General features: G+C 71.3%; 114 protein-coding genes, 2 tRNA genes and 1 pseudogene (2 of these 117 running past the window's edge). 39 read left to right on the plus strand and 78 right to left on the minus strand.

What is annotated here, in order from left to right:
• Positions 1-690, minus strand: partial view of a DEAD/DEAH box helicase gene (locus tag ACFQUZ_RS01675; RefSeq protein WP_377436966.1) — the 5' portion only. The gene continues 1,500 nt to the left of window position 1, outside the view; only the first 690 of its 2,190 coding nucleotides appear in the window; its start codon is at positions 688-690; the stop codon falls past the left edge of the window.
• A 116-nt stretch (positions 691-806) separates the two neighbouring features.
• On the minus strand, positions 807-2,543 hold the full coding sequence (locus tag ACFQUZ_RS01680) for a BTAD domain-containing putative transcriptional regulator (RefSeq protein WP_377436968.1): 1,737 nt from the start codon (positions 2,541-2,543) through the stop codon (positions 807-809).
• Positions 2,544-2,735: 192 nt separating this feature from the next.
• On the opposite strand from ACFQUZ_RS01680, the gene ACFQUZ_RS01685 reads away from it, so the two are divergent.
• On the plus strand, positions 2,736-3,542 hold the full coding sequence (locus tag ACFQUZ_RS01685) for a hypothetical protein (protein WP_377436969.1): 807 nt from the start codon (positions 2,736-2,738) through the stop codon (positions 3,540-3,542).
• A gap of 156 nt (positions 3,543-3,698) precedes the next feature.
• Here ACFQUZ_RS01685 and ACFQUZ_RS01690 read toward each other — a convergent pair whose 3' ends face one another.
• The 11 genes from ACFQUZ_RS01690 to ACFQUZ_RS01740 form a co-directional block, all read right to left on the minus strand.
• Positions 3,699-4,445 (minus strand): SDR family NAD(P)-dependent oxidoreductase, encoded by a 747-nt coding sequence (locus ACFQUZ_RS01690; RefSeq protein WP_377436971.1) that lies wholly within the window; start codon positions 4,443-4,445, stop codon positions 3,699-3,701.
• A gap of 83 nt (positions 4,446-4,528) precedes the next feature.
• Positions 4,529-5,659 carry a branched-chain amino acid ABC transporter permease gene (locus ACFQUZ_RS01695; RefSeq protein ID WP_377436973.1) on the minus strand — a complete coding sequence of 377 codons (1,131 nt, stop codon included), beginning with the start codon at positions 5,657-5,659 and terminating at the stop codon, positions 4,529-4,531.
• Complete coding sequence (locus ACFQUZ_RS01700) at positions 5,656-6,546, minus strand: branched-chain amino acid ABC transporter permease (RefSeq protein WP_377436975.1); 891 nt, start codon at positions 6,544-6,546, stop codon at positions 5,656-5,658. The genes ACFQUZ_RS01695 and ACFQUZ_RS01700 overlap by 4 nt, the downstream gene beginning before the upstream one ends.
• Positions 6,543-7,361: an ABC transporter ATP-binding protein gene (locus ACFQUZ_RS01705; RefSeq protein ID WP_377436977.1), complete on the minus strand. Its 819-nt coding sequence runs from the start codon at positions 7,359-7,361 to the stop codon at positions 6,543-6,545. The genes ACFQUZ_RS01700 and ACFQUZ_RS01705 overlap by 4 nt, the downstream gene beginning before the upstream one ends.
• Positions 7,362-7,369: 8 nt before the next feature.
• A complete protein-coding gene (locus tag ACFQUZ_RS01710) occupies positions 7,370-8,113 on the minus strand; it encodes an ABC transporter ATP-binding protein (protein ID WP_377437480.1) in 744 nt (247 codons plus the stop codon).
• Positions 8,114-8,129: 16 nt separating this feature from the next.
• Complete coding sequence (locus ACFQUZ_RS01715) at positions 8,130-9,332, minus strand: substrate-binding domain-containing protein (protein WP_377436979.1); 1,203 nt, start codon at positions 9,330-9,332, stop codon at positions 8,130-8,132.
• A 405-nt stretch (positions 9,333-9,737) separates the two neighbouring features.
• Entirely contained in the window at positions 9,738-10,730 is a 993-nt protein-coding gene (locus ACFQUZ_RS01720) for a CU044_5270 family protein (RefSeq protein WP_377436981.1), read from the minus strand.
• Entirely contained in the window at positions 10,727-11,419 is a 693-nt protein-coding gene (locus tag ACFQUZ_RS01725) for an RNA polymerase sigma factor (RefSeq protein ID WP_377436983.1), read from the minus strand. Before ACFQUZ_RS01725 ends, ACFQUZ_RS01720 begins: the two co-directional genes overlap by 4 nt.
• Positions 11,420-11,523: 104 nt before the next feature.
• On the minus strand, positions 11,524-12,381 hold the full coding sequence (locus ACFQUZ_RS01730) for a sugar ABC transporter permease (RefSeq protein ID WP_377436985.1): 858 nt from the start codon (positions 12,379-12,381) through the stop codon (positions 11,524-11,526).
• Positions 12,378-14,003 carry an ABC transporter permease subunit gene (locus tag ACFQUZ_RS01735; RefSeq protein ID WP_377436987.1) on the minus strand — a complete coding sequence of 542 codons (1,626 nt, stop codon included), beginning with the start codon at positions 14,001-14,003 and terminating at the stop codon, positions 12,378-12,380. Before ACFQUZ_RS01735 ends, ACFQUZ_RS01730 begins: the two co-directional genes overlap by 4 nt.
• On the minus strand, positions 14,004-15,251 hold the full coding sequence (locus ACFQUZ_RS01740) for an extracellular solute-binding protein (protein WP_377436989.1): 1,248 nt from the start codon (positions 15,249-15,251) through the stop codon (positions 14,004-14,006). It lies immediately after the preceding gene.
• A 230-nt stretch (positions 15,252-15,481) separates the two neighbouring features.
• Between ACFQUZ_RS01740 and ACFQUZ_RS01745 the strand changes: the two genes are divergently transcribed.
• Both ACFQUZ_RS01745 and ACFQUZ_RS01750 read left to right on the plus strand, forming a co-directional pair.
• Entirely contained in the window at positions 15,482-16,525 is a 1,044-nt protein-coding gene (locus tag ACFQUZ_RS01745) for a LacI family DNA-binding transcriptional regulator (protein ID WP_377436991.1), read from the plus strand.
• Positions 16,526-16,561: 36 nt separating this feature from the next.
• The gene (locus tag ACFQUZ_RS01750; RefSeq protein WP_377436992.1) at positions 16,562-16,933 is read left to right on the plus strand and encodes a VOC family protein; all 372 of its coding nucleotides are present in this window, start codon (positions 16,562-16,564) and stop codon (positions 16,931-16,933) included.
• 647 nt (positions 16,934-17,580) lie between these two features.
• Here ACFQUZ_RS01750 and ACFQUZ_RS01755 read toward each other — a convergent pair.
• The 5 genes and pseudogenes from ACFQUZ_RS01755 to ACFQUZ_RS01775 form a co-directional block, all read right to left on the minus strand.
• A complete protein-coding gene (locus tag ACFQUZ_RS01755; protein WP_377436993.1) occupies positions 17,581-18,039 on the minus strand; it encodes a hypothetical protein in 459 nt (152 codons plus the stop codon).
• Positions 18,040-18,362: 323 nt separating this feature from the next.
• Positions 18,363-19,226: pseudogene (locus ACFQUZ_RS01760) on the minus strand (YihY/virulence factor BrkB family protein); the annotation flags it as partial.
• 52 nt (positions 19,227-19,278) lie between these two features.
• A complete protein-coding gene (locus ACFQUZ_RS01765) occupies positions 19,279-19,851 on the minus strand; it encodes a 2'-5' RNA ligase family protein (protein ID WP_377436994.1) in 573 nt (190 codons plus the stop codon).
• Between the two features lie 78 nt (positions 19,852-19,929).
• Entirely contained in the window at positions 19,930-20,955 is a 1,026-nt protein-coding gene (trpS, locus tag ACFQUZ_RS01770; RefSeq protein ID WP_377436995.1) for a tryptophan--tRNA ligase, read from the minus strand.
• A 12-nt stretch (positions 20,956-20,967) separates the two neighbouring features.
• Positions 20,968-22,113, minus strand: coding sequence for a hemolysin family protein (locus ACFQUZ_RS01775; RefSeq protein WP_377436996.1), 1,146 nt, complete (start codon positions 22,111-22,113; stop codon positions 20,968-20,970).
• 144 nt (positions 22,114-22,257) lie between these two features.
• Here ACFQUZ_RS01775 and galE point away from each other — a divergent pair, with 144 nt between their 5' ends.
• A complete protein-coding gene (gene galE, locus ACFQUZ_RS01780) occupies positions 22,258-23,241 on the plus strand; it encodes a UDP-glucose 4-epimerase GalE (RefSeq protein ID WP_377436997.1) in 984 nt (327 codons plus the stop codon).
• Positions 23,238-24,392, plus strand: a complete 1,155-nt coding sequence (galK, locus tag ACFQUZ_RS01785) for a galactokinase (RefSeq protein ID WP_377436998.1) — start codon at positions 23,238-23,240, stop codon at positions 24,390-24,392. The genes galE and galK overlap by 4 nt, the downstream gene beginning before the upstream one ends.
• 24 nt (positions 24,393-24,416) lie before the next feature.
• Here the strand turns inward: galK and ACFQUZ_RS01790 are convergent, their stop codons facing one another.
• The 8 genes from ACFQUZ_RS01790 to ACFQUZ_RS01825 all read right to left on the minus strand — a co-directional run bounded on the left by ACFQUZ_RS01790 (position 24,417) and on the right by ACFQUZ_RS01825 (position 32,134).
• The gene (locus tag ACFQUZ_RS01790) at positions 24,417-25,721 is read right to left on the minus strand and encodes a sulfate adenylyltransferase subunit 1 (RefSeq protein WP_377437000.1); all 1,305 of its coding nucleotides are present in this window, start codon (positions 25,719-25,721) and stop codon (positions 24,417-24,419) included.
• The gene (cysD, locus tag ACFQUZ_RS01795; RefSeq protein ID WP_377437001.1) at positions 25,721-26,644 is read right to left on the minus strand and encodes a sulfate adenylyltransferase subunit CysD; all 924 of its coding nucleotides are present in this window, start codon (positions 26,642-26,644) and stop codon (positions 25,721-25,723) included. The genes ACFQUZ_RS01790 and cysD overlap by 1 nt, the downstream gene beginning before the upstream one ends.
• Before the next feature lie 40 nt (positions 26,645-26,684).
• Positions 26,685-27,509: a 3'(2'),5'-bisphosphate nucleotidase CysQ gene (locus ACFQUZ_RS01800; protein ID WP_377437002.1), complete on the minus strand. Its 825-nt coding sequence runs from the start codon at positions 27,507-27,509 to the stop codon at positions 26,685-26,687.
• A 154-nt stretch (positions 27,510-27,663) separates the two neighbouring features.
• Positions 27,664-28,254 (minus strand): aminoacyl-tRNA hydrolase, encoded by a 591-nt coding sequence (gene pth, locus ACFQUZ_RS01805; RefSeq protein WP_377437004.1) that lies wholly within the window; start codon positions 28,252-28,254, stop codon positions 27,664-27,666.
• A gap of 79 nt (positions 28,255-28,333) precedes the next feature.
• Positions 28,334-29,020 carry a 50S ribosomal protein L25/general stress protein Ctc gene (locus ACFQUZ_RS01810; RefSeq protein WP_377437006.1) on the minus strand — a complete coding sequence of 229 codons (687 nt, stop codon included), beginning with the start codon at positions 29,018-29,020 and terminating at the stop codon, positions 28,334-28,336.
• Between the two features lie 345 nt (positions 29,021-29,365).
• Positions 29,366-30,346 (minus strand): ribose-phosphate diphosphokinase, encoded by a 981-nt coding sequence (locus tag ACFQUZ_RS01815; protein WP_377437007.1) that lies wholly within the window; start codon positions 30,344-30,346, stop codon positions 29,366-29,368.
• A gap of 115 nt (positions 30,347-30,461) precedes the next feature.
• The gene (glmU, locus tag ACFQUZ_RS01820) at positions 30,462-32,030 is read right to left on the minus strand and encodes a bifunctional UDP-N-acetylglucosamine diphosphorylase/glucosamine-1-phosphate N-acetyltransferase GlmU (RefSeq protein ID WP_377437008.1); all 1,569 of its coding nucleotides are present in this window, start codon (positions 32,028-32,030) and stop codon (positions 30,462-30,464) included.
• A 33-nt stretch (positions 32,031-32,063) separates the two neighbouring features.
• Positions 32,064-32,134: transfer RNA gene (locus ACFQUZ_RS01825), tRNA-Gln, on the minus strand.
• A gap of 338 nt (positions 32,135-32,472) precedes the next feature.
• On the opposite strand from ACFQUZ_RS01825, the gene ACFQUZ_RS01830 reads away from it, so the two are divergent.
• Both ACFQUZ_RS01830 and ACFQUZ_RS01835 read left to right on the plus strand, forming a co-directional pair.
• Positions 32,473-33,435, plus strand: coding sequence for an acyl-CoA desaturase (locus tag ACFQUZ_RS01830; protein WP_377437010.1), 963 nt, complete (start codon positions 32,473-32,475; stop codon positions 33,433-33,435).
• A 53-nt stretch (positions 33,436-33,488) separates the two neighbouring features.
• Positions 33,489-34,229 carry a TetR family transcriptional regulator gene (locus ACFQUZ_RS01835; protein ID WP_377437011.1) on the plus strand — a complete coding sequence of 247 codons (741 nt, stop codon included), beginning with the start codon at positions 33,489-33,491 and terminating at the stop codon, positions 34,227-34,229.
• A gap of 20 nt (positions 34,230-34,249) precedes the next feature.
• On the opposite strand, the gene ACFQUZ_RS01840 is transcribed toward ACFQUZ_RS01835, so the two are convergent.
• The 7 genes from ACFQUZ_RS01840 to ACFQUZ_RS01870 form a co-directional block, all read right to left on the minus strand.
• Positions 34,250-34,744: a DUF4383 domain-containing protein gene (locus ACFQUZ_RS01840; RefSeq protein ID WP_377437013.1), complete on the minus strand. Its 495-nt coding sequence runs from the start codon at positions 34,742-34,744 to the stop codon at positions 34,250-34,252.
• Between the two features lie 178 nt (positions 34,745-34,922).
• Positions 34,923-35,381: a DUF4383 domain-containing protein gene (locus tag ACFQUZ_RS01845; protein ID WP_377437015.1), complete on the minus strand. Its 459-nt coding sequence runs from the start codon at positions 35,379-35,381 to the stop codon at positions 34,923-34,925.
• Between the two features lie 77 nt (positions 35,382-35,458).
• Entirely contained in the window at positions 35,459-37,315 is a 1,857-nt protein-coding gene (locus ACFQUZ_RS01850; RefSeq protein WP_377437017.1) for an ABC-F family ATP-binding cassette domain-containing protein, read from the minus strand.
• Positions 37,316-37,424: 109 nt separating this feature from the next.
• Positions 37,425-38,378 (minus strand): 4-(cytidine 5'-diphospho)-2-C-methyl-D-erythritol kinase, encoded by a 954-nt coding sequence (locus ACFQUZ_RS01855; protein WP_377437019.1) that lies wholly within the window; start codon positions 38,376-38,378, stop codon positions 37,425-37,427.
• Positions 38,375-38,698 carry a hypothetical protein gene (locus ACFQUZ_RS01860; RefSeq protein ID WP_377437021.1) on the minus strand — a complete coding sequence of 108 codons (324 nt, stop codon included), beginning with the start codon at positions 38,696-38,698 and terminating at the stop codon, positions 38,375-38,377. Before ACFQUZ_RS01860 ends, ACFQUZ_RS01855 begins: the two co-directional genes overlap by 4 nt.
• Before the next feature lie 32 nt (positions 38,699-38,730).
• Positions 38,731-39,588 (minus strand): 16S rRNA (adenine(1518)-N(6)/adenine(1519)-N(6))-dimethyltransferase RsmA, encoded by an 858-nt coding sequence (gene rsmA, locus ACFQUZ_RS01865; RefSeq protein ID WP_377437022.1) that lies wholly within the window; start codon positions 39,586-39,588, stop codon positions 38,731-38,733.
• Positions 39,589-39,592: 4 nt separating this feature from the next.
• On the minus strand, positions 39,593-40,606 hold the full coding sequence (locus ACFQUZ_RS01870; RefSeq protein ID WP_377437481.1) for a TatD family hydrolase: 1,014 nt from the start codon (positions 40,604-40,606) through the stop codon (positions 39,593-39,595).
• A gap of 224 nt (positions 40,607-40,830) precedes the next feature.
• Between ACFQUZ_RS01870 and ACFQUZ_RS01875 the strand changes: the two genes are divergently transcribed.
• Complete coding sequence (locus ACFQUZ_RS01875; RefSeq protein WP_377437023.1) at positions 40,831-41,391, plus strand: dihydrofolate reductase family protein; 561 nt, start codon at positions 40,831-40,833, stop codon at positions 41,389-41,391.
• Positions 41,392-41,402: 11 nt separating this feature from the next.
• On the opposite strand, the gene metG is transcribed toward ACFQUZ_RS01875, so the two are convergent.
• Positions 41,403-43,205, minus strand: coding sequence for a methionine--tRNA ligase (metG, locus tag ACFQUZ_RS01880; protein WP_377437024.1), 1,803 nt, complete (start codon positions 43,203-43,205; stop codon positions 41,403-41,405).
• Positions 43,206-43,638: 433 nt separating this feature from the next.
• Between metG and ACFQUZ_RS01885 the strand changes: the two genes are divergently transcribed.
• Positions 43,639-44,787, plus strand: a complete 1,149-nt coding sequence (locus tag ACFQUZ_RS01885; protein ID WP_377437025.1) for a hypothetical protein — start codon at positions 43,639-43,641, stop codon at positions 44,785-44,787.
• A 29-nt stretch (positions 44,788-44,816) separates the two neighbouring features.
• On the opposite strand, the gene rsmI is transcribed toward ACFQUZ_RS01885, so the two are convergent.
• A complete protein-coding gene (gene rsmI / locus ACFQUZ_RS01890; RefSeq protein ID WP_377437026.1) occupies positions 44,817-45,683 on the minus strand; it encodes a 16S rRNA (cytidine(1402)-2'-O)-methyltransferase in 867 nt (288 codons plus the stop codon).
• Positions 45,684-45,765: 82 nt separating this feature from the next.
• On the opposite strand from rsmI, the gene ACFQUZ_RS01895 reads away from it, so the two are divergent.
• Positions 45,766-47,604 (plus strand): dolichyl-phosphate-mannose--protein mannosyltransferase, encoded by a 1,839-nt coding sequence (locus tag ACFQUZ_RS01895; protein ID WP_377437027.1) that lies wholly within the window; start codon positions 45,766-45,768, stop codon positions 47,602-47,604.
• A 397-nt stretch (positions 47,605-48,001) separates the two neighbouring features.
• The gene (locus tag ACFQUZ_RS01900; protein WP_377437029.1) at positions 48,002-48,364 is read left to right on the plus strand and encodes an MmcQ/YjbR family DNA-binding protein; all 363 of its coding nucleotides are present in this window, start codon (positions 48,002-48,004) and stop codon (positions 48,362-48,364) included.
• A 119-nt stretch (positions 48,365-48,483) separates the two neighbouring features.
• Here the strand turns inward: ACFQUZ_RS01900 and ACFQUZ_RS01905 are convergent, their stop codons facing one another.
• Genes ACFQUZ_RS01905 through ACFQUZ_RS01930 form a run of 6 tightly spaced genes read right to left on the minus strand, consistent with a single transcriptional unit; the run spans position 48,484 to position 55,170 of the window.
• Positions 48,484-49,056 (minus strand): alpha/beta hydrolase, encoded by a 573-nt coding sequence (locus ACFQUZ_RS01905; protein ID WP_377437031.1) that lies wholly within the window; start codon positions 49,054-49,056, stop codon positions 48,484-48,486.
• The gene (locus tag ACFQUZ_RS01910) at positions 49,040-49,642 is read right to left on the minus strand and encodes a GNAT family N-acetyltransferase (protein ID WP_377437033.1); all 603 of its coding nucleotides are present in this window, start codon (positions 49,640-49,642) and stop codon (positions 49,040-49,042) included. The genes ACFQUZ_RS01905 and ACFQUZ_RS01910 overlap by 17 nt, the downstream gene beginning before the upstream one ends.
• A gap of 41 nt (positions 49,643-49,683) precedes the next feature.
• Positions 49,684-50,949 (minus strand): RNA polymerase sigma factor, encoded by a 1,266-nt coding sequence (locus tag ACFQUZ_RS01915; RefSeq protein ID WP_377437034.1) that lies wholly within the window; start codon positions 50,947-50,949, stop codon positions 49,684-49,686.
• A gap of 37 nt (positions 50,950-50,986) precedes the next feature.
• Positions 50,987-51,367, minus strand: coding sequence for a YciI family protein (locus ACFQUZ_RS01920; RefSeq protein WP_377437035.1), 381 nt, complete (start codon positions 51,365-51,367; stop codon positions 50,987-50,989).
• A 44-nt stretch (positions 51,368-51,411) separates the two neighbouring features.
• Entirely contained in the window at positions 51,412-52,098 is a 687-nt protein-coding gene (locus tag ACFQUZ_RS01925; protein ID WP_377437036.1) for a DUF998 domain-containing protein, read from the minus strand.
• A 39-nt stretch (positions 52,099-52,137) separates the two neighbouring features.
• Positions 52,138-55,170, minus strand: a complete 3,033-nt coding sequence (locus tag ACFQUZ_RS01930) for a tetratricopeptide repeat protein (RefSeq protein WP_377437038.1) — start codon at positions 55,168-55,170, stop codon at positions 52,138-52,140.
• Between the two features lie 130 nt (positions 55,171-55,300).
• On the opposite strand from ACFQUZ_RS01930, the gene ACFQUZ_RS01935 reads away from it, so the two are divergent.
• Entirely contained in the window at positions 55,301-55,744 is a 444-nt protein-coding gene (locus tag ACFQUZ_RS01935; protein ID WP_377437039.1) for a hypothetical protein, read from the plus strand.
• A gap of 47 nt (positions 55,745-55,791) precedes the next feature.
• Here ACFQUZ_RS01935 and ACFQUZ_RS01940 read toward each other — a convergent pair whose 3' ends face one another.
• Positions 55,792-56,691 carry a phosphotransferase family protein gene (locus ACFQUZ_RS01940; RefSeq protein WP_377437041.1) on the minus strand — a complete coding sequence of 300 codons (900 nt, stop codon included), beginning with the start codon at positions 56,689-56,691 and terminating at the stop codon, positions 55,792-55,794.
• 119 nt (positions 56,692-56,810) lie between these two features.
• Positions 56,811-57,443: a LysE family translocator gene (locus ACFQUZ_RS01945; RefSeq protein ID WP_377437043.1), complete on the minus strand. Its 633-nt coding sequence runs from the start codon at positions 57,441-57,443 to the stop codon at positions 56,811-56,813.
• A gap of 228 nt (positions 57,444-57,671) precedes the next feature.
• On the opposite strand from ACFQUZ_RS01945, the gene rsgA reads away from it, so the two are divergent.
• On the plus strand, positions 57,672-58,628 hold the full coding sequence (gene rsgA / locus ACFQUZ_RS01950) for a ribosome small subunit-dependent GTPase A (RefSeq protein WP_377437044.1): 957 nt from the start codon (positions 57,672-57,674) through the stop codon (positions 58,626-58,628).
• A gap of 30 nt (positions 58,629-58,658) precedes the next feature.
• Here rsgA and ACFQUZ_RS01955 read toward each other — a convergent pair whose 3' ends face one another.
• Positions 58,659-59,624 (minus strand): arylamine N-acetyltransferase, encoded by a 966-nt coding sequence (locus ACFQUZ_RS01955; protein WP_377437046.1) that lies wholly within the window; start codon positions 59,622-59,624, stop codon positions 58,659-58,661.
• 155 nt (positions 59,625-59,779) lie between these two features.
• Between ACFQUZ_RS01955 and ACFQUZ_RS01960 the strand changes: the two genes are divergently transcribed.
• Positions 59,780-60,295 carry a GNAT family N-acetyltransferase gene (locus ACFQUZ_RS01960; protein WP_377437047.1) on the plus strand — a complete coding sequence of 172 codons (516 nt, stop codon included), beginning with the start codon at positions 59,780-59,782 and terminating at the stop codon, positions 60,293-60,295.
• On the opposite strand, the gene ACFQUZ_RS01965 is transcribed toward ACFQUZ_RS01960, so the two are convergent.
• From ACFQUZ_RS01965 to ACFQUZ_RS01995, 7 genes are all read right to left on the minus strand, one after another.
• Complete coding sequence (locus ACFQUZ_RS01965) at positions 60,274-60,762, minus strand: hypothetical protein (RefSeq protein WP_377437048.1); 489 nt, start codon at positions 60,760-60,762, stop codon at positions 60,274-60,276. The two genes, ACFQUZ_RS01960 and ACFQUZ_RS01965, sit on opposite strands and share 22 nt — an antisense overlap.
• Positions 60,763-60,847: 85 nt before the next feature.
• Positions 60,848-60,924, minus strand: a tRNA-Ala gene (locus tag ACFQUZ_RS01970).
• A gap of 206 nt (positions 60,925-61,130) precedes the next feature.
• Positions 61,131-62,126: a hypothetical protein gene (locus tag ACFQUZ_RS01975; protein ID WP_377437049.1), complete on the minus strand. Its 996-nt coding sequence runs from the start codon at positions 62,124-62,126 to the stop codon at positions 61,131-61,133.
• A 175-nt stretch (positions 62,127-62,301) separates the two neighbouring features.
• Complete coding sequence (locus tag ACFQUZ_RS01980; protein WP_377437050.1) at positions 62,302-62,943, minus strand: GNAT family N-acetyltransferase; 642 nt, start codon at positions 62,941-62,943, stop codon at positions 62,302-62,304.
• Positions 62,943-64,271 (minus strand): gephyrin-like molybdotransferase Glp, encoded by a 1,329-nt coding sequence (gene glp / locus ACFQUZ_RS01985; RefSeq protein ID WP_377437051.1) that lies wholly within the window; start codon positions 64,269-64,271, stop codon positions 62,943-62,945. The genes ACFQUZ_RS01980 and glp overlap by 1 nt, the downstream gene beginning before the upstream one ends.
• Positions 64,268-65,221: a UTP--glucose-1-phosphate uridylyltransferase gene (locus ACFQUZ_RS01990; RefSeq protein ID WP_377437053.1), complete on the minus strand. Its 954-nt coding sequence runs from the start codon at positions 65,219-65,221 to the stop codon at positions 64,268-64,270. Before ACFQUZ_RS01990 ends, glp begins: the two co-directional genes overlap by 4 nt.
• 9 nt (positions 65,222-65,230) lie before the next feature.
• A complete protein-coding gene (locus ACFQUZ_RS01995) occupies positions 65,231-67,351 on the minus strand; it encodes a diguanylate cyclase (RefSeq protein WP_377437054.1) in 2,121 nt (706 codons plus the stop codon).
• 78 nt (positions 67,352-67,429) lie between these two features.
• Here ACFQUZ_RS01995 and ACFQUZ_RS02000 point away from each other — a divergent pair, with 78 nt between their 5' ends.
• Together ACFQUZ_RS02000 and ACFQUZ_RS02005 are read left to right on the plus strand one after the other, a co-directional pair.
• On the plus strand, positions 67,430-68,047 hold the full coding sequence (locus tag ACFQUZ_RS02000; RefSeq protein WP_377437055.1) for a 5-formyltetrahydrofolate cyclo-ligase: 618 nt from the start codon (positions 67,430-67,432) through the stop codon (positions 68,045-68,047).
• A 131-nt stretch (positions 68,048-68,178) separates the two neighbouring features.
• Positions 68,179-68,574 (plus strand): FmdB family zinc ribbon protein, encoded by a 396-nt coding sequence (locus tag ACFQUZ_RS02005; RefSeq protein ID WP_377437056.1) that lies wholly within the window; start codon positions 68,179-68,181, stop codon positions 68,572-68,574.
• A 269-nt stretch (positions 68,575-68,843) separates the two neighbouring features.
• Here ACFQUZ_RS02005 and ACFQUZ_RS02010 read toward each other — a convergent pair whose 3' ends face one another.
• The gene (locus ACFQUZ_RS02010; RefSeq protein ID WP_377437057.1) at positions 68,844-69,005 is read right to left on the minus strand and encodes a hypothetical protein; all 162 of its coding nucleotides are present in this window, start codon (positions 69,003-69,005) and stop codon (positions 68,844-68,846) included.
• A 96-nt stretch (positions 69,006-69,101) separates the two neighbouring features.
• Here ACFQUZ_RS02010 and ACFQUZ_RS02015 point away from each other — a divergent pair, with 96 nt between their 5' ends.
• Positions 69,102-69,605, plus strand: coding sequence for a hypothetical protein (locus tag ACFQUZ_RS02015; RefSeq protein WP_377437058.1), 504 nt, complete (start codon positions 69,102-69,104; stop codon positions 69,603-69,605).
• Between the two features lie 175 nt (positions 69,606-69,780).
• On the opposite strand, the gene ACFQUZ_RS02020 is transcribed toward ACFQUZ_RS02015, so the two are convergent.
• A complete protein-coding gene (locus ACFQUZ_RS02020; protein WP_377437059.1) occupies positions 69,781-70,263 on the minus strand; it encodes a DUF2231 domain-containing protein in 483 nt (160 codons plus the stop codon).
• A gap of 96 nt (positions 70,264-70,359) precedes the next feature.
• On the opposite strand from ACFQUZ_RS02020, the gene ACFQUZ_RS02025 reads away from it, so the two are divergent.
• Entirely contained in the window at positions 70,360-70,857 is a 498-nt protein-coding gene (locus tag ACFQUZ_RS02025) for a Fur family transcriptional regulator (RefSeq protein WP_377437060.1), read from the plus strand.
• Positions 70,858-71,017: 160 nt separating this feature from the next.
• The gene (locus tag ACFQUZ_RS02030) at positions 71,018-71,875 is read left to right on the plus strand and encodes an oxygenase MpaB family protein (protein ID WP_377437061.1); all 858 of its coding nucleotides are present in this window, start codon (positions 71,018-71,020) and stop codon (positions 71,873-71,875) included.
• Positions 71,876-71,877: 2 nt separating this feature from the next.
• Here ACFQUZ_RS02030 and ACFQUZ_RS02035 read toward each other — a convergent pair whose 3' ends face one another.
• From ACFQUZ_RS02035 to ACFQUZ_RS02085, 11 genes are all read right to left on the minus strand, one after another.
• Positions 71,878-72,789, minus strand: coding sequence for a RecB family exonuclease (locus ACFQUZ_RS02035; RefSeq protein ID WP_377437062.1), 912 nt, complete (start codon positions 72,787-72,789; stop codon positions 71,878-71,880).
• A 61-nt stretch (positions 72,790-72,850) separates the two neighbouring features.
• The gene (locus ACFQUZ_RS02040) at positions 72,851-73,465 is read right to left on the minus strand and encodes a MarC family protein (RefSeq protein WP_377437064.1); all 615 of its coding nucleotides are present in this window, start codon (positions 73,463-73,465) and stop codon (positions 72,851-72,853) included.
• 40 nt (positions 73,466-73,505) lie between these two features.
• Entirely contained in the window at positions 73,506-74,357 is an 852-nt protein-coding gene (locus tag ACFQUZ_RS02045; protein ID WP_377437065.1) for a PHP domain-containing protein, read from the minus strand.
• Complete coding sequence (locus ACFQUZ_RS02050) at positions 74,354-75,604, minus strand: hypothetical protein (protein ID WP_377437067.1); 1,251 nt, start codon at positions 75,602-75,604, stop codon at positions 74,354-74,356. The genes ACFQUZ_RS02045 and ACFQUZ_RS02050 overlap by 4 nt, the downstream gene beginning before the upstream one ends.
• A 72-nt stretch (positions 75,605-75,676) precedes the next feature.
• The gene (locus ACFQUZ_RS02055) at positions 75,677-76,366 is read right to left on the minus strand and encodes a SigE family RNA polymerase sigma factor (RefSeq protein ID WP_377437068.1); all 690 of its coding nucleotides are present in this window, start codon (positions 76,364-76,366) and stop codon (positions 75,677-75,679) included.
• 100 nt (positions 76,367-76,466) lie between these two features.
• A complete protein-coding gene (locus tag ACFQUZ_RS02060; protein ID WP_377437069.1) occupies positions 76,467-77,339 on the minus strand; it encodes a PH domain-containing protein in 873 nt (290 codons plus the stop codon).
• 6 nt (positions 77,340-77,345) lie between these two features.
• The gene (locus tag ACFQUZ_RS02065; RefSeq protein ID WP_198348085.1) at positions 77,346-77,504 is read right to left on the minus strand and encodes a hypothetical protein; all 159 of its coding nucleotides are present in this window, start codon (positions 77,502-77,504) and stop codon (positions 77,346-77,348) included.
• Between the two features lie 121 nt (positions 77,505-77,625).
• Positions 77,626-78,312 (minus strand): DUF6758 family protein, encoded by a 687-nt coding sequence (locus ACFQUZ_RS02070; RefSeq protein WP_377437070.1) that lies wholly within the window; start codon positions 78,310-78,312, stop codon positions 77,626-77,628.
• A 107-nt stretch (positions 78,313-78,419) separates the two neighbouring features.
• Positions 78,420-79,046 (minus strand): TrmH family RNA methyltransferase, encoded by a 627-nt coding sequence (locus ACFQUZ_RS02075; protein WP_377437071.1) that lies wholly within the window; start codon positions 79,044-79,046, stop codon positions 78,420-78,422.
• Between the two features lie 84 nt (positions 79,047-79,130).
• Complete coding sequence (locus ACFQUZ_RS02080; RefSeq protein WP_377437073.1) at positions 79,131-79,649, minus strand: hypothetical protein; 519 nt, start codon at positions 79,647-79,649, stop codon at positions 79,131-79,133.
• Between the two features lie 82 nt (positions 79,650-79,731).
• The gene (locus tag ACFQUZ_RS02085; protein WP_377437075.1) at positions 79,732-80,250 is read right to left on the minus strand and encodes a MaoC family dehydratase; all 519 of its coding nucleotides are present in this window, start codon (positions 80,248-80,250) and stop codon (positions 79,732-79,734) included.
• Positions 80,251-80,727: 477 nt separating this feature from the next.
• Between ACFQUZ_RS02085 and trxA the strand changes: the two genes are divergently transcribed.
• From trxA to ACFQUZ_RS02110, 5 genes are all read left to right on the plus strand, one after another.
• Positions 80,728-81,213, plus strand: a complete 486-nt coding sequence (gene trxA, locus ACFQUZ_RS02090; protein ID WP_377437076.1) for a thioredoxin — start codon at positions 80,728-80,730, stop codon at positions 81,211-81,213.
• Between the two features lie 97 nt (positions 81,214-81,310).
• Positions 81,311-82,387 (plus strand): Rv2578c family radical SAM protein, encoded by a 1,077-nt coding sequence (locus ACFQUZ_RS02095; protein ID WP_377437077.1) that lies wholly within the window; start codon positions 81,311-81,313, stop codon positions 82,385-82,387.
• A gap of 28 nt (positions 82,388-82,415) precedes the next feature.
• The gene (locus ACFQUZ_RS02100; protein ID WP_377437482.1) at positions 82,416-83,807 is read left to right on the plus strand and encodes an FAD-binding oxidoreductase; all 1,392 of its coding nucleotides are present in this window, start codon (positions 82,416-82,418) and stop codon (positions 83,805-83,807) included.
• On the plus strand, positions 83,804-85,141 hold the full coding sequence (locus tag ACFQUZ_RS02105; RefSeq protein ID WP_377437078.1) for a class I SAM-dependent methyltransferase: 1,338 nt from the start codon (positions 83,804-83,806) through the stop codon (positions 85,139-85,141). The genes ACFQUZ_RS02100 and ACFQUZ_RS02105 overlap by 4 nt, the downstream gene beginning before the upstream one ends.
• Before the next feature lie 5 nt (positions 85,142-85,146).
• On the plus strand, positions 85,147-85,560 hold the full coding sequence (locus ACFQUZ_RS02110; protein ID WP_377437080.1) for a CoA-binding protein: 414 nt from the start codon (positions 85,147-85,149) through the stop codon (positions 85,558-85,560).
• A 69-nt stretch (positions 85,561-85,629) separates the two neighbouring features.
• Here the strand turns inward: ACFQUZ_RS02110 and ACFQUZ_RS02115 are convergent, their stop codons facing one another.
• Complete coding sequence (locus tag ACFQUZ_RS02115; RefSeq protein ID WP_377437082.1) at positions 85,630-86,829, minus strand: acyl-CoA dehydrogenase family protein; 1,200 nt, start codon at positions 86,827-86,829, stop codon at positions 85,630-85,632.
• A 209-nt stretch (positions 86,830-87,038) separates the two neighbouring features.
• Between ACFQUZ_RS02115 and ACFQUZ_RS02120 the strand changes: the two genes are divergently transcribed.
• Positions 87,039-87,521 (plus strand): DUF4190 domain-containing protein, encoded by a 483-nt coding sequence (locus tag ACFQUZ_RS02120; RefSeq protein ID WP_377437084.1) that lies wholly within the window; start codon positions 87,039-87,041, stop codon positions 87,519-87,521.
• Positions 87,522-87,577: 56 nt separating this feature from the next.
• Here ACFQUZ_RS02120 and ACFQUZ_RS02125 read toward each other — a convergent pair whose 3' ends face one another.
• Positions 87,578-88,504 carry an SDR family NAD(P)-dependent oxidoreductase gene (locus ACFQUZ_RS02125; RefSeq protein ID WP_377437085.1) on the minus strand — a complete coding sequence of 309 codons (927 nt, stop codon included), beginning with the start codon at positions 88,502-88,504 and terminating at the stop codon, positions 87,578-87,580.
• 126 nt (positions 88,505-88,630) lie between these two features.
• Between ACFQUZ_RS02125 and ACFQUZ_RS02130 the strand changes: the two genes are divergently transcribed.
• The gene (locus ACFQUZ_RS02130) at positions 88,631-89,137 is read left to right on the plus strand and encodes a DUF4190 domain-containing protein (RefSeq protein WP_377437086.1); all 507 of its coding nucleotides are present in this window, start codon (positions 88,631-88,633) and stop codon (positions 89,135-89,137) included.
• Positions 89,138-89,219: 82 nt separating this feature from the next.
• Here the strand turns inward: ACFQUZ_RS02130 and ACFQUZ_RS02135 are convergent, their stop codons facing one another.
• A complete protein-coding gene (locus tag ACFQUZ_RS02135) occupies positions 89,220-90,173 on the minus strand; it encodes an HpcH/HpaI aldolase/citrate lyase family protein (protein ID WP_377437087.1) in 954 nt (317 codons plus the stop codon).
• A gap of 136 nt (positions 90,174-90,309) precedes the next feature.
• Between ACFQUZ_RS02135 and ACFQUZ_RS02140 the strand changes: the two genes are divergently transcribed.
• Complete coding sequence (locus ACFQUZ_RS02140) at positions 90,310-91,137, plus strand: SDR family NAD(P)-dependent oxidoreductase (RefSeq protein ID WP_377437483.1); 828 nt, start codon at positions 90,310-90,312, stop codon at positions 91,135-91,137.
• A gap of 206 nt (positions 91,138-91,343) precedes the next feature.
• Here the strand turns inward: ACFQUZ_RS02140 and ACFQUZ_RS02145 are convergent, their stop codons facing one another.
• Together ACFQUZ_RS02145 and ACFQUZ_RS02150 are read right to left on the minus strand one after the other, a co-directional pair.
• Positions 91,344-91,766: a VOC family protein gene (locus tag ACFQUZ_RS02145; protein WP_377437089.1), complete on the minus strand. Its 423-nt coding sequence runs from the start codon at positions 91,764-91,766 to the stop codon at positions 91,344-91,346.
• Positions 91,767-91,829: 63 nt separating this feature from the next.
• Positions 91,830-92,750 (minus strand): DMT family transporter, encoded by a 921-nt coding sequence (locus ACFQUZ_RS02150; protein ID WP_377437484.1) that lies wholly within the window; start codon positions 92,748-92,750, stop codon positions 91,830-91,832.
• A gap of 148 nt (positions 92,751-92,898) precedes the next feature.
• Between ACFQUZ_RS02150 and ACFQUZ_RS02155 the strand changes: the two genes are divergently transcribed.
• Both ACFQUZ_RS02155 and ACFQUZ_RS02160 read left to right on the plus strand, forming a co-directional pair.
• Complete coding sequence (locus tag ACFQUZ_RS02155) at positions 92,899-93,624, plus strand: HAD family hydrolase (RefSeq protein ID WP_377437091.1); 726 nt, start codon at positions 92,899-92,901, stop codon at positions 93,622-93,624.
• A gap of 49 nt (positions 93,625-93,673) precedes the next feature.
• The gene (locus ACFQUZ_RS02160; protein ID WP_377437485.1) at positions 93,674-94,138 is read left to right on the plus strand and encodes a hypothetical protein; all 465 of its coding nucleotides are present in this window, start codon (positions 93,674-93,676) and stop codon (positions 94,136-94,138) included.
• Positions 94,139-94,182: 44 nt separating this feature from the next.
• On the opposite strand, the gene ACFQUZ_RS02165 is transcribed toward ACFQUZ_RS02160, so the two are convergent.
• The gene (locus ACFQUZ_RS02165; RefSeq protein WP_377437092.1) at positions 94,183-95,055 is read right to left on the minus strand and encodes a PhzF family phenazine biosynthesis protein; all 873 of its coding nucleotides are present in this window, start codon (positions 95,053-95,055) and stop codon (positions 94,183-94,185) included.
• A gap of 33 nt (positions 95,056-95,088) precedes the next feature.
• Between ACFQUZ_RS02165 and ACFQUZ_RS02170 the strand changes: the two genes are divergently transcribed.
• The 3 genes from ACFQUZ_RS02170 (at position 95,089) to ACFQUZ_RS02180 (ending at position 98,556) form a co-directional block, all read left to right on the plus strand.
• Positions 95,089-96,339: a magnesium transporter MgtE N-terminal domain-containing protein gene (locus ACFQUZ_RS02170; protein ID WP_377437094.1), complete on the plus strand. Its 1,251-nt coding sequence runs from the start codon at positions 95,089-95,091 to the stop codon at positions 96,337-96,339.
• A complete protein-coding gene (locus ACFQUZ_RS02175; protein ID WP_377437096.1) occupies positions 96,332-96,967 on the plus strand; it encodes a DUF1003 domain-containing protein in 636 nt (211 codons plus the stop codon). Before ACFQUZ_RS02170 ends, ACFQUZ_RS02175 begins: the two co-directional genes overlap by 8 nt.
• Positions 96,968-97,410: 443 nt before the next feature.
• Entirely contained in the window at positions 97,411-98,556 is a 1,146-nt protein-coding gene (locus ACFQUZ_RS02180; protein ID WP_377437098.1) for an Mrp/NBP35 family ATP-binding protein, read from the plus strand.
• Positions 98,557-98,623: 67 nt separating this feature from the next.
• Here ACFQUZ_RS02180 and ACFQUZ_RS02185 read toward each other — a convergent pair whose 3' ends face one another.
• Both ACFQUZ_RS02185 and ACFQUZ_RS02190 read right to left on the minus strand, forming a co-directional pair.
• The gene (locus tag ACFQUZ_RS02185; protein WP_377437099.1) at positions 98,624-99,100 is read right to left on the minus strand and encodes a preprotein translocase subunit TatB; all 477 of its coding nucleotides are present in this window, start codon (positions 99,098-99,100) and stop codon (positions 98,624-98,626) included.
• 78 nt (positions 99,101-99,178) lie between these two features.
• A complete protein-coding gene (locus ACFQUZ_RS02190) occupies positions 99,179-100,486 on the minus strand; it encodes a S1C family serine protease (RefSeq protein ID WP_377437100.1) in 1,308 nt (435 codons plus the stop codon).
• Positions 100,487-100,791: 305 nt separating this feature from the next.
• On the opposite strand from ACFQUZ_RS02190, the gene ACFQUZ_RS02195 reads away from it, so the two are divergent.
• Positions 100,792-101,403, plus strand: a complete 612-nt coding sequence (locus ACFQUZ_RS02195) for an O-methyltransferase (RefSeq protein WP_377437486.1) — start codon at positions 100,792-100,794, stop codon at positions 101,401-101,403.
• Positions 101,404-101,444: 41 nt separating this feature from the next.
• Here the strand turns inward: ACFQUZ_RS02195 and ACFQUZ_RS02200 are convergent, their stop codons facing one another.
• Complete coding sequence (locus ACFQUZ_RS02200) at positions 101,445-102,989, minus strand: leucyl aminopeptidase family protein (RefSeq protein WP_377437101.1); 1,545 nt, start codon at positions 102,987-102,989, stop codon at positions 101,445-101,447.
• Between the two features lie 157 nt (positions 102,990-103,146).
• On the minus strand, positions 103,147-103,314 hold the full coding sequence (locus ACFQUZ_RS02205; protein WP_095563524.1) for a DUF3117 domain-containing protein: 168 nt from the start codon (positions 103,312-103,314) through the stop codon (positions 103,147-103,149).
• Positions 103,315-103,503: 189 nt separating this feature from the next.
• On the opposite strand from ACFQUZ_RS02205, the gene ACFQUZ_RS02210 reads away from it, so the two are divergent.
• From ACFQUZ_RS02210 to ACFQUZ_RS02225, 4 genes are all read left to right on the plus strand, one after another.
• Complete coding sequence (locus tag ACFQUZ_RS02210; protein WP_377437102.1) at positions 103,504-104,358, plus strand: PaaX family transcriptional regulator C-terminal domain-containing protein; 855 nt, start codon at positions 103,504-103,506, stop codon at positions 104,356-104,358.
• Positions 104,355-105,146, plus strand: coding sequence for an enoyl-CoA hydratase-related protein (locus ACFQUZ_RS02215; protein WP_377437103.1), 792 nt, complete (start codon positions 104,355-104,357; stop codon positions 105,144-105,146). Before ACFQUZ_RS02210 ends, ACFQUZ_RS02215 begins: the two co-directional genes overlap by 4 nt.
• A 152-nt stretch (positions 105,147-105,298) precedes the next feature.
• Positions 105,299-106,594, plus strand: coding sequence for a DUF1800 family protein (locus ACFQUZ_RS02220; protein WP_377437105.1), 1,296 nt, complete (start codon positions 105,299-105,301; stop codon positions 106,592-106,594).
• Between the two features lie 13 nt (positions 106,595-106,607).
• A complete protein-coding gene (locus ACFQUZ_RS02225; protein ID WP_377437107.1) occupies positions 106,608-107,849 on the plus strand; it encodes a DUF1501 domain-containing protein in 1,242 nt (413 codons plus the stop codon).
• 10 nt (positions 107,850-107,859) lie between these two features.
• Here the strand turns inward: ACFQUZ_RS02225 and ACFQUZ_RS02230 are convergent, their stop codons facing one another.
• Together ACFQUZ_RS02230 and ACFQUZ_RS02235 are read right to left on the minus strand one after the other, a co-directional pair.
• Complete coding sequence (locus ACFQUZ_RS02230; RefSeq protein WP_377437108.1) at positions 107,860-108,435, minus strand: hypothetical protein; 576 nt, start codon at positions 108,433-108,435, stop codon at positions 107,860-107,862.
• Positions 108,432-109,049: a DNA-3-methyladenine glycosylase I gene (locus tag ACFQUZ_RS02235; protein WP_377437487.1), complete on the minus strand. Its 618-nt coding sequence runs from the start codon at positions 109,047-109,049 to the stop codon at positions 108,432-108,434. Before ACFQUZ_RS02235 ends, ACFQUZ_RS02230 begins: the two co-directional genes overlap by 4 nt.
• Positions 109,050-109,237: 188 nt before the next feature.
• Between ACFQUZ_RS02235 and ACFQUZ_RS02240 the strand changes: the two genes are divergently transcribed.
• Positions 109,238-110,182, plus strand: a complete 945-nt coding sequence (locus ACFQUZ_RS02240) for a sterol desaturase family protein (protein ID WP_377437109.1) — start codon at positions 109,238-109,240, stop codon at positions 110,180-110,182.
• On the opposite strand, the gene ACFQUZ_RS02245 is transcribed toward ACFQUZ_RS02240, so the two are convergent.
• Together ACFQUZ_RS02245 and ACFQUZ_RS02250 are read right to left on the minus strand one after the other, a co-directional pair.
• Positions 110,127-110,624 carry an SRPBCC family protein gene (locus ACFQUZ_RS02245; RefSeq protein WP_377437110.1) on the minus strand — a complete coding sequence of 166 codons (498 nt, stop codon included), beginning with the start codon at positions 110,622-110,624 and terminating at the stop codon, positions 110,127-110,129. The two genes, ACFQUZ_RS02240 and ACFQUZ_RS02245, sit on opposite strands and share 56 nt — an antisense overlap.
• Entirely contained in the window at positions 110,621-111,244 is a 624-nt protein-coding gene (locus ACFQUZ_RS02250; RefSeq protein WP_377437111.1) for a DivIVA domain-containing protein, read from the minus strand. Before ACFQUZ_RS02250 ends, ACFQUZ_RS02245 begins: the two co-directional genes overlap by 4 nt.
• Before the next feature lie 108 nt (positions 111,245-111,352).
• On the opposite strand from ACFQUZ_RS02250, the gene folP reads away from it, so the two are divergent.
• Positions 111,353-111,752, plus strand: partial view of a dihydropteroate synthase gene (gene folP, locus ACFQUZ_RS02255; RefSeq protein WP_377437113.1) — the start only. 470 nt of this gene lie beyond the right edge of the window; only the first 400 of its 870 coding nucleotides appear in the window; its start codon is at positions 111,353-111,355; its stop codon lies off the right edge, out of view.

Below are 111,752 nucleotides of genomic sequence, written 5' to 3' on the forward strand. Positions count from 1 at the left end.
GGCGCCGAGCTGACCGCCCGCGTCGGTGCTGAGCTGCTCGGCCACGTCGGCCGTCACCCGGGCGTTGGCGGTCGCCGTGGTGGCCAGCACCGGCGTGCCGGCCGGCAGGTTCGCCAGGAACGTACGTAACCGGCGGTAGTCGGGACGGAAGTCGTGCCCCCAGTCGGAGACGCAGTGCGCCTCGTCCACCACCAGCAGGCCGGTGGTGGCGGCCAGCCGGGGCAGCACCGAGTCGCGGAAGTCCGGATTGTTCAGCCGCTCAGGGCTGATCAACAGGACGTCCACGGCGCCGGCGTGGATCTCGTCGGTGATCTCGTCCCACTCGTCCAGGTTGGCGGAGTTGATCGTGCGGGCCCGGATGCCGGCCCGCCCGGCCGCCTCGACCTGGTTGCGCATCAACGCCAGCAGCGGCGACACAATCACGGTCGGACCGGCCCGGCCCTCGCCGCGTTCCGGTTGACCGTCGGTGGCCGCCGGGAGCGCGCCCCCGGCGCGGAGCAACGCGGTGGCAACGAAGTAGACCGCGGACTTGCCCCAGCCGGTGCGCTGCACGCAGAGCACCCGCCGGCGGTCCACCACCAACGCCTCGATGGCCCGCCACTGGTCGTCACGCAGCCGGGCGTGCTCACCGGCCAGCCGGCGCAGGACCGCCTCAGCCCGCTCCCGTACCGCCTCCCGGTCCTGGCTCATCTGGCCTTTCTACCAGGAACACCCGACACACACGGTCGGCGCCTGACCGGGTCGGGGCGACACCGGTCCATTGGCCACCGGGCAGCCGCCACCCGGACCGGCGGCCCTCGGATGGTTCATTCGGGTCCCACCGGGTGGGTCCGGTCAATCGGTGGCATCGGTTGCATCGGTTGCATCGGTGGCAGGAACAGCAGGTAGTCACGAAGGTCCTCGGCCTGCTCGGGGAGCAGCAGGCAACGGGCGGCGAGTTCTTCCATCGAGGCGTACGGACCGCGCAGCCAGCGGTCCATCGAGATCTGCCGGGCCTGCTCGGGGCGCAGGCCCGGCAGCTTCTGGAGCACGTGGTCGGCGACCGAGTTCACGTCCACGAGCCCGCCGTCGTCGTACAACCGGGGCAGGTCCGGGCGGCCGATGCGAAGCTCCATCCGGCTCGTCGGATGTTGATAGAGCAGGTGCCGGACGTACGCCCGGCGGGCCCGGCCGGTCTGGTCGGGCCGGCCGCGCGTCGGGGCTGCGTGCCCGCCCGTGACGAGCCGGGAGAAGAACCTCAACACGAACCGGTTGACCAATACGATATGGAGCGGTCCCACCATCCAAGGGACCATCAGCGGCACGATGAGGACAAGCGTCTCGGTGTCGGTCGGTTCCCAGTCGACCGGGCTGGACAACGCGTATACGAAGAAGATCCCGGAGAGGACCGCGTACCCGATGGCCAAACCGACCAGCCACCGGCTCCGCCGGGCGATCCCATAGCAGAGTAGGACGATCCAGGTCAAGAGGCCCGCGCTACCGGCGGCGGCCAGGGCGCCGAGAACGGTCACGACGTTGGCCACCCAGGCGCGGTCCCGCAGGCTCCTGGACGGTGCCGGGGCGGATGCCCATGCCGGGAGCTGGGGCGGGTACGTGGCGGGTGGATATCCGGCCGGCGCGACCGGAACCGCAGGCGGCTCCGCGACCCGGACCGGCGGCTCCACGACCGCGACCGGCGGCTCCACGACCGCGACCGGCGGCTCCGCGACCGGCTCTGGGGGCGGCGGGGCGGCAGACGTTGCGGCCGTGACGACCGGGGGCGCCAGCGTCGGATCGTCACGCAGTATCCGGGCGTGCAGCTCCCGCAACTCCGCACCGGGCTCCAGCCCGTGCTCCTCGACCAGGACGCGCCGGATGTCGCGGAACGCCATCAGGGCCTCGGCCTGCCGCCCGCTTCGATGCAAGGCCAGCATCAACGCGTGCCGGAGCGGTTCGCGTACCGGAAATTCCGCGACCCACGGAACCAGCTCCGCCGCCAGATCCTGGTGACGGCCGAGGGCGAGTTCCAGCTCGGCCCGGAGTTCGACGGCGGCGGCTCTGTTCTCGACCAGGCGGGTGCGGGCGGCGTCGAAGTAGGCGCCGGCAAGCCCGCTCAACGGCTCGCCACGCCACAGTTCCAGCCCGGCCCGCAGCTCGGCTGACGCCGCCTCCAGGTCGCCACGGACGCGCAGCTCCCGAGCCGTGCGGAGGTGCTGCTCGAACTGGTACGCGTCCACGGCGGCGGGATCGACCCGGAGCAGATAACCGGCGTCGGTCAGACTGAGCAGTTGCGCCGGCGCTCGCGGTGACCGATCGGGCTCAAGTATCCGGCGCAGACCGGCAACGTACTTCTGCACCACATTGGGCCCGTTGGCCGGCAACTCCTCCTGCCAGACCGCGTCCAGGATGTGCCTGGTCGACACCGGGTGGCCCACCTGGAGCAGGAGCACGGCCAGCACCGCCCGCTGCTTACCCGGCCCGAGATCGAGTTCGCGCTCGCCGTTGTCGCCGCCGGTCCAGGCACGCTGCGGTCCGAGTAGCTGGAAGCGCACGTCGCCCGTCACACCGACCCCCGGTTGGCCGCACGCCGACGACGTGCGGTTTCGCGACGCACGGATGCGTCGCGGTCGGACGGCAGCATATCGGCAGTCGGACCGCAGTCCCACGGCGGTGATCCGGCAGCCGGTACGGGCAGGCTGTCCACCGACGTCCCGCGACCAACGCGGCCGTTCGTAGTCACACGGAGAGAGAGCACGATGAAACGACACACCGGTACGGCGCGTGGCTTCCGCCGGCACCTCTTCGCCGCCGCCCTGCTGTCCGTGACGGTGGGCATGACCGCCTGCGGCACCGTGGAGAAGGCCACGGACAAGGCCACCCAACTAACGGCCAAGGAGACCCTGCTCGACGCGGTGCCGGACGGCTCGGAGGGACCGTTCCGGTTCTCCGGCAACGACGGCACGACCGACCTGACCGGCTCGGTCGACCCGGCGGCCAAGGGCATCCACCTGGAGACCTCGATGAAGGACCAGGACCTCGGGTTCACCACCGACATGTCGTTCCTGGTCATCGGGGAACAGCCCTGGGTGAAGATCAGTTTCAAGGACACCAAGGGGGTGAGCGGCCTGCCCAAGCTGCCCGCGAAGTGGCTCCGGATAGATCCGTCGCGGGTCGCCGACAAGGCGGACCTCCCGACGTTCGACGGCGTCGACCAGGGCAACACCGGACCACTGATCCAGGCCGCGACCACCGTCGAGGACCAGGGCAACGGCAAGTACGCCGGCACGATCGACCTGACCAGTGGGGAAGCCGCCAAGGTGCTGGAGGCCGAGCAGATGACCGCCCTGGGTGAGGCCGCGAAGCAGGTTCCGTTCACCGCCACGGTGGGTCCGGACAAGCACCTCGCGTCGCTCACCATGGAGGTGCCTGCCGCCGGGACGGCCAAGGCATTCACGTACTCGGTCAACTACGCCGACTACGGGAAGGCGGAGAAGCTGGCCGCTCCCGAACCCGCCGCGGCCCAGGACGCCCCGCCCGTCGTGTACGAGATGTTGTACAGCTGATCATCGCCGAGCGTCGGGCGGCGGCCACACGGGGGGCCGCCGCCCGAGGCTCGTGGGCTCCTCGCCCGACGCTCGTGGGCTCCCCGCCGACGCGTTGGCGAGGAGCGCATGAGCGCGTCAACGGCCGATCCCGTCCGACGAGCCCTCGACGCGCCGTCAACGGCCGAGCACCGAGCCGCCGTTCACGCCGATCACCTGGCCGGTGACATAGCCGGAATGTGGGCCGGCAAGGTATCGCACCGCCGCCGCTATGTCATCCGGCGTACCCGCCCGACCCACAAGGGTCGCCCCGACCCGCTTGGCGTAGCCCTCGGGCGTCATCCGGTCACCGAAGAACTCGGTGTCCTCGACGAAGCCGGGGCTTATCACGTTGGCCGTGATGCCCTGCGGGCCGTACTCGTTCGCCAGGTCGTACAGCCAGCCGTGCAGCGCCGCCTTGGCCGCCGAGTAGGGACCGCCGCCGCCGCGCTGCGCGGCGATCGAGCTGAGCAGGATGACCCGCCCGCCGGGGCGGCGCAGTCGTGGCCCGAGTGCCTGGGTCAGCAACACCGCGGTGAGCACGTTGGCGTCGAAGTTCGCCCGCCACATCGCCGCCGTCCCGGTCAGGGTGGCCGGGTCGCCCCCCAGGTAGCCACCGGCGTTGTTGACCAGCACATCGACCGGGCGATCGTCGACGGCCGCGGCCACCCGCTCCACTCCGGCCGGCTCGGTCAGGTCAGCGTCCACCGGGACGACCGCCGCCGGCCGACCGGAGTCGGCACCGATCTGGTCGGCGGTCGTGCGCAGCACGTCCGCCCGGCGGCCGACGATCAGGACGTCGTACCCGTCGGAGACCAGCACCCGCGCCACGGCCGCGCCGATTCCGGTCCCCCCGCCGCTGACCACCGCCAGCCGCTCCCCCATGGTCCCTCCCCCATGATCTCCTCGCCGGTTGATCAAGAGCTTCGCGTCATCCTACGCCCGGAATGGTGACGCGAAGCTCTTGATCAACGCTCAGGACGCGAGGAGTGACGGCGTGGCAGCAGGCGGCGGATCGGGTCGATGCGGCGGGACAGGCCCGCCAGACCGCCGGGGAAGAAGTAGACCGCCAGGACGAATACCGTGCCCAGCACGAACAATGGCTGGGACAGCGGACCCCGGAGCACCCCAGGCAGCGACGCCACCGCGGACGACGTGCCCACCGCGGTCAGCCGATGATCGAGGTACATGTATAGCACCCCGCCGAGCACCGGGCCCCACCGCGTACCCGGACCGCCGAGCACCACCATGACCAGCAACGACAGGGTCAGCTCGGAGGATGTGATGTGTGGCGAGGCGCCGCCGACCAGCAGGCAGTAGACCACGCCGCCGGTGGCCGCGAGACCGCCGGCGAGCGTGAAGGCCAGCAGCTTGAAGCGGTACGGATCGAGGCCGAGCACCGAGATCCGCCGCTCGTCGTCGCGCAGCCCGGCGAGCACCCGCCCCGTGGGTGAACCGGAGACCCGGTGCACCACGAACACCACGACCGCCAGATAGACAAGCGCCAGCCAGTACAGGTTGGCCGTGTTGGCCACCCCGACCAGCACCTCGGGCAGTCCCGACACGTCCAGCGGCAGGCCCTCCTCACCGCCGGTCAGGCCGCCGAAGTCCCGGGCCACCAGGATCGCGCCTACCTGCGCGAAGGCCAGCGTCACCATGGCGAACGCGATGCCGGCGGTACGCAGCGCGATCGCGCCGAGCAGCCCGGCCAGCACGGTCCCGCCGGTGACGGCCAGCAGCGCCGCCGACCAGAGCGGCAGCCCGGCCCGGGTGATCAGGATGTCGGTGCCGTACACACCCGCGGCGAAGAACAACGCGTGCCCGAACGACAGCAGGCCGGTGCGACCGAACAGCAGGTCGTAGCCCGCCGCGAGACCACCGAAGACCAGGCAGATCGCCAGCAGTTGCAGCGTCCCGGGCGCGTTCAGCGGCCCGTCGAAGATCCCCGGCAGCTCCACCGTGGAGTACGGCAGGATGGCCGCCACGGCCAGTGCCACCAGCGGCAGCCAGGGCCGGATCCGGCTGGTCCGGTGCGGCGCCAACTCGGCCGGCACGGCGGCCGGCGGGGCGGGCACCTCCGGACTCTTCACCTCGGTCATGCCGTGGCCACCTTTCCGGCGATCCCCTGCGGGCGGACCAGCAGCACCAGGGCGAGCAGCGCCACCACGCAGATGTCGCCGGCGCCGGCCGTGCCGTAGTAGTTGACGAACTGTTGCAGCAGACCGACCGCCACGGCCGCGTACGCGGACCCGACCACCGAGCCCATCCCGCCGATCACCACGACGATGAACGCGAAGATCAGCAACGAGCTGCCCTGGCCGGGCGACACCGATCCGAAGTAGACACCGCCGAGCGTGCCGGCCAGCGCGGCGGCCGCCCCGCCGATCGCGAAGACAAGCGTGAACGCCTTACGCACGTCGATGCCGAGGGCGGTCACCATCTCCCGGTTCTCCACTCCGGCCCGGATCACCAGTCCGTACCGGGTGTAGCGGAGGAAGCCGAGGAGCGCGGCGAGCACCACCACCGCCGAGACGATCAACAGCAGCCCTGAGTTCGGCACGTTGGCGCCGAGGATCGGGGTGACCCGCTGGGTCCACTCCGGCCGCGGGAACCGTCGCGGGTCGGCACCCCAGGCGGCCTGCAACAACGCCACCCCGGCCAGCGACAGACCGACGGTGACCAGCACCTGCTCGATGGTCCGGGAATACAGCGGGCGGATCATCACGAGTTCCACCAGGGCGCCCACCACCGCGCCGGCCACCACCCCGAAGGCCACGGCCAGCAGGAAGCCGGGGCCGGTCGGGCCGGCGCCGGGCAGGTGGTTGGCGGCCCACCAGGTCGCGTACGCCCCGACGGACAGGAACAGCCCGTGCGCGAAGTTGAGCACGTCGGCCAGGCCGAAGACGAGCGACAGCCCGGAGGCCACCAGGAAGTACAGCGCCGACAGTCCGAGTCCGGTCAAGGTCAGCAGCACGATCGTGCTCATGATGGCTCCTCCGTCGCCGGGCCGGCGGCGCGGACCGGTTGGCCGGCCGGCCCGGTCGGCTGGGCGGGCTGACCGGCAGCGCGAACCGGCTCGGTGCCGTGCGCGCCGACACCGAGCAACGACCTGGTCAGTGCCGTTTCCAGCAGCAGTTCGTTGGCGTCGCCGGTCCAGGCGACCCGCCCGGCGGCGAGCACCACGGCGTCCCGAGCCAGCCGCCGGACCACCGCGAGGTTCTGCTCCACCAGCAGCACCGGGACGCGAGCGGCGACCCGTTCCAGCACCGCCGCGACCTCCGTCACCACCTTGGGCGCCAACCCCTTGGTCGGCTCGTCGACAAGCAGCAGCCGGTTGTCGCCGAGGAGCACCCGGCCGATCGCCAACATCTGCTGCTGACCACCGGAGAGTGACCCGGCCCGCTGCCGGCCCCGCCGCTCCAACTCCGGAAACAGCTCAAAGACCCGGTCGTACGCTGGTGGGCCGGTCCGCGGCTCGGCGAGCCGCAGGTTCTCGGCGACGGTGAGGCCAGCGAAGACGCAGCGGTCCTCCGGCACGTAGCCGAGACCGTCCCGGACCAGCCGGTGGGTGGGCTGGCCGAGTAGCGTCCGGGCCCCGGAGCGCACCATCCCTCGAACCTCGGCGGCCCGTGGCGACAGTCCGAGGATCGCGCGCAGCGTGGTGGTCTTGCCCACGCCGTTGCGGCCGAGCAGCACGGTGACCCCGGTCGGCGCGACGTCGAACGAGACACCCTGCAGGATGTGCAACCCGGCGATGCGAACCGACAGGTCCCGCACGTTCAGCACCGGTTCGCCAGTCATCTCGCCAGTCATAGAGCCTCCCCCAGGTAGGCCTCCTGGACGGTGGCGTTCGCCATCACGGTCTGCGGCGTGTCGCAGGCCAGCAGCGCCCCGTGGTGCATCACCGCGATCCGGTCGGCGAGTTGCAGGATCACGTCCATGTGGTGCTCCACCATCAGCACCGACCGGTCCCCCTCGTCGGTCAAGGATCGGATCACGGTGACCAACTCGGGCACGTCCTCGGCGCTGACGCCGGCCATCGGTTCGTCGAGGAGCATCACGTCCGGCTCACCGGCGAGCAGCAGCGCGATCTCCAGTTTGCGCTTCTCGCCGTGCGCCAGGGTGCCGGCCAAGGCTGCACCCCGGTGGGACAGACCCACCCGGTCGAGCGCCGCGTCGGCCGCCGCGACCACCTCATGTTCGGTCGCGGCCCGCCGCCACAGACGCATCGATCCACCGCGATGCGCCTGGACGGCGAGCCGGACGTTCTCCCGTACGCTGAGCGACCCGAAGACCGACGACGACTGGAAGGTGCGGCCCAGCCCGAGCCGGGCCCGCCGGTGCGGTGGCAGCTCGGCGATGTCCTCGCCGCGCAGCGTGATCCGCCCCTCGGTGGGCCGCCGGATCCCCGAGATCAGGTTGAACAGCGACGTCTTGCCGGCGCCGTTGGGGCCGATGACTCCGAGGAACTCCCCCGGAGCGAGGTCGATGTTCACCTTGTCGACGATGGCGACCTCACCGATGCGCCAGCTCAGCGCGCGGGTGGCGAGCACCGGTCGGGACATGCGCTCAGCCCTTCATGCTGGCGACCGGCGGGGCGCACTCGTCGGGCGCCAACTCCTTCTCCCGCTGGGCGCTGAACTCCGTACCCGATCCGGAGAGCTTGACCTGGAACATCGGCTGCAGCAGCGCGTGGTCCTCGGCCCGGACGGTCATCTTGCCCTTGACCCCGTCGAAGCTCCAACCCTCCAGACCCGTGATCATCTTGTCCACGTCGTCACCGCCCTCCTCGACCGCCCGGACCACCATCTGGGCGGCGGCGAAGCCGTCCGGGTGGAACAGGTCCAGCACACCGCCGGGTACGGCCTCCTTCGCTGCCTGCGCCGCCGGGTTGTCGCTCGCCCCGTCGAAGTAGTGGGACAGGAAGGAGATCTTGCTGCCGGCCGCGCCGAACGTGGGCCAGGAGGCGCGGATGTCGAGCCCGGTGACCACCGTGGTGGAGCTGAGCACGCCCTGCTGGTCGAGGGTCTGCCACATGGCCGGGGCGGAGGTGCCCGCCCAGGCGACGAAGAGCAGGTCTGGCTTGGCTGTCTTGAGCTGGCTGGCGAACGGGGTGAAGTCGGTCGCGCTGGCCGGGGCGAGGACGCTTGTCACCGTCGCGCCGGCACCACCGATCACGGTCTTCACCGCCGCCTCGTTGGCCTTGCCGAACGCGCTGTCCTGGCCGAAGACCACGACCTTCTTGCCGGCCGCGTCGCCGATGAACGACTTCGCGGTGAGCACGTCCTGGTAGGACTGCCGGCCGGAGCGGAACGTGTACTTGTTGATGCCGGTGACCCCATCCGTGGCCGCCGGCCCGGAGATGAAGAGCACCTTGTTCTGCGCGGCGATGGGGGCCACCTGGAGCGCCACGCCGGAGGCCGTGGAACCACCGATGATCTTGTAACCCTTGCCGATCAGATCCTTCGCCGCGGAGACCGCCTTGGCCGGGTCACCGGCGTCGTCCACCTCGGTGACCTCGACCGTACGCTTGCCGACCTTGTTCGTGCCCTTGGTCGCGTAGGACAGGCCGGCCTTGAACCCTTCGCTGTACTGCTTGCCGTAGCTGGCCAGCGGGCCGGACTGGGAATGGACCAGGCCGACCTTGACCGGGGCGTCGTCGTCACCGCCGGCGGCGGTCTCCTGAGGGCTGCCACAGGCGGTCGCCACCAGCGCCGTGGCCAGCAAACCGGCGGCGGTCACCAGTGTCCGCCGCGTCGTCCGGACCGTCATCATCGCTCCACATGGGACTCGGGGGATGCTCGTTGTCGGCCCACGCTAGGAGTGACGTCACCCACGAGCTATGTGGCCGTACCCCACAAGTCGGGGCTGGTTGATGGTCTCCTGTTACAACCTTGCAATGGTCACGGAACGGTCACGACCCATGGTGCGCCCTTCGTACCCCACCGCTCCGCGTCCGATTGTGTCGGCCGTCCCCATCCCTCCCCCGCCGCACCGCGGCCAACCAGAGCGTGAAGAGTTGTTGTGCCCAGGGCCAGCCCAGGGCCAGCCCAGGGCCGCAACAACTCTTCACGGTTCGGCGCTGTCGGTGCGGGCCGGCGGCCCACGCGTGAAGGGCCCGCGCGATCCAACCGATCAGGCGAGCCCTTCGTGGCGGCGGAAGCCGCTCAGACACGCCTACCTGGGCAACTGGTCCGTCCACTCGGAGGTCAGCCGGAACGAGCCGCCCTCGCCCGCCGACACCAGCGTGCCCTCGGCGGAGACATAGAAGTTGCACTCCCGCACCTGGGAGGTGGCCGGATCCACCACGAGCCGGGCGTTCCCGATCACCTCGTCGGTGATCCGCAGGCCCTGCCCGCCATCGACCGGGCCGAGGCTCGTGACGTTCGGGTACGTCGCGATCGCCCGGAAGGCGGCGCCGCGTACCTTCGGCGGTGCGGGAAGCTGGGCCACCAGGGAGATCAGGCCCTCGAAGGCAGCCCGCTTCTGCTCCTCGACGGTCAACGGGCCGGCGCTGGTCCGGACGTCGCCGTTCTTGATGATTTTGGCGATCTCCGCCCGCAACGCCTCCGGTTCGGTCGGCAGCGTCTTGATCTGGTCCACGGTCACATCGGCACCACCCAGACCGAACGCGGTGGGACCGCCAATCTTCGTCAGCTTGCCGTCGGTCTTCTCCCCCCGGAACCAATGCTGACCAGCACGGTCGGTCCAGATCTCGTACTGGTCCGCCTTTCCGTTCGCACCGACGGACACCACCTTGTTGTACCAGTAGCTGCCGGACGCCTCGGTGGACTGGTCGGCCGTGGTGGCGGCCACCAGCAAGATCTGCTGGCCGGACTGGACACCGGCCGCCGCCGTCGACTGCCGGTCACCGCCGGCTGCCGCGGGCGGCGAGTCGGTGGTCGCCGCACCGCCGGAAACGATCACCACCGCGGCGACGGCGGTCGCGGCACCGGTGGCCAAGGCCGGGACCAGGAAGGCCAGGCGTCGCCTCGGCGCCCGGCGTGCCGGCCGCTCGGCGGCGTTCCCGTCCTGCTGGATCTGACTCATCACGAACTCCTGGAGTAGCTGGCGACGGTCGCTCGGCAGGTCCCGCTCCATCGGCGCCGGCAACAGCCGGGCCAACTCCGCGCGGTCGGACTGATCGGGCTGATTCGGTGTGCCGTTCATCGGGCGTTCTCCTGAGCGAACCGGGCCGCGATGTCGCGGCCACCCAGTACCTGTCCGGCGCCGGAAAGGGGTTCCCGGATCTTTTCGGAGGATCGCAACTCCCCCTCGCGCGCCAGCTTGTCCAGCTTCTTGCGGGCCCGGAACAACCGGGAACGCACCGTGCCGACCGGCACCCCGAGAGCCTCGGCGGCCTCGGAATAGTCGAGTCCGGACCACACGCACAGCACCAACACCTCACGCTCCTGCTTCCGCAGGGCCGCCAGCGCGGTGCGTACCGCGGCCAGACGATCCGCGTCGTCGATGCGGTCGGCGAGTTCATCGGCGAAATCCGGCGAGATCTCGGCCCTGGGTAATCGAGCCAGCGCGCCGTCGTACCGCCGAGCGGCCCGCCGCACGTTCCGTACGACGTTCGTGGCGACCCCCAGCAGCCAGGGACGCAGCGACCCGCGTTCGGCACCGGCGTCGATCGTCTGCCGTAACCGCCACGCCTCGAGGAAGGTCAGGGACACCGCGTCCTCCGCGGTCGACCAGTTCCCGGTCAGCCGGAAGGCGTGGTTGTACACCGAACGGGCGTGTTCGTCGAAGAGTTCCCGGAACGCCTCGGGATCTCCGGTGCGCGCCCGGGCGCGCAGGCTCATCTCCACATACCGGCCTGTCCCGCCGGGCGATCGGGTTCCCGTGACCCGCATCACGACATCCCTCGTCCTCCTTCCCGTCGATCTAGGGCAGATGGTCGTGAATAGAGATCGACTCACGACCATCTGCCCTAGATCGACGGGGAAGTGGGGAGGGCTCAGCCCTTGACGGCGCCGGCGGTGAGGCCGGAGACGATGTAGCGCTGGAGGAACTGGAAGACGGCCACCGTCGGGATCGCGGTGAGCAGCGTCCCGGCCGCGAAAATGCCGAAGTTGTTGTTCCGTTCGTTGCCGTTGAGCAGCCCGAACATCCCGACCGCGAGGGTCTTGGCCTCCGGGTCGGTGAGAAAGACGTTGGCGATCAGGAACTCGTTGATCGTCGTGATGAAGGACAGCAGCCCGGCCACCGCGAGGATCGGCGCCACCAGCGGCAGCATGATGCGCAGGAACACCTGGCTGTGCGTGGCACCGTCCATGACGGCCGACTCGTCCAGTTCCCGCGGCAGCGTGTCGAAGAAGCCCTTCATCAACCAGGTGTTCACGCCCAGCGCCCCACCGAGGTAGAGCAGGATGAGGCTCCACGGAGTGTTGAAGCCGATCGACGGCCACAGATTCGTGATCGTGTTGAACACCAGAAAGATCGCGACAATCGCCAGGAACTGCGGGAACATCTGGATCAGCAATAGCGAGAGCAGCCCCACCCGGCGCCCGGCGAACCGCATCCGGGAGAACGCGTACGCGGCCAGCGCGGACAGCACCAGCGACACCGCCGCCGCCAACCCCGCGATCAGCAGCGAGTTGAGGAACCACCAGCCGAACTTGGTCCGGTTGAACAGATTGCCGAAGTTTTCCACCGACACGCCCTGGGTGGGCACCAGATCGGTGGAATTCAACGTGCCGATCGGGTTCAACGCCGCCGAGAAGACGAACACGATGGGAAACAGGCTGAACAGCACGGCCAGCACTCCGACCAGATGCCGCCAGCCGACCCGGGCGAACCAACGACGCCCACTCACGAGTAGACCTCCTCCTGGGCACGGGTACGCCGGAAGCTGACCGCCGAGATGATCGCCACAAGCGTGAAGATGAACACCGACACCGCGGCGGCGAAGCCGTACTGGGCACCCGCGCCGCCGAAGGCCAACCGGTAGGTGAACGTGATCAGCAGGTCGGTGGCGCCGACCGTCGAGTTGTCCGCCGGGAACGGTCCACCCTCGGTGGTCAGGTAGATCGCGTTGAAGTTGTTGAAGTTGAACGCGAACGACGAGATCAGCAGCGGGGCGAGGGCGATCAGCAGCAGCGGCAGGGTGACCCGGCGGAACGATTGCCAGGGCGTCGCCCCGTCGATGGCGCTGGCCTCGGTCATCTCCGTGGGGATGGCCTGGAGAGCGCCGGTGGAGACCAGGAACATGTATGGGTAGCCGAGCCAGAGCTGCACCATGATCACCGCGAACCGGGCGGTCCAGTCCCCGCCGAACCAGTCCACCCCCAACCCGAACAGGTTGTTGATCAGACCGAAGTCGGCGTTGAACATGTCCCGCCAGACCAGCAGCATCGCGAACGACGGCATGGCGTACGGCAGGATCAGCAGCACCCGGTAGAGATTCCGGCCCCGGACCCGGGGCGAGTGCAGCGCCAGCGCGCAGAACACCCCCAGCACGAACGTGCCGCCGGTGGAGGCGAGCGCGAAACCGAGGTTCCAGAGCAGGCTGCCGAGGAACGGCCCGGAGATCGTCCGATCGGTGATCACCCGGGTGAAGTTGTCCAGTCCCACGCCGACACGCCAGCCCTGGGCCAACCGCTCACCATCGGCGGCCACGAAGGAACCGGTCTCGTCGTCGGCCTCCCAGGTCTTGCCGGACTCGGCGTCGCGGACGCAGTCGCAACCCTCGTCGTAGGCACGGACGGCCTTTCCGGCGTACGCGCGGGTCAGGCCCTTGGAACGGATGGCGCCCTCGTCGGTGGGCACCACCAGGTCGGTGATCTCCTTGCTGCGCAGGCTGGCCTGACCGACGTTGAGCACGGTGTAGCCCTCGGCCGCGGTGACCTTGCCGCCCGCGGCGGTGGTGACGTCGCCCCTGTCGATCGGCCGGAGTCCGCCCGCGTCGCCGACCGAGACCTGGCCGGTACTCGGATCGGTGATCAGGAATACCAGCGGCCCCGTCGCCGGGTCGCCGCTGCTGGCGACCGAGAGGAGGTACTCGGTCGAGCCGGGGATCTGCACCACCGAGGCGGTCTGGATCGCGGTGATCGCGTCCTGCTTGCCGCCACGGTGGCCGTCGCCGAAGTTGCTGAACGCGGTGCCCAGCGTGAGCGCCACGGGCAGCACCTGGAACACGATGAGGAACAGCGTGCCGGGCACCAGGTACTTGGCGGGGATGTGTCGCGGCGTGAGGTAGAGGTAGAACAGTCCCGCGGTGACCGCGATCAGGACCGCGAGACCGGCCCAGGCCCGCGCCTCGACCAGCGGGAAGGCCGCCCAGATCGCGATCCCGGCGACCAGGCCGAGCAGCACGACCTTGACGGCGAGACCGGCGGCGGTCACCGGGGCCTCGTTGCGGCGGAGGGACCGGCCGGTTCCGGCCGGCCCCCGGCGCGGCGACCCGTTGGTCGCCGCGCCGGGCAGCTCGGTCGTCATCTACTTGATCTGGCCAGCGATCGTGTTACCGGCGGCGGTGATCGTCTTGGTGGGGTCGGCCCCACCGACGATCGCGGCCTCGGCCTTGCCGAACGGGTCCCAGATTGCCGCCATGGCGGGGATCGCCGGCAGGACCTGGCCGTTCTTGCCGGCCTCGGTGAACTTCGCCAGGTCCGGGTCGTTGCCCTTGACCTTGTCGAACGCGGCGGTGAGCGCCGGCGGCCGCGGCTCGGCCTCGTACAGCGCCACGGCGAGTTCCGGGGTGCTTGTGTAGTTGGTCACGAACTCCTGGGCGAGAACCTTGTTCTTGCCCTTGGCCGCCACGTAGAACGCCTGCACGCCGACGAAGGGCTGGGCCTCCTTGCCGCCGGCGAAGCCGGGGATCGGCGAGATGTCGTACGCGATGTTGGCCTTCTTGGCGTCCGCGACCGCCCACGGCCCGGAGACCAGGTAGGCGCACTTCTTGGCGGTGAAGGTGGCGATCGAGTTGGTGTCGCTGATGGACCGCTTGAGCGCGCCGGCGCCCTTCTCACCGAGTTCGCCGATCTTCTTGAACGCGGCGATCGACTCCGGCTTGCCCACGCCCAGGTCCTTGGGGTCGTAGTCGCCGTTGGCCGCGGTGCCGAACAGGTAGCCGCCGGCCGAGGTGTAGAGCGGGTAGATGTGGTACGCGTCACCGTTCTGCCCGACCTGCAGGCAGAGGATCTCGCTTGCCTTCTTCTGCGACTGGAGCTGCTTGCCGGTGGCGACCAGTTCCTCGATGGTCTTGGGCGCCTGGGGAGCCAGCTCGGTGTTGCGGATCAGCGCGAGGTTCTCCATCGCGTACGGCACGCCGTAGACCTGGCCGTTGAACGTGACCGCCTTGACGGCGGTCTCGTTGAACGCGCTCTTCTGCTCGCTGGAGAGCTGGACCGGCTCGATGGCCCCGTTCTGCACCAGGTTGCCGATCCAGTCGTGCGCGCCGACCACCACGTCGGGCCCGCTGCCCTGCTGGGAGGCCGTGACGAAGTTGGTCTGCAGTTCCTTCGAGACGGCCTGCACCTCGACGGTGACGCCGTTCTCCGCGCCGAACTTCTCGGCGAACGGCTGGAGGGCGGCGGTGCGCTTGTCGTCGGCCCAGATCACCAGCTTGCCGCCGGCGGCCTGGGATGACTCGTTGGCGGCCGGCTCGTTGCCGTCGCCACCACAGCCGGTGGCGGCGAGCGCCAGGCCGAAGACGGCGACCACACCCGCGGTACGGATGCGCATCGGTACTCCTGTCGATCGTGGTCGGGCCGTGTGGTGCGACGGTCCGACGGGGGTGGGGGAAATCGTTCCCGCCGCGCTGGGCGGACCCTGTTGCGGGTGTACGGGTAACCGGCGTCGATGAGCATCGAGCCGCGCGTGTCGCGTGGCCGGGACGTTAGCAAGAAGTTGCAAAGAATGGAAGGGCTTGCACTGTAACCCGCAAGAAACGCCGCGTGCGTTAAGGTGCCGCCATGCGCGCACGACTATCCGACATCGCCCAACAGGCTCAGGTGAGCGAGGCCACGGTGTCGCGCGTGCTGAACGACCGGCCCGGTGTCGCCCCGGAAACCCGTCAGGCGGTGCTTACCGCGCTCGACGTGCTCGGCTACGAACGCCCGGCCCGGCTCCGCAAGCGCAGCGCCGGACTGGTCGGCCTGGTCGTGCCCGAACTGGAGAACCCGATCTTTCCGGCGTTCGCCCAGATCATCGAGTCGGCGCTGGCCCAGTCGGGCTTCACCCCGGTGCTGTGCACCCAGTCCCCGGGCGGCGTCACCGAGGACGAGTACGTCGAGATGCTGCTCGACCGGCAGGTCTCCGGCATCGTCTTTGTCTCCGGGCTGCACGCCGACACCGCCGCCGACCACGACCGGTACCGGACCCTCATCGCCCGCCCGCTCCCGGTCGTCATGATCAATGGGTACGCCCCCGGCATCCCGGCGCCGTTCGTCTCCTGCGACGAACAGGGCGCCGCCGACCTGGCCGTGACCCACCTCATCGCGCTCGGCCACCGGCGGATCGGTTTGATCACCGGACCAAGCCGCTTCGTCCCGGTGCGGCGCAAGGTGGCCGGCTTCCGCTCCGCGATGAAGCGCCTGGTAGGTCTCGACGAGGCCGACGTCGATGAGTTGGCCGAGCTGTCCCTGTTCGGGGTGGAGGGTGGCGAGGCCGCCGCCGGTCGGCTCATCGACCGTGGCGTCACCGGCCTGGTCTGCGGCTCCGATCTGATGGCCCTCGGCGCGATCCGCGCGGCCCGGCAGCGCGGCCTCGTGGTGCCCCAGGACGTGTCGGTGGTCGGCTTCGACGACTCCCCGCTGATGGCGTTCACCGACCCGCCGCTGACCACCATGCGACAGCCGGTCGCGCCGATGGCGGTGGCCGCCGTGCGGGCGCTGGTCGACGAGATCAACGGGCACCCGGCCCCGCACACCGAGTACGTCTTCCGCACCGAACTCGTGGTCCGCGGCTCGACGGCCACCGCCCCGACCGGCGCCACCGCCCCCCTCGCCGCCGTGTAGCAAACGGCGCCGAGCGCCGAACTAGAGTCGGCAGACGTGATCGCCGATCTGCAATGCGTCGTGCTGGACTGCGCGGACCCGACCGCGCTCGCCGACTTCTACCAGGCTCTACTCGGTGGGACAGTCAACCAGCCGGACCGGCGGTGGGCGCTCGGCGACGGCTGGGCGACGCTGCACGCGCCGTCCGGTCTGGTGCTCGCCTTCCAGCGGATTGCTTTCTATCAGCCGCCGACATGGCCGGACCCGACCCGGCCGCAGCAGTTCCATCTGGACTTCGGCGTCGCGGACCTGGATCGCGCCCATGAGCGCGTGCTGGCCCTCGGGGCGAGGCTGCTGACCGAGGACGAGCGGGGCTGGCGGGTGTACGCCGACCCGGCCGGGCACCCGTTCTGCCTGATCCGGCACTGAACCACTTGATCCGCCACTTAACGACGCGATCGCCGGACCGGGCAGCTCTCGCTCCCGGGCGAGCCGCGTCCCGGGGCAGTCCTCGCGGGAACCGACAATTCGCCTTCTCGGTCAGTCCATTGGCCCGGCACCGCCGGACCTGTGAATGACGGCGCTGCACCGTCCCAGGCACGGTGAACGCGTCGATCGTTGCGCCCGATCCGGTCCGCCCCGTAAGCGGTGACGGGCGGCACCGCCGCCTGACGCCGAGCCTGCCGGGTTCGCATTCCGACTCATCGGGTAAGACCCGCTCAGCCCCTGGTCGTCCGGCGAGCCACAGGCCGCCGGGCGGCCAGGTCATCGCGGTGCGCCGCGTCGGAACCCAGCCCGCCGCACTGCCCCATGATCGACTCCAGCCGAACTCCCCGAGCGCCCACCTCATGCGGGCGGCCAGGTCGCCTCCGCCCCAGTCATGATCGACTCAAGATCGGCGATACAGGGCTGTTCGAGCGGGTGGACACCCCTGGTACGCCGACATCGAGTCGATCACGTCCGGGTTGGCGCACCGGGCGGACGGCTACCAGCAGGACTCGACGAGCACGGCAAGCAAAGCGAGCACGGCAGGCAGCCGGGTGCCGTCCGGTTGGACGGCCGCCGTCGAAACGCCGTCAGAATGGTCCGGGATCGGGATGCGTACCGGTGAGCATGGTGGCGATCCGGGCGAAGCCGGCTCGGATCTCGCCCTCCCCTGGAGGGACCGCTGGCGTATGCCGGGGGCGCTCCGACACCATGGGTAGTTCCTCGTCGGCCAGGGCGTCCGGATAGTCGCCGTAGATCTCGGCGTCCTCCAGCTCGGCCGTGTCGTCCTCGGCCACGCTCCGGGCCGCCTCGATCTCACCCCGGATCTCGTCCGCCGACACGGCCGCGACCAACGGCTCCACCACCGCCATCAGTTGTTCATCGGCGACCACCGCCTCGGCCAGCGCCAACGCGTGTAGCCGCTCGTAGGGTCCGCAGACCACCGGTTCCCACTCGTCGGCCTCGTCGAGCGGGCCGAAGGTGACTACCCACGGCCGGTTCAGCATCGGCGAGTCGTCCGGCAGTTCCAACGTCACAAGTGCGCCCACGCGCCTCATCATGTCGGCCGACGACCGGCTCTCGGCGGCATTTGCCAGTTTTGCCGCTCTCGCCGTTTGGCGCGTGATTAACGCCTGCTCCGTTACTCCTCGTCGCTTCGATCGTTTTTCGATTTTCGATCGATGGCGATCCGGTCATCAGAGTCCTCGGTCCCACCACCCGGTTTCCGCTTCGATGACACGGGACGAGTCGACACTCCCTCCGCCCGCTCGGACGATTCCTCGGGTTCCGGCTCCTCATGGGATGCCACCGGATCGGGCGGCGCCGATGCCGGCGGCAGCGACGGTGGGGGCGCGACCACCTCGGGCGGCCGGCCACCCGCCAGATCCACCACCCGTCCATGGTCGCTCGTCGCCGCCAACGCCGCCGCGAACAGCAGCAACTGGTTGAGCAGGTAGAGGTAGAGCAGCAGGCCGACCGCACCGGCGATCACCGTGTACGCCGGGTTGCGCTCGGTCCGGACCACCAGGATGCGCCCCAGCGTGTTCAGCAGGGTGATGCCGACCGCCAGGAACAGGATCGCCGGGCGTAGCCGCCGTCGACTGATCTTCACCCGCGGCACCGCCACCATCAGCACCGTCGCCAGCACCAGGTTCACCAGGACGCTGAGGGCACCGCTGAGGATCGACGTCCCGGCTGAGCCGGTGCTGCGCAGCAGCCAGCGCAACAACGTCTCGAGGGCGTCGATCGCCGCGACCGAGGCGCCGAGCAGCAGGAATACCCCGAGCAGCACCGCCAGGTCGATGAACCACCGGATGATGATGTTGCCCGGCTGCTGCTGGAGTCCATAGATCAACCGCTGGGAGGAGCGGATCGCTTCCACCCAGCCGACCCCCGTGAAGATCAGAATGAGCCCGCCGACCACGCTCGCCGTACCGCTGCTCTGCAGGATCCCGTTGAGATCGACGAACGGCAGGTTCTGGGCGAGAAAGTCGGCCACCGCGACCCGGACGCCGGCGCTGCGCTTGATGATCACACCGAAGACCGAGTACGCCACCAGACCGAGCGCGAAGACCGCGAAGAACCCGTAGTAGGCGATCGCCGCGGCCAGCCGCCCGCCCAGCACGTCCATGTAGCGCATGAGCGCCCGCCAGAAATGGTCGAACCACCGGGACCGGCCACGCAGCCGCGCGACCGCGCGATCAAAGCCCGCTTCGATCCGGGCGACAAGGTTCACGCCGGACATCCTCGCCGATCCCGGCCCGATCCGGCGGGTCGACCCACCCCGGTCAGCCGGCGAGCTCGAAGTCCCGCCGAGGCTGCCAGCGGGACTGGCCGCTGTGGGAGAACAGCGTGAACCGCTCCACGTCGAACAACGCGGAGAAGCCCGCGAGATCCCGATAGATCTTGTCGAGAGCCTCGGGGGCGACGTCCTGCGCCACCGTGACGTGCGGGTGGTAGGGGAACCTGGTCTCCCGGCGCAACTCGGGCGCCGCGCGGATCGCCGTGGACAGCAGCTCACACTCGCTGATCCCGGCCGCCACCGCGACGAAAACCACCTCGGTGACCGGCCGGAACGTTCCCGTCCCGCGCAGGTGCATGGTGAACGGCGGATGCTGACCGGCCACGGCGGCCAGGTGGTCCTCGACCGCAGGCAGGCCGGCGACCGGTATCTCGGTCGGCCCGAGCAGCGTCACATGTGCCGGCACGTCCGTCGCCTGAGGGTCACCCGCCTCGGCCCGGCACCGGGTCAGGAATCCACCCCAGGGCTCGGGGACGTCGATGGCGATCCCGATCTGCGTCGTCCCGCCGTCCCGCGCCCACTCCGTGCCCACCACGCTCCGTTCCACCCGGCCGCTCATCGGTTAGTGCCATCCGCCAGCGGACCCGGCCGCTCATCGGTTAGCCGGCACACCGTCCGCCGGCGGACCCGGCCGGCCCTAGTTCTCCCGTGCCGCCGGCAGGAACCCGATCCGGTCGTACACGGAACGCAGGGTGACGGAGGAGATCGCCCGCGCCTTCTCGGCACCGATCGCGAGCAGCTTGTCGAGCTGCGCGGGGTCTCCCAGGAACTCGCCGGTGCGCTCCTGGATCGGCCGCATCGCCTCGGCCACCACCTGTCCCAGGTCCTTCTTGAGATCGCCGTAACCGCGGCCGGCGTACGCGGTGACCAGATCCTCGATCGTACGGTCGGACAGTGCCGCGTAGATCGTCAGCAGGTTGCTGACGCCGGGCTTCCCTTCCGGATCGAAGATGATCTCGCGCCCGGTGTCGGTGACCGCGGAACGGATCTTCTTGGCCGATCTTGCCGGGTCGTCCAGCAGATCGATGATGCCAGCGGGCGAGGAGGCCGACTTGGACATCTTGGCCGTCGGATCCTGCAGGTCCGTGATCTTCGCGGTGTCCTTGACGATGTACGGCGCCGGCAGCGTGAATGTCGGCCCGTACAGGTTGTTGAACCGCTGCGCCAGGTCGCGGGTCAACTCCAGGTGCTGGCGCTGGTCCTCGCCGACCGGCACGGCGTCGGCCTGATACAGCAGGATGTCGGCGGCCTGCAGGATCGGGTACGTGAACAGGCCGACGCTGGCCCGCTCGGCGCCCTGCCGGAGCGACTTGTCCTTGAACTGCGTCATCCGGCTCGCCTCGCCGAACCCGGTGAGGCAGCTCAACACCCAGGCGAGCTGCGCGTGCTCCGGGACCTGGGACTGCACGAACAACGTGCACCGGTCCGGATCGAGCCCGGCGGCCAGCAACTGGGCGGCGGCCACCCGGGTGCGCTGGCGCAACACGGCCGGATCGTGGCCAGCCGTGATCGCATGCAGATCCACGACGCAGTAGAGGGCGTCGTGGGTGTCCTGCAACCGCACCCAGTACCGCACCGCGCCCAGGTAGTTTCCAAGGTGGAACGAGTCGGCGGTCGGCTGGATGCCGGAGAGCACCCGAGGCCGGGCGGCAGCGTCGGACATGCCGGCATTCTGTCAGTTGCGTCGCTGCTCCGCGACGACCCCCCGCCCCACCGGCGTCCCGCCGCCCGGCGCAGCCGGTGACCCGGCCGAAGACTGCTGATCCGACGGCACGACCGGTGTCGACGGCACGGCCGGTGTCGACGGCACGACCGGTGTCTGCGGCACGACCGGTGTCTGCGGCACGACCGGTGTCGACGGCACGACCGAGCCCGGCGGGACCGGGGCGATGCCCACCCGGTCCACCCGCCGACCGTCGAGCGACAGCACGCGCAGCATCCACCGGCCGTTCCGGGACGGCATCTCGTCACCCCGCTCCGGGACCACCACCTCCACCTCGTCCCCGATCTCCGGCAGCCGGCCCAGTGCCGCCATCACGAACCCGCCGACGGTCTCGTACGGCCCGGAAGGCAGGTCGATACCGGCCCGCTCGGCGAAGTCGGCGAGGTTGAGCCGGCCGTCCGTCTCCACGGCGAACCCGGCCGGCAGGTAGTCGGGCGTCGTGTCGTACTCGTCGTGGATCTCGCCGACCAGTTCCTCGATCAGGTCCTCGAGGGTGACGATCCCGGCCGTCCCGCCGTACTCGTCGACGACCACGGCCAGGTGTTGCCGCTCCCGGCGCATCTCACTCAACGCGGCCAGCACCCGCTTGCTGCCGGGTAGCCGCTTGACCTCCCGGATCAGGTCGCGCAGCGTGGTGCGGTCGTCCTCCGGCCGATGCAGCAGCACGTCCCGCAGATGGACGAAGCCGATGACGTCGTCGTGCGTACCGTCGACAACCGGGTAGCGGGTGTGCGTCTCAGCCCGTACCAGGTCCGCCGCCTCGGCCAGGGTCAGCCGGGCGGACAGGAAGACGACCTCCGTACGCGGCATCATCACCTCGCGCACCAGGCTCGCTCCGGCGGCCAGGACCTCGTCGATGATCCGCCGTTCGACCGGGTCCAACCGGATATTGGCCGCCACCAGGTCGCGCAGTTCGGCCTCGCTGATCCGCTCGCGCCCGGCCGCCCGGCTCGCCCCGAGCAGGTCTGTGACCAGGTGGATAGCCCCGTCGGCCGCCCGGACCACGATCCGGGCCACCGCGCGGGCCACCGGGCCCGGTTGTCGTGTGGGACGCCCCGGCGGACGCCGCCGGGGCCCGGGACTGCCAGACTCCCGCATGTCAGTGATGGTAGACATTGCCGGCCGCCGGCGGGCCGGACACCACCGGCAGCGGCCGTCGAGACGGCGCTTTAGGCTGACCGTACGACCCCGAGGGCCCGACGGCCCCGGCGGCGGTCACCGGCGAGTCGAGGAGAGACAGGCGTGAAGCTTCTGGTCACCGGCGGCGCCGGGTACATCGGCAGCATCGTCACCCGGATGCTGCTGGACGCTGGGCACCAGGTGGTCGTCCTCGACGACCTGCGCACCGGGTACGAGGTGGCGCTCGCCCCGGACGCACAGTTCGTGAACGCCCCCGTACACGAGGTCAGCCGGGTGGTGACCGCCGACGCCGCCTTCGACGGGGTGCTGCACTTCGCCGCGCTGATCGCGGCCGGCGAATCGATGGTCCGGCCGGAGATCTACTGGCGGAACAACACCATCGGCTCGCTCGCCCTGCTGGACGCGGTACGCGCGGCCGGCGTGCCGCGGCTCGTCTTCTCCTCGACCGCCGCGGTGTACGGCAACCCCACCGAGCTGCCCATCCCGGAAACCGCCGTCAAGTCACCCACCAACCCGTACGGGGCTTCCAAGCTCGCGGTGGACATGGCGCTCACGTCCGAGGCCGGTGCCCACGGCCTGGCCGCGGTGTCGCTGCGGTACTTCAACGTCGCGGGCGCCTACCTGCGCGACGGCGTGGCATTGGGCGAACGACACGACCCGGAGACCCACCTCATTCCCATCGCGCTGGAGGTCGCCGCCGGTCGCCGGGAGAAGTTGCAGATCTTCGGCGACGACTACCCGACCGAGGACGGCACCTGCGTCCGGGACTACATCCACGTCGAGGACCTGGCCCGGGCCCACCTGCTGGCGCTGGAGGCGGCGCAGCCGGGCGAACACCTCATTTTCAATGTGGGTAACGGCAGCGGCTTCTCGAACCGGCAGGTCGCCGAGGTGGTCCGCGAGGTTACCGGCCACCCGTTGCCGGTAGAGGTGGCTCCCCGTCGGGAGGGTGACCCGGCGGAGCTGGTCGCGTCCTCAGCCCGGGCCCGCGCCACACTGGGTTGGATCCCGGCCAAGCCGACCCTGCACGACATGGTCTCCGACGCCTGGGCCTTCTACCGCACGCACATCCTGGAGCAGCAGTGACCGACCTCGTGGCCGAGCGTGCCGCCGCCGGCTTCCGCGTGGAGTACGCCGCCGCGCCGGACGGCTGCTGGGCCGCCCCCGGCCGGGTCAACCTGATCGGCGAGCACACCGATTACAACGACGGCTTCGTGCTGCCGTTCGCGTTGCCCCAGCGCACCGTGGCGGCGGCCGCCATGACGAACCTGCCGCACTGGTCGGCGTGGTCCGAGACGACCCGGGAACGGATCTCGTTCGACGACGCCGGGTTGGCGCCCGGAGTGGTCACCGGCTGGGGTGCGTACGTGGCCGGGGTGGTGTGGGCGCTGCGCGAGGCCGGCCACCGGGTGCCGCACATCGACATCGCCATCGCCTCCGACGTTCCGCTGGGCGCGGGTCTCTCCTCGTCCGCCGCGATCGGCTCCGCGGTGCTCACCGCGCTTGTCGAGTTGGGCGGCCTGGATCTGCCGGTGGCGGACCGGCCGCGGCTGGTCCAGCGTGCCGAGAACGACTACGTCGGTGCGCCGACCGGCATCATGGACCAGACCGCGGCGATCCGCAGCGAGGCTGGGCACGCCCTGTTCCTCGACTGCCGATCGCTGACCGTCGAACACATTCCCTTCGATCTGGCCGCCGACGATCTGGCGATCCTGGTGGTGGACACCCGGGCGGCGCACCAGCATGTCGACGGCGGCTACGCCGAGCGCCGGGCGGCCTGCGAGGAGGCGGCTCGGCAGCTCGGGGTCGCCGCGCTGCGGGACGTGCCCACCGACGACCTCGACGCCACCCTGGCGAAGCTGCCCGACGAGGTGGTCCGGCGCCGGGCTCGGCACGTGGTGACCGAGAACCAGCGGGTGCTGGACACCGTGGCGCTGCTGCGGAACGGCCGGATCCGGGAGATCGGTCCGCTGCTGACCGCGTCCCACGCCTCGATGCGGGACGACTTCGAGATCACCGTCGGCGAGGTGGACACCGCGGTGGACACGGCGCTGGCCGCCGGGGCATACGGTGCGCGGATGACCGGGGGCGGCTTCGGCGGTTGCGTCATCGCCCTGGTCGACGCGGGCGCCGCCGAGGCCGTCGCCGCCGCGGTGGCGGAGGCGTTCGCCGGGCGCGGGTACGCCGAACCGCGTTCCTTCACCGTGCTGCCATCGGCCGGCGCCGAGCGGCTGTGAACGACGGCGCCGCCCAGTCCGTGGCTACTCCGCGGCGACGATCATCCCGGCGCCGACTGTCCGGTTGGTGGTCTCGTCGATCAGGATGAACCCGCCGGTGGCCCGGTTCCGCCGGTACTCGTCGGCCAGTAGCGGCACGGTGGTCCGCAGCCGCACCCGGCCGATCTCGTTGAGTGTCAAGCCGGTCGCCGTCTCGTCCCGGTGCAGCGAGTTGATGTCCAGCCGGTAGTGCAGGTCGCGGACCACCGCCCGGGCCGACCGGGTGGTGTGCTTGACGGCGTACCGGCCGCCGACGGTGAGCGGTCGAGTCTCGTCCAGCCAGCACACCATCGCCTCGATGTCCTGCGCCGCCCGGGGAGCGTTGTTCGGCCGGCAGATCATGTCGCCGCGGGAGACGTCGAGTTCGTCGGCGAGCCGAACGGTCACCGACATCGGCGGGTACGCCTCCTCGACCGGCCCGTCGGCCGTGTCGATCGCCGAGATGCGGCTGGTGAAGCCGGACGGCAGCACCATCACCTCGTCACCCGGCTTGAGCACGCCGGAGGCCACCTGGCCGGCGTACCCGCGGTAGTCGGTCACCGTGGTCGACTGCGGGCGGATCACGTACTGCACCGGGAACCGCACGTCCACCAGGTTGCGGTCCGAGGCGATGTGCACCCGTTCCAGGTGGTGCAGCAGGGACGGCCCCTCGTACCAGGGCGTGTTCGGCGACCGGCTGACGATGTTGTCCCCGTGCAGCGCCGAGATCGGCACGACGGCCAGATCGGGCGCCTCCAGCTTGGCGGCGAACGCGGCGAACTCGTCGGCGATCCGCTCGAAGGCCTCCTGGGACCAGTCAACGAGATCCATCTTGTTGACGCAGAGCACCAGGTGCGGCACCCGCAACAGGGAGCAGAGGAAGGCGTGCCGCCGGGACTGCTCGACGAGGCCCTTGCGGGCGTCGACCAGGATCAGTGCCAGGTCGGCTGTGGACGCCCCGGTCACCATGTTGCGGGTGTACTGGATGTGCCCGGGAGTGTCGGCGATGATGAACTTCCGCCGCGGCGTGGCGAAGTAGCGGTAGGCGACATCGATCGTGATGCCCTGCTCCCGCTCGGCGCGCAGCCCGTCGGTGAGCAGCGCCAGGTTGGTGTACTCGTCCCCCCGGGCGGCGCTGACCGCTTCCACCGCCGCCAGTTGGTCGGTGAACAGCGACTTCGTGTCATACAGCAGCCGGCCGATAAGCGTCGACTTGCCGTCGTCGACACTGCCCGCGGTGGCGAACCGGAGCAGGTCCATCGCGCGGGGCTCGGCCGCCGGGGCCGGATCCCGCAACGCCTCGGTCGTCATCAGAAGTAACCCTCCCGCTTGCGGTCCTCCATCGCGGCTTCGCTGGTCCGGTCGTCCCCACGGGTGGCGCCGCGCTCGGTGATCCGGGTGGCGGCCACCTCCTCGATGACGGCGGTCACCGTGTCTGCGTCGGAACGGACCGCGGCGGTGCACGAGGCGTCCCCGACTGTCCGGTAGCGCACCCTTGCCCGGAACGACCGTTCACCATCCCGCAACGGCAGGTGCTCGGTGATGCCGTACAGCATGCCGTCCCGCTCGACCACCTCGCGCTCGTGCGCGTAATAGATCGGCGGCAGCGGCAGTTCCTCCCGGGCGATGTAGTGCCACACATCCAACTCGGTCCAGTTGGACAGCGGGAACACCCGGATCGACTCGCCGGGGTGGTGCCGGCCGTTGTACAGCGACCACAGCTCCGGACGCTGGTTCTTCGGATCCCACTGACCGAAGTCGTCCCGGAAGCTGAAGATGCGCTCCTTGGCCCGCGCCTTCTCCTCATCCCGCCGCGCGCCGCCGAACAGCGCGTTGAAACGGTACTTCTCCACCGCGTCCAGCAGCACCGGGGTCTGGATCCGGTTGCGCGTCCCGTCGGCTGGCTCCCGGACCAGGCCACTCTCCAGGGCCTCCGGCACGCTGGCCACCAGCAACTGCAGCCGCAACTCGGCGACCCGCCGGTCCCGGTAGGCGAGGACCTCGGCGAAGTTGTGTCCGGTGTCGACGTGCAGCACGGGGAACGGGATGCTGGCCGGTGCGAACGCCTTCTGCGCGAGCCGGAGCATCACGATGGAGTCCTTGCCGCCGGAGAACAGCAGCGCCGGACGCTCCAACTCCGCGACCACCTCGCGGAAGATGAATACGCTCTCCGACTCGAGCGCAGCCAGGTGCGAAACCCGGTAGGCCGCGGGGGAAGCAGCACGCTCGCTCATACCATACCTTTCCGGTAGGTGAAGCCGACTCGTGGCGACCTTACCCGCAGTGGCGTTGCAGCGCCGCAAGTAACCGAGGAGCGAGATCCTTCCGGCACACCACGAGATCCGGCAGGCGCGGGTCGGCCTCGTTGTATTTCAGCGCAGATCCGTCGATCCGGGAAGCATGTAGTCCCGTGGCCAACGCCACCGCGACCGGCGCCGCCGAATCCCACTCGTACTGCCCGCCGGCGTGGACGTACCCGTCGACGTCGCCGCCGATCACCGCCGCGATCTTCGCGCCGGCCGAGCCCATCGGCACCAGCTCGGCCCCGACCTCGTCGGCCAGGTCGGTGAGGAACACCGGCGGTCGGCTGCGGCTCGCCGCCAGCCGGATCCGCTGACCCCCTCCACCGCCGGCCGTCATCGGCGGGTAGGCGGGCGGGAAGTCGGTGCCGAGCACCCGATGCTGCGCGGGCAGGGCCACCGCACCGGCGGCCAGGCCATGCTCGTACGGCGTCCGCCGGGCCCAGAGCGCCACGTGCACCGCCCAGTCGGTGCGCCCCTCCTCGGCGAACTCACGGGTGCCGTCCAGCGGGTCGATGATCCACACTCGGTCCGCGGTCAGCCGCGGCACGGTGGCCTCGTCCACCTCGGCCGCCCAGGCCAACCGGGACCCCTCGTCCTCCTCGGAGAGGACCGCGTCCGCCGGTCGCCACCGGGCCAGCTCGGTCCGTACCAGATCGTGGGAGACCTTGTCTCCGGCGGCCTTCAGCGCGCCTGGGTCGCCGAATCCGACGTCGGCGCGCACCTCTATCAGAGCCTGCCCGGCGCGGGCCGCGAGCCACCTGGCGAACGCCCCGTCGATCACCGGTGGGGCCGCCATCAGCGGCCACCTCGCGGCATCACGGTCACGGTCCGCGTCATCACCGATCGCCTCCTCCAGCTCGTCCGCCCTGTCCAGCGGCGGACGTCCGAGCCAGCCTACAAGCCGGTGGCAACGAAACGTCGCACCCGCACGGCCCGACGAGCGGGTCGGCTCACCCGCCGTGGTACGCGTTCTGCGTCCATTCGAGACCGCGGACCACGACCCCCTCCACCACGTCGGCCGCCCGGTCCACCAGGAACTCCAGTTCCTTGCGCTCGACCGACGAGAAGTTGCTCAACACGAAGTCGGCGGGGTCCTGCCGGCCGGGTGGGCGGCCGATGCCGAACCGCACCCGCACGTAGTCCTTGGCACCCAGGGACCGTGACATCGACCGCAGCCCGTTGTGCCCGCCCTCACCGCCGCCGCACTTCACCCGCACCTGCCCGTACGGGATGTCCAGCTCGTCGTGCACGGCCACCACCTGCGACAGCGGCACCTTGTAGAACCGCGCGAGGCCGGCCACCGGACCACCTGACAGATTCATGTACGTCAGCGGCTTGGCCAGGACCACCCGCGGGCCGCCCAGCCCGAGCCGCCCCTCGGCCACCTCCGCGTTCGCCCGCCGGTGCCGGCCGAAGCGCGCGCCGATGCGCCCGGCCAGCAGGTCGGCCACCATGAACCCGACATTGTGCCGATGGTCGGCGTACTCCCTGCCGGGATTACCCAGACCGACCACCAGCCACGGATGGGTCTCCTCAGACACCTGCACCCCTCGGCCCGACTTCCACTTCCACAACGACAACAGGCGCCCCCGGCCGGGAGCGCCTGTTGTCATCGGCTCGTCAGCTCTCGGCGCCGGCCTGGGCCGGGGCCTGCTCGCCCGCCTCGGCGCCCTCGGCGCCCTCGGACTCGGCGCCCTCGGCACCCTCCTCCGCCTCGGCCGGCTCCTCGACCTCGCCGGCCTCGGCCGCCATCTGCTCGGCGGTCGGCGCCGCGGTGATCACGGCGACCACCGTCTCCCGCTCGGCGATCAGCTCGGTGCCGGCGGGCAGCGGCACATCTCCGGCGGTGACCTGCGATCCCGGCTCCAGGCCCTCGATCGACACCTCCAGCGACTCCGGCAGCCGGGTCGCGTCGGCCTGCACCGACAGCGTGTCGTGCTCGTGCATGACGAGGGTGTCCCGGGCCGGCTCGCCGGTCAGGTGCACCGGCACGTCCACGGTCACCTTCTCGCCGCGCCGGACCAGGATCAGGTCCACGTGCTCGAAGGTGTCCTTGATCGGATCACGCTGGATCGCCTTCGGCAGGGCCAACGCCCGGGTGCCGTCGCTGATCTCGATGTTGAGCAGCTGGTTCGCGCCGCCGTGCCGGATGGCGGCGGCGAACTCCAGCGCGGGCAGGGCGATGTGCTTGGGCTTCTCGCCGTGGCCGTAGAGCACGGCAGGCACCAGGCCGGCCCGGCGGGTTCGGCGGGCACCACCCTTGCCGAACTCGGTGCGGGGCTCGGCGCTGATCTTTACCTCGGACACGGGAAAACTCCTGATATGGTCGCTGCGGCGGTCTCGTCTTCGATCGTCGTCTTGGTGCGGTGCGTCTCGGTGCGCTGGGCGAGGGGCTCGCTGGGGCTGGAGCGTCACGCAATGCCCGGAGCACCGCGTCGATGACGGCGCCTCCGCGCCGCGTTATCCGCGTCCCGCAGGGCTCCCTCGCCGTGGCAACCGCACCAGTCTACCCGAGAGCACATCGCGTCATTGCGGGGGCATCCACCTGCGATTCCTCACTGCCGGCGAGCCGGCGCCACGACCCGCCGGATCGCGGGTCGTGGCGGACTGGCCCAGCCCCATCGGCGCAGGGCCCATCGGCGCAGGCTCTAGCTAGCTAAGCCCGCCGAACAGGGTGGTCACCGAGCCGTCGTCGAAGACCTCCCGGATGGCCCGGGCCAGCAGCGGCGCGATCGACAGCACGGTGATCTTGTCGAGCCGCTTCTCCGGCGGCAGCGGCAGCGTATTGGTCACCACGACATCGCTGATCCGGCTGTTCTTCAGCCGCTCGGTCGCCGGGTCAGACAGCAGCGCGTGCGTCGCCGCGACGAGCACCTCCGCCGCACCTGCCTCGTGCAGGATCTCGGCCGCCTTGCAGATGGTGCCACCCGTGTCGATCATGTCGTCGACGATCAGGCAGACCCGGCCCTCCACGTCGCCGACCACCCGGTTCGCCACCACCTGGTTCGGCTTGAGCGGGTCCCTGGTCTTGTGGATGAACGCCAGTGGGCAGCCGCCCAGCCGATCGGTCCACCGCTCCGCCACCCGGACCCGCCCCGAGTCCGGCGCCACGACAGTCATCGGGCGTCCGGCGTACTTGCGTTCCACGTACTCGGCCAGCACGTCCATCGCGAACAGGTGGTCCACCGGGCCGTCGAAGAAGCCCTGGATCTGCGCGGTGTGCAGATCAACGGTGAGGATCCGGTTGGCTCCCGCTGTGCGGAGCAGGTCGGCCACCAGCCGGGCGGAGATCGGCTCCCGGCCACGGTGCTTCTTGTCCTGCCGGGCATACGGATAGAACGGCAGCACCACGGTGATTCGCTTCGCCGAACCACGCTTCAGCGCGTCGACCATGATGAGGGTTTCCATCACCCACCGGTTCACCCCGTGCGTGACGGACTGGACCACGAAGGCGTCGGAGCCGCGGACCGACTCCTTGAAGCGTACGAAGATCTCACCGTTGGCGAACTCGTACGAGTCGGACGGCGTCGGTGCCACTCCAAGCACCTCGCCGATCTCCTGCGCCAGCTCCGGAAACCCCCGCCCGGAGAAGAGCATCAGGCTCTTGCGATTTTCGGCGACGATGCTGCCCATCGGCTCGGCTACTCCCGTAGTCGGACGTCTCCTGACGATGGTCAGGAGCTATTCGGTTGGAGTATCTCTCGCGTACCTCCGGCGGCCACCACCGGCGAGCCCGCCGTGGGCTGGTTCACTCCGTCGCGCCGTCGTCGGCGCCTGGTCCGACGGTCCCGTCCGCCCGGTCCACCGCGCCGCCATCGTCCGCCCCGGGCCGCCGCGCCGCCTCGGCACCGGCCGCTCCGGCCCGCCGCGCCGCATCGGCGGCGGCCGTTCCGGCCCGCTTGCGCAGCACCCAACCGTCGACGTTGCGCTGCTGGCCACGGGCCACCGCCATCGCGCCCGGCGGCACGTCCTGGATGATCACCGAGCCGGCCGCCGTGTACGCGCCGTCGCCCACCTCCACCGGGGCCACGAACATGTTGTCGGCGCCCGTCCGGGCATGACTACCGATCGTCGTGTGATGCTTGGCGACCCCGTCGTAGTTGACGAAGACGGTGGCCGCCCCGATGTTGCTCTGCTCACCGATGGTGGCGTCTCCCACGTACGACAGGTGAGGGATCTTGGAGCCTTCGCCGATCGTGGCCTTCTTGGTCTCCACGAACGTGCCGACCTTCGCCTTGCGCGCCAATCGGGTGTCCGGTCGCAGGTACGCGTACGGCCCGACGCTCGCCTCCGGACCGATCTCGGCCCCCACCGCGTGCGTGCGCAGCACCGTCGCCCCGGCGCCGACGGCCGTGTCGATAAGCGTCGTGTCGGGGCCGACGGTCGCCTCGGCCCCGATCGTCGTGGTGCCGAGCAGTTGGGTGTTCTGGTCGATCACCGCATCCCGCTCGACGGTGACCGTGACGTCGATCCAGGTGGTCGCCGGGTCCAGGATGGTGACTCCGGAGCGCATCCAGCGCTCGTTGACCCGGTCTCGCAGCAGGCGACGAAGCCCGGCCAACTCGTACCGATCGTTGCAGCCGAGCGTCTCCGTGGCGTCGTCGGCGACGTGGACACCGACCGGCTCACCGGCGTCGACAAGCAGACCGAAAACGTCGGTCAGGTACTCCTCGCCCTGGTCGTTGTCGGTGGACAACTTGCCCAGCGCGGCGCGCAGCCGGGCGGCGTCGAAAACGTAGCTGCCGGCGTTGATCTCGCGGATGGCGCGTTGCTCCGGAGTGGCGTCGCGCTCCTCGACGATCCGTTCGAGTCGACCGGCGTGGTCCCGGACGATCCGGCCGAGGCCCGCCGGATTGTCGACCGCCGCGGCCAGGACGGTCGCGGCCGCCCCGGCGGCCTCGTGGGCCGCGACGAGTTGGTCGACGGTCTCCGACCGGAGCAGCGGGACGTCACCGTTGATGACGACGACGCTGCCCGCGGTCTCGGGCACCGCAGCCAGCGCGATCCGGACGGCATGGCCGGTCCCGTTCTGCTCGGCCTGCAGGACCGGGGTGGCCGCGGGGGCGATTCCGGCAAGATGCGCCTCGACCCGGTCCGCCCCGTGCCCGACGACCACCACCGTCCGGTCCGCGCCCAGCGAGCCGGTGGCCGCGAGAACATGGCCGACAAGAGTCCGCCCCAGCAGCGGGTGCAACACCTTGGGCAATGCCGACTTCATCCGCTTTCCCTCGCCGGCGGCGAGGACGACCACGGTACGAGCGCGGGGCTGGGACACGGACGAGCTCCCGTCGGGGCGGCTGGCAGTCTGCCGCCTCATGCTAACCAGACCGCCGACGCCCGCGTGCAGAAGCTCCCGGGAGAGGACTCGAACCCCTACAACCAGGACCAAAACCTGGCGTCCTGCCATTAGACGACCCGGGACGGTCTAAAGCGGACAAGTCGTCATGTCCGGTCCGCACCTACACCCTACCGTCAGCCGAAGCGATCCTCATCCGACATCCCCTCCCTGTTGTCCTTGGCCGCCGGGCTGGCGCCGCGGGTCGTTCGCGTGGTCGTCCGAACCCGGCCGCCCGACCGGTTCCGCTGGCAGCTCGCGCGATACTCGGCGCGCGTTTGGTTCGCTCTGGAACGGGCACCCCGCGCGACGAGCAGGCCCTCTCCGACCTGCCCGTAAGCTCCTTCCGATGGCAAACTACGGGAGCGTAGGTTACGGTGACGTAGGCGTAAGTTTCTGATCTTCTACACCCCTGCGAGGCGCCATGTCGACCGCAATTCTCGACTCCGATCGCGGCACCGGCCCCAAGCCATTGACCGAGGGTAAGCCACCCCTCGGCATCATGATCGGCTTGTGGGGTTTCGTGATCGTCCCGTTCGTCGCCCTGCTGGTCGCCGTGCCGGTCGCCTGGGGTGGCTGGCTGCACTGGCCCGACATCGCCATCGCCACGGCGTGGTACCTGGTGTCCGGCCTGGGCGTCACCGTCGGCTTCCACCGCTACTTCACGCACGGTTCGTTCAAGGCGAAGCGGTGGCTGCGGGTCACCCTGGCCGTCGCCGGCTCGTTCTCCGTACAGGGCAGTATCATCCAGTGGGTGGCCGACCACCGCCGGCACCACGCCTTCTCCGACCAGGAGGGCGACCCGCACTCGCCGTGGCGGTTCGGCGAGAGCGTCTCGGGCCTCGCCAAGGGACTGTTCCACGCGCACGTCGGCTGGCTCTTCCGCCGGGAGTTGTCCAACCGTGACCGGTTCGCCCCCGACCTGATGGCCGACAAGCACATCCGACGCGTGGACAACCTCTTCCCACTCCTGGTTGTCATCTCGACGGTCGGCCCCGCCGTCATGGGTGGCCTGATCACCTGGTCGTGGCAGGGTGCGCTCACCGCGTTCTTCTGGGCCGGACTGGTCCGCATCGCGCTGCTGCACCACGTCACCTGGGCCATCAACTCCGTCTGCCACGTCTACGGCGAGCGTCCGTTCGAGGTACGTCAGGGCGACCGGGCGGCGAACTTCTGGCCCCTGGCGGTGCTGTCCATGGGTGAGAGCTGGCACAACCTGCACCATGCCGACCCGACCAGTGCCCGGCACGGCGTGCTGCGCGGCCAGATCGACATGTCGGCCCGGGTCATCTGGCTGCTGGAGAAGACCGGAGCGGCGTACAACGTCCGCTGGCCGAAGCCGGAACGGATCGCCGCCAAGCTAGCCAAACCCGCCGACGTCGGGTGACCGCCGCCCCGCCGGGGGCACGGTCACACCCGGACACCTGGCAGGATGGCACGGTGACCGAGCGCGACGAGGGTGGCCTCCAGGGCCGTGGCCGGCGGAGCCGGCGGCGCGCTGACACCGCGTCCGAGGCGGCGGGAGGGCCACCCCGACCGCCGGCCACCCCGCCACCACCCAAGAGTTCCCGGGTACGCATGTCCGCGACGCAACGCCGGGAACAACTGATCGCCATCGGCCGCGGCATCTTCGCCGAACGTGGCTTCGACGCCACCTCGATCGAGGAGGTGGCGGCCCGCGCCAAGGTCTCCAAGCCGGTGGTCTACGAGCACTTCGGCGGCAAGGAGGGACTGTACGCGGTGGTCGTGGACCGCGAGGTCCGGGCCCTGCTGGACAGGATCACCACCGCGCTGACCGCGGGCCATCCGCGTGAGCTGCTGGAGCAGGCCGCGCTGGCGCTGCTCGGCTATATCGAGGAGGAGACGAGCGGGTTCCGGGTGCTGGTCCGTGAGTCACCGCTGATGTCCGCGACCGGCAACTTCAGCAGCGTGCTCAACGACGTGGCGCACCAGGTGGAGCACATCCTGGGCGCCGAGTTCAAAAGCCGTGGGTACGATCCGAAACTCGCCGAGTTGTACGCCCAGGCCCTGGTCGGCATGGTGGCGTTGACCGGCCGCTGGTGGCTGGAGGTGCGCAAGCCGCGAAAGGAGACGGTGGCCGCGCACCTGGTGAACCTCGCCTGGAACGGCCTGTCCCACCTGGAGGCCAAGCCGGCCCTGCTCACCCGCCGGATGCGCTGACCCGCCGCCGGTCGACGGCATCAACGGCGGCGCTGCGCTTCCGGCCGCAGCGGTTCCGGTTCCGGGCGGCGTGGCCTGGCGTTCTCCTTTGTCGCGTGGTCGTGCGGACCGACCTTGTCGTACATTCCGGTGGCCAGGAAGACCAGCCCGAACAGCAGCGACACGACGACCGTGGACATCGAGAAGTTCAGGAAGTTGGCGTCGGTCCGCAGCACCGCCATCATGAACAACCCGGTGACCATGAAGACCACGCCCGCGGTCAGGTTCATGTAGTGGCCGAGGTTGCCGCGCCGGGACGCGCCGACGATCAATCCGGCCCCGAAGAGCACCGACACCAGGGAGAAGGCCAGATTGGTCTTGAGGCCGAGCACGACGTGCCCGTCCCGGGCGAAGAGCGTGTCGCCCCATCCCTGGACCACGCCCAGGACGCCGAAGGCCAGGATGTAGAGGCCGATCAGGCCGGCGATGAGGCGGTACAGCGGACGGGCCGGATGATTGATCGGAAAATGGGCCACGACTCCTCCTCGACACCGGCGGCAATTACCCGAATTGTCACCCGAGGAGTGCCGGCCCCGCCGGCAACCGCGCCGATCCACCGCGCCGTCATCCACCGCGCCGATCTAGGGCAGATGGTCGTGATCGGAGATCAACGAACAGCCATCTGCCCTAGATCGGCGCAAAGGGATGGGTGGGTCAGAGGACCAGGCGGCCGTCTCGCCAGGCGCGTTCGTCCTCGTCGGTCCCCACCGTGCCGTACTTGGCGGCCGTCAACAGCGTCAGGCCGATCACCATAGTCACGATCACGGTGGCGACGCTCCAGTCGAGAACGTTCGCATCGGTCCGCAGGATGGCCAGCATGAGCAGGCTGATGGTCATCACGACGTACGACAGCAATCCGTTGACCGCGACGTCGATGTTGCGGCCGAGCACAGTGGCGATCAGGATGACGACGCCGAGCAGGGCGAACAGGACTGAGCCGGCGAGATTGACGCCCTGGCCCAGCACCAGCGTGTCATCCTGGGCGAAGAACTCCTCGCCCGCGTTCTGGACGAAGCCGATGACGCCGAAGGCGACCAGGTAGAGACCGATAAGACCGCAGATCGCGCGGTAGACCGGCCGCGCGGGGTGGTTGACGGGGTTATGGCTGGCCATGTCGACTCTCCAACGTGCCGGGGGCGGACCGGGAGATTGTCTCGCATACCCTCGGCGTGCTGGCCGACACCCCCTGCTCAGCCGTCCCCCACCCGCTCCGCAAGCTCCAGCCACGCCAGCTCGACCTGCTCCCGCTCGGTGCGCACCGCCCTGAGCCGGCCGTCCAGCTCGGTCACGGAGCTGTAGTCGGTGGCCTTGGCGGCCAGTTCCTCGTGCAGCGCGGCCTCGCGCTGCTCCAGCTTGCCGATCTGCCGTTCCAGCCGGGCAAGCTCCTTCTTGGCGGTGCGCGCCTCGGCGGCGGAGAGTCGCGCGGGGCCCGCCACACCGCCTCCCACACCCTCGGCGACACCCGCTCCGCCGGCCGCCGGATCCGCTGGCACGGCCGCGGCCATCTCCGAGCGGGTACGCCGAGCCAGCGGCGCCCCGTCGACCCGGGACAGGTACTCGTCCACCCCGCCGGGCAGGTGCACCAGCCGGCCGTCGCCGAACATCCCGTACACCACGTCCGTCACCCGCTCGATCAGGTATCGGTCGTGGCTCGCCACGACCAGGCTGCCGGGCCAGGAGTCCAGCAGATCCTCCAGCGCCGCCAGGGTGTCGGTGTCCAGGTCGTTCGTCGGTTCGTCCAGCAGCAGCACGTTCGGCTCGGCGGCGAGGAGCCGGAGCAGTTGCAGCCGGCGCCGTTCACCACCGGACAGGTCACCGACCGGCGTCCAGAGCCGGCGGTCGTCGAAGCCGAACATCTCGGCGAGCTGGGTTGCGGCCACCTCCCGGTCGCCGATGACGACCCGCCGGGCCACCTCCTCGACCGCCTCGAGGACCCGCAGGTCGACGGGAAGTTCGGCGAGTTCCTGGGACAGGAACGCGGAGCGCACGGTCGCCCCGGTGCGGAACGTGCCGGCGTCGGAACCCCGTACCCCGGCAAGCAGCCGCAGCAGGGTGGTCTTGCCGGCGCCGTTGGCTCCCACGATGGCGATCCGGTCACCCGGCCCGACCTGCCAGGTGAGGTCGCGCACGATCGGCGTGCCGCCGGCGGTGAGGGTGACGTCGGTCAGGTCGTACACCTGCTTGCCCAGCCGCGCGGTGGCCAGCTTGTGCAGGGTCACGGTGTCCCGCGGCTCGGGCTCGTCGGCGATAAGCGCGTTGGCCGCCTCGATCCGGAACCGCGGCTTGCTGGTGCGGGCCGGCGGTCCGCGACGCAGCCACGCGATTTCCTTGCGCAGCAGGTTCTGCCGGCGCGCCTCGGTGGCGGCGGCCACCCGGGCCCGTTCGGCCCGGGCCAGCGTCCAGGCGGCGAACCCGCCCTCGTACGCCCGGACGGTCTGGTCGGCGACCTCCCAGGTTCCGGTGCAGACGGCGTCCAGGAACCACCGGTCGTGGGTGACCACAGCGAGCGCGCCGCGCCGCCCGGTGAGGTGCCGGGCCAGCCAGGCCACGCCCGCCACGTCCAGATGGTTCGTGGGCTCGTCCAGTACCAGCAGGTCGGCGGGGCGGATGAGCAGGGCGGCCAGCGCCACCCGGCGCCGCTCCCCGCCCGACATCGGGCCGACCGGCTGGTCCAGCCCGAGATGCGGCATGCCGAGACCGTCGAGGATGGCTCGTACGCCGGCGTCGCCGGCCCATTCGTGTTCGGCTCCCATGCCCTCGGCCAGCCAGGCGGTGCCGAGCACCACGTCCCGGACCGTGGCGTCGGCGGCCAGGTCGAGCTGCTGGGGCAGCCAGGCCACGCGCAGGTCCCGGCGATGGGTGACCCGCCCGGAGTCCGGCTCCTCGGTCTTGGTGAGCAGCCGCAGCAGGGTCGACTTCCCGGCGCCGTTGAGGCCGACGACGCCGATCCGGTCCGCGTCGGCCAGGCCGAGCGACACGTCGGTGAGCAGCGCGCCGGCGGCGCCGTAACCCTTGGACACCTTGTCCAGGTTGACGATGTTGGCCACGCACCCATCCTTCGAGGTTCTTGGTGAAACGGCGGTTTCCTGGTGGAACGGCAGCCGCCAAGGGTAGCGCCAGGACCCGGATCGGCCGGGCGGGGCGATCGGACAGGCGTCAGGCGACTCGGGCGCCGGCCACCGGACCGTGCGCCGTGCGGGCCAACCGGCACACCCCGGCGGCGGTCAGCTCACCGGCGATCCGCTCCGCCTCGGGGCCGTTCTCGGCCAGGAAAACGCAGGTGGGCCCCGATCCGGAAACCATACCGGCCAGCGCGCCGGCGGCCCGACCGGTGGTCAGCACGTCCGCCAGGGCCGGCCACAGCGAGATGGCCGCCGCCTCCATGTCGTTGCCGAGGGCGGTGGCGAGCACCGCCGGATCGCGCTGCCGGAGCGCGCCCAGCAGCCGGTCGGGACTGCCCACGGGCAGCGGCGCGGCCCCGACGTCACGCAACCGGTCCAGTTCGCCGTACACCCGGGGGGTCGACAGGCCGCCGTCGGCGATGGCCACCACCCAGTGCCAGGTGGTGGGGCGGACCAGCACCGGGCTGACCGTCTCGCCGCGCCCGGTGCCGAGCGCGGTCCCGCCGTACACCAGGAAGGGGACATCGGAACCAAGCCCGGCGGCAACGGTCGCCAGCTCGTCGCGGGTGAGGCCGGTGCCCCACAACGCGTCGCAGGCGACAAGCGCGGCCGCGGCGTCCGCGCTGCCGCCGGCCAGCCCGGCGGCGAGCGGGATGTGTTTGCGCAGGTGCAGCCGGGCGTACGCGGGCACGCCGGCGTACGCGGCGAGCGCGCGGGCGGCCCGGATGACGAGGTTCGTCCCGTCGAGGGCGAGTTCCCCGGTCCCCTCCCCCTCCATGGTGAGGGTCAGGGTGTCACCGCGTCGGGCGGTCAGCTCGTCATGGATCGATATCGCCTGATAGACGGTGTTCAACTCGTGGAACCCGTCAGCGCGCAGCGGGCCCACGCCGAGATGCAGGTTGATCTTGGCCGGGACGTGCACCTTGACCGGTCCGGTGGCGCCCCGGCGGGAGGTTTCCTCGTCGTCCGGGCTCCAGGCCTCCGTCACGGGGCGATGTCCCGGACCGGCAGCCGGATGTCGAACGGCTCCTTCACGACCAGTTCCTCGGCCTCAGCCGCCAACCCGACCGCGGTCACCGGCACCAGGCCGGCCGGCGCGTGCCGATCCAGCCAGGCGGACAGCCGATAACCGATCCTCTGGTGGCCGAAGGTCGGGGAGGGAACCACGATCAGCACTCCGTCACGCAACTCGACGCGGGAGGCGTCCTGGGGCAGCGCCAACACGTCCTCGATGGTGTAGTCGGCCAGCCGCTGCCGGACCGGATCCGGACTCCACATGCCGGGGGGCTCGATCGGCTGCGCGGTCACTCGTACACCTCCTCGGTGGGCACGGCGTCAGCCTACTGTGCGGCGATGGCGCTCGTCGGGGCCGACGCGGCGATCGCCGCGAACTGGGCCACGGACAGTGACTCCCCCCGGGCGCTGGGGTCGATCCCGGCCGCGACCAGCGCACGCGCGGCGGCGTCCGGGCTGCCGGCCCAGCCGGCCAGCGCCGCGCGCAGCGTCTTGCGGCGCTGCGCGAACGCCGCGTCGACGACGGCGAACACCCGTTTCCTGGGTACGTCTGGCCGGGGCGGTTCCCGTCGGGTGAAGGCCACCAGGCCCGAGTCGACATTCGGCACCGGCCAGAACACCGTGGGCGGCACCCGGCCGGCCGGGCGGGCGTCGGCGTACCAGGCCAGCTTGACCGACGGCACCCCGTAGACCTTGGAGCCGGGGCCGGCGGTCAACCGGTCGGCCACCTCCTTCTGCACCATCACCAGGCCGCCGCGCAGCGACGGCAACTCGGCGAGCAGGTGCAGCACCACCGGCACCGCCACGTTGTACGGCAGGTTCGCCACCAGAGCGGTGGGCGCCGGGTCCAACTCGGCGGCGGTGATCCGCAGCGCGTCCGCCCGGTGGGTGGTGAGCCGGTCGGCGACCGGACCGGCATACCGGGCGGCGGTCTCCGGCAACGCACCGGCCAACACCGGGTCGATCTCGACGGCGTGCGTATGCCGTACCGCGGGCACCAGCGCAAGGGTGAGCGAGCCGAGCCCGGGTCCCACCTCGACCACGACGTCGTCGGTGGTCAGGGCGGCGGCGGCCACGATCCGGCGCACCGTGTTCGGGTCGTGCACGAAGTTCTGCCCGCGCTTCTTGGTCGGCACCACGCCGAGCCGCGCCGCCAACTCCCTGATCTCCCCCGGCCCGAGCATCGCCCTACCGCCAGGGGCCGAAGGCACGGTCACCGTTCGCGGAGATCGCGGCGCACAGGTCGGTCAGGTCGGTGCCGGTGGTCTCGGCGAGCGACCGGACGGTCAGCGGGATCAGATAGGAGGCGTTCGGCCGGCCCCGGTACGGCACCGGGGTCAGGTACGGCGCGTCGGTCTCCACCAGCACCTGGTCGATCGGCGTGACTCTGGCCGCCTCGCGCAACGCGCCGGCGCTGGCGAAGGTCACCGTGCCGGCGAAGCTCAGCAGATACCCGCGCCGGACGCACTGCGCCGCGAACTCGGCGTCCCCGGAGAAGCAGTGCATGACCACTGTGTCCGGCGCCCCCTCGGCGTCCAGGATCCGCAACACGTCGGCGTGCGCGTCCCGGTCATGGATGACAAGCGCTTTGCCGTACCGCTTCGCAATGCCGATGTGCGCCCGGAAACTGGCCTCCTGCGCCGCCCACCCCTCGTCTCCGGTGCGGAAGCGGTCCATCCCGGTCTCCCCGATGCCGCGTACCCGGTCCTCGCCGGCCAGCGCCTCGATCTCCCGGAGCGCCTCGTCGAGGTCGGCCAGCCGGGGCGCCTCGTTCGGGTGCAGGGCGACGGTGGCCAGCACCGCGTCGTACCGCCGGGCCAGGTCCGCGCCGAACCGCGACGTTTCCACGTCGACGCCGACCTGAACGAGCCGGTCGACGCCGACGACCGCGGCCACGGCGATCGCGGTGCCGAACGGGTCCGCCGGGTCCGTCGAATCGGCCCGGTCCGCCGGAGCGGCCCGGTCCGCCAGGCCCGTCGGCTCCGCCGGATCGTCCGGATCCGCCGGCCGCCGGCCGCCGGTTGTTTCCGGCATACGCGCGCCAGCCGGTACGACCGGCCCGGCCTGCCCCACCGTGATGTCCAGGTGGGTGTGGCTGTCGGGCACGGGAGACGGCAACGGCTCGGGGGCCGGCGGGAACTCACCGGCGCGTCGGGTGGCCCGCTCCCGGCGGGACTTGCTGTCAGTCATCGTCGCCAGCATCACACACCGGACGCGGCCGGCCGGCAGCCGGCCGGTTTGCCGCCACCTGATCGCGCCGAAGGGCGCGCCGGACGGCCCGGCACCAGAAACCGCGACCATGCGATCCTCTGCACCCAGGGTGAGCGCGGGCTACCCTCAATGCCTGGAAGAACCCGGCCGATCCCACCGATGACAGCCGCCATAGAGGATACTGAACAACCGTTTCCTATCATGGAGGTCAATGGATGCGTCGCCTCGTCGTTACGCAGAACATCACCCTGGACGGGATCGTCGACAACGCCAAGTCCTGGTTCGATCCGACCGCGGACACGCCACAGAATCGTGAGCTGCAGCAGGTAACCGCCGAGCACAGTGCCGCCTCCGACGGGTTTCTCGTGGGACGCGTCACGTTCGAGGAAATGCGCGGCTTCTGGCCGCAACGCCAGGATGACCGTACCGGGGTCACCGATCACCTGAACCGCGTGGCGAAGTATGTCGTCTCCCGCACGATTGGCGACCCGGGCTGGGACGGGACGACCGTACTACGCGGGGGCGCCAAGCTGGTCGAGGAAATTACCGCGCTGAAGGCGCAGGATGGCACCGACATCGTCCTCACCGGCAGCATCGCCCTGGCGCAGGACCTGTTCCGCGAAGGTCTTGTCGATGAGATCCGGCTGTTCGTCTATCCGGTGTTGCTCGGCGAGGGACGCCGGCTGTTTCCGGCAGGTCACGCGCCGCCCGAACTCACGCTCGTCGAGGCACGCACGTTCAGCGGCGGGTGTGTCCTGCTACGGTACGCGCTCTAGCCGGTACCTGGTCAGCCGCCGAGCCGGGCCAGTTCCTCCTCGACGATGGACGGGTCGAGCTTGCGGAACACCGGCTTCGGCGCGGCGAGCGGCCGACCGGCCTCGACGGGCACCGACTCCCACCGCGCACCAGTCGTGTAGTCGCCGGTGAGCACCGGGTACGCCGGACCGCCGTCCAGATCCTCGACCTCGGTGATCGACGGCATCGGGGCGTGTACGCCGGTGCCGCCGAGCAGTTCGTGGATCTTCTGCGCCGAGTGCGGCAGGAACGGCGTCAACAGCGTGTTGGCATCGCTTACCACCTGCAAAGCGACGTGCAGGATGGTGCCCATCCGGGGCTTGTCCGCCGGGTCCTTGAGTTTCCACGGCGCCTGGTCGGAGAGGTACCGGTTCGCCTCCGCGACCACCCGCATCGCCTCGGTGACCGCCTGCTTCTGGCGGTGCCGGCCGATCAGGTCGCCGACCGTGGCGAAGCCCTGCCGGGCCACCGCGAGCAGCGCCTCGTCGGCCTCGGTGAGGCCGGCCGGGTCGATCGGCGGGATGGCGCCGAAGTTCTTCGCGGCCATCGAGATGGACCGGTTGACCAGGTTGCCCCAGCCGGCCACCAATTCGTCGTTGTTGCGGCGCAGGAACTCGGCCCAGGTGAAGTCGGTGTCCTGGTTCTCCGGACCGGCGACGGCGATGAAGTAGCGCAACGCGTCGGCGTCGTACCGGTCCAGGAAGTCCCGGACGTAGATGACGACCTGGCGGGACGACGAGAACTTGCGGCCCTCCATGGTGAGGAATTCGCTGGAGACCACCTCGGTGGGGAGGTTCAGCCGGTCCAGCTCGCCCGGTGAGCCGTCCTTGGCGCCCTCGCCCGAGTAACCCAGCAGCAGCGCCGGCCAGATGACCGAGTGGAATACGATGTTGTCCTTGCCCATGAAGTAGTAGCCGCGGGCGTCCTTCCCCGCGCCGTCGGCGGACCACCAGTTGCGCCACGCGTCGGGGTCGCCGGACCGCCGGGCCCACTCGATCGACGCCGACAGGTAGCCGACCACGGCGTCGAACCACACGTAGATGCGCTTGTCGGTGCGGTCCCGCCAGGCGTCGAGCGGGATCGGCACGCCCCAGTCGAGATCCCGGGTGATGGCTCGCGGCTGGAGGTCGTCGAGGAGGTTGCGGCTGAACCGCAGCACGTTCGGCCGCCAGCCCTCCCGGCTGTCCAGCCACTGTCCGAGCGCCTCGGCCAGCGCCGGCAGGTCGAGGAAGAAGTGCTCGGTCTCCACGAACGCCGGCGTTTCCCCGTTTATCTTCGATCGGGGACCGATCAGGTCGACCGGGTCGAGCTGGTTCCCGCAGTTGTCGCACTGGTCGCCGCGCGCGCTGGAATAGCCGCAGATCGGGCAGGTGCCCTCGATGTACCGGTCGGGCAGGGTCCGGCCGGTGGAGGGTGAGATCGCCCCCATGGTCGTCTTGGGAACGATGTAGCCGTTGCGGTGCAACCCGGCGAACAGTTCCTGCACGACCGCGTAGTGGTTGCGCGTGGTGGTCCTGGTGAACAGGTCGTACGACAGCCCCAGCCCATGCAGGTCCTCGACGATGACGCGGTTGTACCGGTCGGCCAGCTCGCGGGCGGTCACCCCTTCGGCGTCGGCCTGCACCTGGATCGGCGTGCCGTGCTCGTCCGTACCGGAGACCATGAGCACGTCGTGGCCGGCCATGCGCATGTACCGCGCGAACACGTCGGACGGCACGCCGAAGCCAGAGACGTGACCGATGTGGCGCGGACCGTTGGCGTACGGCCAGGCGACCGCCGCGAGAACGTGACTCATGACAGGCAAGCCTAGTGATGCGCGGGGACCGTCCGCGAACCAACGCCGCTCCGTCCGGTCTCGTGCCGCCGCGCCGGCGGAGAGTCGGTTCTCCGACACATGCGGTGACGTGTTGGTTTCTTTACGTGATTTCGTGTGCAATGGCTGGGTGACTGGAGAGCCAGCACCGCAGCAGCCTGCCGCGAAGCGGGTGACCGGCCGGGCTCGACCGCCAGCGGCCACCCGAGCCAGGCCACCGGCACAGGTCCGCGGCGAGCCGGCGTCCGGCCGAGCGAAACCGCCACCCGCCGGGACCGGGCGAGCCAGCGAACCCGGCACCGCCTCCCCACCGTCTCCCCGCGAGCCAGCTCCCGAGCCGCGGCGGCATCCGGGGTCCGCCGCGCCGCCGATCCCGGCAGAGCCGACGACGCCGGCGCGGGGACGGGCATCCGCCGTGCGATCGCCTCGACCGGTCCGCCCCGACACGCCACGCCCCGACACGCCACGCTCGGACCCACCCCGGCCGGGGCCGGCGCGGCCGGAATCCCCCCGTCCGGAACCCACCCGGCCGGGCAGCGGTGACCCGCCGAAGGGGGGCCTGCCGGACGCCACCACCATCACCTCACCCGCCGACACACCGCCGGACACCGTCCGGGCGATCGACGAGCAACCGGAAGCCGACGGAGCCACCGCCGACGAAGCGGAAGCCGACAGAGCGGACGTCGACGGAACAGCCGCCGACGAAGCGGAAGCCGACAGAGCCACCGCCGACGGATCTGACGCCGGCTCCACGGGCGCTGCCGGGCCGGACCCGGAGGTGGACACCGTCCAGGTGCTCATCGAGGCCACCACCGGAGCACCCGTGACCACGCTGCCCGATCGTGCCCCGCAACGAACAGGATGGCCGACCCCGGCCGCGCCGGGCGGAGGCGGCCCGGTACAGCCGAGCGTGCCGGGTCACGTCGAGGGCATCGACGAGCCCGCATTCTGGCTGCCCATCGAGGAGGTGCACTGGGACGGTACCCCGGTTCGCCGGGACACCGAGGGCTGGCTGAGCCGCTGGCGCCAGGCACGCGCGGCCCGGCACCGGGTGCGACGGCCACCCCGGCCGCCCCACCATCCCGCCGTCGGGCTCGCCGGGCTGGTGCTGTTCGGTCTGCTGGCCAGCTTCTTCGCCTGGGTCACCGCGGAACCGCTGTGGCTGGCGGTCGGGCGCGCCGACCGTGGCGTCGCCACCGTGACGACGTGCACCGGGCATGGTCTGCTGACGCAGTGTCGTGGCCAGTTCGTCGCCGGCACCGGGTGGGTCAGCGATATCGTGCCGGTGGTCGACGTCCCGGCCGCCACCCGAGCGACCGGGGTCCGGGTCGACGCCCGCATGATCGGACCGGACGGCACGGCCGCGTACGCCGAATCCGGCCTCGTCACTCGCCACCTGCGCTGGCTGCTCGGCGCGTTGGCGACGCTCTGCTGCGGGGTGGGCATCGTGTGGGCGACCGGGGCCCGCCGGCTGGCCAGCGACATCGATCGCCGCCGGGCCACGGCCGTCGCGCTGACCGGTCCCGTGCTGGTCCTCGTCGGGTTTCTCGTCGCCACGCTCTGAGCCGGGCCACGGCCACCTGCGGCCACTCCTCAGTCCGGCGTCAAGGAGGAACGGTGCACCAGGTCGTACACCTCTCGTCGGCGCAGCCCATGCTCGTCGGCCACGGCAGTCACGGCGTCCCGCCGGGACATCCCCGTCGTCTCCAGGTCGGTGACCGCCGCACGCAGCGTGTCGTCGTCCGGACGGGGCCGGTCGACCGTCGCCGCTCCCGCCACCACCAGCGTGATCTCGCCGCGGGGCGGCACCGCGACCGCCGCGGCGGCCAGCTCGCCCAGGGGTTGCCGCAGCACCTCCTCGTACCTCTTCGTCAGCTCGCGGCAGAGCGCGGCGGGACGGTCCGGGCCGAATGTCTCGGCCAGGTCGGCCAGCGCGCCGGCCACCCGGTGTGGCGCCTCGAAGAACACCAACGTGCGTTCCTCGCCGGCGAGCGTCCGCAGCCGGCTCCGCCGGGCGCCGCCCGTTCGGGGCAGGAAGCCTTCGAAGCAGAACCGGTCTGACGGCAGCCCGGACAGGGCCAGCGCGGTTGTCACCGCGCTGGGTCCGGGGGCCGCGGTGACCGGCACCCCGGCGGCCAGTGCCCCCCGCACGAGCCGGTAGCCGGGGTCGGAGACGCTGGGCATGCCGCCGTCGGTGACCACGGCCACGGTTGCTCCCTCGGTCAACGCCCGCACCAGGTCGGGAGTGCGTCGGCTCTCGTTGCCCTCGAAGTAGGAGACGACCCGGCCGGAAACGGTAACCGCCAGGTCCCGGGCCAGCCGGGACAGGCGCCGGGTGTCCTCGGCGGCGACGATGTCGGCCGTCGCGAGGATCTCGCGCATTCGGGCGGACGCGTCTGCCGGGTTGCCCAGCGGCGCGCCAACCAGGACAAGCTCGCCTATATCTGGTTTGTCCGACACTACGTCGTCCTCCGCCCATCCCGACCATCCCGACCGGCGGCGCGGCGCCCCGATCCGTACCCCGGCAGCCTACGATCGCGGAGTGACCTCGGCGTCGACAGCGCAGACCAGCAGTCCGGACCCCGCCGGCAAGTCCGGGCCGGCGGGCGACCGCACCGGCCACGCCACGGGCGGCATCCCCGATGTCGTACGCCGGCGGCTGGCGCCGCTGGACGCGCGGCTGGACCGCCGGTCCTGGCTGGCCACGGCGGTCGTCGTGGCCATCGCGGCGGTGTTGCGCCTGGTGAATCTCAGCCACCCGCCGGGCAAGATGTTCGACGAGATCTACTACGCCCGTGACGCCTGGGGTCTGCTCAACCACGGCGCGGAGTGGAACTACGAGACCAACAACCCGTCGTACGTCGTGCATCCGCCGCTCGGCAAATGGCTCATCGCGCTCGGTCAGTGGGCGTTCGGGTACGCCGACGGCGAGCAGAACATCTCCGTTCCCGGTCACCTCACCACCACCGCGCCCGAGTTCGGCTGGCGGATCTCGGCGGCGGTGATCGGCATCCTGTCGGTGCTACTCGTCGTTCGGATCGCCCGCCGGATGTTCGGCTCCACGGTGCTCGGCTGCGCCGCCGGGCTGCTGATGGCGCTCGACGGCTTCCATCTCGTGCTCTCCCGGGCGGCACTGCTCGACATCTTCCTGCTGTTCTTCGTACTGGCCGCGTTCGGGGCACTGGTGCTCGACCGGGACGTCCGCCGTCGCCGCTGGCTGCGCGCCATGGAGGACGGATACGACCCGGTCCGCTCCGGCCGGCTGCCCGGCGGGGTGCCGTGGTGGCGACTGGCCGCCGCGGTGCTGCTCGGTTGCGCGGTATCGGTGAAGTGGAGCGCGCTCTACCTCGTGTTGGCGTTCCTGGTGCTGGCGGTGCTCTGGGACGTCGGGGCCCGCCGTTCGGCCGGGGTGGCACGGCCGTGGCGGACCGCGCTGCTCGACGAGTTCGGCTGGCTCGTGGTGTGCGGGTTCCTGATCGTCGGGACCTACCTGGCCTCCTGGTCGGGCTGGTTCCTCACCGACGACGGCTACTTCCGGCACTACCTCGCCGACAGCGGCAGGTCGGAGCCGCCGGTCATCGGCGCGCTACGCAACCTCTGGCACTACCACGTCGAGGCGTACGGCTTCCACACCACGCTGGCCAAGGAGCACAAGTACCAGTCGTGGCCATGGCAGTGGCTGCTGCTCGGCCGGCCGGTGGCGTTCTACTGGTCGGGCAACGGCTCCTGCGGCGCGGCAAGCTGCGCGTCGGAGGTGCTGCTGCTGGGCACCCCGGTGCTGTGGTGGTCGTTCCTGCCGGCGCTGGTCGCGGTCGCCTGGCTGGGCATCGCCCGCCGCGACTGGCGGGCGGGCAGCATCCTGCTGGTCGTGGGCGCCGGGCTGCTGCCCTGGTTCTGGTATGCCCTGGACAACCGGACGATGTTCTTCTTCTACGCCGCCCCGGCCCAGCCGTTCCTGGTTCTCGCGGTGGTGTACGTGCTCGGCGCGATCATGAGTCCGGCCAGCGGACCGGCGACGGTCGGCACCGGGGGTGCCGCGAGTGCCGATCAGCCCGCAGCGGGCACGCCGGCGCAGGGCACGACGGCGCAGGGCACGACGGTGGACGGCACGACGGTGGACGGCACGCCAATGCAGGGCACGACGGTGGACGGCACGCCAGCGCGAGGCACGACGGTCGACGGCACGACGGCCTCGGCCGGGGCCGGTGACGACGCCGGTCGACCGGGTCAGACCTCCAGCCCGATCGGGGCCCTGGTCGCGGGCGGCTACGTGCTGATCGTGGCCGTGTGCTTTGCCTACTTTTATCCGATCTACGTCGGCGATGTGATCACCTACGCCGAGTGGTCGGCCCGGATGTGGCTCGGCGGCCGCTGGATCTGACGGCCCCACCCGCCCCAGCAAGGGACGGGTAGGGCCGGCGTCACAGTCCGTGGACTGAGCATCGCGGCCACGCCTGGGCACCGGCACGGCGGCCACGCCTGGGCACCGGCACGCAAAGACGCGCGCCCCGATCGCCTGCCACGGGGGAAGCGGGCGATTGGGGCGCGCAGGTGAAGCTTAACCACCGCAGATGCCGGACACAACGGGTGGCCCAGAGTCAGATTTCCGACCGGTACGGCGACGGTCATTCCTGGCCCGCCACCGGATGATCCACTCGGTGGCGGCATGCCGCGGCGTCCCGGCGGTGCGAACCCGACAGACCGCGCCCGGCGAGTCGACCTCCGGTTGGATGGTTCCGGTAACGTACGCGTCCTGACGCGCCGGAGGGGTGAGACGGATGGACCTGCTGACGCGGCTACGGGACATCTGCCTCGCTCTGCCCGAGGTGAGCGAGCGGCCCAGCCACGGCTCGCCGACCTGGTTCGTCCGCGACAAGAAGGTATTCGTCACGCTGCACCAAAACGGACATCACCAGAACGACTTCCCCCACCTCTGGTGTGCCGCTCCGCCCGGCGCCCAGCAGGAGCTGATCGCGGTCGACGGCGACCGGTTCTTCCGTCCGCCGTACGTGGGTGGACGCGGCTGGATCGGGGTACGGCTGGACGGAACCGTGGACTGGACGGAGATCACCGAGCTCTGCCAGGACGCCTACCGGATGATCGCCCCGGCGAAGCTGGTCGCCCTCCTCGACGAGGACTGAGCCCCATCGCCGGCCCGGCACCGCCACGAAGATCGACTCGATGTCGGCGATACTGCGCGGTTCGCGCCCGCGCGACGCCCCTACATCGCCGGCATCGAGTGGATCTCGACCGGCCGGACTCAGCGCCAGACCACGTAGTCCAGGAAATCCTCCACGGCGGTCACCACCCGGCCGAGCACCTCCGTCGAGCCGGCCAGCGGCCCGGGGACGTACATGCCGTGGTCGGCGCCGGCAACCTCCAGCACGTGTGGAGTCAGCTGACGCGCCACGTCGCCGTCCCAGCGTTTGTCGGCCGTGCCACCGATGAGCAGGACGGGCGCGGTGGCCCGGCGCAGTCCCGCGAGCACCGCATCGCTTGTCAGCACCGGTGTCAACCAGACCGCCGGCAGCCCTCGCTCCGCCGCCATTCGGGCGGCGTAGGTGCCGAGCGACTTGCCGATCAGCAGCGGCGGCGCGCCGGGGCGCTCGGCGGCGAGCCGGTCCAGCACCGGCCCGACCTGACCGGTCACGAACGGCTCCCGCTCATCGTCCTCAAGGCGGTCCCGGTCCGGTGGATAGTGCCAGTTGACCTCGCTGATCGCCGCGCCGCGTGCCTCGGCCGCGTCAGCCGGGTACATCAGTAACGGCGCGTACGGGCCGTACATTCCACCCGGCAGCACCACGGCCACCCGGTCGTCACGCTGCTCCACCATGGACGCCGACGTTAGTCACCACCGACCTCGTCCGCGACCGCCATTCGCGGTCCAGCATGGCGTAGACGTACCTGTCCACCCACTCGCCCTTGAACAGGTCGTGCTCGACGAAGTGCGCCTCGCGACGCATATCGAGCCGCTCCAGCAACCGGACCGACGCGGTGTTCCCGGCGGCACACCGGCCCACGATCCGGCGCAGGCCGCCCTCCTCGAAGCCCCACCGCAGCACGGCGGCGGTCGCCTCGGTGGCCAGCCCCCGACCCCCGTGGTCGGGGTTGAGGACGTACCCGATCTCGCCCTGCCGGTTGGGAAGGCTGCGCCAGACGAGTTCAACCTGGCCGACGACCGTCCCGGTGTCGGCGACGACGACCGCGACGGTGAGGCAGTCCCCCTCGGCACGCCAGCCATCCTCGCCGGCCATGGCGCGCACCGACGCCAGCGACTGATCCCGATCACGGGGTTCCCAGGCCATCCACCGGGCGACCGCTGGTTGGCGCTGGTACGCGTGGACGTCGTCCAGGTCGGCCAGGGCGAACGGGCGCAGGGTCAGCCGGGCCGTGCGGATCGGATACGCGGGGCTGAGCATCCGGCGATCCTATGGGCTGCCAGGCGCCTCCGTCCGCTCGATTACGGCTGCGCCGCCCGGCGGAGGAAGAGGGCCCGTTCGGCGGCGTTCCCGGTGAGGTCGGCGGCCTGCCGGAACGCCGCACCGGCTTCGTCGAGGCGGCCGAGTCGGGCCAGCAGGTCGCCACGGACGGCGGGATAGTAAGGATATCCGGCGAGAGCCGACTCGCCGGCCAGCTTCTCCACCAGATCGAGGCCGCGCTCCGGGCCGGACGCCATGCCGACCGCGACCGCCCGATTGAGTTCGACCACCGGTGACGGGGCAACCTGGGCAAGCACCTGGTAGATCGCGGCGATCTCCGCCCAGTCCGTCTCAGCGGGCGTCCCGGCCCGGGCGTGGCAGGCGGCGATGGCCGCCTGGAGGGTGTACCGCCCGAAGCCGCCGCCCAGGTCCTGAGCCCGCCGCAACGCGTCCAGTCCACGCCGGATCAGCAGCCGGTCCCACCGACGGCGATCCTGGTCGGGCAGCAGCACGGCCTCCCCGGCGGGGCCGGTCCGGGACGGCATCCGGGACGCCTGCAACTCCATCAAGGCGACCAGCCCGTGCGTCTCGGGCTCGGTCGGCAGCAGGCTTGCCAACATCCGGCCCAGCCGGAGCGCCTCCTCGGCCAGCGCCGGACGCATCCAGTCGGCTCCGGCGGTGGCCGCGTACCCCTCATTGAAGATCAGATAGATGACCCCGAGCACGGCGGTGAGCCGGTCGGCCAACTGGTCCGGCGGCGGCAGGTCGAACGGCACCCGCCGACTGGCCAGGATTTTCTTGGCCCGGGAGATCCGCTGGCCGGCCGTCGGCTCGGGGATGAGCAGGGCACGGGCTATCTCCGCCGTGGTCAGGCCGCCGAGCAGCCGCAGGGTGAGGGTCACCCGGGCGTCGGTGGTCAGCACCGGATGGCAGGCGGTGAAGATCAGCCGGAGCAGGTCGTCCTCGATCCTCACGTCCTCCACCGCCGCCATCGGGTCCGCCGTGGCCTCCCGGGTGGCGAGGTCCCGGCCGACCTCGGCCAGCTTCCGGGCGTACGTCGTCCGCCTGCGCAGCACGTCCACCGCCCGGTGCTTGGCGGTGGACGTGAGCCACGCCGCCGGATTCGGGGGTACGCCGTCCGCCGGCCACTGTTCGAGCGCGGCGACCAGCGCGTCCTGGGCCAGTTCCTCGGCCAGCCCGACGTCCTGCACGTACCGGGCCAGCGTGGCGATCAGCTTCGCCGACTCCATCCGCCACACCGCCTCGACGGCACGGCGCGTGACGTGCGCGGGATCGGTGGTCGCCATGACCACCGATCCAAGCACCTACCCGCGGGCCGGCAGGTCAGCCGGTCGGAGCGTCCCCGCCGAAGTCCTCCGGACCCATCACTCGCAGGACCTCGACGTCACCCTCCCAGCCGGGCCACATGTCGCGGTGCAGGCGCATGAACCGGGAGGCCCACTCGACGGCCTCCTCCCTGGACCGGACCTGATAGATGGCGTAACTCAGCATCTCCTTCGCCTCGGCGAACGGCCCGTCCGTGGTGGTCAGCTCGCCGCCGGCGACCCGGACCCGGGCACCGGCCGCGCTGGGCGCGAGCCCGCCCTGGTCGAGCAGGGCACCCGCCCGGGTCGCTTCCTCTCCCAAGTTCATGATCGCCTGGAACAGCCCGTCCGGTGGCGGGGTGTCGGCCCGGATGCCCTTCAACAGGGTCAGGTAGCGCATCGTCCTGTCTCCTTCTGAGGTGGATATGAATGTGGATGCGGATGTCAACGGACCTCGGTCCGGCGGATGTGCACCGCCACCGCCGACAGCCAGGCCGACGACAGCAGCACGGCGGCGGTGAAGGCCAGGATCGTCGGCCCGCTGCCCGCGCCGGCCCCGATGCCCACGAACGCCACCAGGAAGAACACCGCGGTGACCGCGGTGAACACGGCCCACCCGGTACGCCGTTCGGCGGCGAACCGCCGGGCCAGCAGCAGGCAGCCGACCACCATGGCCAGGAACCCGACCCCGCCGGCGACGAAGTGCAGCATGCCGTGCCAGCTCACCGGGGTGACCTCCGGTGTGCCGGGCGGGAAGCCCGCCCCTGGATCGGCCCGGAAGATCCCGGCCAGCACCAGGCCCACTCCGTACCCCGCGAACAGCCGCGGCGCCCAGATCGCGCCGCGACCGGTGCGCAGCGCCCGGCGCAGGCCGGCCGCGAAGGCCAACACCAGCACGCCGAAGAGCATCAGGTTGGCCATGTGGATCCAGCCCCAGGCACCGTTGGCGAGCAGGCTCCACGGATGCCGGGTCGGGTCGAAGCCGTCCCGCAGCGCCGCCTCGGTCAGCGACACCAGCACGTACGTCGGGCCGGCGATCACCCCGTACCCGAGCAGGGATCCGGTGGCCGCGGGCCCTGCGCGTCCCGCACGCGTCGCGGCGGTCCCGGCCGTGGCGGTCTGCTGCGTCATGGTCGTCTCCTCCGGTCAGCCGGGCCGGCCGCCGGCCCGTCACCCCCACCTCGAACGGGCCCGGAGGATTTCGACATCACCGCTCAAGATTTTCTGTGCCGCTCCGGGGGGTCGGCTGACGCCGTCGGCCGGCAATCCCAACGCGGACATCGCGGCCACGTAACGGTGAAAGGCACGCCCCGCCTCGCCGTGCCGTCCGACCCGGGTGAGCAGCGAGACGTGAGCCTCGTGGGCCGCCGCGTCATACGGGTCGGCCTCCAGCAGCCGCAGCAGGGCCCGGACCGCCCCGTCGACGTCGCGGCGACGCTCGGCCGCGCCCGCCAGCGCCCGTTCGACCTGGATGAACAGGGACCGGGCATAGTCCCGCAGGGGGACCGACCACTCGTCGTACGGCTCGTCGGCCAGGAAGTCGCCTGGATAGGCGCGGTCCGCGTCGGCAAGCAGGTGTAATCCGGCGGGATCATCGGTTGCGGCGGCGACAAGACGAAGGCCCTCTTCGGCGGCGGCGAGGAACGCCTCCACGTCCACGTCCACCTGCGCCAGGTCGAGCGCGACACTGGCCGTGTCGGCCCGGACGTACCGGTCCGGATCCACCCGTCGCTCGGGGTCGAGCACGCCGCGCAGGATGGACAGCGCCACGGTGAGCCGATGCGCGACCTTGCTCCGGTCGGTCGACTCCGGCCAGAGCAGTTCCGCCAGTTCGTCGCGGGGGATCGCGCGGCCGCGCCGGGCGACCAGGATCCGCAACAGGTCCCGGGCCTTGCGGGACTGCCAGGCGGCGACCGGGACCGGCGCACCGTCGACGACCACTTCGAACTGACCGAGGGTCCGCAGCGCCACCGAGCCGCGACTTCCGCCGCCGGCCCAGTGGATGGCCGTCACACCGAGGGCGGCGAGCCGGCCGGCGGCGACCCGGCCCTCCCCCCGCGCTCCCGGATCGGCCCCCGGCAACTGCCCGAGCAGTGCCGCCAAGCGGTCCACGTCCAGGCTCGCGCCCGCCTCGCGCCAGGTTCGCTGAGCCTCGGAAAAGGCGCGACGCGCCTCCACCGGGGTACGGGCCGCGTGCCCGAGAAGTTCGAGCGCCTCGGCGAGCGCCGCGACGTCGCTGTGCCGCCGGGCGTGTTCGGCAGCCGTACGCGCCAACTCGGCCACCCGGGACGGATCGCCCGCCGCGAGCGCCACCGTCCCGGCGGCCAGACAGGCGATCGCCGCGTAGGGTCCGGGCTCGCCGTCGGTGTGCGACTCGGCCAACGCCCGCCGGGCCGCCGCGTCCGCCGCGACCGGATCGTCCGGCCCGGCGACGCGGGCCAGCCCAGCCAACGCCGGCACGAGCCCTTGCAGGTCGGCGTCCCGGCCGGCGATCCGGATGGCCTCCTCGTACGCGGCCCGCGCCATGCCTGGCCGGCCGCGTAGCCGGTGCAGAGTGGCCTGACCGGTGAGCGGGTACGCGACCTTGCGGGAACCCATCCGTCGATAGAGGGCGGCAGCCCGCGCGTAGTCGGCCTCGGCCTCGTCGAGGTAGCCGAGCCGCAGGTGGATCTCACCCTGGTTGCACAGCGCCAGCGCCAGCATGGCCGCGTAGTCACTGCGGTCGGCCAACTGCACGGCGGGACGCACCTCAAGTAACGCCTCGGCGTAGCGCCCCTCCTGACACAGCGAACCGGCCCGGTTGGCGCGGACCCGGGTCACCTGGACGACGTCGCCGGCCGCCTCGGCGTAGCGCAGAGCGCAGTCGTAGTGCCGCTGCCGCCCGGCCCGGTCCCCGGTCAGGGTGCAACTGAGCGCTGTCGCGATGTGGGCGGTGGCCAGCGCGGTGGCGTCGGCGAGGGCACCGGCCAAGGCCAGCGCCTCGGCGGCGAGACGGCCACAGCCCGTCGCGTCGCCCAGCATCCAGCGCGCCGCCGCCGTCCATCCGAGCAGGATCGCCGTATCCCGATCCGCTACCCGGACACCCCGGTCGAAGTAATCGCCGGCTGCCTGGGGGCGGCCCCTGAGGTAGTCCACCACCCCGGCCCGCCAGGCGAGCGCGGCGGGCAGCGGGCCTGCCGGCCCGGCGAGTTCCCGGTACACCGTGCTCGCCGCATCGCTGTCCCCGATCACCTGGAGCGCCTCGCCGTACATCAGGCGGTCGCCGGGTCGGTTCCGCAGGGCCTCCACGATCAGACCGGCATGTCCCGCGGCGATCAGTGTCCGGCCGTGCTCCTGGACTAACCGGTTGACCCGCTCCGTCACGTCGTCCGGTCCTGGAGCGCGGTCCTGCTCGGTCGGGGTCGTCGAGTCGCCCTGCCCGGCGCGCGGACCGGCCTCGACGTCGAGCAGGCAGCGCAACGCCCGTCGCGGATGTCCCGCCGTCGCGTACCTGGCCGAGGCGTCGAGCAGGGTCGTCCGGCGGACCGGCTCCGGTAGCGGTTGCCAGGCCCGGATCGCCGCCGCTACCGCCGGCACCAGGGCGGCGCCCCGGATGAGTCCGATCGCGGTGAGGTAATCGACGACGGCCGGGGGCAGGGTGTCCACCGCTGGCAGGTGCGCCGCGACCCGCAACGCCCGCCGGACCGGACCGGACAGTGGAGTGAGTACCTCCGCGATCAGGTACTCGGTGACGGCGGAACTGGGATCGGCGCCGGCCGCGGCGGCGGCTCCCGCCAGGTGCAGCAAGGCCGGCCAGCCGCTGACCTGCTCGCCCATCCCGGCGTCGGCTCCGTACCGATCGGTCAGCAGTCGCCCGGCCTGGTCCGACGGTACGGCGAGATGGACCGGACCGAGTTCGCCCACGACGCCCCGACCACGCCAGCGGGCGGGAACCCGCACCCGGCTTCGGGACGTGAGGACCAGGCGGGCCGAGGTCCAACCCGCCGCCCGTTCGATCACCGCGTCGCCGATCCGGCTGCCGGCCGGCAGGTCCTCGATGACGTAGAGGATCCGCTCGTCCGGCAGATCGCCCGTCTCGGCGAGATCGACCGGCTGCCGGCGCAGCGTACCCGCCCAGTGCCCGACCACAGTGGACTTTCCGTATCCGGCGGCAGCGACCAGGACCGTCACCGTCGCGGAGGGAACCGGGCCGATCACACGCATGCGTCATCTCATCATGTCGGGCGGCCGACACGGCACTGTGAGCCGGCCGTGAGGTGGTCCTGAGCCCGCTCCGGATGCTGGATCCCATCGCAGGTCCCAGATCAACTCACGAACTTCCACAGGAGGAGACATGACGATGCGCAGGCGCACGCTGGCGCTGCTGGCGATCGTGACCGGTCTGGCGGTCGGTCCGCTCACCGCCGCGCCGGCCCAGGCGAACACTGCCGCCAACTGCATGTACCACCAGACGATCGGCAACGTCGACCTTGAGGTCAAGGTGTGCGCGTCGGGCGGCAACGACGTGATGGACAGCACCATCTGGGTCTACAACAAGGCGTCAAACAACGCCCACTACGTGCAGTTCCTGAACATCTGGACGGACATGGGCGGCTACAACACCTGCTACATCGGCTGGCTGAACCCGAAGAACACCCGGTTGTGCTCTGCCCTCACGGTCCAGTACCGCGAGGTCCCGATGTCCCAGCGCGCCTTCGGTGAGATCCGGTACTACGCGCCCGCAGCGGGCGAGTACCGGACGATCATCGGACCGTCGCAGCCGGTCCTGGTCTTCTGACCGGCTCCGCGGGCCGGTGCGAGTCGCACCGGCCCGCACCACCGAGCCTAGCTCCGGGCCAGTCGCCTGTTGGTCCACTCGGTGTGGCGTTTCCGCAGCTCGCCGGCCGTGAGATCGGTGCGCCCGAGGTCCTGGTAGTTGGGCAGCCAGGTCACCACGCTGGACCTGGTCCGTATCGCGGTCCACAGGTCCCAGAGCCGGATGTCGTCGACCACGACGTCGGCCGCCGCCTGATACCCGGCGAGGAAAGTGTCCGCCGCGTCCGGTCCGTGTAACAACGCCAGATCGAGCCGGCACCAGGCCAGGTCGAAGCCGCGCGGTCCGAGAGCCGCGCCGGACCAGTCGATCACGCCGGTCAGCCGGTCGTCGCTCCACAGCACATTGCCGGACCAGAAGTCGTAGTGGGTGAGCACGCGGGAACCGCCGACCAACCGCTCCCACCCGGCAGCGACCTCCGAAACCGCCCGGATGGCGTCGCCGTCCCGGGCGCCGTCGGGCATTGCCGGCGGTGCGGCGACCGCGAGGACATCCCGGAAGTGCCCCAGCGAGTCGATCGGGTGCGCGTGCACCCGGGCGAGGGCCGCGCCCAACCGCTCCGCCCGAGCGCACGCATCGCGCGGCCCGATGTGCGCGCGGCCGGGAATCCTCGTGATGACGACGGCCGGCTCGCCGAAGCGCTGGCCGTCCGGGTCAGCGGCCAGCAGGCGCGGCGCCAGCCCACCCAGGCCGTCGATGGCGCTCAACACCCGGGCCTCCCGACGCGCAGCGTCATCACCCGGTGGAAAGCGCCGAAGCACCACCTCGGCTGTCGGACGCTCGATGCGGATCAGATGAGTGCTGGCATGCGTACCGCCGGCGAGCCGGACCACGTCCCTGGCCGTAGCGCCGGGCCCAGCCGTCCGGACCGCCCAGTCGAGCGCCATCGCCGGTGGAGCAGGATTCACCATTCGGGGATGCTAATGCCCCTGGCCGAATCAGAGTGCGGGGTTGTGAGGCAGCCAGAGCGGGTCGTTACCGATCTTCAGCCGTGACACGAGGATGCAGGTCGGTGTGGGCATCGGGTGGTTCAGCGATCCACGGCCAGCCGAACACCCAAACCGACGAAGATTCCGCCGGTGGCGACGTCGATCCGGCGGCGCGCCGCCCGGCGCTCCCGCAGCCAGCCGCCGATCCGGCCGGCGAGGACGCCCACCGTGCCGTCCACCAGGAACTCCATCGCGATCATGATGGCCCCGAGGATGGCGAACTGTAGCCAGACCCGACCCAGCGCCGGGTTGATGAACTGGGGCAGGAAGGCGATCGTGAAGGTGACCATCTTCGGGTTCAGCAGGTTGGTCAGCAGACCGTTGAGGTACGCCCGGCGGCCCGACATCCCGCCACCGGCCACCGGCAGCTCACCCGGCCCGTCGTGGCGCCGACGGATCATCTGTACCCCCAGGTAGACCAGGTAGGCACCGCCGACCACCCGGACCACGGTGAAGGCGACCGGCGCCGCCGCGAACAGCGCGGCCAGGCCGGCGGCGGCCACCGCGATGTGCACCGCCTCGCTGGTCGCCACGCCGGCCGTGGCGAGCAACCCGGCACGGGGACCACCCCGAACCCCGCAGCCGAGCACGAACAACATGTCCGGTCCGGGCGTGACCATGGCGACGATCGTCGTGACCGCGAAGACCACGAGCAGGTTCTGGTCGATCGGCATCAACTGATCGTTCCACAGGGTCCAGAGTCCTGGATGGCCGTCATCCGGTGACGAAAATCAAGCGACCCGCGACAGTGCCTGGCGGTACAGTGACGGCGTCCAGCGCGAGCAACGGGAGGTGAGGAGCCGATGACCTGCATGACGGTTCACCGCGCCCTTTTCCTCCTTCCCGCCGCCCGCTGACCTTTCCTTTCTTCCAGGGCGGCCCGAGCGACCTCGGAGTTCGCGTTGTCCCACGATCAGACCGCCCACCGCGTCGTACGCGTGGAGCGGAAAGCCTGCGTACTGCTCACCCCGGCCGGTCCGCGGACCGTGCCCACCCTCGTCCCGGTCGCCGTCGGCGACTGGGCGCTGCTCGACGCGGCCGGCCAGGTGGCCGCGGTCGAACCCAGGAGCACCGAGATCCGCCGGTTGGCCACCGGCGGCCAGGCGGTCGAGCAGGTGCTCGCCGCCAACGTCGACGTCGTCGCGGTCTGCGCGCCCCTGGAACGGGACGCCCGGTTCGGGCGGATCGAACGGCTGCTCGCGCTCGCCTGGGCCTCCGGCGCACAGCCGCTGCTGGTCGCCACCAAGAGCGACCTGTGCGACCCGGCGGACATGGGTCCGGCGCTCGCGCAGTTCGCGGCCGCCGCGCCGGGCGTGGAGGTGGTGCCGGTCACGGTCACCGATCCCGACACCCTCGATCCGGTACGCGCCCAGCTCGTCCCCGATCGGACGCTTGTCGCCGTCGGCGCCAGCGGGGCCGGCAAGTCCAGCCTGATCAACGCGCTGATCGGCGGGGCGGCCCTGGCCACCGGCGAGGTGCGGCAGGACGGCAAGGGCCGGCACACCACCGCCTGGCGGGAACTTGTCGAGGTGCCCGGCGGCGGCTATCTGATCGACACGCCCGGTCTGCGTGCCGTGGGGCTGACCGACGCGGCGGATGGTGTCGACTCGGCGTACGCCGACATCACCGAGCTGGCCGCCGGCTGCCGGTTCAGCGACTGCCGGCACGACGGCGAGCCCGGCTGCGCGGTGCGGGCGGCGATCGACGCCGGGGAACTCGACGAGGGTCGGCTGGTCCGGCACCGCAAGCTGCAGCGCGAGTTGGCCTACCAGGCCCGGCGGTTCGACGCCCGGGCCCAGTCGGAGCAGCGCAAGATGTGGGCGAAGCTGTCCCGCACCGCCAACCCGTCCCGCCCCTGAGGCCCGGGTCGCCGGCCGCCCCGACGCCCGTCAGGGGCGGCCGGCACGCTCCGTCGCCGCGCGTTCCGCCGCGGCCCGGTCCGCCTCGGCGCGCTCCCATTCGGCGTGGTCGGCCACGATCCGCCGCCACAGGTCCCGCAATCGCCCCTCCGGCACGTCGTCAAGCGCCAACCGGAACTCGTCGCGCAGCAGCGCGCGCCATTCGGCGTACCCGGAAAGTTGCCGGCCCGGCGCGGACCCCGGCCGTTCGGTCAGCAGTTTGCCACGCAGGATCCGCACCGTGGTCGGCGTCCGGTGCTGGGCGGTGACCACCCGGACGAACCCGGACTCCGGCGACGTGGACATCTCGACGTGCCGATCCGCCAGGTCGACGGGTGACGCGGCGCCCGACGAGAAGTCCATGCCGGTGAACGCCCCATCCGGCTCGTGATCGAATCGCCAGCCACCGGGGACGACATCCGAGGGCCGCAGCCGGAACGCGTCGCCCGGCCCGAAGGTCGCCGGTGCGAGCGGCACGGGTTCGAGCGGACCGTCGCCCAGTCCCACGTCTACCCACCAGGCCCGGCCGTCGAGCACCGTGCTGAGCGCGAGATGGTTACCGTCGTCTCCGGGCGGCGTCGGAGAACTCCGACCCTGCACGCCGGCCCGATGCCAGGTCATCCGGTAGCCGAGCGCGGTAAGCAGCGTCGAGAATGCGCCGTTCAGGTGATAGCAGTAACCGCCCCGGCCGGCCACAACCTGCCGGGCCGACTCGACCGGATCGATCCCCCGCCGCTCGCCCAAGGCGATCCACAGTGTCTCGTAGGCCACCCGTTCGACGTGCGCGGCGTGCAGCCGGCGAAGCTGCGTCGCCGAGGGCCCGGCTGCCCGCTCGGCCGCCGGGTCGAGACCGAGCCTGGTCAGGTACGCCGTGACGAGCGGCCCGTCGAGTGCCGGTGGTCGCCACGGCTCCGGTCGGCCCGCGCCGGCCACCCCGACGCCCGATGCGTTGACCACCGGGTCAGGGTAGCCGGCCGGACCGACACGATCAGCCCTGTCACCGGCCGCCTCCCGCCTCGCCCAGTCATGGACGGCGGGCCAGTCGTCTTCGGCCAATGGGCGTAGCCGCACAGGCCCAATCCTCACCGATGACCCGCTGATACGGTGACTCGGTGCCCAAACTGGAGCGACTGGACGCCGAGCACGCCGCCGAGCTGCTCCGCTTCGAACAGGAGAACCGGGCATACTTCGCACGGTCCGTCCCTGACCGCGGTGACAACTACTTCACCGACTTCGCCGCCCGGCACGCGGCGCTGCTCGCCGAGCAGGCCACCGGCGCGTGCCGATTCCACGTCATGGTCGACGACGACGGCTCGGTCATCGGCCGGTTCAACCTCGTCGACCTCGTCGACGGCGAGGCGGAGCTGGGTTTCCGGGTGGCCGAGCGGGTGGCCGGGCGGGGCGTCGCGAAGGACGGCGTACGCCGCGTCATCGACCTGGCCCGCGACGAGTACGGCCTGCGGCGGCTGATCGCGTCCGCCGCGCTGGCGAACGTCGGCTCGCTCGCGGTGCTGCGCGGCACCGGGTTCATCCCCGTCGGCGAGGTGACGCTCGACGGCCAGCCCGGTCTGCGCCACGTCCGAGAGTTGCCGGGCCGCCCGGGAGGCTACGCTCCCCGTCCGATGTAGCCCCGGATCCACGCCTCCATGAACCGTCCCCAGTTGATCGGCCCGACCCGGCGCAGGTAGGCGCCCATCAGCAGCAGCCCGCCGCCGCCCACCGAGAGGAGCAGCCAGCGGGGCAACTCGCGCGACACCGGGGCTGGGGCACAGGAGGTGGGCTGGTAGTCCACGGTCATCTGGGTCAGCGGCGGCGGGAGGCGCTTCCCCGGGAACGACTCCCGGTCGATGCCACAGAACACCGGCCCGCCCGGCACCTCCACCCGCACCAGAGCCATGGCGGGTTGCCCGCCCCGGTCGGCCTCGACGGACACCACGGTTCCCGGGACCAACTCGCCGACCGGGGCGGGCGGCTCCAGGTCGGCGAAAAGACCCGCTAGCAGGAGCGCCGTCGAGACAACAACGCCAAATATGGTGAACCTAGGCCATAACGGCAGGCTGGAGTCGCGCCGCCGGTTGCGACCGGAGAATGGCATGGCCCAGACGGTAGCTTGGTCGATCAAGATACGACGCTGATACACGATCGAAGGCCGTCACCAACTGGCGGGACGGCCTTTGACATGGTGGAGCTGAGGGGATTTGAACCCCTGACCCCCTCGATGCGAACGAGGTGCGCTACCGGTCTGCGCCACAGCCCCCTGGCCCGTCCGCGACGGAACGGGCCGACGCCTAGGTTAACAGGTCGGCCGATCGGCACGCGAATCCGCCCCGCCGCGGCTGCCCCGGACGAGATCGACTCGAAGTACGGGATGTCGGGTGTTTGGAGCGACCGCAACACCCCCAATATCCCGTACATCGAGTCGATCTTGTAGCGACGTGTCGATCTTGCTGGGCGGCGTGGCAGTTAGGCGGAATGCGAGCCGCGGCCGGCCTCGTAGGGGCGGCCGCGCAGCCCACCGCTCCGCCGGTAGGAGACTGACCCGGCGGACCGGGCGCCGCCCGCCCGGCGGACACCACCGCCAGGAGAGCCGCCACCAGCCAGCGGACCGCCGCCACCGAGCGGACCGTCGGACCCTGACCCGCCCCCGGCCGCCGCCGCCGGCAGGTCCACCCGGTCCAAGCCCATCGCCGCTCGGCGTACGGCCTCCCGCTGGGCCGCCAACCGGCGCTGCGCCTCCCGGCGGGCCGCCGCCCGCCGGGCCTGTTCCCGCCGGACCTCGGCCTGCCGGGCGGCCAACCAGGCCGCTTCCCTGGCCTCGGCCCGCCGCCGCCGGCGGTCAGCCATCGCCCGGTTCCGCAGATGTACGACGTACACGGTCAGCAGGGTGCCGGTGACCGCGAAGCCGATCCAGAACCCGGGGCTGACCAGGATCACGCCGACCAACTCGGCGAGGTTGAGCAGTAGCAGCGCGGCGAAGACGCGACGGCGGCGGTAGACGGCCGGGGTGTGCCGCCGCGGGCGGCGGGCGGAGCCGTCGCGAGGCACCGCGCGCAGGGCGCCGAGCCGGCGACCGACACCGGCAGCGGTCCGAAGGCCAGCAACGGCAGCCGCCCGGCGACCCGCACCGGACGGGATCGAGGACGAGGCGCCGGCCCGCCTGGCGCCCGCCGCGGCCGAAGCGCCACCCCGGCCCACACCGCCGGAGAAGGAAGACGAGGACGACGTGCCGGCCGGCGCGCCGGAGACCGGCTTCGCCACGAGATAGCGGGCCGGGTTCACCGGACGACGGCCGGGCACGGTACGCCGCCGCCGACGACGCTGGAGCACCCGTGCCGTGGACTCGGCGCGCTCGGCGACCAGCCGCTCGGCGGCGTCGTACCGGCGCACCAGCGCCGGCGCGAGGGCCAGCAGGCCGGCGGCGGCGAGGATGGCGAGGAGCACCGAGGTCGGCACCCGCAACCCTCCCGTCGCCGTTGTCGAAGCGGCCGGTCGCCCGAAAGATTTTCGGACGCCGGCCACGAAATGCTCATTTCATCCGGTGAATCATCGTTCACCGCATGTTCGGTTACCCCAGGTTACGGGCGCGGCACCAGCACCGACGCGCGCCGCGCCGGTGCGGTGGCCAGGGAGGGGATCAGGAAGCGGTGGCGCGGAGCCGGTGCCAGCGGGCCAGCATGCCGCCGTCGGCGGCGACATCCTCACTGGTTAGGGCATATCCGAGGTGATCGCGCCAGGCGCCGTCGATGTGCATGTACCGGGGGTGGTAGCCCTCCTCCCGGAAGCCCAATTTCTCCACGACTCGCCGGGAAGGCCGATTTTCTGGCCGAATGTTCACTTCGATCCGGTGCAGCCCGCCGTGCTCGAACGCGTGGTCGACGGCCAGCGCCAGCGCGGTTGGCATCACCCCACGGCCGGCTGCCCGAGCGTCCACCCAGTAACCCGCGTACGCGGAGCAGAACGCCCGCCGGACGATGTTTCCCAGGTTCAGGTGCCCCACCAGCCGCTCGGGTCGGCCCGGTTCGCGCAGGCAGACCGCGAACGGCATCGCCTCCCCACGCCGGGCCGAGGCGCGCTGGTCCTTGTAGACGTACCGGAAGGACACCGGTGAGTTGAGTTCGTCCCATCGACCCGGCGGGCTGGACTCCCACGGCGCCAGCCAGCGCTCGTTCGCCCGCCGCACCTCCGACCAGGCTGTCGCGTCGGACCGCCGGTACGGCCGCAATAGCACCGGTCCGTCGGTCAGCACCGCCGGCCAGCCCGGCACCGACCGGAACATCAGCGCCGCCGGTCCAGCAACAACACGTCCACGGTGGAACCGGCCGCCGCGGTGGTCACCCGCTCCCCGAGCACCAACAGGCCGTTCGCGTCGGCCAGCCCGGAGAGGGTGTACGGCCCACCGCGCAGCGGTTGCACCGTGTAGCCGCCACCGCGCCGCTCCGCGACGTGAGCGGGGCGGAACTCGCGCAGCCCGGCCGGCGACGACACGGTCTCCAGCAGGTGCGCACGGGCACTCGGCCGGAACACCGGCTCGGCACCGGCGAGCAGTTGGATGGCGGGGCGGGCCAACACCTCGAAGCCGATCAACGCGGCACCGGGATCGCCAGGTAGACACACGACCGGCACCTCCTCGGCACCGACCGTACCGAATCCGAGCGCCGTTCCGGGATAGAGCGCCACCTCGGTAAAGGTGACCGGCCCGGCCCGGCTGCCCTCGCGGCGGGACAGGATGCGCCGGACCATGTCACCCGGCCCGGTGCCGGTGCCGCCGGTGGTGATGATCAGATCCGCCCGCAGCGTCTGGTCCTCCAGCAGGCCACGCAGCCCTTCCGGGTCGTCGTCGCAGATCCCCACCCGGTACGCCAGCGCGCCGACCTCGGCGGCGGCCGCGGTCAAGGCGTGCGAGTTGGTATCCACCACCTGCCCGGGCTGGCTGGCCCGACCCACGTCGACCAGCTCGTCGCCGGTCGCCACGATGACCACCCGCGGGCTGGGCCGGACCACCACGTGACCGATGCCGGTCGCCGCGAAGATCGCCACCAGCGCCGGCGAGACGTACGTCCCGGCGCGGGCGAGCAACTCCCCCGCCGCGACCTCCTCGCCGGCCCGACGTACGCCGTACCCCCGCTTGGGAATCCGGTAGATCTCCACGGCGGCCATGCCCTGGTCGGTCCACTCCACCGGCACCACCACGTCGGCCGTGCTGGGCAGCGGCGACCCGGCGGCCACCGAGAAGCAGGCACCGGGCGTGAGCCGTACCGGTCGCCAACTGGCCGCACCCAGGTCACCGACCACGTTGAGCCGCACCGGTCGCGGTTCACCGGTCCGGCCAGCACCGGGAAGCGGCCCGGCCGCCGGGGCGTAACCGGCGCCCCGGGCGAGAGCCAGGTCCTCCCACCGGGCGGCGTACCCGTCGATGGCGGCCTGGTCGAACGCTGGGAAGGCGTGCGGCGCCAGCACGTCCTCGGCCAGCGTGTTGCCGTGCGCCTGGGTGAGGTCGAGGTCGAGTGGGGGCAGCGCGCGGAGCCTGCGCAGCACACTGCCCAGGTAGTCGGCGAGCGGCGTCAACTCGTTCGCGGCCGCCTCGGCGTCGGCCGTCGCTGTCATGTACTGGACCCGCCAGGGAAGCCCGCGTTGACGAAGTCGGTAAGCCACTTGCGGAACTCGCCACCGAGATCGTCACGCTCGCTGGCGAGCTGCACCACGGTCTGCAGGTAGCCCAGCGGCTGACCGGTGTCGTAGCGGGTGCCCCGGTAGACGATGGCGTGCACCGGGGTCCCCTCGCGACGCATCAGGTCCATGGCATCGGTGAGTTGGATCTCGCCGCCGCTACCCGGTTCGGTGCGGCGGATCGCGTCGAAGATGCCGGCCGGCAACACGTACCGCCCGAGCACCGCCAGGTTGCTCGGCGCATCCTCCGGCTTCGGCTTCTCCACCAGGCCGGTCACCTTCACCACCTCGGCGATGTCGGCGTACTCCGACTCGGCCGGCTCGACCGAGGCGATGCCGTACCGCTTGGTGTCCGACGGCGGCACCTCGAAGAAGGCGAGCACGATGCCGCCGGTCCGGGCCTGGAGCTCCATCATCGCCGGCAGCAGCGGCTCGGCGAGGTTGACGAACTCGTCACCGAGCAGCACCGCGAAGGCTGCGTCACCGACGTGCGACTCCGCGTACCCGATGGCGTGGCCCAGGCCCAACTGCTCGGGCTGCCGGCAGGTGTAGATTTCGGCGAGTTCGCTGGGGCGGCGGACCGCGGCCAACCGCTCGGCGTCGCCCTTCTCCTCCAGGCGGGCCTCCAGGTCCGGCCGGCGGTCGAAGTGGTCCACCATCGAGGTCTTGCCGCGGCCAGTGATCAGCAGAACGTCGGTGACGCCCGCGTGGCTGGCCTCCTCGACGATGTATTGCAGCACCGGCCGATCGACCACCGGCAGCAGTTCCTTGGGCACGGCCTTGGTCGCGGGCAGGAAGCGGGTGGCCAGGCCGGCGGCGGGGATGACGGCCTTCACCGCGCGTGGGGTGGCGGACGTCGTGGCTGGGGTGGCAGATTGCTCCGACATGCCGCGAGACTATCGGCCGAGGCTCTGTCGTGACGGGTGTGGCCCGGAAGACGCGCCGCTGCGCACCGCCGGGCCGAGCGCCACCCGGTAGGTGTCGCGGCCGGCGGCCTTCGCCGCGTACAGGGCGTCGTCGGCGGCGTCGAGCACCCGCTGACCCGTGGTGGCGTGGTCGGGATAGACGGCGATGCCGATGGACACGGTGATCGGGATCGCCACCGGCCCGGCCGCACCAGCCCGCGGCGCGGTGATCGGGGTGTCGCGGACGGCGGCGCCCAGCCGCTCGGCGACCCGGACCGCCCCCCGCGCGTCGGTCTCGGGCAACAGCACCACGAATTCCTCCCCACCCTGACGGAACGTGAGATCGACCTCGCGGACAACGCCGCGGACCCGCCGGGCGAACTCGACAAGCACGGCGTCGCCGGCGGCGTGCCCGTGCGTGTCGTTGACGTCCTTGAAGCGGTCCAGGTCGAGCACCAGAACGCTAAGCATGCGGCCGAACCGGCTGGCCCGCTCGACCTCCCGGCGGATCGACTCCTTCAGGTAGCGGTAGTTCCAGAGCCCGGTCAGCGGGTCGGTGAGGGACAGCCGCTGCGCCTCCTCGTGCACCCGGACGTTGTCCACGGCGATCGCGGCGTGCCTGGCGAAGGATCGGAGGGTGGCCAGGTCGGCGTCGTCGAACTCGTCCCCGCCGAGCCGGTCGTAGAGGGCGAGCACACCGAGCGCCGGTGGCGGTGTCGTACCCCCCAGGGCGATCGCGGCCCGCGCGGCGGCGGTGCTGGCCGGCCCCTCACCGGGACCGCCCGGCGCGGCGAACGGCAGTGCCACGTACGTCGAGCACCGCGGTTCCTCCGGGATCAGCGGGGTGACATCCCGACGGACCCGACCCCGCCGCGGTTCACCGGTCGCCGCCACCTGGCCGAGCAGGCCGTCACCGAGCGGGATGCGGATCCGGGACGGGTCGTGGCCGGCCCCGCCCGGTCGGGTCGCCGGCACCGGCAGCCCCTCGGCGCACTGGCCGACGAGGGTGCCGGTGAGTTCGTCGACAAGCAGCACGATGCCCGCTCGGGCACCGCTGGCGGCCACCGCGCTGTGCAGGATCACCCGCAGGATCCGGTGTAGGTCGTGGGTGCTGGCGAGCGTGTCACCGAGCACCGCGAGATGACCCCGGAGCTGGTCCCGGCTGCTGGTCAGGGCGTGCACATAAGCCTGCGTCTCGCGGGCCATCCGGTTGAAGGCGTCGGCCAGCCGCCCCACCTCGTCCGTCCGGTGTACCGGCACCCGGGCGGACAGGTCCCCGTCGGCGACCAGGTCCGCGGCGCGGACCAGGTCGGCCAGCGGCCGGGTCGTTGACCGGGCCAACCGGGCGGCGGCCACCACCGCGATCACTCCGGCGGCGAGGACGGCGGCGGCGAGCAGGCCGTACGTCGCCAGCGGCTGGCCGCGCGGCACGGAGAGCACCAGCGACAGCGGTTGGCCGGGGGACGGGCCGACCCGGCGTACCCACCGGCCACCGTCGGCGCGGGCCACCGCCTCGCCGGTGAGTCCACGGGCGGCGGCGACCACGGACTCCCGGTCGGCGGGCGGCTCGGTGCTGCGTACCGTTCCCGGATCGGTGTCCAGCAGGGTCACGGCGGCTCCACTGACCGCGGCGAGCCGAGCCAGGAACGGGTCGTCGAGCGGTTGGGCGGCCCAGACGTCACCGATCCGGGTCCCGGCGCGGTCGCGCAGTTCCACCCGTACCGCGATGGCTTGCGGGGCACGCTGCGCGGGCAGCGGCGCGGCGCAGTCCGCCCACGGGCGGGGCGGGATGCTCGCGGTCTCGTAGTCGACGGTGCCGGAGGCGCCGGCGAGCCGGACCGCCCCGGCGAGACCGCGGCCGACCACCTGGTTGGCGGCGCCCGCTCGGGCGGCGGGTTCGGCCGTCAACGCCACCGCGTCGGCCGCGGCTCGTAGCTGCTGGCACAGCGCGCCGATGGAGACCCGGACCGCGGTGGCGGCCAGGTCGAGCCGGTCCAGCGAGCGCCGCGCGCCGTTCGCCACCAGGGTGGTGCCGGCGAGGACCGCTCCGAACAGGACCGGACCGAGCACGACGGTCAGGAACGCGGCGGTCAACCGGCGGCGCAGCGTCACTCGTCCCCCCGGAGGTTGCGCACCCTGCGATGCTGACACGGCTCCCTGGGATAACCCGTTCCGACGACGGAGAGTTGCGTGCCGGATTTATCGGATGAAGCGGAAGTTGCGCCGGAAGCGAAGGCCGCCCTTCGCCGCCGGGTGCTGGCCCGCCGACGGATGCTGTCCGCGCCCGACCGCGCCGCAGCCGCCGGGCTCGTCCAGCGTGCGCTTACCGATCTGGTACGCCGGCTGGGCCCGACCCGGGTCGCCGGGTACGTACCGGTGGGCGCCGAGCCCGGCGGGCCGGAACTGCCCGAGGTGCTGCGCGCGGCGCTGGCCGGAGCGGGCGGGCTGTTGTTGCCGGTGCTCCGCCCCGATCTCGACCTGGACTGGGCGGCATACACCGGACGAGACGGATTGCACGCCGCCGGCCGGGGGATGCGCGAGCCGGTGGGCGACCGGCTGGGCGTGGCGGCCGTCACCACGGCGCAGGTGGTGGTGGTGCCCGCGCTTGCGGTTGACCGGACCGGTGTCCGGCTGGGCCGGGGCGGCGGCTCGTACGATCGTGCCCTGGCCAGGCTCGCTCCCGGCGCGCTCGCCGTGGCGCTGCTGCACGACGCGGAACTGGTCGACCGGGTGCCGGCGCTACCGCACGACCGGCGGGTCGACGCGGTGATCACTCCGGGACACGGTTTCCGTCCGCTCGACGGCTGACCCCGGTGACCGGGCGGCCGGGTACGGGATAGATCACCACGAGGTTCGCTGGACGAAACGGGCCGGATGACGCACCATTGGCACTCGGATGTGTCGAGTGCCAAACGGCTTGCCCAGATCCGGAGGAGACCGTGCCCACCTACCAGTACGCCTGCACCGCATGCGGCCATCAGCTCGAGGCGGTGCAGTCCTTCGCCGATGAGCCGCTGACCGAGTGCCCGTCGTGCGAGGGCAGGTTGCGAAAGGTGTTCAACTCGGTCGGCATCGTCTTCAAGGGGTCGGGCTTCTACCGCACCGACTCCCGGGCCAAGAACGGAGCCGAGAAGTCGTCGTCTGCGGGGCCGGGCGCCGACTCGGCCGGCAAGAACGGCTCGAAGGACTCGAACGGGTCGACCGGGGCCGCTGGCAAGGGCGATTCGTCTTCGGGCTCGTCGGGTTCGTCCTCGTCGCCGGCCTCGACCTCGGGGTCGTCGTCGGGCGGCTCCGCGACCAAGCCGGCGGCGGCGAGCAACTCGACCGGCTCTTGATTAACTCGGTGTGAGACCGGACCTGCGGTACACCGCCGAGCACGAGACCGGCTTCTGGGTCACCTCCAGGTGAGCCCGAGCGGCCTCCTTGATTCCGTGTGAGCCCGAGCGGCCTCCTTGATTCCGTGTGAGCCCGAGCGGCCTCCTTGATCAACTCTATGTCGGGGATCCAGGGGTGTCCGGCGCGAGGGGACCGCCCTGTATCCCCGACATCGTGGCAGACTCAGCGTTGGCGGAGCCACCGGTGGCGGGCCCGGTAGGGCGGCTCGTCACCAGTGCGGTGGGCGCTCGGCGAGCAGCCGGTCGTCGTTGGAGTCGAGGCGCTCACCCCAGCCCCGATCGGTGTCGTCCGACGTCTGCTCGGGAAGCGTCACGATATCGTCGTCGCCCACCTCGACCGGGCGATCGTCGTCCAACCCTCGCTCATCCACGACGGCAAGGGTACCGAGCGATGGCGGACCGCCGCCGCACCTGCGGCACGTGACGCGTCCGGCCTGTCGTGTCCGACGTTGGTAGCGTCGGACGTTGTGAGCAATCAGCACGGCGAGGACCCGGACGCGTACTGGCGCCGGCCTCCCGACGGCGAGCCGACCTTCGGCGAACGGCCAGCGGCCAGCGGCCAGACCCCGTCCGGCGACCCGGCCACGTTCGGCGACCCGTCCATGTCCGGCGGCCGAGCCACCTTCGGAGAACCACCCATGTCCGGCGGGTGGTCGAGGTCCGGTCCCGGACCAGCGGGGCCAGACGGAGGCGGCGTCCCCCCCGCGCCGCCGCCGGCCGATTCCGAGTACCCGCCAAACGTGCCGTCGCCGACCTACTCCGGACCGCCGCCGAACGTGCCGCCGCCGCCCGAATGGCGGACGCCGGTGTATGTCGAGCCGCCCGCCCCCCGGCGACTGCCGGCGCAGAACCCCGAGGCGATCGACGCCGAGGAACAGTCCGCCCGGACGCTGACAAACGGCATCGCGCTGGTGGCCACCGCAGTGCTGATCGTGGTGATCTGTCTGCTCTGTTCCCGCGTGCTGTTCTAGGCGTGCGCGAAGCCCGAAGGACACGGAACCGGCACGACCCAACCGGCGGTGCTGCCGGGGGTATCCACATTCGTCTCCGGTATACCGGTACACCGTGTGTTGCCGTTCCCGGCGTACGACTCGGGAGACCGACGACGCGACCGCCGAGGTGCGCCACGGACCGGCGGCGGGTCGATCAGAGCACGCCCTCCCACACGGCGCGGGCGCCCGTGTCACCGGTCTGGTACACGTACCAGCCCGTCACCCCCGCGAGAACCACAACGACAGCGGCCAGAAGCCAGCTCAACCACGTGGGCAATGCCCGGACCCGGCGATACCCACTGGTGATCAGCAGCAACAGGAGGGTCGCGGCGGCCAGTCCGAGCGTCCACCAGAACAGCAGGTCGGCCAATGCCGCGTGCTCGGTGACCTGCCCCAGGATCTCGGGCGGATAGTTCTTCGCGACGAGCACCGCCTCAAGCTGCTCCCCGGATTCCTTTGCGACATAGACGGCCGCCACCGCCGCCACCGACAGCAGGCCGGCCAGCCAGCCCACCTTCGACCGGAACCGGGGCACGAGCGCGTACGCCACGGCCGCGAGAATCAGCATCGGCACAAGGGCCACCGCCGCGTGCACCAACAACGCGTGCGCCGGCAGTCCCTGGATCTCCCTGAACACCCACCACCTCCTGGCCGTCGCCGAGAGCGTACGACGCTTCCGGCCTTCGTGCCCGAATTCACGTGTGGCGCCTCACGACGGTTCGATCCCGGTCGGATGGTCGTGTCCACGGTCACCGCCATCGATCCGGACAAGCGGGAACACGCTGTTTCGTGTTGTTATTGCGGAGTGTCGAGCGAGGAACTGCTCCGGTCCGCGGGGCTGCGGGTCACCCGCCCAAGGCTCGCCGTGCTGGACATTCTCGCCGGAGGTGGCCATCTGGAGGTGGAGGAGATCACCCGCCGGGCCCGCCAGCGCCTCGAATCCGTCTCCACCCAGGCCGTTTACGACGTGCTCGGCGCGTTGTCGCGCGCTGGACTGGCCCGGCGGATCGAACCGGCCGGCAGCCCGGCGCTGTTCGAGGCCCGGGTCGGCGACAACCATCATCACGTGGTGTGCCGAGGGTGCGGCGTGGTCAGCGACATCGACGGTGCCCGCGGCGCGGCTCCGTGCCTGGACCCGGAGAACGCCAACGGGTTCCAGGTCGACGAGGCGGAAGTGACCTTCTGGGGGCTCTGCCCCGCCTGCCAGTGCCGCCGGGGTACCGGCGCCTAGCGCCGGAGGCCCGTCGCGGACCACCCGCCGACCCGTCGCGGACCCCACCCGCTGACCCGTCGCCGACGCACCCGCCGGCCTGTCACGGACCTCTGCCGCCGGCCTGTCACGGACGCCGACGCACGGGGTGTACGCGGTCCGGGCGTGGCACGCTTGGCGGGTGGACCACGATCTCGACCACGCCGAGGACCTCGGCCTGTTCGGCCCCTCCTCGGTCACCTGGAAGGTGCACCACGAGCCGGTACTCCTCGTTGCCGGCCTCCGCTCGCTCTATCTCCAGGCCCTGCATCCGCGCGCCATGGCGGGCGTGGACCAGAACAGCGGCTACAAGACCGACCCGTGGGGACGGCTGACCCGCACGGCGACCTATGTGGCGACGACCATCTACGGCACCACCGCGCAGGCCGAGGCGGCCGGGCGACGGCTTCGAGTGCGGCACGCCCGGATGCGGGCGCATGATCCGTTCACCGGTGAAGAGTTCCGGATCGACGAGCCGGATCTGCTCCGCTGGGTGCACGTCACCGAGGTGGAGTCGTTCGTGAGTACCGCCCGGCGGGCTGGCCTGGCCTTGACCGACTCGGAGGTCGACGCGTACTACGCCGAGCAGCGGCGGGCCGCTGAGCTTGTCGGACTGGATCCGGCGAGCGTGCCGGGATCCGCCGCGGCGGTGTCGGCCTACTACCGGGAGGTCCGGCCCGAACTGCGGATGACCCGGGCGGCCGCCGAGACTGGTCTGTTCCTGACCGCTCCGCCGGTGCCGTGGAAGCTGAGCCTTCCGGTGCGTCTCGGGCTCGGGCCGGCTCGGCTCGCCTACCTCGGGATCGCCGGGACGGCATTCGGGCTGCTTCCGGCCTGGGCGCGCCGGATGTACGGCGCGCTCGGGCTACCCACGACCGACCTTTCCGCGGCGCTCGGGGTCCGGGCGCTGCGGCTCATGATCAACGCCATTCCTCGGTCGCTCGTGGAGGGGCCGATCTACCAGGCCGCCCAGGCTCGCGTAGCGGCGGCCGGGCGGTAGGGCTACCCGTCGGCGGCCAGCGTGCGGTCGATACCGGCCCACGGGTCGGCGGACGGCGACTGGTTGCCGTCGGGGCAGCTCCGCCGATAGTCACACCAGGTGCACAGCGGACCGGGGGTGGTGGGAAACGCCTCGTCGGGGTCGGTTCCATCGGCGGCCGCCCGCTCCGCGTCGATGATGTCCCGTGCCGTGTCCTCGGCCCGTGAGACCTGCCGGGCCAGCGACTCGGGACTGTGCTCGTGCGCGGCCACCGACCCGCTCGGCAGGTGGTGCAACTCCACCCGACGGCACGGGCGCCGGAACACCCGCTCGGCCGCGTACGCGTACAGGGCCAGCGCCGACGATCCCCGGGCGTCGTCCGCGTCCACTCCGTACCGGCCGGTCTTGTAGTCCACGATCACCGCCTCGGGACCGTCCGGGCCGGACCGGGAGTCGATCCGGTCGGCCCGACCGTTGAAGGCGAGCACAGCCGTCTTCACCGCGACGACGCGTTCCACCCCCAGCGGATCATCCGCCGGGTCCAGCGTCGCCACATAGGACTCCAACCAACTCAACGCCCGGCGGAAGGCCGACCTCTCCTGCTCGGTGTCCCGGTAACCCTCGGCCACCCAGGTGCCACGCAGCAGTCGCGGCAGCGCCTCCGGCGCGCGGCGCTCGGGCGGTAACGCGTACCAGTTTTTCAGGGCGGTGTGAACGCTGGCGCCAAGCGAGTTGTGCGCCCACGGCGGTCCCTTCGGCGGCCCCGGCCGGTCGACATAGGCGAACCGGTAGCGGCGGGGGCAGTCCGCGAAGGCGGCGAGCTTGCTCGGGGTACAGACAAAGAGCCGCTCCGGCATGCCCTCGAAGCCGAGCTGTCCGGTCGCCTCGGCGCGCGGTCGGGGAGTCCGCCCGCCGGCGGTGGGAGGTCTGCGCACCACCCGATCCTGCCATCCGGCACCGACATTCCCGCCGCCACGGCCGCCACCGGCGGACGGGTCAATGCTGGTTGAGGTACGTGGTGACGAACGACCCGATCGCGTCGGCGATGAGCTGGACCGCGATGGCGGCCAGCAGCAGACCGGCGATCCGGGTGAGCACCTCGATGCCGCCGGGCCGGAGCACCTTGACGATGCCTCCGGAGAATCGCAGCACCAACCACACGGTGAGCATCACCGCGACGATCGCTCCGCCGATCTGGAGATAGTCACCCGTGCCCGAAGCTCCCTGGACGAACAGCATGGTGGCCACGATGGCGCCCGGTCCGGCCAGCAACGGCGTCCCGAGTGGAACCAGGGCGATGTTGGCCGTCGCCTGTTGGCCCGGATCGTCGGCCTTCCCGGTCAGCAGTTCGAGGGCCACCAAGATGAGCAGCAGACCACCGGCCGCCTGCAGGGCGGGCAGCGACACATGGAGATAAGCGAGCAGAGTCTGACCGGCGACCGCGAAGATCACGATAACGCCGAGGGCGAGCGCGACCGCCTGCCAGGCGGCCCGGTTGCGGTCCCGAGCCGACAGCGGCCCGGTCAGCGCCAGGAAGATCGGCATCATTCCCGGCGGGTCGGTGATGACCAGCAGGGTCAGGAAAACCTCGCCGAACAGGGTCAGATCCACCCGCACACGGTAGCGGCGGCGCCGGAGGCTCGACCGCAGGTCAGCCGGATAGGACCGGGGTCACGCCGCTCGCCTGCGCCACCAGCCGGTCGTACGCTTCCGGAGCGGTGGTGAAGGCACCGAGCGCGACGGTCTTGTGCGCGCCGTGGAAGTCGGACGAGCCGGTCACCAACAGCCCCAACTCTGCCGCGAGGGCGCGAACGTGGGCCCGCTCGGCCGGCGAGTGGTCCTCGTGGTCCGCCTCCAGACCGGCCAGCCCCACCGCCGCCAGCTCGACGATCAACGAGTCGGGCACCACCCGTCCGCGGCGGGTCGCCCGGGGATGCGCGAAGACCGGCACCCCACCGGCCCGGCGAACCAGCCGGACCGCGGTGAAGACGTCGATGTCGACTTTGGGCGACCGGTAACGGCTGCCCAACCAGCGCGCGTCGAACGCCTCGGCCGTGGTTTCCACCAGGCCAGCCCGGATCAACGCCCGGGCGATGTGCGGTCGACCGACCGTGCCACCGGCCGCGTCGGCGAGCACCTCCGGCCAACTGATCGGGTGCCCGTCGGCCCGCAACAGTTCGACGATCCGCTCGCCGCGCACCTCCCGCGCCGCGCGGACCCGGGCCAGCGCCGCGGCCAGCTCCGGTTCCGCGGGATCGAAAAGGTACGCCAGCAGGTGCAGCGGCACCGGTGGACTCGTTCCGGACCACCGGCAGGACAGCTCCGCACCGCGTACCAGGTCCAGGCCCGGCGGCAGGGCGTCGGCGGCCTCGGTCCAGCCGGACGTCGTGTCGTGGTCGGTGACGGCCAGCACCCGCAGACCGGCGGCCGCACCGGCGGCGACGAGTTCCGCCGGCCGCAGCGTGCCGTCACTGGCCGTCGAGTGGGCGTGCAGGTCGATCACGCGGGGCCGGTCACCAGCAGCGAGGTGTCCGGGGCGGCCGGGAACCGTTCGACGTCGGCACCCTCGATCGCCGCCGGCGCCGTCACCCGGATCAGCTCACCGGTTCCGGCCAGGTGCGCCGCGGTGCCCGCGCCGGTCCAGAGTGGTTCACCGGTCAGCGCCGGGCCGGCCGATGCCGCCTTCACCGTCGTCCCGCCCAGCGTGGTCAGGTCCACCACCATCGCGGTGGTGCCGCGCTGATGCGCCATTGGACGCTCCGGGTCGATGTTGGTGAGTAACCACCTACCGTCCGGGGAGACCGAGCCGGTGGTGGCGGAGACCGGCACGTCGCAGCTCGTCGCGATCCGCGACAGGTCCGCCCCGTTGTCCAGCAGCGCGAGACACGGCCGCCGGTGGTTCGGCACCGTGACCGCCGCGACGACGGTCTGGCCGTCCGGGAGGGCGCCGTACACGGCCACCAACTCCCTGTTCCAGGCCGGGCGGTGGGCGCCCACCATCGGCGTCCACACGTCGTAGCCGCCCGCGCTTCCCCGCCGGAGCAGCACGGCCAGGCCGACGAAACCGACCGGGTCGGTGTCGGCCAGCACCGTGGCTCGGACCGGGTTGGCGAACTGGGCACCGGCCAGCGTGCCGGCGTACAGGGTGCCGCCGGTCCGCCAGGCCGCCCGCTGGCCGTCCGGCGCCAGCACCAGGCGGTCCAGCCCGGAGAGGACCGGGCGGGGCGGCTCGCTGCGGGTGACGTACCAGAGATTCGTCCGTCCGGCCGGCCGCGCCGTGGCGACCAACCAGCCCCCCGCGGTGCGATGGGCGGTGGTCACCCGGCCGTCGGCGGGCAGCTCGATCCGTAGCCCGTCCGCCGTGGCGAGGTGCCGATCGACGACCAGGTCGACCTGGGGAGGGCCGAGTGGCTCGGCGGTCGGGGTCGGCGGCGGGGTCACCGAAGGGAGGTCTGTCGGGGCGAGAATGAGCCGTTCGGCGTCGGTGATCGGTCGCTCGGTTTCCGTTGGCGGATCCCCAACGATGATCACCGCCGGCCCGGGAGCCGAGGGCGAACCGAGGCCGAAGACCGCGGAACTGGCGAGCAGCGTCGCGACGGCGGTCGTGGCGACACCGAGAATCACCTGCCGGCGGCGTCCGCGGCGACCACGCCGCAACGCCGTACCCGCCGGGTCGACGGGATGCGGTAACCGGGCCGCCTGCCGGGACAGGGTGTCCCGCAGCGCCCGCTCGAGATCCTCCGGTGTCACGATGTGGAAACGCCCGGCCTCGGGTGGAAGGTTGCCAGCCGGCCGTTCGGGTCGACGTACTCCCCCCACATGTCAGCCCTCCATGCTGGGCACCGGCACGGCCGGCAGGGTCGGGGCGGGCCGCCGGGCGGGTGCCGGCTGGTCGGGTCGCGGTCTCGCGGACCGGGGCGCAGTAGCCTCGGCCGCCGGCCGCACTCGCTGCGGGGCGACCGGCTGGTCGACGGCGGGCCGGGTGGCGGCTGGCGGATCGGCGGACGCCAGCCGCTCGGCGTCGAGTTCGGCACCGAGTCGCCCGCGCAGTGTGGTGAGTGCCCGGGAGGTCTGGCTCTTCACCGTGCCCGTCGAGATGTTCAGCAGTTCGGCGGTCTGAGCCTCGGACATGTCTTCGTAGAACCGGAGCACCAGCACCGCGCGCTGCCGGACCGGCAACTGCTGCACGTGCCGCCACAGCGCGTCCCGTTCGAGCTGCTGATCTATTTGATCCGGCGCCGGCCGTTCGGGCAACGACTCGGTCGGCCGCTCACCATGCCAGCGCCGACGCCACCAGCTGGTGGCCGTATTGACCAGCACCCGTCGGGCGTACGGTTCCACCGCCTCGATGCCGCCCAACCGTTTCCAGGCCAGGTAGGTCTTGGTCAGCGCGGTCTGCAACAGGTCTTCCGCGGTGGCCCAGTCCCCGGCGAGCAGGTAGGCCGTGCGCAACAGCGCACCGGAACGGGCCGCGACGAAATCGCGGAACTCCTCTTCCAGGCTGGCCGACACCGTGCCCCCTCCTCGCCGTGCCATCCGAGGCTGTCACAGCGGCGGCGGTTAATCCATGGCGATTGGGTGCGGAGACAGTCCGATGTTCGGGCAGAAAGTTTCAGGCGCCGTCGTCGGCCTTTGCCTCGTCGGCCTCCTTGCCCAACCGCGCCTCGACAGCCTGGGGCTCGTACATTTCCTCGACAACCCGCAGGTAGAGCTCGTTCGGGTTGGGAAGATGCTTGACCTCGCGGAGCGCCTGCTCCTGGCCGGCCGATTCGAGGACGAAGGTCCCGTAGTTCAGCGTGCGACCGAGCGGTGACTGCTCGTACTTCATGTCGGTGACCCGCAGCAGCGGCATCATCGCGACCTGCCGGGTGACGATGCCGTTGACCACCATGACTCGCTTGTTGGTCAGGATGAACCGGTCGTAGTACCAGTCAGCCACCCGCCAGGCCACCCAGCCGATCACGGCGAACCAGAGGATCACGGCGACCGTGGTCAGCGCACCGCTGTCCTGGCCGGCCAGGAAGCCGGAGAGGTAGCCGAGCACGAAGGTGGCCAGGACGCCGACGGTGAGCGGTGTCGCCAGGTGGATCCAGTGCCGCTTCCACTCGCCGCGGTAACGCTCGGTCGGGAACAGGTATCGAGCCACCAACGGGGTCGGCTCGTCCTCCAGGGGCAGCACCCGCCGGGTGCCCAACGGCATGCCGGAGGCGTCGACCCGCAGGCCGGCCAACTCGTCCTCGGTGATGGTGGGCGGGACCCGGTAGCCCTCCGGGTCGCGGTCCCAGTCACGCCGGGACGAGCCGCCGTAGCCGGCGTCCTCCGAATAGGACGCGCCCGGGGAGTACGCCGGCCCGTCGCCGAAGGCCGGGCCGTCGCCGAAGCCCGGCCCGTCGTCGGGTCGGGCTCGAGGAATGGGCTCGGTATCCCGCTCGCGCCGCGGACGATCGTCGTCGTCGGGGGGTGGGCCGCCGGACGGAGTGGTCATGAAGAACTACGCCACCAGATTGCTGAAGAACTCGCCGAACCCGGAGGCGATGTCGACCAGGCCACCACCGAGCGACTTGAAGACATCGGCCGCGGAGTTGGGTCGGAACGCGACGAAGAAGATCAAAAATGCGACGCCTAGCCAGGTGAGGACTTTCTTGACCATGGTGGGCCATCCCCCTCCGTGCGGTGGTAACCCCGCACCCGCGGCGATACTCAGAGTATCAGTCAGACCTCTTACAGTGATACAGAGTACCCATCCCGACCGGCCCTGGCGCAAGCCCTGATCAGGCCTTCCCGTGCAGGTAGGGAGAGGGAGCCCCGTACACGAGCTCGGGCGGAGTCCACTCGGTCAGGTCGTGCAGGACGACCTCGTCCGCGAGGAGGTAACCCGCGCTCGCCGGCCAGGCTATCGCATACAGCCACATTCCCCGAGCTTCACCGACGTAGGCGCTCCGGTCGTTTCTCGATCGTACGGACCACAGTGGAGTAGGGTGCCCGCCGGCCCGGATCTTGGCGTGCGCCGCCGACTCGGTGTGACCAGGCGGCGGCTCGGTCATCGCCTGGGCCAACTCCTCGCCGGGATCCGGTCCGGTGATGCCGGCGAACCGGGTGCCGAGCCCGACGCCGGGCTCCTCCGCCACCAGGACCAGGTCCGCCGGCCCACCGCCGAGCGGCGCCGGGCCGCTGCACGCGACCGCTCCAGCCCGCACCCCGGTCCGTTCGTCGCCGGCCCAGGCAACCCCGGTCACCGTCCAGCCGGGCAGCAGCGGCCAGGGACACCAGAGCGGCACCACCGGCCGGTCGGCAACCCGGCTCGCGACCTGGATCCGATCCACCGCGGCCTCGACGATCGCCGGCCCGACATGCTCCGCGACATGCAGTGGCAGGACCGGACCGCAGGCCGGGCAGCGCCAATCGGAGTGCATCAGGTCCGGCGGCCGGACCGGGCCACTGCATCGTGGACACGTCACCGCGACACCCATGGGCCTACGCTCCCCGTCGGACCCCCAAGAGTCAACCGAACCCGCCCTTTTGGTTATCTTCCGGTGCGGACTCGGCTCCACCGGTCACGTCGCCGTCACCCGTCCGGGGGAGTTCCCGCGTACGTCCGGATCCAGGCGTGCATGGCGATCCCGCTGGCCACTCCCGCGTTGATGGACCGGGTCGAGCCGTACTGGGCAATCGAGAAGACCAGGTCACAGGCGTCCCGAGCAGTCTGCGACAGGCCCGGGCCCTCCTGACCGAAGAGCAGCACACAGCGCCGGGGCAGGACCGCCGACTCCATCGGCCGGGCCCCGGGCAGGTTGTCGATGCCCACCAACGGCAGGTCGCGGTCCCGCGCCCAGGCGACCAGGTCCTCGATGGCGGCGTGGTGCCGGACGTGCTGGTACCGGTCGGTCACCATGGCGCCACGCCGGTTCCACCGGCGCCGGCCCACGATGTGCACCGCACCGGCGAGGAAGGCGTTGGCATTGCGGACCACCGTGCCGATGTTGAAGTCGTGCTGCCAGTTCTCGATGGCGACATGGAAATCGTGCCGGCGCCGGTCCAGGTCGGCGACTATCGCCTCGCGTCGCCAGTACCGGTACCGGTCGACCACGTTGCGCCGGTCACCCAGCGCCAGCAACTCCGGGTCGTACCGTGGGTCGGACGGCGGCTCGCCCTGCCACGGGCCGACCCCCACCTCCGGTTGATCTCCATCCACGATCGGGAGGATACGGCGCCACGGCGCGGCAGGTCCCGGACAGGACTCGGCGCGTCCCGGACAGCCGGTCGTTGGTCATCGGGATCACGGGCCGCCGAGATCGAGCGCCAGGCGTAGTTCCCGGAGGAACCCCGCCCGGTGCTCGCCCGGCGATCCCGAGCCTGCGGGGTCGCCGGCCCGGCAGACCCGCACCGCCACGGACTGCAACCACTGCCGGTACGCCGCCGAGTCCGCCGGGTCCGTCGGGTCACCGAGCACCAGCACGGCGTGTCGGCAGTCGGCGAGGGTCGCGGCCGCACGCCGGACGGGGTCGCCAAGGTCCGCCAGCGGCTGGGGAGCCACCGTCTCGGCGTAGACGGCCGCCACCACCGCCCGTACGAGGTCGCTGTCGAACGACCGGCCGGCGGCGATGCCCTCGAGGCCGGCCAAGCTCTCGGCCACCATCTCAGCCGGCCGGTCCGGACCGGCCGAACTGGCCGCGACCACGACCTGGCCGGGCAGTCGGACCAGCAGGCGCCACTCGGCGGGAGCGAAGATCACGGTGCTCAGCGGGCCGGTCCGGCGCTCGGCCGGCGACGGCTCTCCGGCGACGGAGTGGCTCATCGGAACCTCCGTAGCCAGCATATGTCCGCTCGACGCCCCAGCACCCCAACCCGCCAAGACGCGGGTTTGGATACCGGACAGTTCAGCCGCGCGGTTCCGGAAAGCTCGGTCGCTCGGGATCGACGCCGGCCGGCAGGGCCGCCTCGGCGTACTCGCGCCTGGGGACCATGACCCGGCGCCGGAACACGCAGACCATGGTCCCGTCCTGGTTGTAGCCACGGGTCTCCACGGACACCACCCCGCGATCCGGCTTGGAGCCGGACTCCCGCTTGCCCAGCACGGTGGTCTCGCCGTAGATCGTGTCACCGTGGAACGTCGGCGCGACGTGCCGCAGCGACTCCACCTCGAGGTTGGCGATCGCCTTGCCGCTGACGTCCGGCACCGACATGCCGAGCAGCAGCGAGTAGATGTAGTTGCCGACGACCACGTTCCGGTTGAACTGGCTGGCGCTCTGCGCGTAGTGGGCGTCCAGGTGCAGCGGGTGGTGGTTCATGGTGAGCAGGCAGAAGAGGTGGTCGTCGTACTCGGTCACCGTCTTGCCCGGCCAGTGCCGGTAGACCGCGCCGATCTCGAATTCCTCGAAGTAACGGCCGAACTGCATCTTTGCGCCCCTCGACGTACGGCGATGAAGTAGGGCACAGCATGCCGCATCGCCGCTCGCGCCGGCCGTGGGGTCGGGCGCGGGCCCGACGTGTCACACCGGACGGTGCGCGGCGAATGAATAGCTATGGGTGGGGCCACCGGAATCCGGGGCCGGACGCAATGAGCGGCGGGGCCCTCCCCGGCACCCGCCGCCCACGCTCTGATGACTGAGATTCTGCCCGACGGCAGGGGGTCACAGAAAGAGTCGAACCAGAGACGGAGGTCACAGTTATCAATTTGTGACCATACGGAAAGTGAAAGGCATGGAGATCATTACCAACCGTCATTGACCACATCCGCCCTTGTCACCGCCGAAGTTACCGTCGGGTACGAGACATGCCCCCGATCGCCCATGGGAACGCTTCCATCACTGTCCGCCACTGGCGATCACGATCGTTCGACCCCTTGGCTGACCTACGGATAGGGGCGTACGTCGATGGCTCGGAACACCGGGTGGCGGAGGTCACGGGCGTTTCGGTCACCGGCGACGCGGGAATTCCGAGGGCTGCGAGCGAGTTCGGCCAGGTGTACGCGTACAACGCAGCGATCGGAGAGATCAATGGCGACCGTTGAGCTGACCTCAACGAATTTCGACGAGGTCACCGGCAAGGACGGCATCGTGCTGGTCGACTTCTGGGCGAGTTGGTGCGGGCCATGCCTCCGCTTCGCGCCTATCTACGAGCGGTCGTCCGAGAAGCACCAGGACATCACCTTCGGCAAGGTCGACACCGAGGCACAGCAGGAGCTGGCCGCGAAGTTCGATATCCGCTCCATTCCGACCATCATGGCGGTACGGGACGGCGTGATCGTTTTCGCGCAGCCGGGAGCGCTGCCCGAGTCCGCCCTGGAGTCCCTCATCGAACAGGTGCAGGCCCTCGACATGGACGACGTACGCGCCCAGTTGGCCAGCCACCAGCACTGAGCATCCCACCGCCGGTCGGACCCCAGGGTCCGGCCGGCGGTGCGTTTCCGGCGTGCCGGCTTGCGGAGTCGGTCGCACATGTGTTCGAATCCTCCGCATGCGCTGGGAACACCTGTCGACCTCCCACCCGCCAGCGGCGGCGCGACAGGGTTCCGTGGAGGCGGTGCCGGACGCGGCGCCAGCGGCACCACCCCTGCCGCTGGTGCTGCCCGGCGCGGTCGTCCGCACCTTCGACACCCCGGACTTCGCGGGGATGACCTTCTACGAGGTACGCGCGAAGTCCATCATCAACAAAGTTCCCGGTGCCTCCCGGGTCCCGTTCGACCACACGATCAACCCGTACCGGGGATGCACCCATGCCTGCGTCTACTGCTTCGCCAGAAGAACTCACACCTATCTCGACCTGAACGCCGGGCGCGACTTCGACACCCGGGTGATCGTCAAGGTGAACGCCGGTGAGCTGGCCCGCCGCGAGTTGGCGGCGCCGCGATGGCGAGGCCAGCCGATCGCGATGGGGACCAACGTCGACTGCTACCAGCGGGCGGAGGGCCGCTACCGGCTCATGCCGCCGATCCTCGAAGCGCTGCGCGACTTCGCCAATCCGTTCTCGATTCTCACCAAGGGCACCCTGATCCTGCGAGACCTGCCGTTGCTGCGGCAGGCCGCCGAGGTGACCTCGGTCGGCCTGGCGTTCTCGATCGGCTTCGTCGACGAATCGACGTGGCGCTCGGTGGAGCCCGGCACACCGAGCCCACGACGCCGCCTCGATGTCGTCCGAACCCTGGCGGACGCGGGCTTCGACGTGTCCGTGCTGATGGCGCCGATCCTGCCCGGGCTGACCGACACCGACGACTCGATCGACGCGACGGTGGCCGCGATCGCGCAGGCCGGAGCCAGCAGGGTGACCCCGCTACCGCTGCACCTGCGCCCCGGCGCCCGGGAGTGGTACGCGGGCTGGCTGGCCCGTGAGTACCCCGCTCTCGTCGGGCGCTACCGGGAGCTGTACCGCGACGGCTCCTATCTCCCGCAGTCCTACCAACGGGAGGTCACCGCCCGGGTCCGGATGGCGGCACGGCGGCACGGCCTTCCCCGGACGGCGCCTGAGGGGACCCACCCGCGAAATGTGGGTCCACCGCAGGTCGATCAGGTCACAGAACAGTTGACGTTGCTGTGAGCTTCCGGCGTACCGTGATCCGGTGACCTTGCTACGCGGGCCGGAAACGGATGGACACGCGCGCGCGGTCGACGCACTGCGCCGCTCGTACGCGTCCGTGCCGCCGGACAGCCCGGTACGCCTCGCCAAGCGGACCTCGAACCTGTTCCGGCCGCGTACTCCGAACCAGACTCCCGGACTGGACGTCAGCGGGCTGACCGGGGTGCTCGGCGTGGACCCGGTCAGCCGGACCGCCGACGTGCAGGGCATGTGCACCTACGAACGGCTGGTGGACGCCACCCTTCCGCACGGTCTGATGCCCCTGGTAGTGCCGCAACTGCGCACCATCACCCTGGGTGGTGCGGTGACTGGCCTGGGTATCGAGTCGACCTCGTTCCGGCACGGCCTACCGCACGAGTCGGTGCTGGAAATGGACGTGCTCACCGGTGCCGGCGAAATCCTCACCATCGGCCCGGACGGCCAGCACGCCGACCTGTTCGCCGCCTTCCCCAACTCGATGGGCAGCCTCGGGTACGCCACCCGGCTGCGAATCGAGTTGCAGCCGATCGGTCGGCACGTCGCCCTGCGCAACGTGCGTTTCACCGACCTGGACGCGCTCGTCGAGGCGATCAGCCAGGTGATCGACACGGGCTCCTGGGACGGCCGCCGGGTCGATGCGATGGACGGCGTGATGTTCAGTCCCGGTGAGGCGTACCTGATCCTCGCCAGCTTCACCGACGAGCCGGTGCGGGCCAGCGACTACACCGGTCAGGACATCTACTACCGCTCGCTGCGCCGGCGCACCGCCGACGCGCTGTCCGGGTACGACTACCTGTGGCGCTGGGACACCGACTGGTTCTGGTGCTCTCGGGCCTTCGGCGTGCAGCATCCGCTGGTCCGCCGCCTGTGGCCGGCCCGCTACCGGCGCAGCGATGTCTACCACCGGCTGGTGCGTTGGGAGCACCGACACGGCGTGGTGGGCCGGATCGACCGGTGGCGTGGCCGGCCCGCCACCGAGCGGGTGGTGCAGGACGTGGAGGTGCCGCTGGCCGCCACGGCCGACTTCCTGCGCTGGTTCGCCGGGCACGTGCCGATGTCTCCGGTGTGGCTCTGTCCGTTGCGCCTCCGCCAGCCGGCCGGACCGGGCTCGGCCCGTGACTGGCCGCTGTATCCCCTCCGCCCCGACGAAAGCTATGTCAACGTGGGCTTCTGGGGCACCGTTCCGATCGTCGACGGGGCCGCCGACGGCGACGTCAACCGGGCCATCGAACGCGCGGTGTCCGACGCGGGCGGGCACAAGTCGCTGTACTCCGACGCCTACTACGACCGGGCGACGTTCGACCGGTTGTACGGCGGCGCGGCCTACCGGGCCGTGAAGGAGCGTTACGACCCGCACCACCGGCTGACCGGACTCTACGAGAAGGCAGTTGAGCGACGATGAGCATTACCGATCGATCCACCGGCTCGGCCGGTGTGCGTCCCTCCGGGCCCGGACGCCCCGGCAACCCGACCGTCGCGGAGGTCCTCAACGCGATCGTCGAGGGCCAGCCGCCGGTGCGGATCACCGCTTACGACGGTTCCACCCTGGGCCCGACCGACGACCCGGTCGCTCTGGAGATCCGCACCGAGCGCGGCCTGTCCTACCTGCTCACCGCACCGGGCGACCTGGGTATGGCCCGGGCGTACGTCTCCGGCGACCTGGCCCTCACCGGGGTCCACCCAGGTGACCCGTACGAGGTGCTCCGGATCCTCCAGGACGGTGTCCGGCTACGGGTGCCGCCACTGGGCGAGGCACTGGCGCTGGCCCGTGGGCTCGGCTGGGACCGGTTGAAGCCGCCGCCACCCCCGCCGTACGAGGCACTGCCGCGCTGGCGTCGGATGCTTGCCGGACGCCGACACTCCCGCACCCGGGACAGCAGTGCCATCGAGCACCACTACGACGTGTCGAACGCCTTCTACGAGTTGGTGCTCGGTCCCTCGATGACGTACACCTGCGCGGTCTTCCGCGACCCGGGCGACACGCTGGAACAGGCCCAGGCGGCCAAGTACGACCTGGTCGCCGGCAAGCTGGCGCTCAAGCCGGGGATGCGGCTGCTGGACGTCGGTTGTGGCTGGGGCGGGATGGTGCGGCACGCCGCCCGCGAGTACGGCGTCAAGGCGCTCGGCGTGACCCTGTCCAAGGCTCAGGCGGAGTGGGCACAGGCCGCGATCGAGCGCGAAGGGCTGGGCCACCTGGCCGAGGTCCGGCACATGGACTACCGGGACGCGCCCCGGGAGCACTTCGACGCCGTCAGCTCGATCGGGCTCACCGAGCACATCGGCGTACGCAACTATCCGGTCTATTTCCGGACGCTGCGGGACCGACTGCGGCCCGGCGGACGGCTGCTCAACCACTGCATCACCCGAGCCGACAACCGGATGCCCAACAACCCCGGTGCCTTCATCGACCGATACGTCTTCCCGGACGGCGAGCTGGCCGGGCCGGGCCGGATCGTCAGCGAGATGCACGACGCCGGCTTCGAGGTGCAGCACGAGGAGAACCTGCGGCAGCACTACGCGCTGACCCTGGCCGGATGGTGCCGGAACCTCGTGGCGAACTGGGATGCCTGCGTCGCCGAGGCGGGGGTGGGACGGGCCCGGGTGTGGGGGCTGTACATGGCCGGCTCGCGGTTGTCGTTCGAACGGAACAAGATCCAACTTCACCAGGTGCTGGGCACGCGCACCGGTCCGGACGGCGACTCCGGCTATCCGCTGCGGCCGGACTGGACGGCCTGATCCGCGTGCGTACCCCCAGGCAGATCCTTTCCGACGCCGCCATCATCGCCGTGGTCGGCGCCTCCCGCGACCCGGCGAAGGCGGCCCACTCGGTGCCCGCTCAGATGCAGCGGTACGGCTGGCGGATCATCCCGGTCAACCCGTCCGCGGACGAGCTGTTCGGCGAGCGGGTGTACCGCTCGCTCGCCGACATCCCGCATCCGGTCGACCTGGTCGACGTGTTCCGGCCGGTGCCGGACGCGGTCGATGTGGTGCGCCAGGCGGTCGCCGTGGGCGCGCCAGCGGTGTGGCTCCAACTCGGCATCGTCTCCGCCGAGGCACGGGCGATCGCCGAACGGGCCGGCGTCGACTACGTCGAGGACCGGTGCCTGATCGTCGAACGCGCCGCCGGCGGGCTGACCCGTCTCCCGTCGATCTAGGGCAGATGGTCGCCAGTTGATCTCCATTCACGACCATCTGCCCTAGATCGGCGAGGAGGAGGATGGGGCTCAGCCGAGTCGGTATTCGTTGAGCAGGCCGCGGGAGATGATCGTCTTCTGGATCTCGGAGGTGCCCTCGCCGATCAGCAGGAACGGCGCCTCCCGCATCAGTCGCTCGATCTCGTACTCCTTGGAGTAGCCATAGCCGCCGTGGATGCGGAACGCCTCCTGCACCACCTCCGCGCAGTATTCCGAGGCGAGCAGCTTGGCCATCCCGGCCTCGACATCGTTGCGCTGACCAGCGTCCTTGAGCCGGGCGGCGTTCACCATCAAGGCATGCGCCGCCTCGATCTTCGTACCCATCTCGGCGAGCTTGAAGGCCACGGCCTGGTGCCGGGCGAGCGGCTGGCCGAACGTCTTCCGCTGCTGGGCGTACGCGACGGCCAGTTCGAAGGCGCGCAACGAGATGCCACAGGCGCGGGCTGCCACGTTGACCCGCCCGACCTCGATGCCGTCCATCATCTGGTAGAAGCCCCGGCCGAGCCGGTCGGGGCCGCCGAGGATCGCGGTGCCCGGCACCCGCACGCCGTCGAGGACCATCTCGGTGGTCTCGACGCCCTTGTAACCCATCTTCTCGATCTTGCCGGGAATGGTGAGCCCGGGGGCGGTCTCGCCGAACCCGGGCTCCTTCTCCACCAGGAACGTGGTCATGTTGCCGTACACCGAGTCGGCACCGGTGTCAGTCTTGACCAACGTGGCCACCACCGACGAGTACGCGCCGTTGGTGAGCCACATCTTCTGCCCGGTGAGCAGGTAGTCCTCGCCGTCCGCAACCGCCTTCGACTTGATCGCCGACACGTCGGAACCACACTCCGGTTCCGACATCGAGAACGCTCCGCGTACCTCGCCGGTGGCCATCCGGGGCAGCAGCCGGTTCTTCTGCTCCGCCGATCCGTGCTGCGAGATCAGGTAGGCGACGATGAAGTGGGTGTTCACGATTCCGGAGATCGACATCCAGCCCCGGGACAACTGCTCCACCACCAGGGCGTACGTGAGCAGCGACTCACCGAGGCCGCCGTACTCCTCCTCGATGGTCAGCCCGAACAGACCCATCTCGCGCATCCCGTCGAGGATCTCCGCCGGGTACTCGTCGGCGTGTTCGAGCCGTTGGGCGTGCGGGATGATCTCTTTGTCGGCGAACTCCCGGACCGTCTCCAGGATCGACCGCTGGACGTCGGTGAGTCCGGGGGTCTGCGCGAGTCGAGCCATCTGGCGCCTCCGGTTGTGGTCGGCTTCGGTCGGCCGGGACAGGGCTCCCGTACTGGCCGGTAACCAAACGTGCGGTAAGTATCGACCCGACGGCCGACCAGCGCCAGTTCGCGAGTCCACACAATCGCTGTGAAAAGGTTCACCGGCTTGTAGCGTCCTGGTCAGAGACTCCCGGGAAGGGAGCGCCCGACTCGGGACGGGAGGCCGGAATGACGTATCCGCCACCTGGCGAATTCGACCCCGACCGGCCCCAGCCCCCGTACGGGCAGCCGGCGAGCGATCCCGCCAACCCGTACGGACAGTACGGCCAGCACGCCCCTCCCGGCTACGGACCACCCGGCCAGCACCCGGCCGAGGCATACGGGCCAGGGCAACCCGCCCATCCGGGCAGCGGGCACCCGGGCGCCGGACAGCCGTGGGTCGCCCCCGGCCAACCCGGCCAGTACGGGCCGGGTCCGCGACGCACAAACGTCCTCGCGATCCTGGCGCTGGTCTTCGCCTTCGTCTTCGCGCCGGCCGGCATCGTGCTCGGCCACCTCGCCAAGAAGCAGATCCGGGAAACCGGTGAGGAGGGCGAGCAGGTGGCCCAGTGGGGCCTGGTGCTGAGCTACGTCTTCACCGCGGTGGGGTTCGCCGCCTGCTGCGCCTGGATCGGGGTTCTCTTCTGGGCCGCTTCCAGCGACGGCGGCTGACAAGCGGGCGACGACCAGCGGCGGGTGGCGGGCCGCGGCCGGCCTCCGGCAGGACCTCAGTAGCGGAACTCCGCCTCCCGGACGCTGTTGCCACCGTCCACCACCAGCATCTGTCCGGTGATGTACGAGGCGGCGGGCGAGCAGAGGAAACAGATGGCGGCGGCAACCTCATCCGGCGTACCGGGCCGGCCAACGGGGGTCCCGAGCCCTTGTTTCAGCTCGGCCATCGTCGACGCCGCGGTGTAGATGGTGCCGGGCGCCACCGCGTTGACCGTCACCCCGTCGGCGACCATCTCCATCGCCAGCGCGCGGGTCAGTCCCACCACCCCGGCCTTCGCGGCGGCGTACGCGGCCTCGGTGGGCAATGCGTTGACCGGGCCGGCGGTGGCGGACAGGTTGACGATCCGGCCCCAGCCACGTTCCGCCATGCCGCCGATGAAGGCCCGGCTGCACAGAAACGCGGTGGACAGGTTGCGCTCGATCTCCCGATGCCACTCGTCGTAGCTGAGCTGGGCGACGGGTCGCAGCACCTCTGGGCTCGCGCGGCTGGCCAGTCCGGCGTTGTTGACAAGCACCTCGACCTCGTCGAGCTGGTCGGCGATCGCGTCCGCGAGCGCCGCCACCTCGGCCTCGTCGGTGAGGTCGGCGACGAAGCCGGTGACGCCGAGTTCGGCCGCGCGGTCGTGAATGCGTCGCGTGGTGGAGACGATCGCGACGCGGGCGCCGAGGTCACGCAGCCGGAGCGCCGTGGCGTACCCGATGCCGTCCGGGCTGCCCGCGCCGGTCACCAGCGCCACCCGTCCGTCGAGACGCAGGGTCACCGGGTCGGCCCGAGGCGCCGGGTCGATGTCGTCGGGTCCGGCGCCCATGCTGGTGCCACCGCCGCCGATGCCGCCGCTTCCGGTACGGCGGGCGAGCGTGGGACGGGTGACGTCCCGGCGAGATCGTCCTGAGCGGTCCGTGGCGCGAGCGTCGAATGCCATGTCGAGGATCCTGCCCGGTACGGGCGGTGCGGGCAACGCGCCGCCCCCGGAACACCGGCCCCCGCTGTTGACCACGGATGACTACCCTGTCGACGGCACCCTTCCCGGAATCCGGAGACGACATCGATGAGCTACCCCTCCCAGCCCGGCGACTGGCAACAGCAGCCCGGCGGCTGGACCGACCCGGCCGGGCCGACCCAGCCGTTCCCGAGCCAGCCCAGCGACCAACCACAGTCCAGTCCCCCACAGTCCGGTCCCCCGCAGTACGCGGCGCCCAGCGCACCCCCGATGCCGCCGGCGCCGGCCGGGCCCATGGCACCGGGCTACCCGGCGTACGGCTATCCGCCCGCCGCCCCGCCGACCAACAGCATGGCGCTGGCCTCGATGATCCTTTCCCTGGTCGGGATCGCCACCTGCGTCTGCGCGCCGATCGGCGCGATCCTGGGACATGTCGCACTGCGCCAGCTCCGGGAGCGGGGCGAGGGCGGCGAGTCGATGGCCAAGGCCGGCATCATCGTCGGCTGGATCGTCACCGGCCTGTACTTGCTCGCCATCGTCGGCTATGTGATCTTCATCATCTGGGTGATCGGCCAGGCCGAGTCGTCGTCGACGAGCGGGGACTACGGCTACTGAGGCGGCCCGTCGCCATCGGTTGGTCGAGGGGGTCCGCGTCGGATCACGGGGTCCGACGCGACCTCCCGACCGGACCGGGGAGTCAGGCCGGCGGGGTGAAGGACGACGTCCTGGTCATCCCCGCCGCGCGTCCCTTTGCCGCCACCACGAGCGCCATCTTGCGCGACGCCTCGTCGATCATCTCGTCGCCGAGCATCACCGCGCCGAGCCGGCCGCCCGCCTCCGAGGTGTAGTGCTCGTACGCGTCGAGGATCAGCTCGGCGTGGTCGTAGTCCTGCTGCGCCGGCGAGTACACCTCGTTGGCCGCGTCGATCTGGCCCGGGTGCAGCACCCACTTTCCGTCGAACCCGAGAGCCGCCGACCGCTTCGCCACCTCGCGAAACCCGTCGACGTCGCGGACCTGCAGGAACGGGCCGTCGATGGCCTGCTTGTCATGCATCCGGGCGGCCATCAGGATCCGCATCAGGATGTAGTGGTACGGGTCGCCCGGGTAGTCGGGGATCAACGCGCCGACCACCAGTGACCTCATGTTGATCGAGGCCATGAAGTCGGCCGGGCCGAAGATGATCGTCTCTACCCGGGGTGACGCCGCCGCGATGGCGTCCACGTTGACCAGGCCGGCCGCGTTCTCGATCTGCGCCTCGATGCCGATCCGGCCGACCTCCAGGCCCAGGGTCTTCTCGATCTGGGTCAGCGTGAGATCCAGCCACTCGACATGGCCGGCGGTCTGCACCTTCGGCAGCATGACGCAGTCCAGGTTCGCCCCGGCGCCCTCGACCACCTCCACCACGTCCCGGTACGTCCACGGCGTGGTGAGGTCGTTGACCCGCACCACCCGCGTTTTGTCGGTCCAGTCGCCCTCGTTGAGGGCAGCCACGATGTTCTTCCGGGCATCCGCCTTGGCCAGCGGCGCCACCGCGTCCTCCAGGTCGAGGAAGACCTGGTCGGCCGGGAGGCCCTGGGCCTTGCCGAGCATCTTCACGCTCGATCCCGGCACGGCGAGGCAGGACCGGCGGGGGCGACCAACAGCGACCATCAGGCGCTCCTTCATCTCGTCCGGACGGCGACTCCGGCCGGTCCGTCGGCTGACCCACAAGATCCACCTGACCGGCGGTCCGGTGCCGAGGTTGACGCCACGGTAACCTCACGCCATGGCCGGGGTGAACGACGCTGTGGAAGATCTCACTGAGCGTCGCCGGGTGGTCATCACCGGAGCCAGTTCCGGCATCGGTCTGGCCGCGGCCGTCGCGCTGGCCCGCCGCGGCGACGAGGTCGTGCTGGTCGGTCGGGACCCGGCCCGCCTCACCGCCGCCGCGGACCGGGTACGCCGGGCCAGCGGCCGGTCCCCGGAACTGTTCCGCGCCGACTTCGCGGTGCTCGACGACGTCCGCCGGCTCGCCGAGAACCTGCGCTCCGCGTACGACCGGATCGACGTGCTGGCCAACAACGCCGGCGCCATCGCCCTCGAACCGGTCGTCACGGTGGACGGCTTCGAGCTGAGCATCCAGGCCAACCACCTGGCCCCGTTCCTACTCACCAACCTGCTCGCCGACCGGGTCGGCCGGATCGTCGGCACCGCCTCGGACATGCATCGGGCCGGTGCGCTGGACCCGGACGACCTGAACGCGTCGCTCCGGCGCTATCGGGCGTTCCGCGCGTACGGCACCAGCAAGCAGGCGAACATCCTGTTCACGGTGGCGGTGGCAGAGCGATGGCCGCACCTGTCGGCGTACGCCTTCCATCCCGGCGTGGTGCGGACCCGCTTCGCCGCGGACAACCGGGTGGTGGCGTTCGGGATGCGGTTCGCACCGTTCCTGCGCAGCCCCGAACGCGGCGCCGAGACGCTGGTCTGGCTCGCCACCGAGGATCCGGCCCGGCTGGTTCCCGGCGGGTACTACCACGACCGGCGACGACAACGCCCACGCCGCACAGCGACCGACCCGGCGCTGGCCGACCGGCTCTGGGCGGCCAGCGCCAGGGCTGTCGGGCTGGACGCGTGACAGCGTGATCACAGAAGTCCGGCGAGGAGTGCGGCCGCGCGAGCGGCGCCGTCGGTGGCGACGGGACGGTATCGGACCTCTCGGCCCAGCTCGACGGTGATCGCGTCGGCGAGCGCATCGGGTGTGAGATCGGCGAAGTCGAGCCGGCGACCGGCGTTGTGGCGGCGGAGCCGGTGCGCGATTCGAGGAGCCCGCCTGAATCGGACCTAGGTGACACAGAACTCGTTGCCCTCGGGGTCGGCCAGCGTGACCCAGGAGAACGGTCCCTGCCGCGCCCGGTGCTGGAACGTCGCGCCGCGCGCGGTCAGCCGGGCCACCTCCGCCTCGACGTTCTCCTCACCGACCCGCACATCGAGGTGCACCCGGTTCTTCACCGACTTGGCCTCGGGCACGGCCTGGAAGAGCACCCGGCGGCCCGAGTCGGGGTGGACGATGGCCGCCCCCACCTTCCACACCAGCACCCCGTTGTGGGTGGTCGTGTCGTCCTCGGACGCCTGACCCTCGTTGACCATCCGCCGGATGAAGGCCTCATCGGTGGGCTCGACGCGCCAGCCCAGCGTCTCGGCCCACCAGTCCGCGAGCGGGTGCGGGTCCTTCGCGTCGAATGTCACCTGGAAGTCGTACGCCATGCCGGGAGCCTAGAAGAAGACCCCGACGATTCCGCGGAGCGCCGGACCCGCGCCGCCGTCCGATCAGACCGCACGCCGCCGGCCAACCAGATCGGCGGTCCGGGCGGCCCGCCGGGCCGCCCGCGCTCCGCCGGCCAGCACCACTGCGACGCCGGCCAGCAACATGGCCAATCCGGGCAGGGCGGCGGGCCGGGGCACCTGTCCCAACCAGGCCCAGGCGATCAGGGCCGCTCCGACCACCTCGAGCAGGACGAGCACGCTGATGGTGGTCGCCGAGACCCGGTGCAGGGCGTAGTTGAACAGCGAATGACCCAGCAGTTGGGCGCCGAGCACCAGCGCCAGGATGGCCAGCCAGGTCTGATCGGCAAAACCGGTGAGCGGGATGCCGGCCGCCAGGCAGCCGGCCAGCAGGAGCAGGGCGCAGACCCCGTAGCAGATGGTGGTGTAGGTGACGGTTGTGAGACTGCCGCGGACCCGCTCGCCGAGGGCGGTGTAGACCGCGATCGCCATCCCACCGAGGACGGCCAGCAGGTCACCGACCACCGCCGGCCCGGACGTGCCGAGGTCGGCGCCGGTGGCGAGGGCGGCGCCGGCGACCGCCAGCCCGATCCCGACCCAGACCACGCGCGCCAGCCGGCGACCCTGACCGACGGCGATCAGCCCCTGCCACACCGGCTGGGTGGCGCCCAGCGCCGTGGCGGCGGCGACCGTGGTGAGCTTGACGCTCGACATCCAGGCGGCGAAGTGTGCCGCGAGGGCCACTCCGGACAGCACGCAGAACCAGCCGGTCAACCGGCCGGCCGGGCTGATCAGGTGGCGTATCTCCGCCCGTCGTCCGAACAGCGCGACCGGCGTCAGCACGCCGGCCGCCAGCGCGGTACGCCAGAACGCCACGGCCAGCGCCGGGGCGGCGGCGAAGGCGATGAGCGGGCCCGACGACGACACAGCCAGCACGGCGAGCGCCAGTGCCCCACTTGTCAACAGGTGGGAATTCGGCGAGGAATTGGAGTAGCGCGGCCGCACAAGCGAGTATCACCACAGCCAGCGGGAGCACCAAGTTGATCTAGGCCGCACCTAAGATCATCTGTAGCCTTCCGTCGACGCGGCGGAACCCTCACGGAGGTTCGGCGCGATGGTCGCGTACCAGGCGGTGCTCTTCGACTTCTTCGGCACGCTGACCCACGCCGTCCGGCGCGGTTCGGCCCATTCCGCGGTCGCCCGCGCCCTCGGCTGTGACCCCGCCACCCTGATCCAGGTGCTCGACCGGTCCTTCCGCCTGCGGGCCAGCGGAGCCCTCGGCGATGCCGAGGCCACCCTGCGCTGGGCCGGGGAGCAGGCCGGTGGCCGGCCCACCGGTCCGGCGCTGCGGACCGCGCGGGAGCACCGGCTGGCCGCGGTCCGCGCGGACACCCGGTTGCGCCCCGAGGCGACGGAGGTGTTGCGCGCGCTGCGGCGGGCGGGCACGCGAACCGGCCTGGTCAGCGACTGCACACACGAGCTGCCCGACTTCCTGCCGGCGCTGCCGATCGCCCCACTGCTGGACACCACGGTGTTCTCGGTTCAGGTGGGCAGGTGCAAGCCCGACCCGGAGATCTTTCTCGACGCGTGCCGACGGCTGGGGGTGCCGCCACGGCGCTGCCTGTACGTGGGCGACGGCGGCAGCCGCGAACTCACCGGTGCCACGGCGGCCGGGCTCACCGCGATCCGGCTGGCGGCCCCGGACCTCGCCGCCCACCTGGTGTTCGACGCCGATCGGGAGTGGACCGGGCCGGCGATCGTGTCACTGTGTGAGGTGCCGCGCCTCGCGCTGACCGGCATCGGAACGGGTGCCGTCCCGACCGGTTCTGCGGCAGGATGAGGCGGTGACCGACGCAGACCCCACGCCCGTCCCGCTGCTCGACGAGGCGATGAAGAAGGCCTCGGTGGCCTGGGTCGCCATCGACGGCGGTCCGGCGTACGCCGTCTGGTGCGTGGCCCTGGAGAGCGCGCTGTATGTGGTGACCGGCCCCGGGGAGCAGGCGGTGCCGGGCCTCGCCGCCGCCGGCTCCGCGGAGGTCACCCTGCGGGGCGACCACGGTGGCCGGATCGTCAGCTGGCCGGCGGAGGTGACCCGGGTGACGCCCGGCGACGAACAGTGGGCGAGCCTGGCGCCGCAGGTGGCGGCCAAGCGGCTGAACTCACCTCAGCCGGCTCCCGAACTCGTCGACCGGTGGGCCGCGGAATGCGTGCTCAGCCGGCTCGCGCCGGCCGACGCGCCGGTTACCGCGGGCGACTCGCTGCCCGACGCGTCCCACGCCGAACAGCCGCGGGAGACGCCGGCCGCCCGGCCCACCCGACGCCCGTTCCGGCTGCATCGGGTCCGTCGTCGCTGATCGAGTCGGCCGACGCCGGGATCTGTGGCGTCATGGCCGCCCGGTCAGCCGACGAACGGCGGAACGATGATCTCGCCCCGGGCGATCGGGACCACCGAGCCGGAGACCGTGGCACCGACCGCCCGACCCTCGGTAGCCATCACCGAGCACTCCAGGGTCGACGGGCGGTGGATCTCCGCACCCTGCCGGACCGTGTACGCGGACTCGCCGTCGGCGGCCAGCAGACCCTCCGCCACCAGCCAGACCCCCAGTCCCAGCGCCGCCGAGCCGGTCGCCGGATCCTCCGGTACGCCGACACCCGCCGCGAACACCCGGACGTGCGCCACCCGTTCGGCGGGGTGCCAGGCCGCGACGACCATCGAGTCGGTGCCGTACCGGCGCATCGACGCGAGGTCGGGGGCCACCGCCCGGCCGACCGCCTCGGGACGTACCAACAGGTACGGGAACTCCAGGCCGCATCCCGCCAGGCGGGCCGACGACCCGGCCAGGTCCTCCCGCCCCAGGCCGGCCAGTTCCACGAGTGGACCGCGGTCCAGCTCGTCGCCGATCGTGGGAGTGCCGCCGGTCACCGTCGCCCGATTGTCGTCGACCGCGATCGGCAGCAGGCCGGCCCCGCACTCCTGGACCACCTCGCCGGCCGGGAACACTCCCCGCCGGCTCCCGGTCACCGCCGCGCCGGCGCTCGGATGGCCGGCGAACGGCAGTTCCCGGTGAGGGGTGAAGATCCGCGCCCGGTAGGTGGCGCCGGCCCGGCTCGGCGGCAGCACGAACACCGTCTCCGACAGGTTGAACTCTCGGGCCAGGGCGAGCATCTGGTCGGTCGCCAGTGTCGCCGCGTCGAACACCACGGCGAGCGGATTGCCTCCGAACGGGCGATCGGTGAAGACGTCGACGATCTCGTACGGCAGGCTCGTCATGGGCTCCGACCCTAGCCGCATAGGCTTGGCGACGTGACCACGCCGACCCGGGTGTACATCGCTCGACTCGCCGGCCTCGCCGTCTATGACCCGAACGGCGAACTGGTGGGCCGGGTCCGTGACGCCGTGGCGCGACTGCGCACCACCAACCGGGCACCCCAGGTGGTGGGACTCGTCGCGGAGATGCCACTGCGGCGGCGGATCTTCCTGTCCATCAACAGGATCACCTCAATCGACGCCGACGCGGTCGCGCTGGGCAGCGGAACGCTCAACCTGCGGCGGTTCTCGAAACGGCCGAACGAACTGCTCGTGCTGGCCGACCTGATCGACCGGCGGGTGCAGATCGAGCCGACCGGCGTCAGTGGCACGGTGATCGACGTCGCGATGGAGTGCAGCCGCGGCGGTGAATGGTCGCTGGACCGGGTCGCCATCCGCGAGCAGACCGGTCGACTCTCCCGACGCGGCAACGTGCACCAGGTGGAGTGGACCGATGTGCGTGGCCTGCTCGGCCCACCGGACGCGGCCCGGGGCACCGCGCACCTGCTGTCGTTGCTGGAGGAGATGCGTCCGGCGGACCTCGCCAACGCACTCCAGGAGTTGCCGGACGCCCGCCGTAACGAACTGGCCGCCGCGCTGGACGACGAGCGGCTCGCCGACGTACTCAGTGAGCTGCCGGAACGCGACCAGGTGGAGATCCTGGCGGCGCTGGACCGGGAACGCGCCGCCGACATCCTGGAGGAGATGGACCCGGACGACGCCGCCGATCTGCTCAGCGAGTTGCCCCCGACGGAGCAGGACGTGCTGCTCGACCTGATGCGGCCGGACGAGGCCGACCCGGTGCGGCAACTGCTCAAGTACACACCCGGCACGGCCGGCAGCGTGATGACCTCCGAGCCGGTGATCCTCCCTCCGGACGCGACGGTCGCCGAGGCGCTGGCCCGGATCCGGGAACCACAACTGTCGCCCGCGGTGGCCGCGCAGGTCTTCGTGTCCCGTGCCCCGATGGCCACCCCGACCGGCCGATACCTGGGCATCGTGCATTTCCAGCGGCTGCTCCGGGAGCCGCCGGCGGAACTGCTCGGCGGGGTGGTGGACAACGACATCGACCCGTTGCGGCCGGACCTCTCGCTGCCCGAGGTCACCCGCCGGATGGCGACCTACGACCTGGTCGCGATGCCGGTGGTGGACACCGCGAACCGGCTGCTCGGCGCCGTGACGGTGGACGACGTGCTGGACCATTCGCTGCCGCGCAACTGGCGGGACCGGGACGTGGCCGATGGTTGAGCAACGCCGCGCGAGTCGGCTGGACCAGCCGAGTCAGCCCCGCCGGTTCCGGCTGCCCCGGTTCGATCCGGAGGCGTTCGGCCGCTGGTCCGAGGCGATAGCCCGGTACATGGGAACGGCGAACTTCATCGTCGTGATGACCGTGGTGATCTCGGTGTGGCTGGGTTGGAACGTCTTCGCGCCGCCCCAACTGCGCTTCGACCCGTACACCTTCACGTTCTTGACCTTGGTCCTGTCCCTGCAGGCGTCCTACGCGGCGCCGCTGATCCTGCTCGCACAGAACCGGCAGACCGAGCGGGACCGGCTGGCCATGGAGGAGGACCGCCGGCGGGCCGCCATGCAGAAGGCGGACACCGAGTACCTGTCGCGGGAGATCGCCTCGCTCCGGCTCGCGGCCAGCGAGATGGCGACCCGTGACTTCATCCGCTCCGAGCTGTCCCGGCTGATCGAGGAACTGGACGAGCAGCAGCGCCGGCGGCAACGGCTGGAGCGCCGGGCGACGGAACGGGTCGGCGGCGGCCAGTGGACGGACGGCGGCCGCTCCACTCCGGCGGACAGCGACCGGCGGATGGACAGTGGCCGGTCCGCTCCGGTGGACGAGCCGCGCGACGAACTGGACGGCGACTGACCCGCACGCGCCGCCACGCCAGGCCGTCCGGGCTGGCCAGGCCGGTGCCGTCGGCTCCACCCGCACCGACCTCCGGGCGCCATGCACCGGCTCCGCTGTCGCCAAGATCGACTCGATTGCGGCGATCCAGTGGGGTTGGTCGCGGCATTACCCCCCACCATCGCCGATGTCGAGTCGATCTTGCGGCGCGCGATGGGTAAGCATGCCAGGGCAGGCCCGCCGAGACAGACAACGCCGCGCGCCTCAAGGGGCCAGGCGCGCGGCGTACCTGTTCGATGGTCGCACCGCACGCGTGCGACGTCCAGCCACCCTTTGGTGCGTTTCTCACCTATCGGGCGGCGGACCGAACCGGGACCCGAACGGCGGCAACCCGGACATCGCGTCGCTCACACCAGCACCGCCGGCCGCCGGTCCGGCGACCGGCGCGACGTAGCATTGCGGACATGTCTGCACCCGCCAGCACCATCCAGGACGCGATCCAGGCCGCCCTGGCCACCGTCGACGACCCGGAGATCCGCCGGCCCATCACCGATCTCGGGATGGTCCGGTCCGCCGAGGTCGGCCCGGATGGCGTCGTACGGGTGGAACTGCTGCTCACCGTCGCCGGCTGCCCGCTCAAGGACAAGCTTCGCACCGACATCACCACCGCCGTGGCCGCGGTCCCCGGCGTCAGTGGCGTCGAGATCGATTTTGGGGTGATGAGCCCCGAGCAGCGCCAGTCCCTGCAGGCCCGGTTGCGCGGTGGCGGGGGCCAGGAACCGGTCATCCCCTTCGCCCAGCCCGGTTCGCGGACCCGCGTCTACGCGGTCGCGAGCGGCAAGGGCGGCGTCGGCAAGTCGAGTGTCACCGTCAACCTGGCCGCCGCCCTGGCGGCGAAGGGAATGTCGGTTGGCGTGGTGGACGCGGACATCTACGGACATTCGGTACCCCGGATGCTGGGTGCCGACGGCCAACCCACCCGCGTCGAAGACATGATCATGCCGCCGCAGGCGCACGGCGTGAAGGTGATATCGATCGGGATGTTCACCGCGGGGAACGCGGCCGTGGTGTGGCGCGGACCGATGCTGCACCGGGCCTTGCAGCAGTTCCTGGCCGACGTCTACTGGGGGGATCTCGACGTCCTCCTGCTCGACCTGCCACCGGGCACCGGCGACGTGGCGATCTCCCTGGCCCAACTGCTGCCCAACGCGGAGATCCTCGTGGTGACCACGCCACAGACGGCCGCCGCCGAGGTGGCCGAGCGGGCCGGTGCCATCGCCCTGCAGACCCACCAACGGCTGGTCGGCGTGGTGGAGAACATGTCCTGGCTGGAGCTGCCGGACGGCTCCCGGATGGAGGTGTTCGGAGCCGGCGGCGGCGCCACCGTGGCGGAGTCCCTGACCAGGACGATGGGGGCGCAGGTGCCGCTGCTCGGCCAGGTGCCGCTGGACACCCGGGTCCGCGAGTCCGGCGACGCCGGCAACCCGATCGTGCTGGCGGACCCGGAGGCACCGGCCTCCCGGGCGCTGGCGGCCGTGGCAGACCGGCTCGCCGTACGCCGGGAATCGTTGCTCGGGAAGCCGCTCGGGCTGCGCCCCGCCGGGCGCTGACCGGCCAGGCATTGACCGGCCGGGCGCTGACCCGCCGGGCATTGACCGGCCAGGCGGTCCGCTCTTGTCAGGTGGCGTCGACGTCGTAGCCGCCACGGCCCGACGCCGTGGCTCCTCCGATCGCCGACCCACCGGTCGCCGAACCGCCGGTGCCGCTGGCCGTGCCGGACCCGGTGACCGCTGACTCTTTCGTGCCACCGGATCGGAAATCAGTGGCGGCGGCCACGTCCTTCAGCTCGTTGTGCACCCCGGTGATGTCCGAACGCAGGTTGTCGTAGACCCCCTGGATCGGCTTGCGGATCGCCGCCTCGTCCTCCTCGCTGAGCAGGTGCTTGCGGATGAACGCCTTCGGGTGCAGATCCTCGAGCTTGATGTCGGTGCCGAGTTCACGGCTCAGGTCACCGGTGGCGTTGTTGGCCATGTTGCGAAGATTGCGCACCATCCGGAGCCCGTCGCTGATCACCTTCGGCAACCGGTCCCCGAAGATCAGCAAAGCCACCAGCAGAAGCAGCCCGACCTCGAACGCGCCCAGGTTCTCGAACATGTCGCCCCCTCCCCACGTCCGGCGGTCAACCCAGCCTACGCACCAGGGCCCCCATACCGGCAGGGGGTTGGCGACCCACTACTTGGCGTCCGCCGCGAGCGTCACCGAGGCGGTCTGCCGGCCGGTGCCCCGGCGGTACTCGACCGCCACGACCGAGCCGGGCGCGTACTTGCGTACCAGGGCGATCAGATCGCTCGGTTCGGCCAGCACCCGGCCGCCCAGCTTGAGCACCACGTCACCGGCCTTCAAGCCGGCCCCGGCGGCCGGTCCGCCCGGCTCGACGCTGGACAACCGTACGCCCGCGCCGACGCTCGCCCCGGAGTCGGAACCGACCTGGGCGCCGATCACGGTCCGGCGGGCCTTGCCCGTCTCGATGATGTCGGTGGCGATCCGCTTCGCCTGGTTGATCGGGATGGCGAAGGCCAACCCGATGTTTCCGGCCTGCTCCTCGTCCAGGGACAACGATTTGATCACCGAGTTGACGCCGACCACCCGGCCGGCGCCGTCCACCAACGGCCCGCCCGAATTGCCCTGGTTCACCGCCGCGTCGGTCTGGATGGCCGCGTAGTAGCGAACCTGACCGCCCGGCTCACCCGCCCGGATGGTGCGGTCGACAGCGCTGACGATTCCCGCGGTCACGGTGTTGGCCAGGGCCAGTGGCGAGCCGATCGCCAGCACCGGATCGCCCACCGCGATCGCGTCCGAGTCGCCGAACTCCACCGGGGTCAATCCGGTACGCGACGTCTTGATCACCGCGATGTCCGACTCGGGGTCCTGGCCGATCACGGTAGCGGGGGCGGTGGAACCGTCGGTGAACTCCACCGTCGCCGGGCCTCGAACCCCGTCCACCACGTGCTGATTGGTGATCACGTAGCCATCCTCCGTGACCACGAATCCAGAGCCGACGCTGGTCCCCCCACCGGCATTCGCCCGCACCGTTACCACGCTCGGCAACAACCGCTCCGCCACTCCGGCGAGGCTTTCCGGGGGGCGCCGGGCGGCCTGCGGAGCGGATCCCGTCGGCGCACCCAGGCTGGCCACGGTGCCCGCTCCGCCCCGGACCGCGAACGCGTACCCGAGCGTGCCCCCCAACGCACCGGCCAGCAGGGCTGTGACGATCGCCACCAGCAACACCATGCGCATTGGCCGGGAGCGCGGCGCGTCCGGGTCGATCACCGGCTCCGGCTCGGCGACTCCGGTACCCGGCGCCCGGAGCACCATGGCCGCCGGCGCGTGCGGGTCCCGCCACGGGTCGTGCAGGGCGTCTGACCACCAGGGCGAATCACCGGCCGACGGGTGGGGCGTCGAGGACGCGCCCCCGCCGACCGGCCGGTGGGGCGACGGCGCGGCATTGTCGGGCTGGCGCCAGTTCCAGCCGTCGGTCACGTTCGGTGCCCCTCCCAGTCCATCCCGGACATACGATGATCCACCCGGCCGAGGACGGCCGCCCGGGTCGCGGAGTCCGGTGTCCGCATCCAGGATTACACGGATGAGGCGAGAGCAGTCAGGGGTTGCCCCTGGGCCGGCCACCGTCACGGGCCGGTCCGGGCCCCGCCACCCGCCGGTTTCGGGCCGGCACCCCCTAGTCTCGTAAGCGTCTCGGATTCGCGTTCACTCCCGACCCTTCCGCCGCCCGGAGGTGCCCCATCGGCACGCTCGACCGGTCCGTCGCCTCGACGGCCAATCAGGCACTGCAGTTCGCCGAGGCGTACGTCCCCGAGGACCTCGTCCTGCGTACGGCCCGGGGCCTGGCCCACGAGGTGGGCCTGACCGCCGTCACGCCGGGAGTGGGCGCTGCCCTGCGGCTGCTCGCCGCCGCGGGGAACGCCCGGGCGGTGGTGGAGATCGGGACCGGCACGGGAGTCAGCGGGGTGTGGCTGCTGCGCGGGATGCGCCGGGACGGCGTGCTGACCACCATCGACGTGGAGGCGGAGCACCAGCGGATCGCGCGCCGGATCTTCATCGAGGCCGGCTATCCGGCCGGCCGCACCCGGATCATCACCGGGCGAGCGCTGGATGTGCTACCCCGACTGGCAGATGGCGCCTACGATCTGATCTTCGTGGACGCGGACGTCACCGAGTACGGTGCCTGCGCGGACGCGGCGCTCCGGTTACTGCGTCCCGGGGGGGTGCTCGCGCTCAGCGGTGCCCTGGCCGGCGGGCGGATCGGTGATCCCGCCGCCCGGGACGTGGCGACCGTCACGATCCGCGAAGTGATCAAAGCGATCCGCGAATCTGAGGACTGGGTGGCCGCGCTGCTGCCGGCCGGCGACGGACTCCTCACCGCCGTCCGCCGCGGTTGACAAGAGCCACCCGGGTGGCAAGAGCCTCCTGGAGCGTGTCCTCACCGGTCGGCGAGCCAGCGGAGCAGGGTCCGGACGCCCCAGCCGGTGGCGCCCTTGACCAGCTCGGCGTCGTCCTTGCTGGTCCATGACGGCGCGGACATGTCCACGTGTAGCCAGCGGTCGCGTAGCTCGCCGGTGAACTCCCGCAGGTAGAGCGCCGCGATGACCGATCCGGCCCCCTTGGCGGGCGAGCTGTGTAGATCAGCTATCTCGCTGGCCAGATACTCGACGTAATCGCTGGGCAGGGGCATCCGCCAGGCGTGCTCGCCGGCCGCCGCGCCCGCCCCGAGGACGGACTCGGCCAGCTCGTGGTTCTCGCTGTACAGGGCTCCGGTGCGGGCTCCGAGGGCCACGGCGTTGGCACCGGTCAAGGTGGCCAGGTCGATCAGCACGTCGGGGGCGAGCCGGTCGACCGCGTACGCCAGGGCGTCCGCGAGCACGAGCCGGCCCTCGGCGTCGGAGTTGGTGCTCTCGCTGGTCCGACCGCCGTAGTGCCGGATCACGTCCCCGGGCCGGAACGCCGAGCCGCTGACCATGTTCTCGGCCAGCGGCGCCAGCGCGGTCACCCGAACCGGCAGGCGCAGCGCAGCGGCACCCAGCGCGGCGGCGATCACGGCGGCGGCGCCGCCCATGTCCTTGCGCATCAGCTTCATCGCGTCCCGAGGCTTGATCGACAGGCCACCGGTATCGAAGGTGATGCCCTTGCCGACGAGGACGACATGGGTTCGCGCGTCCTCGGGATGCCAGTCCAACTCGACCAGGCGGGGTGGGCTCGCCGAGCCGCCCCCGACGGCGAGGATGCCACCGAACCCCGCGGCGGCGAGCTCAGCCGGCTCGCGCACGGTGACGGTGAGGCCGCCCGCCACGCCGTCCGGTCCACCGGCCGATTCGCCGTCCGGTCCACCGCCCGGCTGGTGGGCCACGATCAGCCGGTCGGCCGCCGTGACGACCTGGTCGGCGAACCAGGCCGGGCTCTTGACCGACGACGGCATGTTGGTCAAGTCGCGGGCGAAGCAGGTCATTTCCGCAGTAACGCGTGCGGTACGCAACGCGTCGACGTATGCCTCCGTCCCGGCCACGGCCAGCATTACCCGGCCACCGGAGGGTGCGGCGTCGTCGGAGCCGGGCAACCGGAAGCGGTACGAGGCCAGCCACAGCCCCTCGGCCAGGCCGCGCACCACGGCTGGACCGGCGTCGGGGGGCAGCGCCACGGCGACGGTCCGCTCGGTCGCGCCGGAGCGGGCCAGAGCGGCACCGGCCGCCCGCCAGCCCGCCTCGTCGCCGTCGCCGACGCCGACCAGCACCAGTCGGACCGGTTCCCGGGACGGGGCGACGGATACGTGCGCGACGCCGGCCGCGCCGGAGTGCTCCACGGCGGGCAACAGCGCCGTCGCCTCTGCCCGCAGGTCGTCCGGCACGGGGAACTGGCCGGGCAGCAACTCGACCGCCGGCGCGTCGGACGCCGCCTGCCGGTCGCCGGGGTGGACCGGCAGGACGAGCGCGTCGAACCCGACAGGCTCGGCGACGAAACCGATGTCCAGCACCCCGACATACCTCCGCGTGTGATTGTGGCGGTCGCCCCGCCCTGGTTGGCGAGCGGCCCACGTCCACCGGGTCAGAATCGCGGCTCGGTCGCCCGAGCCCACCCACGGCGAACGGTCCGGACCCGCTGTGCGCGGGCCCGGACCGTTTCGTCAATCGTCAGCCGACAGCGGCCTTCAGCGCGTCACCGAGCGCATTGGCCTCGTCGGGTGTCATCTCAACGACGAGCCGGCCGCCACCCTCCAGCGGCACCCGCATGACGATGCCCCGGCCCTCCTTGGTGACCTCCAGCGGACCGTCACCCGTCCGCGGCTTCATCGCCGCCATGTCGTCTCCCCTCAGACCTTCATTCGGCCCGTGGGTTGCCCCACAGCCACTTCGCCAGCATTGCCGCGCCAGAAGCCCGCGGCGTCGACAAACGATTTTCCCTGATGAACACCGTCGGACCCAAACCGAGTAGGGCTCGATGTAACAGCACCTAGCATATATCCGGAATGACTGTCACAATATGCGGTCATGCAGGCACGGTCGGCACTCTTCGACCTCTATGGCGACTACCTCCGCCCGCGGGGTGGGCGGGCGCCGGTTGCCGCCCTGGTCAGGTTACTAACTCCGCTCGGAATCGCGGCACCCGCGGTACGGACGGCAGTGTCCCGGATGGTCCGGCAGGGTTGGCTGGAACCGCTCCGACTGGCCAGCGGACCTGGATATTCGATCACACCCAAGGCGGCCCGCCGGCTGGACGAGGCCGCCGGCCGCATCTACCGCACCGGCAGGACGAGCTGGGACGGACGGTTCGACCTACTCGTCCTGGACGGGCCAGGTAACCGGCGGGAACGGCAGCGGCTCGGCGCCAACCTGAGCTTCCTCGGGTACGGGATGCTCGACGAGCGGACCTGGGTGGCCACCCGACCGAGCGATGACGTCGACGACGTGCTCGCCGAGTCCGGAGTTCGCTTCGAAAGGTTCACCGCCACCCACGCGGCCGGCACGCCCGGCGCGGTGGGTGTGGTCCGGCGAGCCTGGAATCTGGCCGAGATCGGCGAGGCGTACGAGGGCTTCGTCGAAGAGCAGCGCCCGCTGGTCGCCGCTGTCACGGCCCGCAGCACCGACGAGGACGCGTACGCGGTCCGGTTCCGGCTGGTGCACGCATGGCGTACCTTCCTGTTTCGGGATCCGCAGCTGCCGCCGGCACTGCTGCCCCAGCGGTGGCCGGGCACCGGCGCGGCGACGTTCTTCGACCGGCACGCGGCCCGGCTCCGGCCGGCCGCCGACCGGTTCGTCGACGCCTGCCTGGGCAACGGTCCCACGATCAGTCCCCGAGTGCCCGCCGGCCGCCGTGCCCCTGACCGAAGGATCCGCCAACCGTGACCGAGCCCCTGCTCGTCGACCGCACCGATGCCGTCGTCACCCTGACCCTGAACCGCCCCCAGTCCATGAACTCGCTGGACGTGGCGCTCAAGGAGGCGCTCCGGGACGCGCTCGCCGAACTGGAGCAGGACCGGTCCTGCCGGGCCGTGGTGCTCGCCGGCGCGGGTACGGCGTTCTCCGCGGGTCAGGACCTGCGGGAGCACGCCGCCGGCCTGGAGTCGGCGGCCGGCGACCCGCTGGAGACCGTACGGGCGCACTACAACCCGATCGCCGCCCGACTGGCCAACCTGCCGAAGCCGGTTGTCGCCGCGGTGCGCGGCATGGCCGCCGGGGCGGGCGCCTCGCTGGCCTTCCTCGCCGACTTCCGGATCGGCGGGCCGGGCACCAGCTTCCTGATGGCGTTCGCCCGGGTCGGACTGGCCGGGGACACCGGCGCGTCCTGGTCGCTGCCCCGGCTGGTCGGTCACGCCAAGGCGGTCGAGCTGCTGATGCTCGCCGAGCCGGTCACCGCCGACCAGGCGATGCGGTTGGGTCTGCTGACCCGGCTGGTCGATGACGACGAGCAGGTGCTCCCGCAGGCACACGAGTTGGCCGCCCGGCTGGCCGCCGGGCCCACCGTGGCGTACGGAGCGATCAAGCGTCAGCTCTCCGTCGGAGACGCGGGCACCCTCTACGAGGCGCTGGCGGCCGAGGCGCAGGCGCAGACCATCTGCGGTGCCACGGCCGACCACCGGGCCGCCACCGCCGCGTTCGTAGCCAAGCGGAAGCCGGTCTTCGAGGGCCACTGAGAGGTGGACCGCGAGTCAGGCTCGACGCGGAGTCAGGCTCGACACGGTCAGCCCCGACGGCTCCGGATCCCCGACAGCTCCGGATCCACGACGAACCAGGGCCGCACGCGACCCTTACCTGATCCGTACACAACACCCGTACAGTCGCTCGCATGGCCGATCGGGACGATGTCGCGCATCTGCTCCGGCGCGCCACCTTCGGCCCCACCGCCGCCGAGGTGGACGCGGCGGAGCGGGCCGGGATGCTGCCCACCATCGACCGGCTGCTGGGCGGCGGTCCGCCGGACCGGGGGGCCACCGCCACTCCGCCGCCCCGGCTCGGGCCGGACCCGTACGCCGCACTCCCCCAGCGGCCGAGCCGCGAGCAACGGCAGGCCGCCAACAGGCAGCGGAACAGCCAGGTCGATCAGGTGCTCGCCTGGTGGGTGGATCGGATGGTGGCCGCCGAGCACCAGCTCGCCGAGAAACTGATCTTCTTCTGGCACGGTCACTGGGCGACCAGCGCGCAGAAGGTCAAATCCGCACAGCTGATGTTCGGCCAGTTGGAGACGTTCCGGCGGCACGGTTCCGGGTCGTTCGGCGCGTTGACCGCCGCCATGGTCCGCGACCCGGCTCTGATCCTCTGGCTGGACGGCCAGAAGAACACCCGGAAGGCCCCGAACGAGAATCTGGCTCGCGAACTGATGGAGCTGTTCGTCCTCGGCATCGGCAACTACACCGAGGACGACGTGAAGGCCGGAGCCCGGGCGCTGACCGGCTGGACGATCGACCGGCGCACCGGCGGCGCGCGGTTCGCGGCCCGGCGGCACGACCCGACGGACAAGACGATCCTGGGCCGGACCGCTCCGTTCACCGCCGAGTCGTACGCCCAGTTGCTGTCCGACCAACCGGCGGCCGCGACCTTCCTGACCAACCGGTTGTGGTTCCGGTTCGCCGGAACCGACCCGGCCCCGGCCCTGCGGGCCACGACCGACGTCCCGACGGCACTCCGGCGGGTGCTCACCGCCCCGGAGTTCGCGGACACCCGTAACCAGCTCGTCAAGCAGCCGGTGGAATGGGCCGTGGGGGCGATGCGGCAGCTCGGCGTCAGCCCCGGTGATCTGGACGACAAGCGACGCCGGCAGCTGCGAGCCGGGCTGACCGGGATGGACCAGGTGCCGTTGCGGCCGCCGAGCGTGGGCGGCTGGCCAGCCGGTGCGGCGTGGCTGACCACGTCGTCGTTGCAGGCCCGGATGCGTCTCGCCGACCTGTTCGCCGGAGCCATGTCGCCCGCGGTCGCGCGCCGGTTGGCCGCCGCGCCGCCGAAGGGCCGGCTCGACGCGCTGGCCCGGCTGCTGGTCGTGGACCGCTGGACCGAGCGCAGTCGCCGCGCGTTGGACCCACTGTCCGGCGATCCGCGGCGGCTCGTGGCGGCTGCGCTGGTCAGCCCCGAGTACACCGTCTGCTGAGAGGGAGAGCACCGTGGACGCCCTGACCCGGCGGAAGTTCCTGATCACCAGCGGCGTGGTCGGGGCTGGCGCGCTGGCCGCCGGTGCCGGCACCTACACCCTCACCGACATCATGGAGACCGGCGGAGACGCCGACCCCGCGGCCAACACGTTGGTCCTGGTGACGCTGTACGGCGGCAACGACGGGCTGAACACCGTCATCCCGTACGCCGATCCCGCATACCAGACCGCCCGGGCCGAGTTGGCGTACCCGGTCGAGGAGATCCGCAGGCTGGACGACCAGGTCGGACTCAACCCGGCGCTCGCCGGGCTGCACGCGATGTTCGGCCAGGACGAGCTGGCCATCGTCCGCGGCGTCGGCTATCCGCGACCGGACCGGAGCCATTTCCGCTCGATGGACATCTGGCAGACCGCCCAACCGGATCGACCCGGCACGACCGGATGGCTGGGTCGGTGGCTCGACGGCGCGGGTGCCGATCCCCGCCTGGCCGTCTCGTTCGAGCCGGCGCTGCCGCCGCTGCTGGCCGGGGCGCGGAGCGCCGGAGCGGCGGTACCGGTGACCGGCCGGGCCGCCGGACGGATCGAGCGGGATCCGACGACCGCCGCGTTCGCCGCCGCGTCCCCGGGTGAATCGCCGGCCCAGGCGCGGGCCGCCGCCTGCTTCGCCGACCTGCGCGCGGTCAATCAGATGATCGCTGAGGTCCGTGAGGCGGCCGAATCGACCGACGACGACGACAACGGCGACGGCGGCGCCACCGCCACCGGCGGCGCCCGCACCCCGCTGGCCGCGCAGCTCGACCTGGTCGCTCAGTGCGTCGAGGCCGGCGCCGCCAGCCGGGTCTTCTCGGTGTCGCTGGGCGGCTTCGACACGCACGCCGACGAGAAACAACTCCAGGCGGTGCTGCTGGGCCAGGTGGACAAGGCGCTGACCGGCTTCGTGGAACGGATGCGTCGCACCGAGACCGGTCGCCGGGTGGTGGTCGCCGTTTATTCGGAGTTCGGCCGGCGGGTACGCGCCAACGCCTCCGACGGCACGGACCACGGGACGGCCTCCGACGTGTTCCTGCTCGGCGCCGGAGTACGCGGCGGGTTGTACGGCGAGCCGCCCAGCCTGACCGACCTGGACGACGGGGATCTGAAGTTCACCACCGACTTCCGGGATGTCTACGCCACGCTGCTGGAACGGGTGCTGGGCAGCGACCCTGGCCGCGTTCTCGACGGCTGGTCCGGTCGGCTTCCGGGGGTTTTCGACTGAGCCCGCCGGCTCAGTCGTCCTCCTCCGGGTCCTGGTTGGCCTCCGCGCCGAGGACGAACGCCTGCATGGCCAACTCGTCGCCGGCCGGCGAGACGAATGCCGGCAGCTCGCGTGGGCCCAGTTCCAGGACGTACGACCAGAAGATCCGGACGGCCTCGGCCTGCGACCCGGCCTCGATCGGCAGGTCCAGGCTCACCAGCCAGGTGCGGCGGTCCCCCGGCGCCGGAACGCGGGCCGCCAACCGCCGGTAGGTGTCCCCGTCGATCGGGGTGACCCGGCCGGTCACGGTCAGCCCGGTCGCGGGGACCGGCCGGTCCAGCGCCCGCCGAAGGTACGCCACGACCAGCGTGCCGTCCTCCCCGTCCAGCGGATCGTCCGGGTCCGTCCGGGTGGCGGCCGTGGTCACCGGGCTGACCCGGCCCACCGCCACCACCAGCGGCGTCTCCTCGTCACGAACGATGAGAACGTCGTCCCCGGGCCGAGGCCGGTGCGGCCCGTCCAGCCCGGTCAGCTCCAACAGCTCGTGCTGGACAAGCCGCTCCGCCTCGAACCGCTCGGTGGGCATCACCACCGCCCAGGCACTCATACCGGCTCCGTGCCGCGCACCGTCATGTCGCCCATCCCATCACGCGGCTCCGGCGGGCTCGCCGGCACATGGCAACCCGCCAGGTGGTCGTCCACCATCCCGGTGGCCTGCATCAACGCGTACGCCGTGGTGGGGCCGACGAAGCGGAAACCGGCTCGTTTGAGGGCCTTGGCCATGGCGGTCGACTCGGCGGTCAGCGCCGGGACCTCGGTCGGGCTGGTGGGCCGGGGCCGGGGCGGCGGCGCGAAACTCCAGAGCAAAGCCGCGAGGCCGCCGGGCAGGTCGAGCGCGGCCCGGGCGTTGGCGACCGCGGCCTCCACCTTGGCCCGGTTGCGCACGATCCCCGGGTCGGCGAGCAGCCGGGCCGCGTCCGCCTCCCCGTAGCGGGCCACCGTCTCGATGGAGAAGCCGGCGAACGCCCGCCGGAACGCCTCCCGTTTACGCAGGATGGTCAGCCAGGACAGGCCGGACTGGAACGCCTCCAGGGTCAGCCGCTCGAACAGGGCGTCGTCGCCGCGCAGCGGTCGCCCCCACTCGCCGTCGTGGTAGGCCATGTAGTCGGGGGTGGAGGCGCCCCACCGGCAGCGGGCCAGCCCGTCCTTGCCGACCACCAACCCGTCGGGAGCGGTCGACGACCCGGCGGCTCCAGCCGCCGCCGCACCCGCTCCAGCCGCCGCCGGGCCCGTCCCGGTCACCAGATCCGTCACGGTGCCCACGTTATGCCACCCCACCGACGCCATTGCCTCGCCCGGTGCCAGTGCCTATCGTCAATAGTTACCCGCCGGTACGACGGAGGTGCGGCGTGCGCGACCTGCCCGACATCATCACCTTGTCGATCCCCGCCTTCCTGCTGCTCATCGTCCTCGAACGGGTGTCATACCTGCTTCATCGCGACGACGACGAGGTCGGGTACGGCGGGGCCGACACCGCGACCAGCCTGGCCATGGGACTCGGCAGTATCGGGGCGGACCTGCTCTGGAAGGTGCCGATCGCCGCCGCCTACGCCGTCCTCTACGCGCTCACCCCGCTGCGCGCCGGCGGATCATGGTGGATCTGGCCGTTGCTGCTGATCGCCCAGGATTTCTGCTACTACTGGTCACACCGCAGTCACCACGTGATCCGCATCCTCTGGGCCTGCCATGTGGTGCACCACTCCTCGCAGCGGTTCAACCTCTCCACCGCGCTCCGCCAGCCGTGGACCGGGCTCACCTCCTGGATCTTCTACATCCCCTTGATCCTGCTCGGCGTTCACCCCGCGGTGCTGGCCTTCCTCGGCTCGGTGAACCTGCTCTACCAGTTCTGGATCCACACCGAGCGGATCGACCGCATGCCGCGCTGGTACGAGGCGGTGTTCAACACCCCGTCACACCACCGGGTGCACCACGCCTCACAGGGCAGCTACCTGGACCGCAACTTCGGCGGCATCCTGATCGTCTGGGACCGGCTGTTCGGCTCGTTCGCCCCCGAACGGGAACGCTGCGTCTACGGCCTCACCAAGAACATCAACAGCTACAACCCGCTGCGGGTGGCCTTCCACGAGTACGCGGCCATCGGCCGCGACCTGCGTACCGTGCGCGGCTGGCGGAACCGGCTGGGGGTGCTGTTCCGGCCGCCGGGCTGGCAGCCCGCGACGGGCGCGGCTCCGGCCGGCGTCACCGCCACCGGCACGACAACGACCGGCGACGCCGCGCTCAGGGCAGCTGACCTCTCTCCACGAGCCGAGCCAGCCGCTTCAGGGCCTGGGTGAGCCCCACCTTGGAACCCGGCCAGAGCACCGGCCAGGTCATCCGCCCGGCGGCGCCGCCGGGCAGGTGGAACCATTCGTGCCAGACCACCTGCGTGCGCTCCCGGTCCATCTGGGTGCAACGCAGCACGCCGGGACCGCGCAGCAGCGCGCCGGTGTGCACCACCCGCACCTCGTACGGCGGGTCCACCCGCACCACGCGCATCTCATCCCGCAGAATGGCCGGACCCAGCGCGGTAACGGCCTCGATACGGCTGCCCTCGCCCCCATCGCCCTCGACCACCCGGACCCGGGTGAACGGGATCCACTCGCCCTGGCGTTCCCATGAGGTGAAGGCGGCGAACACCCGGTCCGCCGAGGCGTTGACGATGACCGTCGCGGTCACCTCACCGGCACCCGGCGCAGCGGCGGCGCGCAGCTCGTCGGCGCCGGTCGGCTCGGTCACGCCCGGTCCGTCCAGAGCGGGGTGCCGCGCATGTCCGCAGTGGGTCGGGCGAACGGATCCGCCGCCGCCATGTCGCGCGTCTCCACCTCGGGCTCGCCGTCTGTTCCGGCCCCCGTAACCGATGGTCGTGGCCCGGCGAGGTCGCCGGTCGGCACGGTCGGGAGCGCGTCGGTCGCCGGTCGGTCCGCCGCGGCCTCCGTGCCGATCCCGGTCGCCGGTCGGTCCGCCGCGGCCTCCGTGCCGATCCCGGTCGTCCTGGCGGAGGCGGCCGTCTCCCGCGCGTCGCGCAGCGTGTCGGCGTCCGCGATCCGTCCCTCGCGCAACGCGGTGACCTCCGCTTCCAGCACACCGATGAGTTCGTCCTTGTACCCGATGTCGTACGCCGCCCGGGTCATCGCCTGGTCGACCTGGCTCATCCGGTACCCGCGCAGCGCGGTGTCGAAACGGACATGGGCCACGTCCTCCTCCCGGAGCGGGCGGTTGGTCGGCAGCGGGACGGCCCGGCCGTCGGGCTCGGCCGGAGCGAGGCCGGAGTCACCCCCGGTCATCAGCACCGCGACCCCGAACACCACCGCCGCGACAGTCAACGCGCCGGCCAGAACGAGCAAAAGCTGACCCATGGCCCCGATCGTGGCATGCCGACCCGGGTGGGGGTAGCCCGCCACACGGGACCGGGCGGGCCCGGATAGCGTCGAGGACACCGCCGATGATCGTCGAGGAGGGGCCGGATGACGGGTGCGCTACGCCTGGGTGGCGCCGCTTTCCAGCCGGATGAGTTGGCCGTGATGGCAATCGTCAACCGTACGCCGGATTCGTTCTTCGACCGCGGCGCGACCTTCGCGGCGGACGCGGCGCTACGGTCCGTCGAGCGGGCCGTGCGGGACGGCGCCCGGATCATCGACATCGGCGGGGTCAAGGCCGGACCCGGCGCCGAGGTGGCCCCGGCCGAGGAGATCCGCCGCACGGTGGCCACGGTCGCCGCCGTGCGGGCAACCTTCCCCGATGTGGTGATCTCGATCGACACCTGGCGTGCCGAAGTGGCGACCGAGGCGGTCGCGGCCGGCGCGGACCTCATCAACGACACCTGGTCCGGCTTCGACCCGGCGCTCGCCGAGGTCGCCGCGCGGA

The organism is Plantactinospora sp. GCM10030261 (assembly GCF_042666615.1).
Taxonomy (GTDB): domain Bacteria; phylum Actinomycetota; class Actinomycetes; order Mycobacteriales; family Micromonosporaceae; genus KBS50.

Excerpts from the sequence above, each read along its gene's own strand:
- ACFQUZ_RS01685 (WP_377436969.1), top strand. The coding sequence starts at position 2,736 with ATGAAACGACACACCGGTACGGCGCGTGGCTTCCGCCGGCACCTCTTC.
- ACFQUZ_RS01690 (WP_377436971.1), bottom strand. The coding sequence starts at position 4,445 with ATGGGGGAGCGGCTGGCGGTGGTCAGCGGCGGGGGGACCGGAATCGGC.
- ACFQUZ_RS01695 (WP_377436973.1), bottom strand. The coding sequence starts at position 5,659 with ATGACCGAGGTGAAGAGTCCGGAGGTGCCCGCCCCGCCGGCCGCCGTG.
- ACFQUZ_RS01700 (WP_377436975.1), bottom strand. The coding sequence starts at position 6,546 with ATGAGCACGATCGTGCTGCTGACCTTGACCGGACTCGGACTGTCGGCG.
- ACFQUZ_RS01705 (WP_377436977.1), bottom strand. The coding sequence starts at position 7,361 with ATGACTGGCGAACCGGTGCTGAACGTGCGGGACCTGTCGGTTCGCATC.
- ACFQUZ_RS01715 (WP_377436979.1), bottom strand. The coding sequence starts at position 9,332 with ATGACGGTCCGGACGACGCGGCGGACACTGGTGACCGCCGCCGGTTTG.
- ACFQUZ_RS01720 (WP_377436981.1), bottom strand. The coding sequence starts at position 10,730 with ATGAACGGCACACCGAATCAGCCCGATCAGTCCGACCGCGCGGAGTTG.
- ACFQUZ_RS01725 (WP_377436983.1), bottom strand. The coding sequence starts at position 11,419 with ATGCGGGTCACGGGAACCCGATCGCCCGGCGGGACAGGCCGGTATGTG.
- ACFQUZ_RS01735 (WP_377436987.1), bottom strand. The coding sequence starts at position 14,003 with ATGACGACCGAGCTGCCCGGCGCGGCGACCAACGGGTCGCCGCGCCGG.
- ACFQUZ_RS01740 (WP_377436989.1), bottom strand. The coding sequence starts at position 15,251 with ATGCGCATCCGTACCGCGGGTGTGGTCGCCGTCTTCGGCCTGGCGCTC.
- ACFQUZ_RS01745 (WP_377436991.1), top strand. The coding sequence starts at position 15,482 with ATGCGCGCACGACTATCCGACATCGCCCAACAGGCTCAGGTGAGCGAG.
- ACFQUZ_RS01765 (WP_377436994.1), bottom strand. The coding sequence starts at position 19,851 with ATGAGCGGCCGGGTGGAACGGAGCGTGGTGGGCACGGAGTGGGCGCGG.
- trpS (WP_377436995.1), bottom strand. The coding sequence starts at position 20,955 with ATGTCCGACGCTGCCGCCCGGCCTCGGGTGCTCTCCGGCATCCAGCCG.
- ACFQUZ_RS01775 (WP_377436996.1), bottom strand. The coding sequence starts at position 22,113 with ATGCGGGAGTCTGGCAGTCCCGGGCCCCGGCGGCGTCCGCCGGGGCGT.
- ACFQUZ_RS01790 (WP_377437000.1), bottom strand. The coding sequence starts at position 25,721 with ATGACGACCGAGGCGTTGCGGGATCCGGCCCCGGCGGCCGAGCCCCGC.
- cysD (WP_377437001.1), bottom strand. The coding sequence starts at position 26,644 with ATGAGCGAGCGTGCTGCTTCCCCCGCGGCCTACCGGGTTTCGCACCTG.
- ACFQUZ_RS01800 (WP_377437002.1), bottom strand. The coding sequence starts at position 27,509 with ATGGCGGCCCCACCGGTGATCGACGGGGCGTTCGCCAGGTGGCTCGCG.
- ACFQUZ_RS01815 (WP_377437007.1), bottom strand. The coding sequence starts at position 30,346 with ATGGGCAGCATCGTCGCCGAAAATCGCAAGAGCCTGATGCTCTTCTCC.
- glmU (WP_377437008.1), bottom strand. The coding sequence starts at position 32,030 with ATGAGGCGGCAGACTGCCAGCCGCCCCGACGGGAGCTCGTCCGTGTCC.
- ACFQUZ_RS01830 (WP_377437010.1), top strand. The coding sequence starts at position 32,473 with ATGTCGACCGCAATTCTCGACTCCGATCGCGGCACCGGCCCCAAGCCA.
- ACFQUZ_RS01845 (WP_377437015.1), bottom strand. The coding sequence starts at position 35,381 with ATGGCCAGCCATAACCCCGTCAACCACCCCGCGCGGCCGGTCTACCGC.
- rsmA (WP_377437022.1), bottom strand. The coding sequence starts at position 39,588 with ATGCTCGGGCCGGGGGAGATCAGGGAGTTGGCGGCGCGGCTCGGCGTG.
- ACFQUZ_RS01870 (WP_377437481.1), bottom strand. The coding sequence starts at position 40,606 with ATGCTGGCGACGATGACTGACAGCAAGTCCCGCCGGGAGCGGGCCACC.
- ACFQUZ_RS01875 (WP_377437023.1), top strand. The coding sequence starts at position 40,831 with ATGCGTCGCCTCGTCGTTACGCAGAACATCACCCTGGACGGGATCGTC.
- metG (WP_377437024.1), bottom strand. The coding sequence starts at position 43,205 with ATGAGTCACGTTCTCGCGGCGGTCGCCTGGCCGTACGCCAACGGTCCG.
- ACFQUZ_RS01900 (WP_377437029.1), top strand. The coding sequence starts at position 48,002 with ATGGACCTGCTGACGCGGCTACGGGACATCTGCCTCGCTCTGCCCGAG.
- ACFQUZ_RS01905 (WP_377437031.1), bottom strand. The coding sequence starts at position 49,056 with ATGGTGGAGCAGCGTGACGACCGGGTGGCCGTGGTGCTGCCGGGTGGA.
- ACFQUZ_RS01910 (WP_377437033.1), bottom strand. The coding sequence starts at position 49,642 with ATGCTCAGCCCCGCGTATCCGATCCGCACGGCCCGGCTGACCCTGCGC.
- ACFQUZ_RS01915 (WP_377437034.1), bottom strand. The coding sequence starts at position 50,949 with ATGGCGACCACCGATCCCGCGCACGTCACGCGCCGTGCCGTCGAGGCG.
- ACFQUZ_RS01920 (WP_377437035.1), bottom strand. The coding sequence starts at position 51,367 with ATGCGCTACCTGACCCTGTTGAAGGGCATCCGGGCCGACACCCCGCCA.
- ACFQUZ_RS01925 (WP_377437036.1), bottom strand. The coding sequence starts at position 52,098 with ATGACGCAGCAGACCGCCACGGCCGGGACCGCCGCGACGCGTGCGGGA.
- ACFQUZ_RS01930 (WP_377437038.1), bottom strand. The coding sequence starts at position 55,170 with ATGCGTGTGATCGGCCCGGTTCCCTCCGCGACGGTGACGGTCCTGGTC.
- ACFQUZ_RS01935 (WP_377437039.1), top strand. The coding sequence starts at position 55,301 with ATGACGATGCGCAGGCGCACGCTGGCGCTGCTGGCGATCGTGACCGGT.
- ACFQUZ_RS01940 (WP_377437041.1), bottom strand. The coding sequence starts at position 56,691 with ATGGTGAATCCTGCTCCACCGGCGATGGCGCTCGACTGGGCGGTCCGG.
- ACFQUZ_RS01945 (WP_377437043.1), bottom strand. The coding sequence starts at position 57,443 with ATGCCGATCGACCAGAACCTGCTCGTGGTCTTCGCGGTCACGACGATC.
- ACFQUZ_RS01965 (WP_377437048.1), bottom strand. The coding sequence starts at position 60,762 with ATGCCATTCTCCGGTCGCAACCGGCGGCGCGACTCCAGCCTGCCGTTA.
- ACFQUZ_RS01980 (WP_377437050.1), bottom strand. The coding sequence starts at position 62,943 with ATGTTCCGGTCGGTGCCGGGCTGGCCGGCGGTGCTGACCGACGGACCG.
- glp (WP_377437051.1), bottom strand. The coding sequence starts at position 64,271 with ATGACAGCGACGGCCGACGCCGAGGCGGCCGCGAACGAGTTGACGCCG.
- ACFQUZ_RS01990 (WP_377437053.1), bottom strand. The coding sequence starts at position 65,221 with ATGTCGGAGCAATCTGCCACCCCAGCCACGACGTCCGCCACCCCACGC.
- ACFQUZ_RS02025 (WP_377437060.1), top strand. The coding sequence starts at position 70,360 with ATGGTCGTGTCCACGGTCACCGCCATCGATCCGGACAAGCGGGAACAC.
- ACFQUZ_RS02060 (WP_377437069.1), bottom strand. The coding sequence starts at position 77,339 with ATGACCACTCCGTCCGGCGGCCCACCCCCCGACGACGACGATCGTCCG.
- ACFQUZ_RS02065 (WP_198348085.1), bottom strand. The coding sequence starts at position 77,504 with ATGGTCAAGAAAGTCCTCACCTGGCTAGGCGTCGCATTTTTGATCTTC.
- ACFQUZ_RS02080 (WP_377437073.1), bottom strand. The coding sequence starts at position 79,649 with ATGAGCCACTCCGTCGCCGGAGAGCCGTCGCCGGCCGAGCGCCGGACC.
- ACFQUZ_RS02085 (WP_377437075.1), bottom strand. The coding sequence starts at position 80,250 with ATGCAGTTCGGCCGTTACTTCGAGGAATTCGAGATCGGCGCGGTCTAC.
- trxA (WP_377437076.1), top strand. The coding sequence starts at position 80,728 with ATGGCTCGGAACACCGGGTGGCGGAGGTCACGGGCGTTTCGGTCACCG.
- ACFQUZ_RS02095 (WP_377437077.1), top strand. The coding sequence starts at position 81,311 with ATGCGCTGGGAACACCTGTCGACCTCCCACCCGCCAGCGGCGGCGCGA.
- ACFQUZ_RS02105 (WP_377437078.1), top strand. The coding sequence starts at position 83,804 with ATGAGCATTACCGATCGATCCACCGGCTCGGCCGGTGTGCGTCCCTCC.
- ACFQUZ_RS02115 (WP_377437082.1), bottom strand. The coding sequence starts at position 86,829 with ATGGCTCGACTCGCGCAGACCCCCGGACTCACCGACGTCCAGCGGTCG.
- ACFQUZ_RS02120 (WP_377437084.1), top strand. The coding sequence starts at position 87,039 with ATGACGTATCCGCCACCTGGCGAATTCGACCCCGACCGGCCCCAGCCC.
- ACFQUZ_RS02125 (WP_377437085.1), bottom strand. The coding sequence starts at position 88,504 with ATGGCATTCGACGCTCGCGCCACGGACCGCTCAGGACGATCTCGCCGG.
- ACFQUZ_RS02130 (WP_377437086.1), top strand. The coding sequence starts at position 88,631 with ATGAGCTACCCCTCCCAGCCCGGCGACTGGCAACAGCAGCCCGGCGGC.
- ACFQUZ_RS02135 (WP_377437087.1), bottom strand. The coding sequence starts at position 90,173 with ATGGTCGCTGTTGGTCGCCCCCGCCGGTCCTGCCTCGCCGTGCCGGGA.
- ACFQUZ_RS02145 (WP_377437089.1), bottom strand. The coding sequence starts at position 91,766 with ATGGCGTACGACTTCCAGGTGACATTCGACGCGAAGGACCCGCACCCG.
- ACFQUZ_RS02155 (WP_377437091.1), top strand. The coding sequence starts at position 92,899 with ATGGTCGCGTACCAGGCGGTGCTCTTCGACTTCTTCGGCACGCTGACC.
- ACFQUZ_RS02160 (WP_377437485.1), top strand. The coding sequence starts at position 93,674 with ATGAAGAAGGCCTCGGTGGCCTGGGTCGCCATCGACGGCGGTCCGGCG.
- ACFQUZ_RS02165 (WP_377437092.1), bottom strand. The coding sequence starts at position 95,055 with ATGACGAGCCTGCCGTACGAGATCGTCGACGTCTTCACCGATCGCCCG.
- ACFQUZ_RS02175 (WP_377437096.1), top strand. The coding sequence starts at position 96,332 with ATGGTTGAGCAACGCCGCGCGAGTCGGCTGGACCAGCCGAGTCAGCCC.
- ACFQUZ_RS02180 (WP_377437098.1), top strand. The coding sequence starts at position 97,411 with ATGTCTGCACCCGCCAGCACCATCCAGGACGCGATCCAGGCCGCCCTG.
- ACFQUZ_RS02185 (WP_377437099.1), bottom strand. The coding sequence starts at position 99,100 with ATGTTCGAGAACCTGGGCGCGTTCGAGGTCGGGCTGCTTCTGCTGGTG.
- ACFQUZ_RS02205 (WP_095563524.1), bottom strand. The coding sequence starts at position 103,314 with ATGGCGGCGATGAAGCCGCGGACGGGTGACGGTCCGCTGGAGGTCACC.
- ACFQUZ_RS02210 (WP_377437102.1), top strand. The coding sequence starts at position 103,504 with ATGCAGGCACGGTCGGCACTCTTCGACCTCTATGGCGACTACCTCCGC.
- ACFQUZ_RS02220 (WP_377437105.1), top strand. The coding sequence starts at position 105,299 with ATGGCCGATCGGGACGATGTCGCGCATCTGCTCCGGCGCGCCACCTTC.
- ACFQUZ_RS02230 (WP_377437108.1), bottom strand. The coding sequence starts at position 108,435 with ATGAGTGCCTGGGCGGTGGTGATGCCCACCGAGCGGTTCGAGGCGGAG.
- ACFQUZ_RS02250 (WP_377437111.1), bottom strand. The coding sequence starts at position 111,244 with ATGGGTCAGCTTTTGCTCGTTCTGGCCGGCGCGTTGACTGTCGCGGCG.